This is a genomic window from Pseudomonas sp. BE134 (genome assembly GCF_031456105.1).
GTDB lineage: Bacteria > Pseudomonadota > Gammaproteobacteria > Pseudomonadales > Pseudomonadaceae > Aquipseudomonas.
In genome coordinates, this window is sequence record NZ_JAVDUA010000020.1 from 1 (window position 1) to 115,343 (window position 115,343).

At 59.2% G+C, this 115,343-nt stretch carries 95 protein-coding genes, 2 tRNA genes and 2 pseudogenes (1 of these 99 running past the window's edge); 59 read left to right on the forward strand and 40 right to left on the reverse strand.

What is annotated here, in order from left to right:
• Nucleotides 1-907: 907 nt before the first annotated feature.
• The 8 genes and pseudogenes from J2Y56_RS17300 to J2Y56_RS17335 all read left to right on the forward strand — a co-directional run.
• Nucleotides 908-1,138, forward strand: a pseudogene (locus J2Y56_RS17300) (DUF6124 family protein); the annotation flags it as partial.
• Nucleotides 1,139-1,586: 448 nt separating this feature from the next.
• Nucleotides 1,587-1,808, forward strand: a pseudogene (locus J2Y56_RS17305) (DUF6124 family protein); the annotation flags it as partial.
• Nucleotides 1,809-2,001: 193 nt separating this feature from the next.
• Nucleotides 2,002-2,610 (forward strand): YqiA/YcfP family alpha/beta fold hydrolase, encoded by a 609-nt coding sequence (locus tag J2Y56_RS17310; RefSeq protein WP_007945621.1) that lies wholly within the window; start codon nt 2,002-2,004, stop codon nt 2,608-2,610.
• A gap of 41 nt (nt 2,611-2,651) precedes the next feature.
• Nucleotides 2,652-4,556 (forward strand): DNA topoisomerase IV subunit B, encoded by a 1,905-nt coding sequence (gene parE, locus J2Y56_RS17315; RefSeq protein ID WP_007945620.1) that lies wholly within the window; start codon nt 2,652-2,654, stop codon nt 4,554-4,556.
• Entirely contained in the window at nt 4,556-5,545 is a 990-nt protein-coding gene (locus J2Y56_RS17320; RefSeq protein WP_310351566.1) for an esterase-like activity of phytase family protein, read from the forward strand. The genes parE and J2Y56_RS17320 overlap by 1 nt, the downstream gene beginning before the upstream one ends.
• Entirely contained in the window at nt 5,542-6,066 is a 525-nt protein-coding gene (locus J2Y56_RS17325) for a TIGR02281 family clan AA aspartic protease (protein ID WP_007945618.1), read from the forward strand. The genes J2Y56_RS17320 and J2Y56_RS17325 overlap by 4 nt, the downstream gene beginning before the upstream one ends.
• A 7-nt stretch (nt 6,067-6,073) precedes the next feature.
• Nucleotides 6,074-8,341, forward strand: a complete 2,268-nt coding sequence (parC, locus tag J2Y56_RS17330) for a DNA topoisomerase IV subunit A (protein WP_310351569.1) — start codon at nt 6,074-6,076, stop codon at nt 8,339-8,341.
• Nucleotides 8,342-8,573: 232 nt separating this feature from the next.
• Nucleotides 8,574-9,287 (forward strand): membrane integrity-associated transporter subunit PqiC, encoded by a 714-nt coding sequence (locus tag J2Y56_RS17335; protein ID WP_007945616.1) that lies wholly within the window; start codon nt 8,574-8,576, stop codon nt 9,285-9,287.
• Nucleotides 9,288-9,558: 271 nt separating this feature from the next.
• On the opposite strand, the gene J2Y56_RS17340 is transcribed toward J2Y56_RS17335, so the two are convergent.
• Nucleotides 9,559-11,088: an AhpA/YtjB family protein gene (locus J2Y56_RS17340; RefSeq protein ID WP_310351572.1), complete on the reverse strand. Its 1,530-nt coding sequence runs from the start codon at nt 11,086-11,088 to the stop codon at nt 9,559-9,561.
• A gap of 134 nt (nt 11,089-11,222) precedes the next feature.
• Between J2Y56_RS17340 and serB the strand changes: the two genes are divergently transcribed.
• Nucleotides 11,223-12,437, forward strand: a complete 1,215-nt coding sequence (serB, locus tag J2Y56_RS17345; RefSeq protein WP_310351573.1) for a phosphoserine phosphatase SerB — start codon at nt 11,223-11,225, stop codon at nt 12,435-12,437.
• A gap of 123 nt (nt 12,438-12,560) precedes the next feature.
• Here the strand turns inward: serB and asd are convergent, their stop codons facing one another.
• The 3 genes from asd to J2Y56_RS17360 are packed head-to-tail and all read right to left on the reverse strand — an operon-like array spanning nt 12,561 to nt 15,835.
• Nucleotides 12,561-13,421: an archaetidylserine decarboxylase gene (gene asd / locus J2Y56_RS17350; protein ID WP_007945612.1), complete on the reverse strand. Its 861-nt coding sequence runs from the start codon at nt 13,419-13,421 to the stop codon at nt 12,561-12,563.
• Nucleotides 13,422-13,438: 17 nt separating this feature from the next.
• Nucleotides 13,439-14,254 carry a rhodanese-like domain-containing protein gene (locus tag J2Y56_RS17355; protein WP_007945611.1) on the reverse strand — a complete coding sequence of 272 codons (816 nt, stop codon included), beginning with the start codon at nt 14,252-14,254 and terminating at the stop codon, nt 13,439-13,441.
• Nucleotides 14,255-14,296: 42 nt separating this feature from the next.
• Nucleotides 14,297-15,835 carry an HDOD domain-containing protein gene (locus J2Y56_RS17360; RefSeq protein WP_310351576.1) on the reverse strand — a complete coding sequence of 513 codons (1,539 nt, stop codon included), beginning with the start codon at nt 15,833-15,835 and terminating at the stop codon, nt 14,297-14,299.
• 166 nt (nt 15,836-16,001) lie between these two features.
• Here J2Y56_RS17360 and motA point away from each other — a divergent pair, with 166 nt between their 5' ends.
• Together motA and motB are read left to right on the forward strand one after the other, a co-directional pair.
• Nucleotides 16,002-16,853 (forward strand): flagellar motor stator protein MotA, encoded by an 852-nt coding sequence (motA, locus tag J2Y56_RS17365; RefSeq protein WP_007945609.1) that lies wholly within the window; start codon nt 16,002-16,004, stop codon nt 16,851-16,853.
• Between the two features lie 3 nt (nt 16,854-16,856).
• Nucleotides 16,857-17,879: a flagellar motor protein MotB gene (motB, locus tag J2Y56_RS17370; RefSeq protein ID WP_007945608.1), complete on the forward strand. Its 1,023-nt coding sequence runs from the start codon at nt 16,857-16,859 to the stop codon at nt 17,877-17,879.
• 54 nt (nt 17,880-17,933) lie between these two features.
• On the opposite strand, the gene rsgA is transcribed toward motB, so the two are convergent.
• On the reverse strand, nt 17,934-18,965 hold the full coding sequence (gene rsgA, locus J2Y56_RS17375) for a small ribosomal subunit biogenesis GTPase RsgA (RefSeq protein WP_046028394.1): 1,032 nt from the start codon (nt 18,963-18,965) through the stop codon (nt 17,934-17,936).
• A 107-nt stretch (nt 18,966-19,072) separates the two neighbouring features.
• Here rsgA and orn point away from each other — a divergent pair, with 107 nt between their 5' ends.
• Both orn and J2Y56_RS17385 read left to right on the forward strand, forming a co-directional pair.
• Nucleotides 19,073-19,615 (forward strand): oligoribonuclease, encoded by a 543-nt coding sequence (gene orn, locus J2Y56_RS17380; RefSeq protein WP_056746367.1) that lies wholly within the window; start codon nt 19,073-19,075, stop codon nt 19,613-19,615.
• 198 nt (nt 19,616-19,813) lie between these two features.
• A complete protein-coding gene (locus J2Y56_RS17385; protein WP_007945604.1) occupies nt 19,814-20,425 on the forward strand; it encodes a trimeric intracellular cation channel family protein in 612 nt (203 codons plus the stop codon).
• A 112-nt stretch (nt 20,426-20,537) separates the two neighbouring features.
• On the opposite strand, the gene queG is transcribed toward J2Y56_RS17385, so the two are convergent.
• Entirely contained in the window at nt 20,538-21,602 is a 1,065-nt protein-coding gene (queG, locus tag J2Y56_RS17390) for a tRNA epoxyqueuosine(34) reductase QueG (RefSeq protein ID WP_007945603.1), read from the reverse strand.
• A gap of 63 nt (nt 21,603-21,665) precedes the next feature.
• Between queG and J2Y56_RS17395 the strand changes: the two genes are divergently transcribed.
• The 12 genes from J2Y56_RS17395 to J2Y56_RS17450 all read left to right on the forward strand — a co-directional run bounded on the left by J2Y56_RS17395 (nt 21,666) and on the right by J2Y56_RS17450 (nt 36,679).
• Nucleotides 21,666-23,165: an NAD(P)H-hydrate dehydratase gene (locus J2Y56_RS17395; protein ID WP_310351581.1), complete on the forward strand. Its 1,500-nt coding sequence runs from the start codon at nt 21,666-21,668 to the stop codon at nt 23,163-23,165.
• Nucleotides 23,153-23,623, forward strand: coding sequence for a tRNA (adenosine(37)-N6)-threonylcarbamoyltransferase complex ATPase subunit type 1 TsaE (gene tsaE, locus J2Y56_RS17400; RefSeq protein WP_007945600.1), 471 nt, complete (start codon nt 23,153-23,155; stop codon nt 23,621-23,623). Before J2Y56_RS17395 ends, tsaE begins: the two co-directional genes overlap by 13 nt.
• Nucleotides 23,624-25,060 (forward strand): N-acetylmuramoyl-L-alanine amidase, encoded by a 1,437-nt coding sequence (locus J2Y56_RS17405; protein WP_310351582.1) that lies wholly within the window; start codon nt 23,624-23,626, stop codon nt 25,058-25,060.
• Entirely contained in the window at nt 25,057-26,967 is a 1,911-nt protein-coding gene (mutL, locus tag J2Y56_RS17410) for a DNA mismatch repair endonuclease MutL (RefSeq protein WP_405046864.1), read from the forward strand. Before J2Y56_RS17405 ends, mutL begins: the two co-directional genes overlap by 4 nt.
• Nucleotides 26,967-27,938, forward strand: a complete 972-nt coding sequence (gene miaA, locus J2Y56_RS17415) for a tRNA (adenosine(37)-N6)-dimethylallyltransferase MiaA (RefSeq protein WP_310351584.1) — start codon at nt 26,967-26,969, stop codon at nt 27,936-27,938. Before mutL ends, miaA begins: the two co-directional genes overlap by 1 nt.
• A 93-nt stretch (nt 27,939-28,031) precedes the next feature.
• The gene (gene hfq / locus J2Y56_RS17420; RefSeq protein WP_007902656.1) at nt 28,032-28,292 is read left to right on the forward strand and encodes an RNA chaperone Hfq; all 261 of its coding nucleotides are present in this window, start codon (nt 28,032-28,034) and stop codon (nt 28,290-28,292) included.
• Nucleotides 28,293-28,304: 12 nt separating this feature from the next.
• The gene (gene hflX, locus J2Y56_RS17425; RefSeq protein ID WP_007945595.1) at nt 28,305-29,606 is read left to right on the forward strand and encodes a ribosome rescue GTPase HflX; all 1,302 of its coding nucleotides are present in this window, start codon (nt 28,305-28,307) and stop codon (nt 29,604-29,606) included.
• 96 nt (nt 29,607-29,702) lie between these two features.
• Nucleotides 29,703-30,878, forward strand: coding sequence for an FtsH protease activity modulator HflK (gene hflK / locus J2Y56_RS17430; protein ID WP_007945594.1), 1,176 nt, complete (start codon nt 29,703-29,705; stop codon nt 30,876-30,878).
• Nucleotides 30,878-31,747 (forward strand): protease modulator HflC, encoded by an 870-nt coding sequence (gene hflC / locus J2Y56_RS17435; protein ID WP_007945593.1) that lies wholly within the window; start codon nt 30,878-30,880, stop codon nt 31,745-31,747. Before hflK ends, hflC begins: the two co-directional genes overlap by 1 nt.
• Nucleotides 31,748-32,062: 315 nt before the next feature.
• Nucleotides 32,063-33,250, forward strand: a complete 1,188-nt coding sequence (locus tag J2Y56_RS17440; RefSeq protein ID WP_007945592.1) for an ATP phosphoribosyltransferase regulatory subunit — start codon at nt 32,063-32,065, stop codon at nt 33,248-33,250.
• Nucleotides 33,251-33,304: 54 nt separating this feature from the next.
• Nucleotides 33,305-34,594, forward strand: coding sequence for an adenylosuccinate synthase (locus tag J2Y56_RS17445; RefSeq protein WP_027921980.1), 1,290 nt, complete (start codon nt 33,305-33,307; stop codon nt 34,592-34,594).
• Nucleotides 34,595-34,744: 150 nt separating this feature from the next.
• Entirely contained in the window at nt 34,745-36,679 is a 1,935-nt protein-coding gene (locus tag J2Y56_RS17450; protein WP_310351589.1) for a methyl-accepting chemotaxis protein, read from the forward strand.
• A 117-nt stretch (nt 36,680-36,796) separates the two neighbouring features.
• Here J2Y56_RS17450 and J2Y56_RS17455 read toward each other — a convergent pair whose 3' ends face one another.
• The 4 genes from J2Y56_RS17455 to J2Y56_RS17470 form a co-directional block, all read right to left on the reverse strand.
• A complete protein-coding gene (locus J2Y56_RS17455) occupies nt 36,797-38,362 on the reverse strand; it encodes an iron ABC transporter permease (protein ID WP_310351591.1) in 1,566 nt (521 codons plus the stop codon).
• Nucleotides 38,362-39,372: an iron ABC transporter substrate-binding protein gene (locus J2Y56_RS17460; protein WP_310351593.1), complete on the reverse strand. Its 1,011-nt coding sequence runs from the start codon at nt 39,370-39,372 to the stop codon at nt 38,362-38,364. The genes J2Y56_RS17455 and J2Y56_RS17460 overlap by 1 nt, the downstream gene beginning before the upstream one ends.
• Nucleotides 39,373-39,726: 354 nt before the next feature.
• Nucleotides 39,727-39,813 (reverse strand) — tRNA-Leu (locus tag J2Y56_RS17465).
• 166 nt (nt 39,814-39,979) lie between these two features.
• Nucleotides 39,980-40,066: transfer RNA gene (locus tag J2Y56_RS17470), tRNA-Leu, on the reverse strand.
• Nucleotides 40,067-40,292: 226 nt separating this feature from the next.
• Between J2Y56_RS17470 and rnr the strand changes: the two genes are divergently transcribed.
• The 11 genes from rnr (at nt 40,293) to J2Y56_RS17525 (ending at nt 57,138) form a co-directional block, all read left to right on the forward strand.
• Nucleotides 40,293-42,923, forward strand: a complete 2,631-nt coding sequence (rnr, locus tag J2Y56_RS17475; RefSeq protein ID WP_150779672.1) for a ribonuclease R — start codon at nt 40,293-40,295, stop codon at nt 42,921-42,923.
• Nucleotides 42,920-43,687, forward strand: coding sequence for a 23S rRNA (guanosine(2251)-2'-O)-methyltransferase RlmB (gene rlmB, locus J2Y56_RS17480; protein WP_007947519.1), 768 nt, complete (start codon nt 42,920-42,922; stop codon nt 43,685-43,687). Before rnr ends, rlmB begins: the two co-directional genes overlap by 4 nt.
• Before the next feature lie 314 nt (nt 43,688-44,001).
• Nucleotides 44,002-44,424 (forward strand): 30S ribosomal protein S6, encoded by a 423-nt coding sequence (gene rpsF, locus J2Y56_RS17485; RefSeq protein ID WP_003217491.1) that lies wholly within the window; start codon nt 44,002-44,004, stop codon nt 44,422-44,424.
• A gap of 28 nt (nt 44,425-44,452) precedes the next feature.
• On the forward strand, nt 44,453-44,683 hold the full coding sequence (gene rpsR, locus J2Y56_RS17490) for a 30S ribosomal protein S18 (protein ID WP_002551829.1): 231 nt from the start codon (nt 44,453-44,455) through the stop codon (nt 44,681-44,683).
• 36 nt (nt 44,684-44,719) lie between these two features.
• Entirely contained in the window at nt 44,720-45,613 is an 894-nt protein-coding gene (locus J2Y56_RS17495; protein WP_007947520.1) for a hypothetical protein, read from the forward strand.
• A gap of 19 nt (nt 45,614-45,632) precedes the next feature.
• Nucleotides 45,633-46,079 carry a 50S ribosomal protein L9 gene (rplI, locus tag J2Y56_RS17500; RefSeq protein WP_003197251.1) on the forward strand — a complete coding sequence of 149 codons (447 nt, stop codon included), beginning with the start codon at nt 45,633-45,635 and terminating at the stop codon, nt 46,077-46,079.
• A gap of 120 nt (nt 46,080-46,199) precedes the next feature.
• Nucleotides 46,200-47,594 carry a replicative DNA helicase gene (gene dnaB / locus J2Y56_RS17505; RefSeq protein ID WP_007947521.1) on the forward strand — a complete coding sequence of 465 codons (1,395 nt, stop codon included), beginning with the start codon at nt 46,200-46,202 and terminating at the stop codon, nt 47,592-47,594.
• A gap of 201 nt (nt 47,595-47,795) precedes the next feature.
• Complete coding sequence (locus J2Y56_RS17510; RefSeq protein ID WP_033049522.1) at nt 47,796-50,099, forward strand: YgiQ family radical SAM protein; 2,304 nt, start codon at nt 47,796-47,798, stop codon at nt 50,097-50,099.
• A 298-nt stretch (nt 50,100-50,397) separates the two neighbouring features.
• Entirely contained in the window at nt 50,398-53,673 is a 3,276-nt protein-coding gene (locus J2Y56_RS17515) for a transglutaminase family protein (protein WP_310351597.1), read from the forward strand.
• An 88-nt stretch (nt 53,674-53,761) separates the two neighbouring features.
• Nucleotides 53,762-56,248 carry a circularly permuted type 2 ATP-grasp protein gene (locus J2Y56_RS17520; RefSeq protein ID WP_310351600.1) on the forward strand — a complete coding sequence of 829 codons (2,487 nt, stop codon included), beginning with the start codon at nt 53,762-53,764 and terminating at the stop codon, nt 56,246-56,248.
• A complete protein-coding gene (locus tag J2Y56_RS17525; RefSeq protein ID WP_310351602.1) occupies nt 56,248-57,138 on the forward strand; it encodes a transglutaminase family protein in 891 nt (296 codons plus the stop codon). Before J2Y56_RS17520 ends, J2Y56_RS17525 begins: the two co-directional genes overlap by 1 nt.
• 109 nt (nt 57,139-57,247) lie before the next feature.
• On the opposite strand, the gene J2Y56_RS17530 is transcribed toward J2Y56_RS17525, so the two are convergent.
• Both J2Y56_RS17530 and J2Y56_RS17535 read right to left on the reverse strand, forming a co-directional pair.
• Nucleotides 57,248-57,436, reverse strand: a complete 189-nt coding sequence (locus tag J2Y56_RS17530; RefSeq protein WP_007947526.1) for a hypothetical protein — start codon at nt 57,434-57,436, stop codon at nt 57,248-57,250.
• A 68-nt stretch (nt 57,437-57,504) separates the two neighbouring features.
• A complete protein-coding gene (locus J2Y56_RS17535; protein ID WP_007947527.1) occupies nt 57,505-58,092 on the reverse strand; it encodes a TIGR00730 family Rossman fold protein in 588 nt (195 codons plus the stop codon).
• A gap of 345 nt (nt 58,093-58,437) precedes the next feature.
• On the opposite strand from J2Y56_RS17535, the gene azu reads away from it, so the two are divergent.
• Nucleotides 58,438-58,884, forward strand: coding sequence for an azurin (gene azu, locus J2Y56_RS17540; RefSeq protein WP_310351604.1), 447 nt, complete (start codon nt 58,438-58,440; stop codon nt 58,882-58,884).
• 191 nt (nt 58,885-59,075) lie between these two features.
• On the opposite strand, the gene nadE is transcribed toward azu, so the two are convergent.
• From nadE to J2Y56_RS17555, 3 genes are all read right to left on the reverse strand, one after another.
• Nucleotides 59,076-59,903: an ammonia-dependent NAD(+) synthetase gene (nadE, locus tag J2Y56_RS17545; protein ID WP_007947530.1), complete on the reverse strand. Its 828-nt coding sequence runs from the start codon at nt 59,901-59,903 to the stop codon at nt 59,076-59,078.
• A gap of 4 nt (nt 59,904-59,907) precedes the next feature.
• On the reverse strand, nt 59,908-61,134 hold the full coding sequence (pncB, locus tag J2Y56_RS17550; RefSeq protein ID WP_310351607.1) for a nicotinate phosphoribosyltransferase: 1,227 nt from the start codon (nt 61,132-61,134) through the stop codon (nt 59,908-59,910).
• A gap of 177 nt (nt 61,135-61,311) precedes the next feature.
• Nucleotides 61,312-62,220: a LysR family transcriptional regulator gene (locus tag J2Y56_RS17555; protein ID WP_007947532.1), complete on the reverse strand. Its 909-nt coding sequence runs from the start codon at nt 62,218-62,220 to the stop codon at nt 61,312-61,314.
• 174 nt (nt 62,221-62,394) lie between these two features.
• On the opposite strand from J2Y56_RS17555, the gene J2Y56_RS17560 reads away from it, so the two are divergent.
• The 9 genes from J2Y56_RS17560 (at nt 62,395) to J2Y56_RS17600 (ending at nt 73,272) form a co-directional block, all read left to right on the forward strand.
• Nucleotides 62,395-63,885, forward strand: coding sequence for an aldehyde dehydrogenase family protein (locus J2Y56_RS17560; RefSeq protein ID WP_310351611.1), 1,491 nt, complete (start codon nt 62,395-62,397; stop codon nt 63,883-63,885).
• A gap of 157 nt (nt 63,886-64,042) precedes the next feature.
• Nucleotides 64,043-65,326 (forward strand): FAD-binding oxidoreductase, encoded by a 1,284-nt coding sequence (locus tag J2Y56_RS17565; RefSeq protein ID WP_123435907.1) that lies wholly within the window; start codon nt 64,043-64,045, stop codon nt 65,324-65,326.
• Between the two features lie 363 nt (nt 65,327-65,689).
• Nucleotides 65,690-66,823, forward strand: a complete 1,134-nt coding sequence (locus J2Y56_RS17570) for a branched-chain amino acid ABC transporter substrate-binding protein (RefSeq protein ID WP_310351617.1) — start codon at nt 65,690-65,692, stop codon at nt 66,821-66,823.
• 243 nt (nt 66,824-67,066) lie between these two features.
• Entirely contained in the window at nt 67,067-67,981 is a 915-nt protein-coding gene (locus J2Y56_RS17575; protein WP_007947537.1) for an ABC transporter permease subunit, read from the forward strand.
• A 3-nt stretch (nt 67,982-67,984) separates the two neighbouring features.
• Entirely contained in the window at nt 67,985-69,268 is a 1,284-nt protein-coding gene (gene livM, locus J2Y56_RS17580) for a high-affinity branched-chain amino acid ABC transporter permease LivM (protein WP_007947538.1), read from the forward strand.
• Complete coding sequence (locus tag J2Y56_RS17585) at nt 69,265-70,137, forward strand: ABC transporter ATP-binding protein (protein ID WP_007947539.1); 873 nt, start codon at nt 69,265-69,267, stop codon at nt 70,135-70,137. The genes livM and J2Y56_RS17585 overlap by 4 nt, the downstream gene beginning before the upstream one ends.
• Nucleotides 70,134-70,850 carry an ABC transporter ATP-binding protein gene (locus J2Y56_RS17590; protein ID WP_007947540.1) on the forward strand — a complete coding sequence of 239 codons (717 nt, stop codon included), beginning with the start codon at nt 70,134-70,136 and terminating at the stop codon, nt 70,848-70,850. The genes J2Y56_RS17585 and J2Y56_RS17590 overlap by 4 nt, the downstream gene beginning before the upstream one ends.
• Before the next feature lie 368 nt (nt 70,851-71,218).
• Nucleotides 71,219-71,524 carry an HdeA/HdeB family chaperone gene (locus tag J2Y56_RS17595; RefSeq protein ID WP_007947541.1) on the forward strand — a complete coding sequence of 102 codons (306 nt, stop codon included), beginning with the start codon at nt 71,219-71,221 and terminating at the stop codon, nt 71,522-71,524.
• Between the two features lie 983 nt (nt 71,525-72,507).
• Nucleotides 72,508-73,272: an SDR family oxidoreductase gene (locus tag J2Y56_RS17600; RefSeq protein WP_310351620.1), complete on the forward strand. Its 765-nt coding sequence runs from the start codon at nt 72,508-72,510 to the stop codon at nt 73,270-73,272.
• Nucleotides 73,273-73,359: 87 nt separating this feature from the next.
• Here J2Y56_RS17600 and J2Y56_RS17605 read toward each other — a convergent pair whose 3' ends face one another.
• From J2Y56_RS17605 to J2Y56_RS17635, 7 genes are all read right to left on the reverse strand, one after another.
• On the reverse strand, nt 73,360-74,487 hold the full coding sequence (locus J2Y56_RS17605; protein ID WP_310351622.1) for an AGE family epimerase/isomerase: 1,128 nt from the start codon (nt 74,485-74,487) through the stop codon (nt 73,360-73,362).
• Between the two features lie 167 nt (nt 74,488-74,654).
• The gene (locus J2Y56_RS17610) at nt 74,655-75,218 is read right to left on the reverse strand and encodes a HupE/UreJ family protein (protein WP_310351625.1); all 564 of its coding nucleotides are present in this window, start codon (nt 75,216-75,218) and stop codon (nt 74,655-74,657) included.
• 29 nt (nt 75,219-75,247) lie between these two features.
• Nucleotides 75,248-75,862, reverse strand: coding sequence for an urease accessory protein UreG (gene ureG / locus J2Y56_RS17615; RefSeq protein WP_007947546.1), 615 nt, complete (start codon nt 75,860-75,862; stop codon nt 75,248-75,250).
• Between the two features lie 23 nt (nt 75,863-75,885).
• Nucleotides 75,886-76,560 carry an urease accessory protein UreF gene (locus tag J2Y56_RS17620; RefSeq protein WP_007947547.1) on the reverse strand — a complete coding sequence of 225 codons (675 nt, stop codon included), beginning with the start codon at nt 76,558-76,560 and terminating at the stop codon, nt 75,886-75,888.
• Entirely contained in the window at nt 76,557-77,057 is a 501-nt protein-coding gene (gene ureE, locus J2Y56_RS17625; RefSeq protein ID WP_150779694.1) for an urease accessory protein UreE, read from the reverse strand. Before ureE ends, J2Y56_RS17620 begins: the two co-directional genes overlap by 4 nt.
• A 268-nt stretch (nt 77,058-77,325) precedes the next feature.
• The gene (locus J2Y56_RS17630) at nt 77,326-77,958 is read right to left on the reverse strand and encodes a TetR family transcriptional regulator (RefSeq protein WP_007947550.1); all 633 of its coding nucleotides are present in this window, start codon (nt 77,956-77,958) and stop codon (nt 77,326-77,328) included.
• Between the two features lie 157 nt (nt 77,959-78,115).
• Nucleotides 78,116-78,502 (reverse strand): hypothetical protein, encoded by a 387-nt coding sequence (locus J2Y56_RS17635; RefSeq protein WP_007947551.1) that lies wholly within the window; start codon nt 78,500-78,502, stop codon nt 78,116-78,118.
• Nucleotides 78,503-78,889: 387 nt separating this feature from the next.
• Here J2Y56_RS17635 and J2Y56_RS17640 point away from each other — a divergent pair, with 387 nt between their 5' ends.
• Nucleotides 78,890-80,965, forward strand: coding sequence for an AsmA family protein (locus tag J2Y56_RS17640; protein WP_310351628.1), 2,076 nt, complete (start codon nt 78,890-78,892; stop codon nt 80,963-80,965).
• A gap of 122 nt (nt 80,966-81,087) precedes the next feature.
• On the opposite strand, the gene J2Y56_RS17645 is transcribed toward J2Y56_RS17640, so the two are convergent.
• Nucleotides 81,088-81,987 carry a LysR substrate-binding domain-containing protein gene (locus J2Y56_RS17645; RefSeq protein ID WP_310351630.1) on the reverse strand — a complete coding sequence of 300 codons (900 nt, stop codon included), beginning with the start codon at nt 81,985-81,987 and terminating at the stop codon, nt 81,088-81,090.
• 121 nt (nt 81,988-82,108) lie between these two features.
• On the opposite strand from J2Y56_RS17645, the gene J2Y56_RS17650 reads away from it, so the two are divergent.
• The 3 genes from J2Y56_RS17650 to J2Y56_RS17660 all read left to right on the forward strand — a co-directional run bounded on the left by J2Y56_RS17650 (nt 82,109) and on the right by J2Y56_RS17660 (nt 84,052).
• On the forward strand, nt 82,109-82,747 hold the full coding sequence (locus J2Y56_RS17650) for an FMN-dependent NADH-azoreductase (RefSeq protein ID WP_150779698.1): 639 nt from the start codon (nt 82,109-82,111) through the stop codon (nt 82,745-82,747).
• Nucleotides 82,748-83,053 (forward strand): multidrug efflux SMR transporter, encoded by a 306-nt coding sequence (locus J2Y56_RS17655; RefSeq protein WP_310351633.1) that lies wholly within the window; start codon nt 82,748-82,750, stop codon nt 83,051-83,053.
• 108 nt (nt 83,054-83,161) lie between these two features.
• Nucleotides 83,162-84,052: a triacylglycerol lipase gene (locus tag J2Y56_RS17660; RefSeq protein ID WP_007947556.1), complete on the forward strand. Its 891-nt coding sequence runs from the start codon at nt 83,162-83,164 to the stop codon at nt 84,050-84,052.
• Between the two features lie 92 nt (nt 84,053-84,144).
• On the opposite strand, the gene J2Y56_RS17665 is transcribed toward J2Y56_RS17660, so the two are convergent.
• Nucleotides 84,145-85,032: a DMT family transporter gene (locus J2Y56_RS17665; RefSeq protein ID WP_007947557.1), complete on the reverse strand. Its 888-nt coding sequence runs from the start codon at nt 85,030-85,032 to the stop codon at nt 84,145-84,147.
• Between the two features lie 97 nt (nt 85,033-85,129).
• Between J2Y56_RS17665 and J2Y56_RS17670 the strand changes: the two genes are divergently transcribed.
• The 4 genes from J2Y56_RS17670 to J2Y56_RS17685 all read left to right on the forward strand — a co-directional run bounded on the left by J2Y56_RS17670 (nt 85,130) and on the right by J2Y56_RS17685 (nt 90,759).
• Nucleotides 85,130-85,912: a helix-turn-helix transcriptional regulator gene (locus J2Y56_RS17670; protein ID WP_310351638.1), complete on the forward strand. Its 783-nt coding sequence runs from the start codon at nt 85,130-85,132 to the stop codon at nt 85,910-85,912.
• A 211-nt stretch (nt 85,913-86,123) separates the two neighbouring features.
• Nucleotides 86,124-89,132 carry a DUF6543 domain-containing protein gene (locus J2Y56_RS17675; protein WP_310351639.1) on the forward strand — a complete coding sequence of 1,003 codons (3,009 nt, stop codon included), beginning with the start codon at nt 86,124-86,126 and terminating at the stop codon, nt 89,130-89,132.
• A 90-nt stretch (nt 89,133-89,222) separates the two neighbouring features.
• On the forward strand, nt 89,223-89,528 hold the full coding sequence (locus J2Y56_RS17680) for a PsiF family protein (protein ID WP_007947560.1): 306 nt from the start codon (nt 89,223-89,225) through the stop codon (nt 89,526-89,528).
• 217 nt (nt 89,529-89,745) lie between these two features.
• A complete protein-coding gene (locus tag J2Y56_RS17685; protein WP_007947561.1) occupies nt 89,746-90,759 on the forward strand; it encodes an AI-2E family transporter in 1,014 nt (337 codons plus the stop codon).
• 103 nt (nt 90,760-90,862) lie between these two features.
• On the opposite strand, the gene J2Y56_RS17690 is transcribed toward J2Y56_RS17685, so the two are convergent.
• A complete protein-coding gene (locus J2Y56_RS17690) occupies nt 90,863-92,128 on the reverse strand; it encodes an Hsp70 family protein (protein WP_007947563.1) in 1,266 nt (421 codons plus the stop codon).
• Between the two features lie 293 nt (nt 92,129-92,421).
• Between J2Y56_RS17690 and J2Y56_RS17695 the strand changes: the two genes are divergently transcribed.
• The gene (locus tag J2Y56_RS17695) at nt 92,422-93,369 is read left to right on the forward strand and encodes a DnaJ C-terminal domain-containing protein (protein WP_007947564.1); all 948 of its coding nucleotides are present in this window, start codon (nt 92,422-92,424) and stop codon (nt 93,367-93,369) included.
• A 23-nt stretch (nt 93,370-93,392) separates the two neighbouring features.
• Complete coding sequence (locus J2Y56_RS17700) at nt 93,393-93,698, forward strand: chaperone modulator CbpM (RefSeq protein WP_150779705.1); 306 nt, start codon at nt 93,393-93,395, stop codon at nt 93,696-93,698.
• A gap of 143 nt (nt 93,699-93,841) precedes the next feature.
• Here the strand turns inward: J2Y56_RS17700 and J2Y56_RS17705 are convergent, their stop codons facing one another.
• Entirely contained in the window at nt 93,842-94,969 is a 1,128-nt protein-coding gene (locus J2Y56_RS17705; protein ID WP_007947567.1) for a sensor histidine kinase KdpD, read from the reverse strand.
• 412 nt (nt 94,970-95,381) lie between these two features.
• Between J2Y56_RS17705 and J2Y56_RS17710 the strand changes: the two genes are divergently transcribed.
• The 3 genes from J2Y56_RS17710 to J2Y56_RS17720 all read left to right on the forward strand — a co-directional run bounded on the left by J2Y56_RS17710 (nt 95,382) and on the right by J2Y56_RS17720 (nt 102,991).
• A complete protein-coding gene (locus J2Y56_RS17710; protein ID WP_405046865.1) occupies nt 95,382-100,163 on the forward strand; it encodes an NEL-type E3 ubiquitin ligase domain-containing protein in 4,782 nt (1,593 codons plus the stop codon).
• 160 nt (nt 100,164-100,323) lie between these two features.
• The gene (locus J2Y56_RS17715; protein ID WP_310351644.1) at nt 100,324-102,123 is read left to right on the forward strand and encodes a dermonecrotic toxin domain-containing protein; all 1,800 of its coding nucleotides are present in this window, start codon (nt 100,324-100,326) and stop codon (nt 102,121-102,123) included.
• Nucleotides 102,083-102,991: an NEL-type E3 ubiquitin ligase domain-containing protein gene (locus J2Y56_RS17720; protein WP_310351646.1), complete on the forward strand. Its 909-nt coding sequence runs from the start codon at nt 102,083-102,085 to the stop codon at nt 102,989-102,991. The genes J2Y56_RS17715 and J2Y56_RS17720 overlap by 41 nt, the downstream gene beginning before the upstream one ends.
• A gap of 77 nt (nt 102,992-103,068) precedes the next feature.
• On the opposite strand, the gene ureC is transcribed toward J2Y56_RS17720, so the two are convergent.
• The 14 genes from ureC to J2Y56_RS17790 form a co-directional block, all read right to left on the reverse strand.
• On the reverse strand, nt 103,069-104,769 hold the full coding sequence (gene ureC / locus J2Y56_RS17725) for an urease subunit alpha (protein ID WP_007947572.1): 1,701 nt from the start codon (nt 104,767-104,769) through the stop codon (nt 103,069-103,071).
• Between the two features lie 172 nt (nt 104,770-104,941).
• On the reverse strand, nt 104,942-105,250 hold the full coding sequence (locus tag J2Y56_RS17730; RefSeq protein WP_310336634.1) for an urease subunit beta: 309 nt from the start codon (nt 105,248-105,250) through the stop codon (nt 104,942-104,944).
• On the reverse strand, nt 105,250-105,783 hold the full coding sequence (locus J2Y56_RS17735) for a GNAT family N-acetyltransferase (protein ID WP_007945252.1): 534 nt from the start codon (nt 105,781-105,783) through the stop codon (nt 105,250-105,252). The genes J2Y56_RS17730 and J2Y56_RS17735 overlap by 1 nt, the downstream gene beginning before the upstream one ends.
• A gap of 6 nt (nt 105,784-105,789) precedes the next feature.
• On the reverse strand, nt 105,790-106,323 hold the full coding sequence (locus J2Y56_RS17740; RefSeq protein ID WP_310351649.1) for an N-acetyltransferase family protein: 534 nt from the start codon (nt 106,321-106,323) through the stop codon (nt 105,790-105,792).
• Between the two features lie 9 nt (nt 106,324-106,332).
• Entirely contained in the window at nt 106,333-106,635 is a 303-nt protein-coding gene (locus J2Y56_RS17745) for an urease subunit gamma (RefSeq protein WP_007945249.1), read from the reverse strand.
• 90 nt (nt 106,636-106,725) lie between these two features.
• Nucleotides 106,726-107,565 (reverse strand): urease accessory protein UreD, encoded by an 840-nt coding sequence (locus J2Y56_RS17750; RefSeq protein WP_310351652.1) that lies wholly within the window; start codon nt 107,563-107,565, stop codon nt 106,726-106,728.
• Between the two features lie 30 nt (nt 107,566-107,595).
• The gene (gene urtE, locus J2Y56_RS17755) at nt 107,596-108,294 is read right to left on the reverse strand and encodes an urea ABC transporter ATP-binding subunit UrtE (RefSeq protein ID WP_007945247.1); all 699 of its coding nucleotides are present in this window, start codon (nt 108,292-108,294) and stop codon (nt 107,596-107,598) included.
• A 139-nt stretch (nt 108,295-108,433) separates the two neighbouring features.
• Nucleotides 108,434-109,303: an urea ABC transporter ATP-binding protein UrtD gene (urtD, locus tag J2Y56_RS17760; protein WP_310351656.1), complete on the reverse strand. Its 870-nt coding sequence runs from the start codon at nt 109,301-109,303 to the stop codon at nt 108,434-108,436.
• Nucleotides 109,300-110,379 (reverse strand): urea ABC transporter permease subunit UrtC, encoded by a 1,080-nt coding sequence (gene urtC / locus J2Y56_RS17765; protein ID WP_310336639.1) that lies wholly within the window; start codon nt 110,377-110,379, stop codon nt 109,300-109,302. Before urtC ends, urtD begins: the two co-directional genes overlap by 4 nt.
• Entirely contained in the window at nt 110,379-111,881 is a 1,503-nt protein-coding gene (gene urtB, locus J2Y56_RS17770) for an urea ABC transporter permease subunit UrtB (protein WP_310351659.1), read from the reverse strand. The genes urtC and urtB overlap by 1 nt, the downstream gene beginning before the upstream one ends.
• Nucleotides 111,882-112,044: 163 nt before the next feature.
• The gene (gene urtA, locus J2Y56_RS17775; RefSeq protein WP_007945241.1) at nt 112,045-113,310 is read right to left on the reverse strand and encodes an urea ABC transporter substrate-binding protein; all 1,266 of its coding nucleotides are present in this window, start codon (nt 113,308-113,310) and stop codon (nt 112,045-112,047) included.
• Nucleotides 113,311-113,533: 223 nt separating this feature from the next.
• Complete coding sequence (locus tag J2Y56_RS17780; RefSeq protein WP_007945240.1) at nt 113,534-113,833, reverse strand: hypothetical protein; 300 nt, start codon at nt 113,831-113,833, stop codon at nt 113,534-113,536.
• Nucleotides 113,834-113,908: 75 nt separating this feature from the next.
• Complete coding sequence (locus tag J2Y56_RS17785) at nt 113,909-114,280, reverse strand: DUF6124 family protein (protein WP_007945239.1); 372 nt, start codon at nt 114,278-114,280, stop codon at nt 113,909-113,911.
• Between the two features lie 458 nt (nt 114,281-114,738).
• Nucleotides 114,739-115,343 carry the 3' end of a PepSY domain-containing protein gene (locus tag J2Y56_RS17790; protein ID WP_310351662.1) on the reverse strand. It continues 778 nt past the right edge of the window, so 605 of the gene's 1,383 nt are visible here — the last part of the coding sequence; its start codon lies off the right edge, out of view — the gene reads right to left on this strand; its stop codon occupies nt 114,739-114,741.

A 115,343-nucleotide genomic window follows, 5' to 3' on the forward strand; every position in this document is an offset into this window, starting at 1 on the left:
GCTGACCTCAACTTCTCGAACCGCCCGGTGCGGACCCGCATGCCGGGTGGTGTGGCAGGGGCGCGGCCAGATGGCCGCCTCCTATGCCGATTTTTCAAACGCCAAAAAAGTACCCAAAAAGGCTCGCCCCGAGCGTCCGGCCCCTCGCTAAGGCTCGGCGTTCCTTCGCTCCGGTATCCATCCGGGGACACTGCCCTCCGGTCTGCTTCGCGACGACCTACATGCAGCGTGTTCGACTGCGTCGAACGGCGCTGCGCGCCACTCCCCGGATGAACACCTCCACTCAGCCTCCCGAAGGGGCGGGTGGATCAAGATCAAGAGCTGCAGGCGAGCTAACGCTCGGCCTGATGAGTGGTGAGGAGCAGTCGGTGTACGCCGGTTCATTGTGGGAGCTAGCCTGCTAGCGATGGCGGCCTGACAGCCGACCAATTTCTAGCAGGTGTACATCATTCCCTGTGGGAGCTAGCCTGCTAGCGATGGCGGCCTGACAGCCGACCAATTTCTAGCAGGTGTACATCATTCCCTGTGGGAGTGAGCCTGCTCGCGAAGGCGGGCTCACTGGCGGCGCTGTTTAATGGTCAGTAAAAATTTCAGAACGTTCCCACGAAGTTTTCAGGTTGCCCGTCAGACGTGGCATCTCTAGCCTTTTGTCTGTCGCCGACACATTCAGCGATCGGGCTTCGCGGTCCGTTTTCTCAGGCATAATCACCCCCCGCCTAACGACGACGCTTTTGGCTGTAAGTCGTTTCGTGTCATGGCGGCTGTGCGCGGGATACCTTCGGGTATGCCGAGTTGCCAGAGGATCGGTCCGCGAACCTGCGTACAGCTGCCACCCAAATTGCTTCGCGGTAATTTGTAAGTGGCTCCACTCTTCCTCTGGAGTACTACCATGTTCAAACCAACACCCAATCCCCCCGCCCGCAAACCCAGCACGATGTACATGATCGTCCCCGAAATGGATACGGAAAGCCTTTTGGCCCATTCCTGTGAGTCACTGGCTTCGGCGAGTGTCATCGCCAGCGATTTTGCGGCGCGCCTGTATGGGCCGGACCGGCATGCGGCGATGGCGATTCAGCAGTTGGTCATGTTGGCCGAACTGGCGGTGAATCGGGCGCTGGATAACGTTGATCCGGCATAACTGTCCGACCGGGTCATCGTTCTTCGTCGGAACGCCGCCCACCCCTTCAAGTCTAAACATACAAGCGAGCCTGCTCGCGAAGGCGGGCTCACTGGCGGCGCTGTTTAATGGTCAGCAAAAATTTCAGAACCTTCCCACGAAGTTTTCAGGTTGCCCGTCAGACGTGGCATCTCTAGCCTTTTGTCCGTCGCTGACCCATTCAGCGATCGGGCTTCGCGGCCCTATGAACTGAGGCATAATCGCCGCGCTTTACAGCAGCACTTTCGGGTGTCTGTCGTTTTGTGTCATGGCGGCTGTGCGTGGGATACCTTCGGGTATGCCGATTCTCAGTTCTCGGTCCGCGAACCCGCGTACAGCTGCCACCCTTACATTGCATCGCGGCAATTGGGGTGGCGCCTTATCAATGAACTGAGGTGTCACCATGTTCAAACCAACACCCAATCCCCCTGCCCGCAAACCCAGCACGATGTACATGATCGTCCCCGAAATGGATACGGAAAGCCTTTTGGCCCATTCCTGTGAGTCACTGGCTTCGGCGAGTGTGATGGCCAGCGATTTTGCGGCGCGCCTGCTTGGGCCTGATCGGCATACGGCGATGGCAATTCAGCAGCTGGTCATGCTGGCCGAGCTGGCGGTGAATCGGGAGCTGGATAACGTTGATCCGTCATAACTGTCAGACCGGGTCATCGTTCTTCGTCGGAACGCCGCCCGGACCGGCTCGCTTCCACCTTGGAATGCGTACCCCTGTGGGAGCGAGCCTGCTCGCGATGGCGTCCGTGGGGACGCCATAATCCCGAGGATATCCCCGATCCCCCCATCTCCCTGTAAACTGCGCCTCTTTACCCGACGCACAGGGAGCTCAAATGTCCGGTTCGATCCTTTATATACACGGTTTCAACAGCGCGCCTGCGTCGAAAAAGGCCACGCAGTTGATGCAAGTGATGGAGCGCCTGGGTTTGAGCGATCAATTGCGTGTGCCAGCCTTGCATCACCACCCGCGCGAGGCCATCGCTCAGCTGGAGCAGGCTATTGTCGAGCTGCAACGGCCACTGCTGGTCGGCAGCTCCCTCGGCGGCTACTATGCGACTCACTTGGCCGAGCGCCATGGCCTCAAGGCTTTGCTGATCAACCCGGCCGTCAGTCCACACCGGATGTTCGACGGGTTCGTGGGAACGCAGAAAAACCTGTATACCGATGAGACTTGGGAATTGACCCACGACCACGTGACGGCCCTGGCCGAGCTGGAAGTGCCGGCGCCCCAGGACCCGCAGCGGTATCAGGTGTGGTTGCAGACCGGTGATGAAACGCTGGACTATCGCCTCGCCCAGCAGTACTACCGGGCCTGTGCCTTGCGCATCCAGGCCGGCGGTGACCATAGTTTCCAGGGCTTTGCCGCGCAATTGCCGGCCATGCTGAGTTTTGCCGGTATCGGCGCAGATTTGTATCAGGCGATCGATTTCACAGCACTGTGAACCGTCGCCTCTATTTCACGAACATTTGACGACGAGACCCCATGGCCACTCCCAGCGCTAGCTCTTATAACGCAGACGCCATCGAAGTCCTCTCGGGCCTCGACCCGGTGCGTAAACGCCCCGGCATGTACACCGACACCAGTCGGCCGAACCACCTCGCCCAGGAAGTCATCGACAACAGCGTCGACGAAGCCTTGGCCGGGCATGCGACATCGGTGCAGGTTATCCTGCACGCCGACCACTCCCTGGAAGTCAGCGATGACGGCCGTGGCATGCCGGTGGACATTCACCCGGAAGAGGGTGTTTCCGGGGTCGAGCTGATCCTCACCAAGCTTCATGCCGGTGGCAAGTTTTCCAACAAAAATTACCAGTTCTCCGGCGGTTTGCACGGGGTGGGTATTTCGGTGGTCAACGCCTTGTCGACCGAAGTCCGGGTGCGCGTCAAGCGTGACGGCAACGAATACCAGATGACCTTTGCCGACGGTTTCAAGAAAACCGAGCTGGAAGTGATCGGCACGGTCGGTAAACGCAACACCGGCACCAGCGTGTTCTTCGCCCCGGACCCGAAGTACTTCGATTCACCGAAATTCTCCATCAGCCGCCTCAAGCACGTGCTCAAGGCCAAGGCTGTGCTGTGTCCGGGGCTGCTGGTCAGTTTTGAAGACAAGGCCACCGGTGAAAAAGTCGAATGGCATTACGAAGATGGCCTGCGCTCCTACCTGGTAGACGCTGTCAGCGAATTCGAGCGCCTGCCGGACGAGCCGTTCTGCGGCAGCCTGGCCGGTAATAAAGAAGCGGTCGACTGGGCACTCTTGTGGCTACCGGAAGGTGGCGACGCGGTGCAGGAAAGCTACGTCAACCTGATCCCGACGGCCCAGGGCGGTACTCACGTCAACGGTTTGCGTCAGGGCTTGCTCGATGCCATGCGCGAGTTCTGCGAATTCCGCAGCCTGTTGCCGCGCGGGGTAAAGCTGGCGCCGGAAGACGTTTGGGAACGCATTGCCTTCGTGCTGTCGATGAAGATGCAGGAGCCGCAATTCTCCGGTCAGACCAAAGAACGTCTGTCGTCCCGTGAAGCGGCGGCTTTTGTTTCCGGTGTGGTCAAGGATGCGTTCAGCCTGTGGCTCAACGCCCACCCGGAAACCGGCATGCTGCTGGCGGAGTTGGCGATCAACAACGCCGGCCGTCGCCTCAAGGCGAGCAAGAAGGTCGAGCGCAAGCGCATCACCGCAGGGCCGGCGCTGCCGGGCAAGCTCGCTGACTGCGCCGGGCAGGACCCGATGCGCTCCGAGCTGTTTCTGGTGGAAGGTGATTCCGCCGGTGGCTCCGCAAAGCAAGCACGGGACAAGGAGTTTCAAGCCATCCTGCCGTTGCGCGGCAAGATTCTGAACACGTGGGAAGTCGACGGCAGCGAAGTGCTGGCCAGCCAGGAAGTGCACAATATCGCCGTGGCCATCGGTGTCGATCCGGGCGCCGCAGACATGAGCCAGCTACGCTACGGCAAGATCTGCATCCTCGCCGACGCCGACTCCGACGGCCTGCACATCGCCACACTGTTGTGCGCGTTGTTCGTTCAGCATTTCCGCCCGTTGGTGGATGCCGGGCACGTCTATGTCGCCATGCCGCCGCTGTACCGCATCGACTTGGGCAAAGAGATTTACTACGCCCTCGACGAAGCCGAGCGCGACGGCATCCTGGATCGTCTGGTCGCCGAGAAAAAACGCGGCAAGCCGCAGGTCACCCGATTCAAAGGCCTGGGTGAAATGAACCCGCCGCAGCTGCGCGAAACCACTATGGATCCGAACACCCGGCGTCTGGTGCAGTTGACCCTGGACGATTTCGAAGCGACGTCGGAAATGATGGACATGCTGCTGGCGAAGAAACGCGCCGGCGACCGCAAATCCTGGCTGGAATCCAAGGGCAACCTGGCCGAGGTTCTTGGTTGATGCGGCGTGGCTTTGCCCTGGCGTGTGCGTTACTTCTGACCCCGGTTTTGGCATTTGCTGAAGCGGCACCCGAATTGCGCGTGGTCGCCGAGCATCCCGTTGACGGCATGCATGGCGGCAACCTGTCGGGACTTGCGCAATGCGGCGAGGACCTGTGGACGGTGTCCGATCGCGACGACGATCAGATCTATCGTCTCGATACCCGCGATACGGTCTGGCAGGCTGAAGCCGTGGGCATCGGTGTGCCTCCGGTGCCGGGCAGCGGTTTGCCCTGGGGGTTGCGCTCGCGCGCCTGGCTGGCGTCGTTCGTGCGTGGCGGTGATCTGGATTTCGAAGCCATTACCTGCGACAGCGCCGGCAATCGCTACATTGTCAGTGAAGCCCATGCGGCCGTCCTGCAAGTACCGCTGACAGGGCCGGCGACCTGGTTGAAAATCTCGCCGCTGCTGGTTCGCGAAGCGCGGGCCAGTGGCTTGCTGTTGCAATTCAATGCGCTGTTTGAAGGCTTGGCGATAAACCCGGCGGGAGATCAGATGTGGTTCGCTGCCGAACGTCAAAGCCGCGGATTGTTAACGATCAAGCGCAAACAGACCGTTTGGGACTGCGAGGATGGCTGTGTGCTGCTGAGCGAAGCGGGCATGGAAATGCAGCCGCCGAAATTTCCCAAGGCCAAACCGGCGCCCCGGGATTTTTCCGATGTGTCGTTGTTCAACGGCAAACTGTTCACCCTTGAGCGCAATGCGTACCAGATTTGTCGACGCGACACGCAGACGGCCAAAGTCGAGCGCTGCTGGTCGTATGCGGCCGAGCTTTTGCAGGAAAACCGTCGTTATCCACAGAACTACGGGCTGGAAGAAGCATTGCTCGTGGACGCTGACGGCGCGTGGATTGGTGTGGATAACAACAACGGTGCCCGGGTCGATGGTGAAAGTCGCCCGGTGGTGTATCGTTTTGCCGCGCCTGAAGGTGGCTGGAGCGCCAAGCCGTGAGCCAGCAAACGGCGGGCAAACGCGCCGGCCGGGTCATGCTGGTGTTGGCCTGGTGCGCTGCGCTGTTTTTGGCAACTCGGTTTTTCGGGCAATGGGAGGAGCGCCAGCAAAACCCCAATGTCGTCGTCACCTCGGAGCAGGGCGAAGGGTTTATCGAAGTGAAACTGGTCAGCAACCGCCAGGGGCATTTTGTCGCCAGCGGTGCCATCAATGGTCACCCGGTGGATTTCATGCTCGATACCGGAGCGACGGATGTGTCAATTCCGGCCAGTGTGGCCGAAGGATTGAAACTGGAACAAGGCATCGGGGTGACCCTGAGCACGGCCAATGGTCTGAGCGAGGGCTATCGAACCCGCATCGACCGGCTGCAACTGGGCGACATTGTGTTGCGTGATGTTCGCGCGCTGGTTGCCCCAGGCCTGGAAGGCAAACAGGTGCTGCTCGGCATGAGCGCACTGAACAAACTTGAATTTACCCAGCGCGGTGGCACCATGCTGCTGCGCCAGACAACGAACCGATGAGGCCCGCATGAGCGACTCCCTTGATCTCAGCCTGGACGGTGTAGAACGCCGGTCACTGGCTGACTTCACCGAAAATGCCTACCTCAACTATTCCATGTACGTGATCATGGACCGTGCCTTGCCGCATATCGGCGACGGCCTGAAGCCGGTACAGCGACGCATCATCTACGCGATGAGCGAGTTGGGGCTGGACGCCGACTCCAAGCACAAGAAATCGGCGCGTACCGTCGGTGACGTGCTCGGCAAGTTCCACCCGCACGGCGATTCGGCCTGCTACGAAGCCATGGTCCTGATGGCTCAGCCGTTCAGCTACAGATACACGCTGGTCGACGGTCAGGGTAACTGGGGTGCGCCGGATGATCCCAAGTCATTTGCCGCCATGCGTTACACCGAAGCGCGGCTGTCGCGTTATTCCGAAGTGCTGCTCAGCGAACTGGGCCAGGGCACCGCGGACTGGGGCCCGAACTTCGACGGCACCCTCGACGAACCGCTGGTATTACCGGCGCGCTTGCCGAACATCCTGCTCAATGGCACCACCGGCATCGCCGTGGGCATGGCCACCGACGTACCGCCACACAACTTGCGCGAAGTCGCGACGGCGTGCGTTCGATTGCTCGATGAACCCAAAGCCACGGTCGAACAGCTCTGTGAACACATCCAGGGCCCGGATTACCCGACCGAAGCGGAAATCATCACCCCGCGCGCCGACCTGCTGAAAATGTACGAAACCGGCAAGGGCTCGGTGCGCATGCGCGCCGTGTACCACATCGAAGACGGCGACATCATTGTCACCGCACTGCCGCACCAGGTGTCAGGTGCCAAGGTGCTGGAACAGATCGCAGCGATGATGCAGGCCAAGCCATCCAAGGCGCCGCAAATCGCTGACCTGCGCGATGAATCCGACCACGAAAACCCGTGCCGCATCGTGATCATCCCGGGTGCGCGCAAGAACTTTGACCACGATGCGCTGATGACGCACCTGTTCGCCAGCACCGAGCTGGAGTCGAGCTACCGGGTCAACATCAACATCATTGGCCTGGACGGCAAGCCGCAGCTGAAAAACCTGCGGGCGCTGCTGGTCGAGTGGCTGGAGTTCCGGGTGCAGACCGTGCGTCGGCGCCTGCAATTCCGCCTCGATAAGGTCGAACGTCGCCTGCACCTGTTGGACGGTTTGTTGATTGCCTACCTCAACCTGGATGAAGTGATTCACATCATCCGTACCGAGGAGCATCCAAAGGCTGCCCTGATCGCGCGTTTCGCCCTGAGCGAAATCCAGGCCGACTACATTCTCGACACCCGTTTGCGTCAATTGGCGCGGCTGGAAGAGATGAAGCTGCGTGCCGAGCAGGATGAGCTGCTCAAGGAACAAGCCAAGCTGCAAGCGTTGCTGGGCAGCGAAGCCAAGTTGAAAAAACTGGTCCGCACCGAATTGATCAAGGACGCCGAAACCTATGGCGACGACCGTCGTTCGCCAATTGTCGAGCGCGCCGAGGCCAAGGCCCTGACCGAGCACGATCTGCTGCCAAACGAGAAAGTGACGGTCGTTCTGTCGGAAAAAGGCTGGGTTCGCTCTGCCAAAGGGCACGAGATCGACGCCACCGGGCTTTCCTACAAGGCCGGGGACGGTTTCAAGGCCCTGGCGGCCGGTCGCTCCAACCAGTTTGCAGTCTTTATCGACTCCACTGGTCGCAGTTATTCGGTGGCAACGCACACGTTGCCATCGGCCCGTGGCCAGGGCGAGCCGTTGACCGGTCGTCTGACGCCACCGCCTGGCGCGAGTTTTGAATGCGTGCTGATGCCAGAAGACGATTCGCTGTATGTGATTGCGTCCGACGCCGGGTATGGTTTCGTGGTCAAAGGTGAAGATTTGCAGGCCAAGAACAAGGCTGGCAAGGCGCTGCTGAGCTTGCCGAGCAACTCGAAAGTCATTCTTCCGCGCCCGGTGGCTGATCGCGAGAGCAACTGGCTGGCCTCGGTCACGACCGAAGGTCGCCTGCTGATCTTCAAAATCAGCGACCTGCCACAATTAGGTAAGGGCAAAGGCAACAAGATCATCGGTATCACCGGTGAACGTGTGGCCAACCGCGAAGAATATGTCACGGACATCGCCGTACTGCCGGAGGGTGCCACCTTGGTGTTGCAGGCCGGTAAACGTACCTTGTCACTGAAAGCCGACGACCTCGAGCACTACAAAGGTGAGCGTGGACGTCGTGGTAACAAATTGCCACGTGGCTTTCAGCGGGTGGATGCGCTGCTCGTCGAAAACCTCAATTAAGCGTCCCAGGGGGCGTTTTCGACGGTTTCCCTCCTGCGGGGAACACAGTCGCTAATGCCCTCAAGAGCGTTCGATCTGCGATTTAACGCGTAGATCAATGCTTTGGCGCTGGAGTCGGAACGCATATTCACGGATGATAGGGCCTTTCAAGCGCCGGCGTGGCCGAGCGTTCTTCATATGTTTTGAGTATTTTCACTGTGGTTAGCCTTGTGGCAGCCACCTGGATGGGACGATGACTGCTCTGCGCCTTCCTTTTATTTTGATGCTCGCCAGCGTTTTAGGCCTGGCGGGTTGCAGCGTTCATCAACCGGTGTCGCTGTATCAGCTGGACAGCGGAAATCCGGTTCCACCCGCACAAAGCGGGGGTATGGCGGTATTGTTGGGCCCGGTAACGGTTGCCGATTACCTGCAACGCGAAACCCTGTTGCAGCGTCAGCCCGATGGAAGTCTGCAAGCTGCCACGGATGGTCGTTGGGCGGGCAGCCTGTCATCCGACATTGATCAGCTGTTGCTGCGTCAGGTAGCGGGTCGTCTGGACAGCCAGCGCGTGGTGCTGGCGCCTGCCACAGCGGGCTTTACCCCGGATGTTCAGGTTCTGCTGACGATTACCCGGCTGGACTCGGGTGTGTCGCAACCGGCAATCCTTGATGCGCAATGGCGATTGATCGACCGTCGCGGAAAAGTTCGCGATAACCGCATCATTCACCTGCAAGAAGATCACGCAGGCGGCACAGCGGCGCAGGTTCAGGCGCAAGGGGTGTTGTTGCAGCGTCTGGCGGAGCAGTTGTCGGTGGCGCTCAAGCCATTGGCCAACCAGCCAGCGATTGCCGATGCACCGCGTAAATCGACGCCCAAACCTGTCGCTCCGGCAGCTGAGCAAGAGAAACAGCCGAAGATCCCGATGGCTTCGCCGATCCGGACCGATATGGAAGTGTTCAGGTTCTAAATCAGGAATGATTCAACACGAAGCCTGCAGTGATGCGGGCTTTGTTGTTTCTGCGGGGGCTTGTAGCAGCTGTCGAGCCTGCGAGGCTGCGTTCGAGGAGGAAGTCCTCGCAAGTCCTATAAGTGCGGTCTGTCTGAATGCACCCATTGCCCTTTACGACTGCTGCGCAGTCGAACGCAGCCTCGCAGGCTCGGCAGCTGCTACATAGAACCAACAAAAAACCCGCAGATGATCCCTCATCTGCGGGTTTCTTTTATATCGGGGCTAGTGCTTACGCCCGACGCTCATGCATCCGCGCCAATTGCCGTTCCAGCATCGATGGATAAGGCTCCATCAACCGCTCCACGCAGCAAGCACCCTCAGGGCTCGCAATCGGGCGAATCCGCGCACGCTGACGAATCAGCACGTCGTCACCGATCTTGCGCTCCACCAGCAGCAGATTGCGGCTGTGTTGAGACAGGGCCAGTGCGTCCTGAGCGGGTTCGGTCAGCAACAAGTCGATCTGGGTCATACCGTACAACTCCTCACCCAGCGTCAGACCCAACTGCAATTGCAGGGTGATGCCGCTGTCTGCGACTTCGATCTGCAACTGATGGCCCAGGGCTCGCAACAACTCACCGCAGCAGATGGCGTTGGTCAGGTAGTCGTCGCCGCTGTCTTCGGTGTGGAACAGCATCAGTGTGCTGCCATCGTTCAGGGTATGCAGTTCGCTCTGGTAGAGCGAAGCGGCCTGATCGAGGCAGTCGCGATAGCGTTTCAGCAATTCTTCGAGGCGGGTGCGGGGCAGGCGACGCAGTTGGTCCTGAGCGCCCAGTTGCACGGCCAGGACGGCGCTGTGTTGTGGCGCGTTCGAAATCACCGGTTTTGCGGCGGGTTTCAGGGCGACGGCGATCGACTCGTCGCGCAGATCGGCAAAAGCGTCATCGTCATCATCATCTTCAACAGTGCTGACAATCTGTCGTGGCGCGGGTTTCAGGCTGGCGACCGGTTTGGTTTCATCGAAACTCGGGTCACGCAAGTTGCGTACTTCGAAGGTCGGCTCGTTGTCGTTCGCGTCTTCATCGCTGTCGTCGTATTCAGGCTCCGGTACTGGTTCCGGCTCGGCAGGCTCCGGTGCGAAATTGGCGTGCAACTGACGGGCAAGGTCGCCGATCTCGTCCTGACGGTCGGTGGCCGGAGTGTATTCGTCGATATTGCGCAGCCATACGCGCAATTGCAGCAGCGGCGTAGAGATGTGCCGACCCAGGCGCAGGCTCAGGGCCAGGGACAATGCCAACAGGATCGCACTCAAAATGCCCATGCTTTGCAGGCTGATGGTCATGGGTTGCTGGAATTGATCCATGTCCAGGCTGATGCGCAGTTGCCCTGCGGTCACGTCCTGGAACGTGATCTTGCTCTGGTACATGCCCTCGGCTTCGCCCAGCAGGCTGTGCTTGGGACGCTGACCGGCCTCGGCGAGGATGCGGTTATCCACGCTATAGATGGCGGCGTGGGCCACCAGCTTGTTTTTGGTCAGGTTGTTGAGCAGCACGTTGAGGCTGAGGATGTCGTTGGACACCAACAGCTCCGTAGCGGAGGTGGCGGTCTGCGTGGTCAGGCTTTCACCCAGCGCATCTGCCTGCTCGTGCATGGCCTGCTTGAACTGCAAACCCATGACACCGGCGTAGATCACCAGGGCCAGAGCGACCAGGATCACGTTATGGCTGGCGATGCGCAATGCAATCGGTACACGGCGGTGGCGCAGTGCCCGGAAGATCAGCAGAAAGAAGTTATCGGTTTTTACTGGCGTGGGCCGGTTCACTTGCGCTCGGCTCTTTGTCCGTGAAGTTGACGCGCAGTATAGCGACAGGCCATAGGCCGGCAAAGCGCTCACGGTGCCCGATGGTCACTGAAAGTGGGTAGAATGCGGTTTTTTTCCACTTGCGGGGGTGCGCCTTGCGCGAAATCGTCCTGATAAACATCACGGGAGTCGACCGTCCGGGTCTGACTGCGGCCATAACCGGCGTTCTGGCCCAGGGTGGTGTGAACATTCTCGACATCGGTCAGGCGGTGATCCACGACACCCTGTCGTTCGGCATCCTGGTTGAAATTCCGGATACCGAGCAAGGCAAGTCGGTGCTCAAAGACATCCTGTTCAAGGGTTACGAGCTCGATCAACAGGTCCGTTTCACGCCGGTATCCGAAGAGGACTATCAGCAGTGGGTCGGCAACCAGGGCAAGAAACGCCACATCGTGACGCTATTGACCCGCAAAGTGACTGCCGGGCAATTGCAGGCCGTGAGCTCGATTACCGCCAAATATGGCCTGAACATCGATCACATCGATCGGTTGTCAGGGCGCATGCCGCTCGACACCCCGGCTGACAAGGGCAAGGGTTGCATCGAGTTTTCCGTGCGTGGCGAAGCGGCTGATCCGCAGGCGCTGCGGGCCGAATTCCTCAGCGTTGCGCAGGAACTGAACGTCGACATCGCCTTTCAGGAAGACTCGTTGTTCCGTCGCAACCGTCGCCTGGCGGTGTTCGACATGGACTCGACCCTGATCGAAGCAGAAGTGATCGACGAACTGGCCAAGGCCGCGGGTGTCGGCGATCAAGTGTCGGAAATCACCGAGCGAGCGATGGCCGGTGAGCTGGATTTCCGTGCGAGCTTCAAAGAGCGTCTGGCGTTGTTGCAAGGTCTGGACGTCAGCGTGCTGGATTCGATCGGTGCTTCCCTGCGCCTGACCGAAGGTGCCGAGACCCTGTTCGCCGAACTCAAGCGTCTGGGCTACAAGACCGCCATTCTGTCCGGTGGTTTTACCTACTTCGCCAAGCAATTGCAGACCAAGCTGGGCATTGACTACGTATTTGCCAACGAACTGGAAGTGGTCGACGGGAAAGTCACGGGGGTTGCGGTCGAGCCGATTGTCGATGCGCAGCGCAAGGCTGACTTGCTGCGTGAGCTGGCCCATAAGGAAGGATTGCGACTGGAGCAGACCATTGCAGTCGGCGACGGCGCCAATGACCTGCCGATGCTGGCGATTGCGGGATTGGGTGTGGCGTTCCGGGCCAAGCCGCTGGTGAAGCAATCGGCGAAACAGGCGATTTCCACCCTTGGGCTGGATGGTGTGCTGTACCTGCTGGGCTTCCGCGATCGCGACGGACAGCTCTAGACGCCGCAAAAATAAATGTGGGAGCGGGCTTGCCCGCGAAGAGGCCGGAACATCCAACATCTATGTTGTCTGTGCCGACGCTTTCGCGGGCAAGCCAGATCCCGCAGGGATGCAGTTTGGCCTTTAGGCTTTTGGCAGGCCCATTCCCTGGCCCATCTGCACCGGCGAACCCGCCGCCAGCTCTTCAGACCACTGCACTTGATCTGGCCCGAATAGCACGACAGCAGTCGAACCCAGTTTGAAGCGACCCAGTTCCGCACCTTTTTCCAGATGGATCGGCGCGCGGGCGGCTTCATCGTAACGGAAGGTTTTCAGCTCGCGTTTCGGTGGCGTGACCAGCCCGGCCCAGACGGTTTCGATCGACGCAACGATCATCGCGCCCACCAGCACCACGGCCATCGGCCCGCGCTCGGTGTCGAAAATGCACGCCACGCGCTCGTTACGGGCGAACAGCTCGGGAACGTTTTCGGCGGTGGTCTGGTTGACCGAGAAGATTCGGCCCGGGATGTAGACCATCTCACGCAGAGTGCCGGCCAGCGGCATGTGCACGCGGTGGTAGTCCTTCGGCGACAGGTAAATGGTGGCGAAATCACCGCCCATGAACGGCGCGGCATTCGCAGCATCACCGCCCAACAATTCCAGCACGCTGAAGCTGTGGCCCTTGGCCTGGAACACGCGACCGTGTTCGATCGGGCCGAGCTGGCTGACCGCGCCATCGGCCGGGCTGAGAATGGCACCCGGGGTTTCATCGAGCGGGCGAGCGCCGTCTTTCAGGGCGCGGGTGAAGAACGCATTGAAGTGCTCGTAAGCGGTCAGGTCTTCGACCAGGGCCTGGGACATGTCCACCTGATAACGCTTGGCGAACCAGGCGGTAAAGGCGTTTTTGAACCAGCGTACGCGGCATTCGGCAATGCAGCCGGCCAGTCGCGAGAGCAAGTGATGGGGCAGCAGGTATTGGCTGAGGATAAACAGACGCTTATTCATTAACTGTCCTTAAAACCTTAAATCTCTACGGGGGTGTCGGGGTGGTTGCCCCATTCGCCCCAGGAACCGGCATAGCCTTTGACCCGCGGATAACCGAGGGATTTGGCCACCAGATAGGTGAAGCCAGAACGGTGATGAGTCTGGCAGTGGGTAATCACTTCTTTGTCTTTACTGATGCCGAGCTGTTCGAGGATCTGCGGCATGTCCGTGCGGATGCGCAAGTTGCGCGCCTTATCCATGCCCGCGGTCCATTCGAAATTGACGGCACCGGGAATGTGCCCGGCCTTGGCCGCCAGCACTTTCTCGCCGGAGTACTCCAGCGGCCCGCGCGCGTCCCAGATCGCCAGGTCGGCGGCACCTAAACGGCTTTGCAGGTACTCGCGGGTGGCGGTGGGTTCGTCGTGCAGGGTCAATGCCACCGGGCCGCCAACGGGTGCCGGAATCTGGATCGACATGGGCATGCCTTCTGCCAGCCAGGCCGGCAGGCCGCCATCAACGTAGTGGTACTTTTTGTGACCGATAACGTCCAGCAGCCAGATAAAACGCCCGGCCCAGCCGCCGCCTTCATCGTCATACACCACATACACTGCATCGCGATGGTGGCCCAGCTCTCCGAACAACGCTTCGAGCGCCGCTTTCGGTGGCATCAGCCCCGGCGCTGGCGCCTGCCCGAGTTGCGTGCGTTTCGGATCGACAAAACGCGCGCCGGGAAGGTGCCCTTCGGCATAACGGGCACTGCTGGTCAGGTCCACCAGAATCAGGTCGCGGGACTCAAGACGAGGGAGCAAGTCGCTCGGCTCGATCACCAGCGGCAAGCCAGAGAAGTCAGACATGTGAGGTCTCCAGAGCACAAAAGGGAGGATTGTAACGCAGCGTCATTGGCCGCGGTGGCTAAAGGTGTGTAGGGCTTTCTCGATGCACTGCGCGGTTTTGCCGAAGGCTTGCACGGTGATTTCCGAGAGCGGTCCGCCACCCTGATCTGCCACCACCACCATGATCACCCGACCATTATTGATCAGCGAGCGCAGCAACAGGTGTTCGCCACGGAATTGTGCGCGCAGGCTGGCAGGCAACAAGGCTGAGAATTGGGCGGTGTTGGCCGGTGTCAGGCGCACCTGAGCCTGTTGCGAGAGCAATCGTTGCAGGACGTTGCTTTGGTTCACCACGAAATTCAACCCGGCCGTTTCTTTTGGCAATCCGGCAACCTGATGTACCCGCAGATTGGCGTGTGTGCGGTCAGCCATCAAGATCATCACCCGGCGCATGCCGCACGCGACCAGGGCGTCCCGGGCGGAGGTGGTCAAGTGCATGGCGTTGGTGAAGGGGCTTGGCTCCAGCAGTAACTCGGCGCACTGGCTGCGCCACTTCGCCAGGTCTTCGGTGGTCGGCGCCGGTGCCGGTAGCAGCCCGGCGTGGATACGGTTCATGCCCGGCGGCCAGAGCAGCGATACGGCCGGGTGCCACAGGTCCGGCATGGTATGTAGCCGGGCGCTGTTGGCGGCCTGTTGGTGCAATTGCTGCTGCACGTCGGCCATGGGGATTTGCAGGTAAAGACTGGTCAGGTATTGCCAGCGCGCGCTGTGAGGACTGTCCCACGCCTGTTGCGCCGACAGCGCCAGGCCGTTGGCCAACAGCACGGTATTGGCCGGCTGATTGAGCCAGCGACGCAGGGTCGGATCGTCATCGAGGCGGTTTTGCTGGCGCAAGGGATGATCGCTGTCGCGGGCAATGCGCAAGACCTTGACCAGTTCGCGCTGCTCGGTCAGCAGCAGGCGATATCCCTGTTCCACCCAAATCGGCAGGCGCCAGAGGCTCACCAGGGTCTGGCATATGTCCAGCAGACGCACGCCGAACAATTGCTTTTCGACCTTGCGTGCCGATTCGCCTTTATGGAAGACCCGCAGCTCCCACTCTTCAAGCAATTGCGGATGGGTCAGCGCCATGGGCCATAGCGGCGAGAGAAACAGCAGGCTGCCCCAGTGAATGTCCTGCCACAGTCGCGCGAGGCGACTGGCAAAAAAACCGTTGGCCTGTTGCGTCGCATGCTGGCTGATCATCTGCAACTGGCGCAAGGCAATCGGGATCTGTGCCAGGGGCTCAGCGGGCAGGCGGGCGAGCAGTTCTTCGGTGCGTTTCAAACCGAGGCGATTGATCGCCACTTCAAGGTTTTCCGCGGGCTCGGTCATGCTGCCGTGGGTGTGACGGTTGGCTTCACGAATGATGCTCAAGGCCAGGGCAGGGCTGTCTTGCATGAGCTCTGCGATATCCCGAAGCGAACTGCGGTTATCGGCGATGGCCTTGCTGACACGGTCATGGGCATCTTGCGGAACTGGCAGGCGCACGCCATCGAGAAGCTTGACCCAGCCTTCAAGTGTGGTCGGTTTTTGAGTCGCAATGTTCGTTGGGTTAGCCATGGTTGGACGCAATCATCGTCTGCATTACCTATGCCCGGAGTAGGCTAAATTAGCTTTTCGCTTGAACGGCCTATAGTCTGGCGCAGTTTTGCCGATAAGGAGAAGAAGAGATTTTTCAACTTCCGAATATGACCTTGAACCCGACTCAGTAAGTGCTCTCCTACCTATGGCTAAAATTCTCGGCATCATCGTCGTATTCGCAAGCGTGCTTGGCGGATACGTGCTCTCACACGGCAAGATTGCCGCCCTTATTCAGCCTTTCGAGGTGATGATTATCGGTGGTGCGGCCCTGGGCGCATTCCTGCAGGCCAACCCAGGCCATATGGTCAAACTCACGCTGAAGAAAGCCTTCGGGATGTTCAGCTCGCGTTTCAACCACACCTTCTACCTTGAAGTGCTGGGGCTGATTTACGAGATTCTCAACAAAAGCCGCCGCGAAGGCATGATGGCCATCGAAGGCGACATCGAAGATGCCGCGGCGAGTCCGATCTTCGCCAAGTACCCGGCGGTGCTCAAAGATGACCGCATGACCGCGTACATCTGCGATTACCTGCGCATCATGTCATCCGGCAACATGGCGCCCCATGAGCTCGAAGGCCTGTTCGACATGGAGCTGACCAGCCTCAAGGAAGACCTGGATCACCCCTCTCACGCGGTGAACGGCATCGCTGACGCCATGCCGGGTTTCGGTATCGTCGCGGCGGTACTGGGTATCGTGGTGACCATGGCGTCCCTGGGTGAAAGCGATCAGAAAATGATCGGCGTGCACGTCGGTGCGGCACTGGTCGGTACCTTCTTCGGTATTCTCGCCGCCTACGGTTTCTTCGGCCCGCTGGCCCATGCACTGGCCCACGACGCCAAGGAAGAGCTGAACGTTTACGAAGCCATCAAGGCGTCGCTGGTTGCCTCGGCCTCCGGCATGCCGCCATCGCTGGCCGTAGAGTTCGGACGCAAAGTGCTGTACCCGGCGCACCGTCCTAGCTTCGCTGAGCTGGAACAAGCGGTTCGCGGTCGCTAAGTCATGGAAAATAACCAGCCGATAATCATCAAGCGCGTAAAAAAATACGCGGGCGGGCATCACGGGGGCTCCTGGAAAATCGCCTTCGCTGACTTCGCGACGGCGATGATGGCGTTCTTCCTGGTGCTGTGGCTGCTGTCCACTGCAACACCGGAACAGAAAATCGCCATCGCCGGTTACTTCAAGGATCCGGTCGGCTTTACCGAAAGTGGCACGCCGTACATCATCGATCTGGGCGGTTCTCCGACTCTGGCGCCAGAGAAAACCCTTAACCCTGAAGTTAAGTCTGAGCCCCAGCCAGACCGCGTCACCATCGACACCGAACAAGTCGAAGGCATGGCCGAGCTGGTTGAGAAGGAACGCCTGGAATTGTTGCTGCAAGAGTTGCAGAACAAGGTCGATGAAAATCCGCAACTGCAGAAATTCAAGGACCAGATCCTGTTCGAGATCACCCAGGACGGTTTGCGCATCCAGATCATGGACGCGGAAAACCGCCCTATGTTCGACTCCGGCAGTGCGCGACTCAAACCGTATTTCGAAGACATTCTGCTGGCCATGGCCGACACCATCAAAGCGGTGCCGAACAAGATCAGCATCAGCGGCCATACCGATGCCAAGCCGTACTCGGGCACCGGTGATTTCGGCAACTGGGAACTCTCGGCCAACCGTGCCAATGCCGCCCGCCGTGCGCTGATCGCCGGCAGTTATCCGGATCAACAGGTGGCGCGGGTGGTCGGTTATGCCTCGTCGGCGCTGTTCGACCGGGAGAACCCGTTCAATCCGGTCAATCGCCGGATCGACATTGTGGTGCTGACCAAGAAAGCCCAGCGCGCCATCGAAGGTTCACAGGGTGCGGAACCTGCGCCAGCACCAGCGCATAGCGGTACGGGCGAAGTGCCGGCCAAGCCAGCCGATCCGAACGCATTGCCGGCGGATAAAGAACCGCTGCCGGCCCATGAGCTTCGCGAGCGATTGAACATCTTCGAAAACCCGGCACCGAAACCGGCGGAGCCGCCGAAGCCGTGACCCACAAAAAAGCCGCGAGATGATCGCGGCTTTTTTGTGTCTGGAGGCTGCTGCTTAGTAGCTGGTCTCAGGCAAGCTGGCAATGATCGAGCGGTAGCTGTTCATCCGTTGCTGCTGCACGCGGCCTTCTTCGAGGGCCTTGAGCAGGGCGCAACCCGGTTCACGGTCGTGTTTGCAGTCACGGAAGCGGCAGGTGCCGATCAGGTCGTTGAACTCGATGAAACCGGCTTCGACGTCGGCACGGCTGACGTGGCCCAGACCGAATTCACGAATACCCGGGGAGTCGATCAACTCACCGCCACCGGGGAAGTGGAACAGCCGCGCGGTGGTCGTGGTGTGAGTGCCCTGGCCGGACAGTTCGGATAACGGGCCGACACGGGCTTCGACTTCCGGCAGCAGGCTGTTGACCAGCGACGACTTGCCGACACCGGACTGGCCGACGAACACGCTGATGCGTCCGTCCAGTTGCTCTTGAAGTTGCTCCATGCCATTGCCGTGATGCGCCGACACTTCCAGCACCGGGTAACCGAGTGTGCGGTAAACCGCCAGCAAGGCATTCAGGGCCGGGGCGTTCTGCTCGTCGATCAGGTCGAATTTGTTGAGCAGCAGCAGTGGCCGGATACCTGCGTGCTCGGCGGCAACCAGATAACGGTCGATCAGGTTGGCGTGTGGCTCGGGCAGCGGGGCAAACACGATGACGATCATGTCGACGTTGGCCGCTACCGGCTTTAACTGGCCACGGCTGTCCGGACGGCAGAGTTCGGTTTTACGTGGCAGTTGCGCCACGATTACGCCGATGCCCTGGTTGCCGGCACGCCAGACCACTTGATCACCGGTCACCAGCGCTGGCAGGTTGGCGCGCAAGTGACAGCGGAACACCTGGCCAGCCAGCTCGCCATCGAGAGCCTCGACTTCGACCTGTACACCGAAGTGCGCGATCACCAGACCCGTCTGTTCCGGACCCAGGTCGCCACCCTCAAGTGCCTCGACAGCCGAGGACTCGCGTTTGGCGGCGCGGGCAGCGCGTTCGCCCTGAATCTTTTCGATGCGCCAGTTTTGACGACGATTGAGTTGGCGTTTGGCCATGGGTGTTCCGTATCAAGAATGCAGCGATTAGGTAAAACGGCCGCGAGTTTAGCACGCCCCGCCGGTTGCCTAGGCTAAACTGCGCAGCATTGCCTAGGAGCCGACACATGCAAAACCCGCAGAATCTGATCTGGATCGACCTGGAAATGACCGGTCTGAACCCTGATACCGACGTCATCATCGAGATGGCCACCATCGTCACCGACAGTGATTTGAACACCTTGGCCGAAGGTCCGGTGATCGCCATCCACCACAGCGACGAAATCCTTGCCGGCATGGACGAATGGAACACCCGTCAACACGGCGGTTCGGGCCTGACCCAGCGCGTTCGTGACAGCCGCATCAGCATGGCCGAAGCCGAAGCCGAGACCATCGCCTTCCTTGAGCAGTGGGTGCCGAAGGGTAAGTCGCCAATCTGTGGCAATAGCATCTGTCAGGACCGTCGCTTCCTTTATACGCACATGAAATCCCTGGAAAGCTTCTTCCACTACCGCAACCTCGACGTCTCGACCCTTAAAGAGCTGGCCGCTCGCTGGGCACCGGACGTGCGCGACAGCTTCAAAAAGGGCAGCACCCACCTGGCGCTGGACGACATCCGCGAATCCATCGCCGAGTTGCAGCACTACCGTAAGCATTTCATTAAGTTCTGATTTCAAGGGGGCCTGTGCTGGCCCCATCGCGAGCAGGCTCGCTCCCACATGGGATTGCGATTTCCCTGTGGGAGCGAGCCTGCTCGCGATAGCGTCCGTACAGACACCCTCGATGAATGAATTGATTCTCAGGCGCCCTCTTATGGGGCGTCGATGAAGTGAGTAGACTGCGCGCCTTTCTGCAAGGACCGCCTCGCCATGTTGCTGATGCTCTACCTGATCGCAATCACCGCCGAAGCCATGACCGGTGCGCTCTCTGCCGGCCGGCGCGGCATGGACTGGTTTGGGGTGGTGTTGATCGCCTGCATCACGGCGTTGGGCGGCGGTTCGGTGCGCGACGTGCTGCTCGGCCACTACCCGCTGACTTGGGTCAAGCACCCGGAATACCTGGTGCTGACCTCGATCGCGGCGATGTTTACCGTCTTCGCTGCACGCTGGATGCGCCACCTGCGCTCACTATTTCTGGTGCTCGACGCCGTGGGCCTGGTGGCGTTCACCCTGATCGGCTGCATGACCGCGCTGGAAATGGGCCACGGCATGCTGGTTGCGTCGGTCAGTGGCGTGATCACCGGCGTATTCGGCGGCATCCTGCGCGACATCTTCTGCAACGACATCCCACTGATCTTCCGTCGCGAACTCTATGCCAGCGTCTCGTTCGCCGCGGCGTGGTGCTACATGCTCTGCATCTACCTGCAATTACCCGGTGAACAGGCGATTTTGATCACGCTGTTTGGTGGTTTCCTGCTGCGGTTGCTGGCGATCCGTTTTCACTGGGAAATGCCGAAATTCGTTTATAACGACGAAGCCTGATTTCACACGGTCCCTGTAGCAGCTGCCGAAGGCTGCGTTCGGCTGCGAAGCAGTCGTAAGTGATCAGATCCGCCGCGAGTCCTGCGGCCTCGAACGCAGCCTTCGGCAGCTGCTACAGGAGTCCGTGTTGTTTCAGGGCCCACTCGACATGCTCACGCACCAGTTCTGACGGATAGTCGCGCCGAGCCTTCAGCGCTTCCAGCACCGGAATGCTTGATGGCGCGTTCCCCAGGCCCACCGCCAGGTTTCGCAACCAACGCTCATAACCCGCTCGCCGTAACGGCGAACCTTCGGTGCTGCTGAGAAACTTCTCCTCATCCCACATGAACAGCTCTGCCAGCTCCGCGTTGTCCAGATTGTGTCGTGGCTTGAAATCGCTTTCTCCAGTGGGGCGGGCGAAGCGGTTCCATGGGCAGACGATCTGGCAGTCATCGCAACCAAACACCCGATTGCCGATCAGGGGGCGCAAATCTTCCGGAATCGCGCTTTTCAGTTCGATGGTCAGGTAGGAAATGCAGCGCCGGGCATCCAGTACATACGGGCCGACGAAGGCGTTGGTCGGGCAAATGTCGAGGCACGCCGTGCAGCGACCGCAATGTTCGGTGGTGTGAGGTGGATCGACCGGTAGCGGCAGATCGACAAACAACTCGCTGAGGAAGAAGTAGCTGCCGGCCTTGCGATTCAAGACCAGGGTGTTTTTGCCGATCCAGCCGAGACCGGCCTGTTCGGCGATGGCTTTTTCCAGCACTGGAGCGCTGTCGACGAATGCACGGAAACCAAACGGGCCGATCTCGGCCTGAATTTTATCGGCCAGTTGCTGCACACGTTTACGGATCAACTTGTGGTAATCACGGCCCAGGGCATAACGCGACACGTAGGCTTTTTCCGGCTGCGCCAGCAATTGCGCCATTTGAGTGTCGCCGGGCAGGTAGTCCATGCGCAGGGAAACGACCCGAAGTGTGCCGGGCACGAGTTCTTCCGGGTGCGAACGTTTGCTGCCGTGGGCGCCCATATACTCCATTTCGCCGTGGTAGCCGGCGGCGAGCCAGCGCTCCAAATGCTGCTCATGCTCTGCCAGGTCGAGGCCGCTGATGCCGACTTGCTGAAAGCCCAGCTCGCGACCCCAGTCCTTGATGGATTGGGCGAGGGCGGACAGGTCTGTAGGAATAGCGGGCATGAGGCGAGAGAAACCGGAGCTGAGGTGCGTATAATTCTGCCAGACATCGGAGCCCGAAGACGCATGCCGCACACTAAAGATGATTTACCCGACGCGCTGTATAGCGCTGCGCAGGTCCGCGGGCTCGATGCGAGCCTTATTGCGGCCGGCACACCGGGCTTCGAGTTGATGCAGCGCGCAGCCCGGGCGACCTGGCGTGCGCTGGTCCGGCAGTGGCCGTCGGCGAGTGAATTAAGTGTGCTGGCCGGTCACGGTAATAACGCTGGCGATGGTTATCTGGTGGCGGTGCTGGCCCAACGTGCGGGTTGGTCGGTGCGGGTACTGGCGGTCGGTGATCCCCAGCGTTTGCAGGGTGACGCAGCGTTGGCCCATGCCGAGGCCGTTTCCGAGAACATCTTGATTGAGCCTTGGACTGCGCAGGCTGAACTGCGCGGCATCGTGCTGGACGCGTTGCTGGGCACCGGTCTGACGGGTGAAGTGAGGGTGCCTTACGCAGACGCTATCGCGGCGATCAACGCCTGCGGATTGCCGGTGGCGGCGGTGGATATCCCTTCGGGCCTTTGCGCCGATACCGGGCGCGTTCTCGGGGCGGCGGTGCAAGCCGATCTTACCGTGACCTTCATCGGGTTGAAGCTGGGACTGTTCACCGGTGATGCCGCAGACGTCGTCGGTGATCTGGTTTTCAACAATTTACACGCCGATCCACAACTGGTTGAGGCCGCGTCGGTCAGCGCTCGTCGCCTGACGACCAGTAACTTGCCGCGCCTTGCCCCCCGAACACCGACGTCCCACAAAGGCAAATTCGGCCACGTGCTGCTGATCGGTGGTGATCGCGGGTTAGGGGGGGCGATCCTGCTGAGTGCACAAAGCGCTCTGCGCAGCGGGGGCGGCATGGTCTCCGTGGCCACTCGCAGTGAGCATGTTGGCGCCGCGCTGGCTAGAATCCCTGAAGCCATGGTGCTGGGCACGTCATCGGCCAACCAGCTGATGGAACTGCTGCAAAAGGTTTCTGTACTGGTGGTCGGTCCCGGCTTGGGGCAGGCTTCCTGGGGCCGTAGTTTGCTGTCGGCCGCGGCCAATGCGCCGTTGCCGCAAGTCTGGGATGCCGATGCATTGAATATGCTGGCCGAAGAACGTGTGAATTTGCCCAAGGACTGCGTGATCACACCGCATCCAGGTGAAGCGGCGCGATTGCTCGGGATCAGCACTGCCCAAGTGCAGGCTGACCGCCCGGCAGCGGCACATGCATTGAGCAAAAAATACACGACTGTCGTGGTGTTGAAAGGCGCCGGCAGCCTGATCGCCAGCCCCGATGGGCGTCTGGCGTTGTGTCATCAAGGTCATCCGGCCATGGCCACCGCCGGACTAGGCGATGTGCTGGCCGGGTTGGTGGGCGCTCTGCTGGCTCAAGGCATGCCGGCGTTCGACGCCGCTTGTCTGGCGGTCTGGCTACACGCCAACGCAGGTGAGCAACAAGGTAAAAATGGCCGTGGGCTGGCGGCCAGTGATCTGATCCCGGCCATTCGTCAGTTGTTGGAGGAGCAAGCACCGTGTCTGAAGTAACCCTGTACCTGGCTGATGAAGAGGCGATGACCGCTTTTGGCGCACATATCGCAAAAACCACCCAAGGGCACGGTCTGATTTTTCTGGAAGGGGACCTGGGGGCGGGGAAAACCACGCTGTCGCGGGGCATCATCCGGGGGTTGGGGCATGTCGGCGCAGTAAAAAGCCCGACGTTCACGCTGGTCGAACCTTACGAGATCGGCGAGATCCGTGCCTTCCATTTCGACCTGTACCGTTTGGTCGATCCGGAAGAGCTGGAGTACCTCGGCATTCGCGACTACTTCGATGATGACGCGCTGTGCCTGATCGAGTGGCCGGATAAAGGTGCAGGCTTTTTGCCAAAGCCCGACCTGACCATTACCATTAGCCCGCAAGACAGCGGGCGTTCGCTGAAAATTTTATCCCAGGGCTCGCGTGGCGAGGCCTGGTGTGCCGCTTTGGCATTGGAAACCAATTAAATGATGGGGTCAGGTATGCGCTTTCGCGCAATGGTAGCTGCCGTAGGATTGTTGTTTTTGGCGGTGACCGTCGACGCTGTGGCCGACTCGAAGGTCAATAGCGTTCGCCTGTGGCGGGCGCCGGACAACACACGGCTGGTGTTCGACCTGACCGGGCCTGTGCAACACAGCGTTTTCACCCTGACTGCTCCGGATCGGCTGGTGATCGACATCAATGGTGCGACACTCGGTGCGCCGCTGAACGTCAACACATCCAATACCCCCATTACCGCCATGCGCTCGGCTCAACGCACGCCGACCGACCTGCGGGTGGTTATCGACCTGAAAAAGGCCGTGACCCCAAAAAGCTTCTCCCTGGCCCCGAATGCCCAGTACGGCAACCGACTGGTGGTTGACCTGTTTGATAGCGCCGCTGATGCCTCACCGGCGCCGTCGCCAGTACCGACGCGTTCGGTCGCCACGATGCCGGCAGTGCCGGTCACGCCGGTTGAGCCGGCGATCAAGCTTCCACCTGCACCGGCCGGCAAGCGCGACATCATTGTGGTGATCGATGCCGGCCACGGCGGTGAAGACCCGGGCGCCTCAGGTTCTCGCGGTCAGCGGGAAAAAGACGTGGTATTGGCCATCGCCCGTGAATTGCAGCGTCAGGTCAATGGCATGAAAGGTTTCCGCGCCGAATTGACCCGCACCGGCGACTACTTCATTCCATTGCGCGGCCGTACCGAAATCGCCCGCAAGAAAGGCGCCGACCTGTTCGTTTCGATCCACGCCGACGCCGCGCCTTCGGCTGCCGCCTTCGGTGCTTCCGTATTCGCCTTGTCTGATCGCGGTGCTACTTCGGAAACCGCCCGCTGGCTGGCAGACAGTGAAAACCGCTCCGACTTGATCGGTGGCGCCGGCAACGTCAGCCTCGATGACAAGGACCGCATGCTCGCGGGCGTGCTGCTTGACCTGTCGATGACGGCGTCGCTGACGTCCAGCCTGAACGTCGGCCAGAAAGTGCTGAGTAACATCGGTCGCGTCACTCCGTTGCATAAACAGCGTGTGGAACAGGCCGGGTTCATGGTGCTGAAGTCGCCAGACATTCCGTCGATCCTGGTCGAAACCGGGTTTATCTCCAACGCCAACGAAGCCTCAAAGCTTGCGGCATCGAATCACCAGCAGGCGCTGGCGCGTTCGATCAGCAGCGGCGTGCGTCAGTTCTTCCAGCAGAATCCGCCGCCAGGCACTTACATTGCGTGGCTGCGTGATTCCGGAAAAATCGCTCAGGGCCCACGTGATCACCGGGTCAATCCGGGTGAAACCCTGGCGATGATTGCCGTGCGTTATCAGGTGTCGCCAGCGACGCTGCGCAGCGCCAACAACCTGTCGAGTGATGATCTGAAGATCGGTCAGCACCTGACCATTCCAGGCACTGATTTGGCGGCTAAAGAATGAATCAGGTGGTGATCAATAGCGCTCGCATCGAGCTGCTCAGCCCGCGACTGGCGAACCAGATTGCCGCCGGCGAGGTGGTTGAACGCCCGGCCTCGGTGATTAAAGAGCTGCTGGAAAACAGCCTCGACTCTGGCGCCAAACGCATCGATGTCGATGTCGAGCAGGGTGGCGTCAAGCTGCTGCGGGTGCGCGACGACGGCAGTGGTATTTCTGCCGATGACCTGCCGCTGGCCTTGGCCCGACACGCCACCAGCAAAATTCGTAACCTTGAGGACCTGGAGCAGGTCATGAGCCTGGGGTTCCGTGGTGAGGCTCTGGCGTCGATCAGCTCCGTGGCGCGCCTGACCCTGACGTCCCGCACCCGCGATGCCGATCAGGCCTGGCAGGTCGAGACCGAAGGCCGGGACATGGCGCCCCGCGTGCAGCCAGCCGCCCATCCAGTGGGTACCTCGGTGGAAGTGCGCGACCTGTTCTTCAACACTCCGGCTCGGCGTAAATTCCTCAAGACCGAAAAAACCGAATTCGATCACCTGCAGGAAGTGATCAAGCGTCTGGCGCTGGCGCGTTTCGACGTGGCGTTCCATTTGCGACACAACGGCAAGACCATCCTCAGCCTGCACGAAGCCCATGACGACGCGGCGCGTGCCCGGCGTGTGGCGGCCATTTGCGGTTCGGGTTTCCTCGAACAGGCGCTGCCGATCGAAATCGAGCGCAATGGCCTGCATTTGTGGGGCTGGGTCGGTTTGCCGACGTTCAATCGCAGCCAGGCGGACTTGCAGTACTTCTTTGTGAATGGCCGCGCGGTGCGCGACAAACTGGTGGCTCACGCGGTGCGCCAGGCCTATCGCGACGTGCTGTTCAATGGCCGGCATCCGACATTCGTACTGTTTTTTGAAGTTGATCCGGCCGGTGTCGACGTCAACGTGCACCCGACCAAGCACGAAGTTCGCTTCCGTGACGGGCGCATGGTTCACGATTTCCTCTACGGCACCTTGCACCGCGCCTTGGGCGATGTGCGCCCGGAAGATCATCTGGCTGCACCGGTCGCGACGGCCATCGTTCGACCGACCGGCCTCGACGCCGGTGAATTCGGCCCGCAGGGCGAGATGCGCCTGGCAGCCAATGCGTTGCTGGAGCAGCCCCAGGCGCAGCCGTCGTTTAATACCCCGGCTGGCTCGGGCGCCGGCGCCGGCTATCAGTATCAATACACGCCACGGCCTCAGTCCGGGGTGCCGGTCGCCGAGGCTCAGGCCGCCTATCGCGAGTTTTTTGCGCCGCTGCCCGAGGCCAACGCGGTCGCGCTGCCGGCCGGGCAGGACGACATTCCGCCGCTGGGTTATGCACTGGCGCAGCTCAAAGGCATCTACATCCTGTCGGAAAACGCCCAGGGGCTGGTGTTGGTGGACATGCATGCAGCCCACGAGCGGATCATGTACGAACGCCTGAAAATCGCCATGGCCAGTGAAGGCCTGAGCGGTCAACCGCTGTTGGTGCCGGAGTCCTTGGCCGTCAGTCAGCGCGAAGCCGATTGCGCCGAAGAGCACGTCGCGTGGTTCCAGCGTCTCGGCTTTGAGTTGCAGCGCCTGGGGCCTGAGACCCTAGCCATTCGACAGATCCCGGCTTTGCTCAAGCAAGCTGAAGCCAACCGACTGGTCAGTGATGTATTGGCGGACCTGATGGAATACGGCTCCAGCGACCGGATTCAGGCCCATCTGAACGAACTGCTCGGGACGATGGCCTGTCACGGTGCGGTTCGGGCGAATCGGCGCCTGGCGATCCCGGAAATGAACGGCCTGCTGCGCGACATGGAAAACACCGAGCGCAGTGGTCAATGCAACCATGGCCGACCGACCTGGACCCAATTGGGCCTGGACGATCTGGACAAACTCTTCTTGCGCGGTCGTTGATGAGCCAGCTCCCTCCAGCGATTTTTCTGATGGGCCCGACCGCTGCGGGCAAGACCGACCTGGCCATCGAACTGACCAAAGTCCTGCCTTGCGAGCTGATCAGCGTTGATTCGGCGCTGGTCTACCGGGGCATGGACATTGGCACGGCCAAACCGTCGAAAGAAATTCTGTGCGAATTCCCGCACCGGTTGATCGACATTCTCGACCCGGCGGAGAGCTATTCGGCCGCTGATTTTCGCCGTGATGCCCTTGAAGCGATGGCCGAGATCACTGCGCGGGGAAAAATTCCGCTGCTGGTGGGCGGCACAATGCTCTATTACAAGGCTTTGGTCGAAGGCCTGGCAGACATGCCAGCGGCTGATCCGGAAATTCGCGCACAGATTGAAGAAGAGGCTGAACGCCTTGGCTGGCAAGCCTTGCACGAACAATTGGCAGCCATTGATCCGGTATCGGCTGCACGTATTCATCCGAACGATCCGCAGCGACTCAGTCGAGCACTGGAAGTTTATCGCGTCAGCGGTCAGAGCATGACCGAGCTGCGACTGAGACAAACTGCGCAAAGTACTGAAGCAGCCGCTTCGGGACTGCAACAATTGCCCTATACTGTCGCGAACTTGGCCATTGCTCCGGCAAATCGCCAGGTACTGCACGAACGAATTAAACAAAGATTCACGAATATGTTGGAACAGGGATTCATTGACGAGGTCGTAGCCCTGCGCAAGAGAAGTGACCTGCATTCCGGGTTGCCGTCTATACGTGCAGTAGGCTACCGACAAGTCTGGGATTACCTGGATGGCAAGCTGACACAAGCCGAGATGCAGGAGCGTGGAATCATTGCCACGCGCCAATTGGCAAAGCGTCAGTTCACCTGGCTGCGCAGTTGGGCTGATTTACACTGGCTGGACAGCCTTGATTGCGACAATCTGCCGCGCGCCTTGAAATACTTGGGGACCATCTCCATATTGAGATGAGTCTTTTCAATTGCCGTCTATCCTTGGGGGTGTGACGGCTAAAGCCATCTGTTTACCTATTTTTTATTTTGAATCCTTAAAGGAGTGCGGCACATGTCAAAAGGGCATTCGCTACAAGACCCTTACTTGAATACTTTACGTAAAGAGAAAGTTGGGGTGTCCATCTACCTGGTCAACGGTATCAAACTGCAAGGCACGATCGAGTCTTTCGACCAGTTCGTTATCCTGCTGAAAAACACCGTGAGCCAGATGGTTTACAAACACGCTATCTCTACAGTGGTGCCGGTTCGTCCAATTCGTCTGCCTAGCGCAACCGAATCCGAAGCAGGTGACGCTGAGCCAGGTAACGCCTGATAGGAGTCTCCTTTGTTCTTTGAGCGCCACGGTGGTGGTGAGCGAGTCATCCTCGTTCACTTGGATGGACAGGACCCTGAGGCGCGCGAAGATCCGCAGGAGTTTCAGGAGTTGGCTAATTCGGCCGGCGCCGAGACCGTTGCGTTTTTTAACGTGCCGCGTCATCGGCCAACCGCCAAATTCCTGATTGGCAGCGGCAAGGTCGAGGAGCTGCGCGACCTGGTCAAGGCCGAAGAGGCCGATCTGGTGATTTTCAATCACATCCTCACGCCCAGCCAGGAACGTAACCTCGAGCGTGTGTTCGAGTGTCGCGTGATCGACCGCACCGGTCTGATTCTCGATATTTTCGCCCAACGAGCCCGTACCCATGAAGGCAAGCTCCAGGTAGAACTGGCCCAGCTTGACCACATGAGCACCCGGCTGGTTCGTGGCTGGACCCACCTTGAACGCCAAGGTGGTGGCATCGGCATGCGTGGTCCGGGTGAAACCCAACTGGAAACCGACCGCCGTTTGCTGCGGGTTCGCCTGCGACAGATCAAGGGGCGGCTGGAGAAAGTGCGCAGCCAGCGCGAGCAGTCGCGACGTGGCCGTATGCGTGCGGATATTCCTACCGTGTCGCTGGTGGGGTATACCAACGCCGGTAAATCCACGCTCTTCAATAACGTGACGAAATCCGACGTGTACGCGGCTGACCAATTGTTTGCCACGCTGGACCCGACCCTGCGTCGTCTGGATTTAGACGATCTGGGGCCGATTGTCCTGGCGGACACCGTGGGTTTCATTCGCCACTTGCCCCACAAGCTGGTCGAGGCATTTCGGTCTACTCTCGAAGAGTCGAGCAACTCCGACCTTTTGTTACACGTGATCGATGCGGCCGAACCCGATCGTATGTTGCAGATCGAGCAGGTGATGGTGGTGCTGGGCGAGATTGGTGCCCAGGACTTGCCGATCCTCGAGGTCTATAACAAACTCGATTTGCTTGAAGGCGTTGAGCCACAAATCCAGCGTGACGAAAACGGCAAACCCCAGCGGGTCTGGCTGTCGGCGCGTGATGGCACGGGCCTGGAATTGCTTGAGCAAGCCATTGCCGAGTTACTCGGCAGTGATTTGTTTATCGGTACCTTGCGCTTGCCGCAACGTTTTGCTCGACTGCGTGCGCAGTTTTTCGAAGTCGGTGCGGTGCAGAAAGAAGAACACGACGAAGAAGGCATCAGCCTGCTGGCCGTTCGCTTGCCACGGATCGAGTTGAATCGATTGGTGAGCCGCGAAGGTTTGCAACCGAATGACTTCATCGAGCAACACACTTTGCAATAAAAGCCTGAGAAAGCGGTTGTGCCGTGGTGACAGGCATTCTGTAGCATTGGTCGGCGCGCCGTGGGTGCGTCTTTGCTTTATCAGATGGAGAGCGCTATGGCTTGGAATGAGCCGGGTGGCAACTCGAATAATCAGGATCCTTGGGGTGGCAAGCGCCGCAATAACGGCGACCGCAAGGGACCACCGGATCTCGACGAGGCCTTCCGAAAGCTGCAGGAAAGCCTGAACGGGTTGTTCGGTGGTGGTAAGAAACGCGGTGATGACGGCGGTGGTTCGGGCAAGAGTGGCGGCTTCGGCGGCATTCTTGGCATCGGCCTTGTCGTGCTGGCGGCCGTTTGGCTGTACAGCGCGGTCTACGTCGTCGACGAGCAGGAGCAAGCCGTAGTGCTGCGCTTCGGCAAGTACTACGAAACCGTTGGCCCTGGCCTGAACATCTATTTCCCGCCGATCGACAAAAAGTACATGGAAAACGTGACGCGTGAGCGTTCGTACACCAAGCAGGGGCAAATGCTGACCGAAGACGAAAATATCGTCGAAGTCCCACTGACCGTGCAGTACAAGATCAGCAACCTGCAGGATTTCGTGCTGAATGTTGATCAGCCGGAAATCAGCCTGCAGCAAGCGACAGACAGTGCCTTGCGTCACGTGGTGGGTTCTACCGCCATGGACCAGGTGCTGACTGAAGGTCGTGAGTTGATGGCCAGCGAGATCAAGGAGCGTCTGCAACGCTTCATGGATACTTATCGCACCGGTATCGCTGTTACCCAGGTCAACGTTCAGAACGCAGCGGCACCGCGTGAAGTCCAGGAAGCTTTCGATGACGTGATCCGTGCCCGTGAAGACGAGCAGCGTTCGCGTAACCAGGCTGAGACCTATGCCAACGGCGTCGTGCCGGAAGCTCGTGGTCAGGCCCAGCGTATCCTCGAAGATGCCAATGGTTACCGTGACGAAACCGTCTCGAGAGCCAAGGGTGAGGGCGATCGCTTCACCAAGCTGGTCGCCGAGTATCGCAAGGCTCCAGAAGTCACTCGCGAGCGTCTTTACCTGGACACCATGCAGGAAGTCTTCACCAACACCAGCAAGGTACTCGTGACCGGCAACAAGAATGGCCAGAGCAATCTGCTGTACTTGCCGCTCGACAAGATGGTTGAAAGCGGTCGCAATACCAGCAGCGCTCCGGTGTCGGGCGCGGCAGCCAGCAGCAATGAAGCGAATACACGTGCAGCAGCTGATCTGCAACAACAGCAAGCACGTACCAGGGAGAGTCGCTGATGAGCAATAAATCGCTGATCGCCCTTATTGTCGTTGTCGTCGTGGCGATCGCTGCCTGGAACTGCTTCTACATCGTGGCTCAGACCGAGCGCGCGGTGTTGCTGCAGTTCGGCCGCGTAGTCCAGACCGATGTTCAGCCAGGCCTGCACGTGAAAGTGCCTTACGTTAACCAGGTGCGTAAGTTCGACGCACGCCTGATGACGCTGGATGCACCGACACAACGCTTCCTGACGCTGGAAAAGAAAGCCGTCATGGTGGATGCCTTCGCCAAGTGGCGCGTGAAAGATGCCGAGCGCTTCTACACCGCAACTTCCGGCCTCAAGCAGATCGCCGACGAGCGTCTGTCCCGTCGTCTGGAATCAGGCCTGCGTGACCAGTTCGGTAAGCGCACGCTGCATGAAGTGGTTTCCGGTGAGCGTGACGCGCTGATGGCTGACATCACCGCTTCGCTGAACAAGATGGCGGAAAAAGAACTGGGCATCGAAGTCGTCGATGTTCGGGTCAAGGCCATCGATCTGCCGAAAGAAGTGAACCGCAGCGTGTTCGAGCGTATGAGCACCGAGCGTGAGCGTGAAGCTCGCGAGCACCGCGCCAAGGGTAACGAGCTGGCAGAAGGCATCCGTGCCGACGCCGATCGTCAACGCCGCGTGTTGCTGGCTGAGGCCTATCGTGAATCTGAAGAGGTTCGCGGTGACGGTGATGCCCAGGCATCTGCGATCTACTCCAAGGCTTACGGCCAGGACCAGGAGTTCTACGCTTTCTACCGTAGCCTGCGCGCCTACCGTGAAAGCTTCGCGAACAAATCCGACGTCATGGTCCTGGATCCAAGCAGCGACTTCTTCCGTTACCTGGAAAAAGCCAAGCCTTGACACCGCGTTGACCTGAATCTTCCCCCGCCTGGCGGCTAAAGCCTCGGGCGGGGTGATCCTTTGGGAAAACGTGTGTATGATGCGGCAGCCGGGAAATTCCCGGCTTTTTTGCGTCTGCACGTTTGATTGCTGTTTTCAGGCAGAAGACCGAGTTGAATGACTCGACAGGATTTTCGAGGAAAGTGGTTGGCGAAGCCGGTTTGAGGCTTTTCGCCGTGTCGTTCATGCGCGTGGTTTGCACATGAGCCGATCATTTTCTGCTTCACTCAAGGCTCGCCCGAGGGCTTGCCGCCCGGATCATAGGGGAATGGCGTAATGGCAACGGTAGACCGCTGGCTGCTGCCAGATGGCATCGAAGAAGTACTGCCACCTGAAGCTGCGCGCATTGAAGTGGCGCGTCGTCAGGTGTTGGATCTGTTCCAGAGCTGGGGTTACGAGTTTGTCGTGACTCCCCATATCGAGTACCTGGAATCCTTGCTGACCGGCGCGGGTTCGGACCTCGATTTGCGTACCTTCAAGGTCATCGACCCGCAATCGGGTCGGCAGATGGGTTTCCGTGCCGACATCACGCCGCAAGTGGCGCGCATCGATGCGCACACCTTGCGCCGCGAAGGTCCGAGCCGTCTGTGCTATGCCGGTAGCGTGCTGCACGCTCAGCCTCGTGCGTTGTCGTCCTCGCGCAGCCCGATCCAGTTGGGTGCCGAGTTGTATGGCGATGGCAGCCCGAGCAGCGATGTGGAAGTCATCAGCCTGATGTTGGCTATGCTGCAACTGGCCGATGTGCCGGATGTGCACATGGACCTCGGTCATGTCGGCATCTACCGTGGCCTGGCCCGCGCTGCCGGATTGTCCGGCGAAGTCGAGCAACAATTGTTCGATGCGTTGCAACGCAAGGCCATCGATGAGGTCATTACCTTGACCGAAGGCCTGCCTGCTGATCTGTCGGGCATGCTGCGCGCATTGGTTGATCTGTGTGGCGGCCGTGAAGTGCTGAGCGCTGCCCGCGAGCGTCTGGCGAATGCTCCGGCCCCTGTTCTGGCTGCTCTGGACGACCTGTTGGCGATTGCCGAGCGTTTGTCCGTGCGTTTCCCGGAACTGCCGCTGTATTTCGACCTGGGCGAGTTGCGCGGTTACCACTACCACACCGGTGTGGTGTTCGCGGTGTTCGTGCCGGGTGTTGGCCAGTCCATTGCCCAGGGCGGTCGTTACGACGACATCGGCGCCGACTTCGGTCGCGCTCGTCCGGCCACCGGCTTCTCTACCGATTTGAAAACCCTGGTGACCCTGGGGCGTGCTGAAATCGAGCTACCGTCTGGCGGTATCTGGATGCCTGACAGTACGGATGCGGCACTCTGGCAGCAGGTTTGCCAGTTGCGCAGTGAGGGTCAGCGTGTCGTTCAGGCATTGCCTGGGCAACCATTGGCCGCCGCCCGTGAAGCGGACTGCGACCGGCAATTGATTCAGCAGAACGGGCTTTGGCAAGTATTGCCGCTGGCTTCTTGAGTTTTCCTGCCGGCCGCCGCCGGCACCAAGTTTGCGCGAATGAGGACAAGTGTTATGGGTAAGAATGTCGTAGTCCTGGGCACCCAATGGGGTGATGAGGGCAAAGGCAAGATCGTTGATCTGCTGACCGAACATGCTGCCGCCGTAGTGCGCTACCAGGGTGGCCACAACGCTGGTCACACACTGGTGATCGACGGCGAGAAAACCGTCTTGCACCTGATCCCGTCGGGCGTATTGCGCGAAGGCGTGCAGTGCCTGATCGGTAACGGCGTGGTGGTTGCACCCGACGCCCTGCTACGCGAGATCACCAAGCTGGAAGAGAAAGGCGTACCGGTGCGCGAGCGCCTGCGTATCAGCCCGTCCTGCCCGCTGATCCTGTCCTTCCACGTGGCGCTGGACCAGGCCCGTGAAAAGGCTCGTGGCGAGCTGAAGATCGGTACCACCGGTCGCGGCATCGGCCCGGCGTACGAAGACAAGGTTGCACGTCGTGGCCTGCGCGTTGGCGACCTGCTCAACATGCCGCGCTTCGAAGACAAGCTGCGTGAACTGGTGGATTACCACAACTTCATGCTGGTGGGTTACTACAAAGAGCCTGCCATCGAGTTCGAAAAAACCCTGGCCGAGTGCAAGGAATACGCTGAGCTGCTCAAGCCGTTGATGCTGGACGTGACGGCCGAGCTGCACGACCTGCGTCGCGCTGGCAAAGACATCATGTTCGAAGGCGCCCAGGGTTCGTTGCTCGATATCGACCACGGTACCTATCCGTACGTGACCAGCTCCAACACCACCGCCGGTGGCGTGGCGACCGGTTCGGGCGTTGGCCCGATGTTCCTGGACTACATCCTGGGGATCACCAAGGCTTACACCACTCGCGTAGGTTCGGGTCCATTCCCGACTGAACTCTTTGATGAAGTGGGTGCGCACCTGGCCAAGCAAGGTCACGAGTTCGGCGCTACCACCGGCCGTGCCCGTCGTTGCGGCTGGTTCGACGCCGTTATCCTGCGTCGCGCTATCGATGTGAACAGCATCTCGGGCATCTGCCTGACCAAGCTGGACGTACTCGACGGCCTGGAAACCATCAACATCTGCGTCGGCTACAAAGATGCGCAAGGCAACGCCGTTGCCCCGACTGACGCTGACAGCTACGTAGGCCTTCAGCCTGTGTACGAAGAAGTGCCGGGCTGGACCGAATCGACCGTGGGTGCCAAAACCCTGGAAGAGCTGCCAGCTAACGCTCGTGCCTACATCAAGCGCGTTGAAGAGTTGATCGGCGCGCCGATCGACATTATTTCGACGGGCCCGGACCGCAACGAAACCATCGTTCTGCGTCACCCGTTCGCTTAATAAGTCGTTGATGTACAAAACAAAGGCCCCTTAATCGGGGCCTTTGTCGTTTATGCCTGTTGGACGGCATGACCTTTGCTGTGATCTTGATTAAAAGCATCGCTTCCAGCGCGCCATCAATTTAATGGCGCCAAAGCAGAGGGATTTTAAGTGTCAGCCGTTCTCTCATTGTTACAAAGTCGTTTATTGCGGCCTGTATTCATTACGCTGGGTATCGCCCTTTTGGTGCAGGTGCTGGTGGCTGTTGCTCTGACCCGGAGCACAGTAACTGCGCTGGAAGCCGATCTGGCTGTGCGCCTGGGCGCCGACAGTCAAAAACTCTCTGGCGAGCTTGAGCAGGCGGGACGTGAGGTCACGTCGAGCCTCGACAGCCTCTCCACCAGCACGCGTCAGCGCCTTACCGCCGGTTTATCCTCGCGATTGAAGGATGAGCAGGCACAGTTGCGAGCCACGCTGGAAAAAGACCTGAAGGATTCCGCCAATGATATGGCGCAGCTTCTTGCCTCGGTCGCTCCCCGCGCCATGTGGGACAGCGACGTTCCCACCCTGTCTGAGTTTGCCCGCCGGGCGCAGCGTAATCCCAATGTGTTGTTCGTGGTTTACGACGATGCAACGGGGCAGCACCTGACGCGCTATCTGAATCGCGAAAACCCGATCAACAAGGCCTTGCTGGAAAAAGGTCAAGGCGAGCGCGCGCTGGACAAGGTGCTGGACGCGGCGAAGAACGACCCATCGGTTTATTACCTTGAAGCCTCGATCAACCCTAATGGCGTGGAAATCGGCAAGGTCGTGATGGGTGTCTCCACCGCCTCGGTGGAAACCGATCTGGCGGCCCTGGACAAGCGGTTCTCGGCGCTGATTGCCAGCAGTGATCAACTGGTCGGCGACAGTCTCAAGGGCGCGGCCGCAGACAGTGCAGCGGCCATGGGTGCGCGTTTGCAGTCGGCGCAGTCCACGGCCTCTGAAATGAAAGCCAATACCGCCAGCACTGTGCAGGAAGCGGCGGCGACCTTGCGCTGGCGCATCGGTATGGGCCTGGCGCTGGTCGGTTGCGGTGTGTTGCTGTTGCTGGCGGTGGTGCTGGGGCGTCGAGTAGTCACCCGCTTGAAGTTGTTGATCAGTGCCATGGATGATCTGGCGGCGGGCGAGGGCGACCTGACCAAGCGTGTGCAGATCAACAGCAAGGACGAAATCGGCGACATGGCCTCGGCAGTCAATCGCTTTGTGGATAAGTTGCAGCCAATTGTGCGCGAGGCGGGCGATGTGGCCCAGCGCACCGGCGTGGAAATCGGCGCCATGACTTTGCGTAATGCCGGGGCTGACAAGGCGGCGGGCATGCAGCGTGATGAAGTGGCCGAAAGCCTGCGCGCGCTGTCGCGGATGGCTGATGAAGCCCAGTCAGAAAGCCACGCCATGCAAGCTGCTTTGCAACAGGTGGTGGACATTCGTTCGGCCACTGATGAAAACACCCGGACCTCGGCGAAAGTTGGCAGCCTGATCGAAGCGTTGGCCGGCCAGGTCGATACCGGTGCGAAAGTCATCGAGCGGCTGGCGCAGCAGAGCGAGCAGATTGAAGTGGTGTTGACGGTGATTCATGGGATCGCCGAGCAAACCAACCTGCTGGCACTCAACGCCGCCATCGAAGCAGCGCGTGCGGGCGAGACTGGTCGCGGGTTTGCGGTAGTTGCGGACGAAGTGCGGGCTCTGGCAAGCAAGACGCAGAGCTCGACCGGCGACATCCAGGCGCACATCGTTGCCTTGCAGCAAGGCGCGCGTGAGGCGGTGGCTGCGATTGGTCAGGCGGGGCGCCAGGCCAGCGAAGGTTTGCTGGTATTGCGCGACAGTGCGCGGTTGCAGCAGTCGGTGCAGGCATCGGTCGAGCAGGTGCATGCGGCGATTGGTCTGGCGACTCAGGCCGCGGCGCATCAGGCGCAAGGTGCGCACGCAGTGCGGGGGCGGGTTGAGACCATTCATGCACAGGCTGAGAAAGCGGCTCAGGCTGTAGTGGAAACCACGGCCAGCGGCAAGGTGCTGGATGGCTTGGCGGCGCAGTTGAAGGCTAGTCTGGGGCAGTTCAGGGCTTAATCGGTTGTCTGGGCTGACGCATCGCGGGCAAGCCCGCTCCCACAGGTGCTTCTGTGAACACAAATGTTGTGTGAAACAGAAGACATTGTGGGAGCGGGCTTGCCCGCGATGGCGGTCTCAACGGCTCAAATACATCCGGGTGGTTAACAAATAAACCGGTACCCCCGACACCAAAATCAACAGCGCCGCATAAGGCGCCGCCGCCGCAAACTCCACATTCGCGGTATGCGCCCAAACCTCGGTTGCCAAGGTATTGAGCCCGGTCGGGCTCAACAGCAGCGTCGCCGTCAGCTCCTTCATTGCATCCAGAAACACTAGCGCAAACGCCGCGCCCAGCGCCGGGAAAATAATCGGCAAGGTAATCCGGCAAAACGCAGTGAGCGACGTAGCCCCCAGCGTGCGCGCGGCCTCTTCCAATTGCGGCGCAGCCTTGTTCAGGGCCGTTCGAATCGGCGCCTGTGCCAGCGGCAGAAACAACAGCGCATAAGCGATCAGCAGCAATGCTGATGTCTGGTACAGCGCCGGCACATAGTGCAGGGCGAAGTACACCAGCGTCAGCGCAATCACCAGGCCCGGCAGTGCATGCAGCAGATACGGCAAGCGCTCGGCCCAGATCGCCAATCGGCCTTTGTAGCGTACCACCAGCAATCCCACCGGAACGGCCAGTACCAGGCAGAGCGCCGCGCCTCCTAGTGAAAGAGCAAGTGACGACAACAGTGCTTCACCAATCGCCGCCACCGGGAACGCGGCTGAAGAGCCGACCGCCAACCAATACACGAGCATCCCCAGCGGAATGCCGCTGCCGATGATCGCCAGGGTCAGGCAGTAAAGCTGTCCGGCGCGGGTCCAAGGCCCCAATTGAACCTGTTCCGCTTGTCGCGCCGCGCCTTGGCCGGTACGAACATGCCGGCCCTTGCCGCGAACCCGCAGTTCCAGCCACAGCAATATCAGGCACAGCGCCAGCAACACCGCTGAAAGCATCGCCGCGTTGGCATTGCTGAATTCCAGTTCGAACTGTTGATAAATCGCTGTGGTAAAGGTTTGCAAGCCGATGATCGACAGCGCACCGAACTCCACCAACATATGCAGCGCGATCAGCAGTGAGCCCGCCAGCAATGATGGCCAGAGCAGTGGCAGCGTGACTCTGAAAAACACGCCCCAACGATTCTGTCCAAGCGTCCGTGCAGATTCTTCAAGAGAGGGATCAAGATTGCGCAACGTCGCCGCCACAGGCAAAAAGATCAGCGGGTACTTTGACAGCGTCATCACCAGAATCGCCCCGCCCAGCCCTTCGAAGTGAGCGCTGAGCGATACCCAGGTGAAACTGCTGACAAACGCCGGTACTGCAAATGGCAGGCACAGAATCACGCCCCACAAACGACGTCCCGGCAGATTGCTGCGTTCCAGTAGCCAGGCCAGCGACAAGCCGATCACGCCGCAGGCCAGTGTCACGCCAGCCATCAACGCCAACGTATTACGCAGCAGTCCAAACACATAAGGTCGCCACAGCAGATGCAGCGCTTCGGTCCAGCCGGCTTGCCAGGCCTTGAGCCCGACGTACATCAGCGGCAACAGGCTGAGCACGACCAGCAGCAGAACCGGGAGCAGCAGCCAGATTGATGGCCGCTTGCGCCGTGGCACGTACCCCGCGCGCGAGGCGGGAGTGGATAACGGTGTGCTCATCAGTTCAAGCCAACGTCGCGTTCCAGGTCCAGGGCTTGCTCGGCGTTACCAAGATCGGCCGGCGTGACATCTGGGGCTTGCAGTTCGCTGAACGGCTTGAGGCCACGATCCGACTCCATGCCTTTGTGCAGCGGGTATTCAGCGGTGGTCTGGGTGATCACGCGCTGACCTTCTTCGCTGGCCATATAGGCGAGGAATTGTTGGGCTTCTTGTGGGTGTTTGCTGGATTTCAGCACCGCTGCACTGGAAACGGTGATCAGCCCGCCAACGTCGCCGCCGGTGAAGTAGTGCAGTTTCGAATCGAGCTGGCCTTTCTCGCGCTGCAAGGCGAACCAGTAATAGTTGTTCACCAGTACGGTGGCGACTTCGCCATTTTCCACAGCTTTAAGGGCGACCATGTTGTTGCTGTAGGTTTTGCCGAACGCACGCAGGCCGGTCAGCCATTCTTCCGCTGCATCCATGCCGTGCACTTTGATGATCGCGACGGCCTGTTCTTGAAAGGCGCCGCTGGTAGGCACGAAGCCGACCTTGCCTTGCCATTTTGGATCGGAGAATTCCATCACCGACGTGGGCAGGTCCTTCTCGTCAATCAGCTTGGGGTTAAATGCAACGACCCGGACCCGAGCTGTGATGCCGATCCAGGTGCCGTTGCCTGCTACATATTCCTTGGGCAAAACCGCCAGCGTGGTGTCGTCGGTCTTCGCCAGCAGGCCTTGCTCGCCCAGTTTGTTCAGCGGCGGCGACTCTTCGGTGTAAATCACGTCGGCGGGGGAGCGATCGCCTTCTTCCACGATCTGACTGGCGAGCTGGTTGCTGCTGCCTTTGCGCACGTTGATGTGGATGCCGGTCTTGGCTTCGAAAGCCTTGGCGATGGCGTCGCCGACTTCCTTGTGTTGACCGTTATAGAGTGTCAGGGATACCGGATCGGCGGCTTGGGTGAGGGGTGTGGCGAGTGCCAGGCCGAAGAGGGTAAAGGTCAGACCGCGGCGCAGGGTATTTCGAAACATCATTCGCAGGGTTCCTCACTGTCGCATTGCAAAAACTTGAAACAATGATAAACGATATTGTTTCTCATGTGCGCCTTGGGGGCCTGGTAAGTGGCTGCTGCGCGGCTGGCACAACCCCTGTAGCAGCTGGCGAAGCCTGCGTTCGGCTGCGAAGCAGTCGTGAAATCAGACGATGCGGTGTTTCAGGAAATCCGCGCGTTCAGGATTTACGACTGCTACGCAGCCGAACGCAGGCTTCGCCAGCTGCTACAAATCGTGAGTTTCTCGAGGGGGGAGATTGTTTTCGAATGCCAGAAACGCAAAAACCCGCTTTCGCGGGTTTTTGTGAAATTCAAGATCGTGACCTTGAATTTGAATTGGTGCCCAGAAGAAGACTCGAACTTCCACGACCTTGCGGTCACCAGCACCTGAAGCTGGCGTGTCTACCAATTTCACCATCTGGGCATTTATCTTCAGCGTCGCCGCTGTTGATGTGGCGCACTATACGGAGAGCGTTTTGATCTGTAAACCCCTGATTTAGATTTAATAAATCAGATGCTTAGAATGCAAAAACCCGCTTTCGCGGGTTTTTGTGTGAGTCTTGAAATTGAACTAATCTCAAGCTCGAAATTGGTGCCCAGAAGAAGACTCGAACTTCCACGACCTTGCGGTCACCAGCACCTGAAGCTGGCGTGTCTACCAATTTCACCATCTGGGCAGTATCGGCAGCGCGTCTGCGTCGTCGATGGCGCGCACTATACGGAGCGTCTTTTTAACTGTAAACCCCCGACATCAAAAAAACATGGAAAATTTCACCAGTGGTCTTCAAATCAGCGATGCGATGTCGATAAAGGGCTTTAGAAGGGCTGTCATAGCTTGAAATTTCCCGTTTCATTACGCCTATGCCAAACTAACCCGCATATAGACAAGGTGAAAACTCTCTAATGGCCGATTGGCAGTCCCTCGATCCCGAGGCCGCTCGTGAAGCGGAAAAATATGAAAACCCTATTCCTAGCCGCGAACTGATCCTTCAGCACCTTGCTGATCGGGGTTCGCCTGCTAACCGCGAGCAGCTGGTCGAAGAGTTTGGTCTGACCACCGAAGACCAGATCGAAGCCCTGCGTCGCCGCCTGCGCGCCATGGAGCGCGATGCTCAACTCATCTATACCCGTCGCGGCACTTATGCGCCGGTGGACAAGCTCGACCTGATCCTGGGACGCATCAGTGGTCACCGTGACGGCTTCGGCTTCCTGGTTCCGGACGACGGCAGCGACGACCTGTTCATGAGCCCGGCGCAAATGCGCCTGGTATTCGACGGCGACCGTGCCCTGGCCCGTGTTTCCGGCCTCGACCGTCGCGGTCGCCGTGAAGGCATGATCGTCGAAGTGGTTTCCCGTGCTCACGAAACCATCGTCGGTCGCTACTTCGAAGAAGGCGGCATCGGCTTCGTCGTTGCGGATAACCCGAAGATCCAGCAAGAAGTGCTGGTCACCCCGGGCCGCAATGCCAACGCCCAGATCGGTCAATTCGTTGAAGTGAAGATCACTCACTGGCCGACACCACGCTTCCAGCCGCAAGGCGACGTGGTCGAAGTCGTGGGTAATTACATGGCGCCGGGCATGGAAATCGATGTCGCCCTGCGCACCTACGATATTCCTCACGTCTGGCCTGAAGCGGTCTTGAAGGAAGCCGCCAAACTCAAGCCGGAAGTCGAAGAGAAGGACAAAGAGAAGCGCATCGACCTGCGTCATCTGCCGTTCGTGACCATCGACGGTGAAGATGCGCGCGACTTCGATGACGCGGTTTACTGCGAATCCAAGCCAGGCAAGCTGCGCCTGTTCTCTGGTGGCTGGAAGTTGTACGTGGCGATTGCCGACGTTTCCAGCTATGTGAAGATCGGTTCAGCCCTGGACAACGAATCCCAGGTTCGCGGTAACTCGGTGTACTTCCCCGAGCGCGTTGTGCCGATGCTGCCTGAGCAGCTATCCAACGGCCTGTGCTCGCTGAACCCGCACGTCGACCGTTTGGCCATGGTTTGCGAGATGACCATCTCCAAGTCTGGCGAAATGACCGACTACTGCTTCTACGAAGCGGTGATTCACTCCCACGCCCGCCTGACCTACAACAAAGTCAGCGCGATGCTGGAAACGCCGAAACTCACCGAAGCGCGTCAGTTGCGCGGCGAGTACAACGACGTTCTGCCGCACCTCAAGCAGCTTTATGCACTGTACAAAGTGCTGCTCGCCGCTCGTCACGTGCGTGGCGCGATCGATTTCGAAACGCAGGAAACCCGGATCATCTTCGGGACCGAGCGCAAGATTGCCGAAATCCGCCCGACCGTTCGTAACGATGCGCACAAGCTGATCGAGGAATGCATGCTGGCGGCCAACGTGGCCACCGCCGAATTCCTGAAAAAGCACGAAATCCCGGCGCTGTACCGCGTCCACGATGGTCCGCCACCGGAGCGTCTGGAAAAATTGCGCGCCTTCCTGGGTGAACTCGGCCTGTCCCTGCACAAAGGCAAGGACGGCCCGTCGCCGAAGGATTACCAGGCCTTGCTGGCAAGCATCAAGGACCGTCCGGATTTCCATCTCATCCAGACCGTCATGCTGCGTTCGTTGAGCCAGGCGGTGTATAGCGCTGATAACCAGGGTCACTTCGGCCTGAATTATGAAGCCTATACCCACTTCACTTCGCCGATCCGCCGCTACCCGGACTTGCTCACGCACCGGGCGATTCGCAGCGTTATCCATTCGAAAATGAATACCCCGCACGTTCGTCGTGCTGGTGCGATGACCATTCCGAAGGCGCGCATCTATCCGTACGACGAAGCGGCGCTGGAGCAACTCGGCGAGCAGTGCTCGATGAGCGAGCGCCGTGCCGACGAAGCGACCCGCGACGTAGTGAACTGGCTCAAGTGCGAGTTCATGAAAGACCGCGTGGGCGAATCGTTCCCGGGCGTGATCACCGCCGTGACCGGTTTTGGCCTGTTCGTCGAGCTGACCGATATCTACGTCGAAGGCCTGGTGCACGTCACCGCGCTGCCGGGCGATTACTACCACTTCGATCCTGTGCATCACCGCCTCGCCGGTGAACGTACCGGTCGCAGCTTCCGTCTGGGCGATACCGTTGAAGTGCGCGTCATGCGCGTTGACCTCGACGAGCGCAAGATCGACTTCGAGATGGCTGAAAAAACCATCAGCGCGCCAATTGGCCGCAAGAAGCGCGGAACCGAAACAACCGCTCCGGCTGCTAAAACCGCCGCAGAACCGGCACCGGCAAAAACCGGTCGTCGTCCTGCCAAGGAAAAGGCTGTCGAAGCCTATCGCCCGAGCGATGCCGCGGCGAAAAACGCCGAGCTGCGTAAAAGCCGGGAAATGAAGCAGGCGTTGCTGTCTGAAGCGAAAAGCGGCGGTAAAGCGGCGTCTGGGGGAAAGACCGGGCGGTCGGCGCCTGACAAGGCTCCCGGCGGCAAGCCAGCAAAACCGAGCAAACATCGTAAAGGCCCGCCAAAAGCGGGTGCTGCTCCAGCCGGCAGAAGCGGCGGGGCGCGTAAACCTAAGGCCAAACCATGAGTCAGTTGGAAAAAATCTACGGCGTGCATGCGGTAGAAGCATTGCTGCGCCACCACCCGAAACGCGTCAAGCAGATCTGGCTGGCGGAAGGTCGCAGCGATCCGCGCGTGCAAACGCTGATCCAGCTCGCTGCCGAAAACCGTGTAGCGGTCGGCCAGGCCGAGCGCCGTGAGCTGGATGCGTGGGTTGAAGGCGTGCACCAAGGCGTGGTGGCGGACGTGAGTCCGAGTCAGGTCTGGGGTGAGGCGATGCTCGACGAGCTGCTGGACCGTACCGAAGGCGCACCGCTGTTGCTGGTGCTCGACGGCGTGACCGATCCGCACAACCTCGGCGCTTGCTTGCGTTCGGCCGATGCGGCCGGTGCGCTGGCGGTGATCGTGCCCAAGGACAAGTCGGCCACGTTGACCCCGACGGTCCGTAAAGTGGCCTGTGGCGCGGCGGAAGTGATTCCGTTGGTTGCCGTGACCAACCTGGCGCGCACGCTTGAGAAACTCAAGCAGCGTGGTTTGTGGGTTGTCGGCACGGCCGGTGAAGCGGAGCAGAGTCTGTATCAGCAAGACATGACCGGTCCGACCATCCTGATCATGGGTGCGGAAGGCAGCGGCATGCGTCGCCTGACCCGCGATCTGTGCGACTACCTCGTGCACCTGCCGATGACTGGCAGTGTCAGTAGCCTCAACGTGTCCGTGGCGACTGGCGTTTGTCTGTTCGAGGCTCAGCGCCAGCGCAGCGTCAAAGCCGCCGGAACCGCCAAGAAGTCCTGATCTGTACGCAATATCTGTGGGAGCGAGCCTGCTCGCGAAAGCGGAGTAACATTCAGCATCAATGCCGAATGTCATGCCCCCTTCGCGAGCAGGCTCGCTCCCACAGTGGTTTGTGGTGAAGCAAAAATTGGTGGGCGAACGAACTGTTCAAATAATCACCAATTGCCTTGCGCGTATCCTGTCCCTTCTCTACAATTGCGCCCCTTGCTGTGACGGCAGGCACGCATGTGTCTATCGCAAGCAAGTCCATAAGTGTCATTCACTCCTTGTCTGACCGCTTTTGAGCGGCAGGCTACAACCCGTAAGGAGCATTCATGCGTCATTACGAAATCATCTTTTTGGTCCACCCGGATCAAAGCGAGCAAGTCGGCGGCATGGTAGAGCGTTACACCAAGCTGATCGAAGAAGACGGCGGCAAAATCCACCGTCTGGAAGATTGGGGCCGTCGTCAACTGGCCTACGCAATCAACAATGTTCACAAGGCTCACTACGTGATGCTGAACGTTGAGTGCACTGGCAAGGCCCTGGCCGAGCTGGAAGACAACTTCCGCTACAACGATGCAGTGATCCGTAACCTGGTCATCCGTCGCGAAGAAGCCGTTACCGGCCAATCCGAGATGCTCAAGGCTGAAGAAAACCGCAGTGAGCGCCGTGAGCGTCGCGACCGTCCTGAGCACGAAGGCGCTGAAAGCGCTGATAGTGATGACAGCGACAACAGCGATAACGCTGACGAGTAATCCACGGACCTTTTGAGGAGCCTATTACATGGCACGTTTCTTCCGTCGTCGTAAATTCTGCCGCTTCACCGCTGAAGACGTGAAAGAGATCGATTACAAAGATCTCAACACTCTGAAAGCTTATGTATCCGAGACCGGCAAAATCGTTCCAAGCCGCATCACCGGTACCAAAGCACGTTATCAGCGTCAGCTGGCCACCGCTATCAAGCGCGCCCGCTTCCTGGCCCTGCTGGCCTACACCGACAGCCACGGCCGCTGAGACCGGGCAGTCGACACGTAGCAAAGGATTGAATGCATGCGCGCCATAGCTGAGTTCATTATGCGCGGTCGCATGCAGGCCACTCTCGTAGTGGCTGGATGCGTAACATTGCCGTTGTTGTATTGGTTGGGTGCTGCCGCTGGATGCCTCGTGCTTCTGCGGCGCGGATTGAAGGACGCCCTTGGCGTTCTTGCCCTGGGAGTGCTGCCGGCGTTGATCTGGTGGCTTTATGCGGATGACCCTCGGGCACTTTTGGTGCTGTTGGGTTCTTCGAGTCTTGCGTTGGTTTTGCGCGCAAGCGAATCCTGGGTCCGTGTGCTGCTGGTCAGCATAGCGATGGGAGTGGTGTTTTCAGTGGTGCTGGGGGCGACTTTTGGCCCTCAAATCGAGATGCTGGCGCAGGCTTTGATAAAAGTCATGCCGTCGCTACTCGGTGATGTCTACGAGAAGTTATCGGTAGGCGAGCAAGCGCATTTTGCGTCCCTGATTGCACCGGTCCTGACCGGCCTGATTGCGGCCTTGTTGCAAATCGTCAGTGTGCTGAGCCTGCTTGTCGGGCGCTACTGGCAGGCGTTGTTGTACAACCCGGGCGGTTTTGGTCGCGAGTTTCGTGCCATCCGATTCCCGCTTTTGCCGGCGATGTTGCTGCTGGCGTGCATGCTTCTGGGGCCGAACATCGGTCCACAGATGGCCATGTTAACGCCGTTGTGCAGCGTACCGCTGGTGTTCGCCGGGCTGGCCCTGATTCACGGGCTGGTGGCGCAAAAGCGACTGGCCAGGTTCTGGCTGGTGGGGTTGTACGTCACGCTGTTGCTGTTTATGCAGCTGATCTATCCGTTGCTGGTGGTCTTGGCCATCGTCGACAGCCTGATTGATTTTCGCGGTCGTTCGGCACCGAAAGATGCCGATAACGCGAACGGTGAAGGTTAAAAGTTAAGAGGATTTTCACATGCAACTGATCCTTCTGGAAAAAGTCACCAACCTGGGCAACCTGGGTGACAAAGTGAACGTTAAGGCTGGTTACGGTCGTAACTACCTGCTGCCTTACGGCAAAGCGACCGCTGCGACCGCTGCCAACCTGGCTGCGTTCGAAGAGCGTCGCGCTGAGCTGGAAAAAGCCGCAGCAGACCGTAAAACTTCGGCTGAAAGCCGTGCCGCCCAACTGGCTGAGCTGGAAGTGACTATCACTGCCACCGCCGGTGACGAAGGCAAGCTGTTCGGTTCGATCGGCACTCACGACATCGCTGATGCACTGACCGCCTCTGGCGTTGAAGTTGCAAAAAGCGAAGTTCGTCTGCCGAACGGCACCATCCGCAACGTAGGCGAATTCGACGTAGCCGTGCACCTGCACGCTGAAGTTGAAGCCACCGTACGCGTTGTCGTGGTAGCAGCTTAAGTAGTACTTGTCGGCTGGCACCCTCGGGTGCTTGCCGGTAACATCGGGCACGATCCTGTTTACAGGTCGTGCCCTTTGTCTTTCTGATTCCCCCGCTTTTCATAAAATAACCAAGTGGCCATGAACGATATCTCTGCACCCGAGCAATACGATCTGCAAACCGCTTCCCTGAAAGTGCCGCCGCACTCCATCGAGGCCGAACAGGCCGTGCTCGGTGGTTTGATGCTGGACAACAACGCCTGGGAACGCGTGCTCGATCAGGTCTCGGACGGCGATTTCTATCGACATGACCACCGCCTGATCTTCCGCGCGATCGCCAAGCTCGCCGACCAGAACTCCCCCATCGACGTCGTGACCCTTGCCGAGCAATTGGACAAGGAAGGTCAGACCTCGCAAGTGGGCGGTCTGGGCTACCTCGGCGAACTGGCAAAAAACACCCCGTCCGTCGCCAACATCAAGGCCTATGCGCAGATCGTTCGTGCACGGGCGACGTTGCGCCAGTTGATCGGCATTGCTACCGAGATTGCCGACAGCGCCTTCAACCCGGAAGGCCGCACGGCAGAAGAGATTCTCGACGAAGCCGAACGGCAGATCTTCCAGATCGCCGAGGCCCGGCCAAAAACCGGTGGCCCGGTGAGCGTGAATGACTTGCTGACCAAGGCCATCGACCGCATCGACACCTTGTTCAACACCGACAACGCCATCACCGGCCTGTCCACCGGCTACACCGACCTCGACGAGAAGACCAGTGGTCTGCAGCCGTCTGACCTGATCATCGTCGCTGGCCGTCCGTCCATGGGTAAAACCACCTTCGCGATGAACCTGGTGGAAAACGCCGTGTTGCGCAGTGACAAGTGCGTCCTGGTTTACTCGCTGGAGATGCCAGGCGAATCGCTGATCATGCGTATGTTGTCGTCCCTCGGCCGTATCGACCAGACCAAGGTCCGGGCCGGTCGTCTGGATGACGACGATTGGCCGCGCCTGACCTCGGCGGTCAACCTGCTCAACGACCGTAAGCTGTTCATCGACGATACGGCCGGTATCAGCCCCTCGGAAATGCGTGCGCGGACTCGCCGGTTGGTGCGTGAACACGGCGATGTCGCCCTGATCATGATCGACTACCTGCAATTGATGCAGATTCCCGGTTCCGGCGGCGACAACCGTACCAACGAGATTTCCGAGATCTCCCGTTCCTTGAAAGCCCTGGCCAAGGAATTCAACTGCCCGGTGGTGGCGTTGTCCCAGCTCAACCGCTCCCTGGAGCAACGGCCGAACAAACGCCCGATCAACTCCGACCTCCGGGAATCCGGAGCGATCGAGCAGGATGCTGACGTGATCATGTTCGTGTACCGGGATGAGGTGTATCACCCGGAAACCGAGCACAAAGGCATCGCCGAAATCATCATCGGCAAGCAGCGGAACGGTCCGATCGGCACGTCACGACTGGCGTTCATCGGCAAGTACACCCGCTTCGAAAACCTCGCGCCGGGTAGCTATAACTTCGACGACGAGTAAGTTATGTAGTGCCTGAGAGGGCCTCTTCGCGGGCAAGCCCGCTCCCACAGGGACACTCAAATCCTTGTGGGAGCGGCGGTGCGACAATTCGACTTGCCGGCGATTGGGTCGACACAATTTCCGACCATAGCCGTCGGAATTGGTTATTTTTTGTGCTATATTCCGCGCCCGCGATTTTTCATCTCAACACCGGTCATCGTCATGCAAACAGCCAAGCCGTTATTTGACTATCCCAAGTACTGGGCCGAATGCTTCGGTCCAGCGCCATTCCTGCCGATGAGCAGGGAGGAGATGGATCAGCTTGGCTGGGATTCCTGCGACATCATCATCGTCACCGGTGATGCGTACGTTGACCATCCGTCGTTCGGCATGGCAATCATCGGCCGGCTGCTGGAGTCGCAAGGCTTCCGCGTCGGGATCATTGCCCAACCGAACTGGCAGTCCAAAGACGACTTCATGAAGCTCGGCGAGCCGAACCTGTTCTTCGGTGTCGCGGCCGGCAACATGGACTCGATGATCAACCGCTACACCGCCGACAAGAAAATCCGTTCCGATGACGCCTACACCCCTGGTGGCCTGGCGGGCAAACGTCCGGACCGCGCGAGCCTGGTTTACAGCCAGCGCTGCAAGGAAGCCTACAAGAACGTGCCGATCGTTCTGGGTGGCATCGAAGCTTCCCTGCGCCGCATCGCTCACTATGATTACTGGCAGGACCGGGTACGCAACTCGATCCTGATTGACGCCTGCGCCGACATCCTGCTCTACGGCAACGCCGAGCGTGCGATTGTCGAAGTCGCCCAGCGTCTGTCCTACGGTCACAAGATCGAAGACATCACCGATGTGCGCGGTACCGCGTTCATCCGCCGCGATACGCCGAAAGACTGGTACGAAGTCGATTCCACGCGCATCGACCGTCCGGGCAAGATCGACAAGATCATCAACCCGTACGTGAATACCCAGGACACTCAGGCTTGCGCCATTGAGCAGGAAAAAGGTCCGGTTGAAGACCCGACTGAAGCCAAGGTCGTACAGATCCTGGCTAGCCCGAAAATGACCCGCGACAAGACCGTGATTCGTCTGCCCTCGGTCGAGAAAGTCCGTGGCGATGCGGTGCTTTATGCTCACGCCAACCGCGTACTTCACCTGGAAACCAACCCGGGTAACGCCCGCGCGCTGGTGCAGAAGCACGGCGAAGTCGATGTCTGGTTCAACCCGCCGCCGATTCCGATGACCACCGAAGAAATGGACTACGTGTTCGGCATGCCGTATGCGCGCATCCCGCACCCGGCGTACGGCAAGGAAAAAATCCCGGCCTACGACATGATCCGCTTCTCGGTGAACATCATGCGTGGCTGCTTCGGCGGCTGTACCTTCTGCTCGATCACCGAGCACGAAGGGCGGATCATCCAGAACCGTTCCGAAGAGTCGATCATTCGCGAAATCGAAGAGATCCGCGACAAGGTCCCGGGTTTCACCGGCGTCATTTCCGACCTCGGCGGCCCGACCGCGAACATGTACCGCATCGCCTGCAAGAGCCCGGAAATCGAATCCGCGTGCCGCAAGCCATCGTGCGTGTTCCCTGGTATCTGCCCGAACCTGAATACTGATCACTCGTCGCTCATTCAGTTGTACCGCAGCGCCCGTGCATTGCCGGGTGTGAAGAAGATCCTGATTGCTTCCGGCCTGCGCTACGACCTCGCGGTCGAGTCGCCGGAGTATGTCAAAGAGCTGGTGACCCACCATGTGGGTGGTTACCTGAAGATTGCCCCGGAACACACCGAGGAAGGTCCGCTCAACCAGATGATGAAACCGGGCATCGGCAGCTATGACAAGTTCAAGCGCATGTTCGAGAAGTACTCCAAGGAAGCCGGGAAAGAGCAGTACCTGATTCCGTACTTCATCGCCGCCCACCCGGGCACTACCGACGAAGACATGATGAACCTGGCCCTGTGGCTCAAGGGCAACGGCTTCCGTGCCGACCAGGTGCAGGCGTTCTACCCGTCGCCGATGGCCACTGCCACCGCGATGTACCACTCGGGCAAAAACCCGCTGCGTAAGGTCACTTACAAGAGCGACGCCGTGACCATCGTCAAGAGCGAAGAGCAGCGTCGTCTGCACAAGGCGTTCCTGCGTTATCACGACCCGAAAGGCTGGCCGATGCTGCGTGAAGCGCTGACCCGCATGGGCCGCGCCGATTTGATCGGGCCGGGCAAGAACCAGTTGATCCCGCTGCATCAGCCGGCGACCGACAGCTACCAGAGCGCCCGTCGCAAGAACTCGACACCGGCCGGCAGCCACAAGGTTGCAGGGGAGAAGACCACCAAGATCCTGACCCAGCACACCGGCTTGCCGCCGCGTGCCAGCGATGGCGGTAACCCGTGGGACAAGCGTGAACAGGCCAAGGCGGCGGCGTTCGCCCGCAACCAGCAGGCGGCCAAGGAGCGCAAGGACGCGGCCAAAGGCAAAGGCCCTAAGCCCGCTCGTAAGCCGGTTGTACCGCGCTAAGCCTCTCTTGAGCTGAACAGAACGCCAACCTGATCGTTCCCACGCTCCGCGTGGGAATGCCTCAAGGGACGCTCCGCGTCCAGTGACGCGGAGCGTCACGGGCTGCATTCCCACGCGGAGCGTGGGGACGATCACCCCCCTTCGCAACATTTGCGTGCAACTGCCCCCAACCTATTTCTCGCATCGCCCGATTTTGGTGCTGTACTGCCTCTAGCAAAAGGAGAAAGCGCCAGCGTTGCCGCGATGGCATAAGTCTTGCGCGCTTTCGATAACGCTTAGGGCTCGCAGGAGGCACGCCGTGTCGATTCATGTCGCATTGCACCACGTCACACATTACCGCTACGACCGCGCTGTCGAGCTCGGTCCGCAGATCGTTCGCCTGCGCCCGGCCGCTCACAGTCGCACGCGGATTTTGTCGTATGCGCTGAAAGTCTCGCCCGAGCAGCACTTCCTCAACTGGCAACAAGACCCCCAGGGCAATTACCTGGCGCGGTTGGTGTTCCCGGAAAAAACCGATGAGCTGCGGATCGAAGTCGATCTGCTGGCCGAGATGGCGGTCTTCAATCCCTTCGACTTCTTCCTTGAGCCTTACGCGGAAAAAATCCCGTTCGCCTACGCCGCGGACGAGCGCAAGGAGTTGGCGCCATACCTGGAAACCTTGCCCCTGACGCCGAAATTCAAGGCCTATCTGGAGGGCATCGACCGCACGCCGCTGCCGAGTGTGGATTTCCTCGTCGCGCTTAATCAGCGTCTGAGCGAAGACATCGGCTACCTCATCCGCATGGAGCCGGGTGTGCAGACGCCCGAACACACACTCGAACAGGCCTGCGGGTCTTGCCGCGACTCGGCGTGGTTGCTGGTGCAACTGCTGCGCAATCTCGGGCTCGCCGCGCGCTTTGTCTCCGGTTACCTGATTCAGCTGACCGCCGACGTCAAAAGTCTGGACGGTCCCTCGGGCACTGACGTGGACTTCACCGATTTGCACGCGTGGTGCGAGGTGTATTTGCCGGGTGCAGGCTGGATCGGCCTGGACGCGACGTCAGGGCTGTTTGCCGGTGAGGGTCACATTCCGTTGGCGTGCAGCCCCGATCCTGGCTCTGCGGCACCCATCAGTGGCTTGGTGGAGCCGTGCGAGTGCGAATTCACCCACGAGATGTCCGTGGAGCGGATTTGGGAAGCCCCCCGCGTCACCAAGCCCTACACCGAAGATCAGTGGCAGGCGATTCAGGCGCTGGGTCGGCAGATCGATGCTGATCTGCTGGAAGACGATGTGCGCCTGACCATGGGCGGCGAGCCGACCTTTGTTTCCATCGATGACCCGGACGGTGCCGAATGGAACACCGCAGCGCTCGGGCCGGACAAACGTCGGCTGTCCGCCGAACTGTTCCAGCGCATGCGCAAACACTACGCACCCAAAGGGCTGGTGCATTTTGGTCAGGGCAAGTGGTACCCCGGGGAGCAATTGCCGCGCTGGTCACTGAACTGCTACTGGCGTCGCGATGGCGTGCCGATCTGGCACAACAGCGCGCTGATCGCCGATGAGCAGGAAGACTACGGCGCCGATGGCGAACTGGCCGGGCGTTTTCTGGCGAGTGTTGCTGAACGGCTGAAGATTCCTACACGTTTTGTGTTCCCAGCCTACGAAGACAATTTCTATTACCTCTGGCGCGAAGGCACATTGCCGCAGAACGTCAGCGCCGAAGACTCGCGTCTGGAAGAGCCGCTGGAGCGTGCGCGTCTGCGTAAAGTCTTCAACCAGGGCCTGGATAAAGTCATCGGCCAGATCCTGCCGCTGGCGCGCACCGCCAAGGGAGATCAATGGCAAAGCGGTCGCTGGTATCTGCGCGACGAGCACTGCCGGCTGGTGCCGGGGGATTCGCCGCTGGGTTATCGCTTGCCGCTCGGTTCGCAGCCTTGGGTGAAAGCGGCGGAGTATCCGTTCATTCATCCCAATGATCCGAACCAGGATTTTCCCGCGCTGCCCGACACCATTGCGTTAAACAGCCCAGGCATGCCGGCCGAAGCGGTTGAGCGCGAGCCAAAAATCGACGAGTCCGCCGACTGGCTGACACGCACTGCGTTCTGCGCGGAAGCCCGGGAAGGGCGGTTGTACCTGTTCATGCCGCCGCTGGAACGGGTCGAGGACTATCTGGAACTGGTCACCGCCATCGAGGCCACGGCTCAGGAACTGCATTGCCCGGTATTGCTGGAAGGCTATGAACCGCCGAGCGATCCGCGCCTGAGCAACTTCCGCATCACCCCGGATCCGGGCGTGATCGAGGTCAACGTGCAACCGTCCGCGACTTGGGACGAGTTGGTCGAGCGCACCGAGTTTCTGTACGAAGAGGCGCGCCAGACCCGACTCACCACCGAGAAATTCATGATCGACGGGCGGCACACCGGGACCGGCGGCGGTAACCATTTCGTGTTGGGCGGCGCGACCCCGGCCGACTCACCGTTTTTGCGTCGTCCCGACTTGCTGCGTAGCCTGATCAGTTACTGGCACAACCACCCGTCCTTGTCCTACCTGTTTTCCGGACTATTCATCGGCCCAACCTCTCAGGCCCCGCGCGTCGATGAAGCGCGTAATGATGCGCTGTATGAACTGGAGATCGCTTTTGCGCAGATGCCTGAACCGGGCGAAGAGTGCGCGCCATGGCTAGTGGACCGGCTGCTGCGCAACCTGCTGATCGACGTGACCGGCAATACCCATCGCGCCGAGTTCTGCATCGACAAACTCTATTCGCCGGACGGTGCGACCGGGCGCCTTGGCTTGCTGGAGTTGCGTGCCTTCGAAATGCCACCGCACGCGCGCATGAGCCTGGCTCAACAGCTGTTGTTGCGGGCGCTGGTAGCGCGGTTCTGGCGCGAACCTTACGCGCCGCCGAAACTGGCGCGCTGGGGCACTGAATTGCATGATCGCTTCCTGTTGCCGCACTTTATCGAGCAGGATTTCGCCGATGTGATCGTGGATCTGAACGCGGCCGGTTATCCGGTACGGGCCGAGTGGTTCGCCGCGCATCTGGAGTTCCGTTTTCCCAAGGTCGGCGATTACGCGGTCAGCGGCATTGAACTGCAATTGCGTCAGGCGCTGGAACCGTGGCATGTGCTGGGCGAGGAGGGCGCGGTCGGCGGCACGGTGCGGTATGTGGATTCGTCGCTGGAACGCTTGCAGATCAAGCTCACCGGCCTGCCTCCACAGCGCTATTTGCTGACCTGTAACGGCATTCCTGTGCCGTTGCAACCCACCGGGCGGGTCGGCGAGTTTGTCGCCGGTGTGCGTTTCCGTGCCTGGCAACCGGCAAACTGTCTGCAGCCGACCATCCCGGTTCATGCGCCGCTGGTGTTCGACCTGCTCGATACCTGGATGCAGCGGTCGCTGGGCGGCTGCCAATACCATGTGGCCCATCCGGGTGGGCGCAACTACGACAGCCTGCCGGTGAACGCCAATGAGGCGGAGAGCCGACGCATGGCGCGGTTTTTCCGCATCGGACACACGCCGGGGAAACTTCCTGTTCCGACTCTGGAAATTAACGACGAACTGCCGATGACGCTCGATTTACGACGTTTCTAAATCGTACGCGACGCCCGGATTTTTCGTATATCCGGGCGTCATGAGCCTGCGTTAGTCTGACCGTTCATTGCTGTCTGCCGAGCTTTCCATGCCTGATCTGCTAGATCACTACCCGCTGACGGCGGGCACCTATCACGAACTGCTCGACGACAGTGGCGGCGTACGCCCGCACTGGCGTCGGTTGATCGACCAATTGCAACGCAGTACGCCCTCGCAGTTGGTGCAGCGTCAGGCCTTGTTGACCCGGCAGATCCAGGAAAACGGCGTGACCTACAACGTCTACGCCGACCCCAAGGGCGCAGACCGGCCGTGGGAACTCGACCTGCTGCCGCATGTGATTGCCGCTGATGAGTGGGCGCAGTTATCAGCCGGGATCGCTCAACGGGCGCGTCTGTTGAACGCGGTACTGGCGGATCTGTATGGCCCCCAGCGCCTGATCGCCGAAGGTCTGCTGCCGGCGGAACTCGTATTCGGGCACAACAACTTCCTCTGGCCCTGTCAGGGCATTACGCCGCCCGACGGGGCCTTTCTGCATCTGTACGCCGTCGATCTGGCGCGCACGCCCGATGGCCGCTGGTGGGTCACGGCGGACCGGACTCAAGCACCGTCCGGCGCCGGGTACGCCCTGGAAAACCGCACCATCGTCTCCCGGGCCTTTCCCGAGCTGTATCGCGATTTGAAAGTGCAGCATCTGGCCGGGTTCTTCCGCACGCTTCAGGAAACACTGGCTCGGCAGGCGCCTCGCGATGAAGAAGCACCGCTGATCGTGTTGCTCACGCCGGGACGATTCAACGAAAGCTATTTCGAACACCTTTATCTGGCGCGTCAACTCGGCTATCCGCTGGTGGAGGGCGGCGACCTCACGGTGCGTGATGCCACGGTTTACCTGAAAACCCTGAGCGGCTTGCGTCGGGTTCACGCAATCATGCGCCGGCTCGACGACGACTTCTGCGACCCGCTGGAGTTGCGCACCGACTCCGCACTGGGCGTACCGGGGCTGCTTGAAGCCGTGCGGCAGGGGCGGGTGCTGGTGGCCAATGCCCTCGGCAGCGGCGTGCTGGAGTCGCCGGGGTTGCTGGGTTTTCTGCCGAAGATCAATCAGTTCCTGTTTGGTGAAAAGCTGATCCTGCCGTCTATTGCAACCTGGTGGTGCGGTGAGCCGCCGGTGCTGGCTCAAGCGCTGGAAAAACTGCCGGAGCTGTTGATCAAACCGGCTTTCCCGTCGCAAAGCTTTGCACCGGTATTTGGCCGTGACTTGAGTGAAAAACAGCGTTTGGCCCTGGCCGCGCGAATGCAGGCGCGCCCTTATGCGTATGTGGCGCAAGAAATGGCCCAATTGTCCCATGCGCCGATCTGGCAGGCCGAGGACGGTCAGTTGCAACCACGCGCCATCGGCATGCGCGTGTACGCAGTGGCCAGCCTTGACGGCTATCGGGTTTTACCGGGCGGGCTGGCCCGGGTAGCCGCCGAGGCCGACGCCGAAGTGGTGTCGATGCAGCGCGGTGGTGCGAGCAAGGACACATGGGTGTTGAGCGATCGTCCGCCCAGCGGCGAGCAGTGGAAAACCCAGCGCACGATCGGTGTGCATGACCTGGTACGCCGGGATCCTTATTTGCCCTCGCGGGTGGTGGAAAACCTGTTCTGGTTTGGCCGCTATTGCGAGCGCTGTGATGACAGCGCGCGACTGTTGCGCATCATGCTGGCGCGCTACGTGGACGGTGATGATCCGCAAGCCTTGCAGGCGGCTGTCGAACTCGGTGAACGGTTGCATCTGTTGCCCGAGGAAGGCGAGTTGCCAGAGCGCCTGTTGGCCGCATTGCTCGGCGAAGACTGGTCATTCAGCCTGCGTGCCAATCTGCAACGCTTGCAGTGGGCGGCCTCGCAAGTGCGCGGCAAACTCTCGCGGGAAAACTGGCAGGCGTTGGTGGAGTTGCAGCGCGAGGCCATGGAGCTGGATACCGACGAGCCGGATTTCGGCGAGCTGCTGGACTTTCTTAACCGTCTGGTGATGTCGCTGGCGGCGCTTTCTGGCTTCGCCCTGGACGACATGACCCGGGACGAAGGCTGGCGCTTCCTGATGATCGGGCGGCGGATCGAGCGCCTGCAATTTCTCAGCGGCAGCCTGGCAGCATTTTTGCGCGGCGCCGGGGCTTTCGATCAGGCGGGGTTAGAGTGGTTGCTGGAGTTGGGCAACAGCAGCATCACTTACCGTTCGCGGTATCTGGCGGTGGCGCAACTGCTGCCAGTGCTCGACCTGTTGCTGCTCGATGAGCAAAACCCTCACGCCGTCCTGTTCCAGTTGAAGCTGGTGACGCGAACCCTGAAACGTTTGAATGACGACTTTGGTGTGCCCCGGGAAACAAGTTTGCCGCTGTTGGTGGCGCGACTGGCGCAATTCGATCTGGGCTGCCTGGAAAACGCGTTGTTCGGCGAAACGGGCGTGCGCGCCGCGCTTGATGGGTTGGCCGATTTGCTGCAAGAAATCGCCGACGCCAGTGGGCAAGTATCGGATCGCCTGGCCTTGCGCCATTTCGCCCATGTCGATGATGTCAGCCAACGCACGGTGTCCGTCTGATGAGTGCTCACTACCAGATTTTCCACGACACCCATTATCACTATGACAGTCCGGTGTCTTTGGCCCAGCAGCTCGCGCATCTCTGGCCGCGGCCCTGTGCGTGGCAGCGTTGTACTGCTCAACAATTGCAGATCAGCCCCGACCCGACCGCGCGCCGGGATGAGCTGGATGTGTTTGGCAATCCGCTGACGCGATTGGCATTTGAACGTCCCCACGATGAGTTGCTGGTCAACGCCAGCCTTACCGTCGAAGTCCTCGCCCGGCCCGTGCTGGATTTCAATCAATCGCCGCCCTGGGAAGACACCCGCAACGCGTTGACCTACAGCAGCCAGCCGCTGTCCCCTGACGTTCTTGAAGCCTGTCGGTATCGGTTCGAATCGCCTTACGTGCATTTGAAGCGCAACTTTGTCGACTTCTCCGAGAGTTGCTTTGCGCCGGGCCGACCGTTGCTGTGGGGCGTTCAGGTATTGATGGAGAAGATCTTCAGCGAGTTCACCTTCGACGCCGAAGCGACGCAAGTGGCGACGCCGTTGGTGGAAGTGCTGGAGCGCCGACGCGGGGTCTGTCAGGACTTCGCTCACCTGATGCTCGCGTGCGTGCGTTCCCGTGGTCTGGCTGCTCGCTATATCAGTGGTTATCTGCTGACTCAGCCACCACCCGGTCAGCCTCGGTTGATCGGCGCGGACGCGTCTCACGCCTGGGTTTCAGTGTTCTGTCCGGTGCTGGGCTGGGTCGATTTTGACCCGACCAACAACGTACAACCGGCACTTGAACACATTACCCTGGCCTGGGGCCGGGATTTCTCCGATGTCTCGCCATTGCGTGGGGTGATTCTGGGAGGGGGTAACCATGACCCGGAAGTCAGCGTCACCGTAATGCCACTGAATTAACGCAGATAAAATTGTGTATTTCAGAGGGGACTGTGAGGGTCAGCAAAGTCACTGCTGACCCTGGACACAGATCCGGTGGGCCTGATCAGATCATCCGGCCCTGAGGGTCTCAGGCGTCGGGCGCCTGATCTTTCGGTGCTTCAGTTTCGTCTGTAGCCACTTCGCCTTCAGCATCCGGGTTCAGTGCTGCTGCTTCTTCTTCAGCTGTAGCTTTCTTGCGCTGAAGCTTTTCCTCTTTCTTCTGCTCCTTGGCCAAGTCTCTCTGACGTTTGGCGAAGGAATAATTAGGTTTAGCCATGGGCGATCCTCTGGGGTCGAAGGTGAGGTTGAGCGGCGCATATTCTGCCCTGTATCGGTGCCGAGCCGTTAGCTGGGTTTTTGATCGGTCCATTTTGGCAGGACCGACGGTTGCCAGGCGTCCAGTGCATCTAGCAGGGTTTGCGGTGATTCGCTCACTTGCAGCATGTCACGGTGCGGTGCGCGAACGAAGCCTTCGCCGACGATATGATCAAGAAAACCGGTCAATTTGCTGTAGAAACCGTTCACTTCCAGCAAACCGAGCGGTTTGCCATGGTAGCCGAGCTGGCCCCAGGTCCAGACTTCGAACAGTTCTTCCAGGGTGCCCAGGCCACCGGGCAGAGCGATGAACGCATCACTGAGTTCGGCCATCCGCGCCTTGCGCGCGTGCATGCCGTCTACCACTTCCAGGCGCGTCAGGCCACTGTGGCCGATTTCCTTGTCTTTGAGGCTTTGCGGGATGATCCCGATTACTTCACCGCCGGCCGCCAGTGCAGCATCGGCAACAATCCCCATCAGGCCCACGGCGCCGCCGCCATAGACCAGGGTCAACTTGCGTTCGGCCAAGGAGCGCCCCAAGGCCACAGCCGCTTCACGATAGGCTGGGAGGGTGCCGGTGCTGGCGCCGCAAAATACACAAACAGACGTTAAAGACATGCCTTACTCCAAGGTCGGGATGGCCAACAGAATAAAGGCAGGTCAGCTACGCTCCAAGGGTTAAGCCTCGCGCCGGGGTGTTTCACAGGTGCCGCTGGCACCACAGGCGTAGGCGGCGAACAAGCTGCACAACAGGCTATTCAAGGACATCACAGACGCTCCAGATAAAGGATGACGGCTTGATAGTAGGGCCGTGCCAGACGCCTGGCTGGTAGATTGTGTCGATGGGGCTCATAGCCCAAAAGTTGTATACAATTTTTGATTCAGGTCATAGGAACTTGCGAAGATTTCAGGCAGTCTTCTGTCCATTCGCACTTTTTATTAACCCTGCCTTGGAGATTCACCATGTTTGCCAAACTTGTTGCGGTATCCCTGCTGACACTGGCCAGCAGCCAATTGATGGCTGCTGAATGCAAGGTCACTGTCGACTCCACTGATCAGATGTCTTTTGACACCAAGGACATCACCATCGACAAGAGCTGTAAGACATTCACCGTGGATCTGAAACATTCCGGCAGCCTGCCGAAGAATGTCATGGGTCATAACTGGGTGTTGAGCAAAGAGGCTGACATGCAGCCGCTCGCTACTGCTGGCATGGCCGCAGGCATCGACAAGAATTATCTGCCGGAAGGTGATGCGCGCGTCATCGCCCACACCAAAATCATAGGCGCTGGCGAAATCGATTCGGTGACCTTTGACGTTTCGAAGCTCGCTGCTGGCGAGAAGTATGGCTTCTTCTGCTCGTTCCCGGGTCACATCTCGATGATGAAAGGCACGGTTACGCTGAAGTAATCAAATCGAGCTCATAAAAAAAGCGTCCGCTTGGGACGCTTTTTTTGTGCCCGGCATCTGACCGAGTCATCGTTCATCGCGGGCAAGCCACGCTCCCACAGGATTTGCGTCGTGCCTATTATTGGCGTCCGACACAATACCTGTGGGAGCGTGGCTTGCCCGCGAAGGCGTCGGTACAGATGCCGACGTCCTTATGGCGCAAACGGCATCACCCGCTTGTGATGAGTCTTTTTATACGTGTCACAAATGATCCTGAACGCTTCCTCACGTACCGCCTCACCATGCAAAAACGCATCAATCTCGGCATAGGTCACGCCGTGTGACGCTTCGTCCGGTTTACCCGGCGACAGGTCTTCCAGATCGGCTGTCGGGATTTTTTCCACCAGTGATTCCGGCGCGCCGAAACTGCGAGCGATATCCCGAACCTGGTTTTTCACCAGCCCGCTCAACGGCGCCAGGTCGCAGGCGCCGTCACCGAACTTTGTGAAGAACCCCATCACCGCTTCTGCCGCGTGGTCGGTGCCGATCACCAGGCCATGGGCCGCGCCCGCGATGGTGTACTGAGCGACCATGCGCATCCGCGCCTTGGTGTTGCCGAGCACGAAGTCCACCGAGACTGCGTGCTTGCCTTCGAAGGCTGCCACTTCATTGGCCAGGGATTTGACCGCCGGGCCGATGTTCACGGTGTGGCGCTCGTCCGGGGCGATGAAGTCCACCGAGGCCTGAGCATCGTGCTCATCGAACTGAGTCTCGTATGGCAGGCGCACCGCGATGAATTTGTAACTCTTGTCACCGGTGCGTTGGCGTAATTCGCGCATGGCGCGTTGGGCCAGCAGGCCGGCCGTCAGCGAGTCGACACCACCGCTGATGCCCAGAACCAGGGCCTTGAGCCCGGAATTGACCAGACAATCCTGAATGAAGCTAACCCGCCGGGCGACTTCAGCCTCAAGGGCGGCGTCGTCGGCAAACGGTGGTTGAACCTTGAGCTGCTCAGCAATCTCACGCTGTACGGCTTGCATGAATTCACTCCTTGCTAGATGTGCTTGATAGGGCGGCAGGTACTTTGAAAACGTGTCGCAAATAGGCGACAAAATTCGGGTCATTGCAGTGAGTCTTGCCAGGCTCATCAGAAATCTTTGCCACGGGCTGGCCGTTGCAGGCCGTCATTTTAAACACGATGTTCATCGGTTCGACACCGGGAATGTCGCACGTCAGGTGGGTGCCGATGCCAAAGCTGACATTGATCCGGCCCCGCAGCGCACGGAATATCTCCAGTGACTTGGGCAGTGTCAGGCTGTTGGAAAACACCAACGTCTTGCTCATCGGGTCGATGCCGAGCTTGTGATAGTGGGCAATGGCTTTCTCGGCCCACAACACCGGGTCACCCGAATCGTGGCGCAGACCGTCGAAAAGCTTGGCAAAAAACAGATCGAAATCGCCGAGGAAAGCATCGGTGGTGATGCAGTCGGTCAGGGCGATTCCCAGCAGGCCGCGGTATTCGCGCACCCAGCAGTCGAGCGCGGCAATCTGACTGTCGATCAGTCGTGGACCGAGTTGCTGGTGGGCCATGATCCATTCATGGGCCATGGTGCCCAGCGGTTTCATGTCCAGTTCCCGGGACAGGTGCACGTTGCTGGTGCCGACGAAGCGTCCGGGGAAGTCGTGCTTGAGCACATTCACCACTTCTTCTTGCACGCGGTATGAAAAGCGACGGCGCGTGCCGAAATCGGCTACTTGCAACTCGGACAATTCGTCGCTGCTGGCGTTGGCGGTCAGCCAGTCGAACTTGCGATAAAGCTGTTCGCGTGCCTGTTCCAGACCGACTTCCCGGTAGCGATAGCGGTTGCGCACCTCAGTGACAATCGCCAGCAGCGGCACTTCGAACAAGATCACATGCAGCCACGGCCCCCGCAGGCGGATGAACAATTCGTCGTTTTCGATGCAGGTGTGGATGTAACGCAGATTGAAGCGGAACAACCCGAGAAACCGCAGGAAATCCGGCTTCAGAAAACTGATACGTTCCAGAAAACTCAATTGATCAGCGCTCAGGCTCAACTCCGCCAGGCGCTCGATCTGGAATCGGATCTCGGCCAGGTACGGGCGCAAATCTTCACTGTTGCGGCAACGAAACTCCCATTCGACTTCGACGTTCGGATAGTTGTGCAGCACCGCCTGCATCATCGTCAGTTTGTAGAAGTCGGTGTCGAGCAGGTTCTGCACGATGCGATCGCCAAACACGGGCTCGCTCATAACGGGGTTCTCCGCATTGAATGGGGATAGTGGCGCATATCACTGGTAAAGATTGCCAGTGATTTCTGTGTTGCCTATGTAGGAGCTGTCGAGTGAAACGAGGCTGCGATCCTTTGATCCAGTTAATTAACCAAGACCAGATCGCAGCCTCGTTTCACTCGACTGCTCCTACAAGGGTCAGTCTGTGGAGGTGGGACTATCAATCTGCTCCAGCATCCACTTCACAAAATCACGCACTTTGGGCACTTCCGCCGAATGTTCGGGATACGCCAGGTAATAGGCATCCGTGCTGGGCATCGCGTGTGTCCACGGTATGACCAGTTTGCCGTCAACCAATTCCTCTTCCACCAGAAACCTCGGCAGCAGCGCTACACCGCAGCCGACCTGAGCGGCGCGGATGCACATGTAGAAGGTTTCAAAACGCGGGCCGTGGTAGCTGTGTTCGGTGTGGTAGCCCTGACTGTCGAACCAGTCGTGCCAGGCCTGGGGGCGGGAGGCGTTTTGCAGCAGGACCAGGTCGGTGAGTTGCGTCGGGTCGGTGAACGGCGTGTCCGGCAGGCTGCCCGGTGCGCAGACCGGTACCAGTTCTTCACCAAACAGCTTCAGGCATTCGGTGCCGGGCCGTGAGCCTTGGCCAAAGTAGAACGCCAGATCGCTGCGACCTTGCAGTAAATCGTCTGCTTCCTGCTCGCTGCACAGGTCCAGGTGAATCGACGGATGGCGCAGGCGCCAGCCTTTCAGGCGAGGTACCAGCCAGCGCGCACCGAAAGTCGGCGGCGTTGAAACGCGCAAAACTTCAGTCTCGCCGCCGTAGGAACGCAGGTAATGGGTCGACATCTCGACCTGGGTGAGGATTTTTCGTACTTCCACCAGGTACAAATCACCGGCCGGTGTCATTTGCAGGCGTCGGCGCACGCGGCGGAACAACAAGTGCTGCAACAATTCCTCAAGTTGCGCGACCTGTTTACTGACGGCGCTCTGGGTCAGGTTCAGCTCTTCGGCGGCCCGGGTGAAGCTCAAATGCCGGGTCACGGCCTCGAAGCACTGCAAGGCTGTGATTGACGGCAGATAGCGTTTATTCAGCATGGGTAGTCCTTTTCTTGTTTCTTTCTTACCAGCAATTCGTAGCATGAATAAACGGAATGATATCTCTCTTAATCGTCGTTTGTTGGGTAACCTCCGGGGCGCTAAAACTACAGGTCTGATCAGCCGTGATGATTCCGGCTGCACCCTTTGTGTTTTTTGCTTGAGGAGTAACCCATGGTTGCCGCATTGCTTGATCGTCTTGGTGTGAACCCGGCCCTGTACCAGAACGGCAAAGTGCCGGTGCATTCGCCAATCGATGGCAGCCGGATCGCCGCCGTAAACTGGGAAGGTGCTGCTGAAGTCGAGCAGCACATCAGTCGTGCCGATCATGCGTTCGAACTGTGGCGCAAGGTTCCGGCGCCACGTCGTGGCGAACTGGTGCGCCAACTGGGCGACATCCTGCGTGAATACAAGGCCGACCTCGGCGAGCTGGTGTCCTGGGAAGCCGGCAAGATCACCCAGGAAGGCCTGGGCGAAGTTCAGGAAATGATCGACATCTGCGATTTCGCCGTCGGTCTGTCCCGCCAGCTGTACGGTTTGACCATTGCGTCCGAGCGTCCTGGCCACCACATGCGCGAAACCTGGCACCCGCTGGGCGTCGTCGGCGTTATCAGTGCGTTCAACTTCCCGGTCGCGGTCTGGGCCTGGAACACCACGCTGGCGCTGGTGTGCGGTAACCCGGTGATCTGGAAACCTTCCGAGAAAACCCCACTGACCGCGCTGGCTTGCCAGGCGTTGTTCGACCGTGTCCTGAAAAACTTCAGCGATGCCCCGCCACACCTGAGCCAAGTGATCATCGGCGGCCGCGACGCCGGCGAAGCGCTGGTCGATGACCCGCGTGTCGCGCTGATCAGCGCCACCGGCAGCACCCGCATGGGCCGCGAAGTGGCGCCGAAAATCGCCGCGCGTTTTGCTCGCAGCATTCTGGAGCTGGGCGGCAACAACGCCATGATTCTCGGCCCAAGCGCGGACCTGGACATGGCCGTTCGCGCCATCCTGTTCAGCGCCGTCGGCACCGCCGGTCAGCGTTGCACCACACTGCGTCGCCTGATCGCGCACGAATCGGTGAAGGAAGAGATCGTTACCCGCCTGAAAGCCGCCTATTCCAAAGTGCGCATCGGCCATCCGCTGGAAGGCAACCTGATCGGTCCGCTGATCGACAAACAAAGTTTCGAAAACATGCAGGACGCGCTGGAGCAGGCCTTGAGCGAAGGCGGTCGCGTGTTCGGTGGCAAGCGCCAACTGGAAGACAAATTCCCTAATGCTTACTACGTCGCGCCGGCCATTGTTGAAATGCCGGAGCAGAGCGAGGTGGTGTGCCACGAAACCTTCGCACCGATTCTGTACGTGATCGGCTACAAGGATTTCGACGAAGCCCTGCGCCTGAACAACGCCGTGCCACAAGGCCTGTCGTCCTGCATCTTCACTACCGATGTACGTGAAGCCGAGCAATTCATGTCGGCGGTGGGCAGCGACTGCGGCATCGCCAACGTCAACATCGGCCCGAGCGGCGCAGAAATCGGTGGCGCGTTTGGTGGTGAGAAAGAAACCGGCGGTGGTCGTGAATCGGGCTCCGATGCATGGCGCGGCTACATGCGTCGTCAGACCAACACCGTGAACTACTCGCTGGAACTGCCGTTGGCTCAGGGCATCACCTTCGACTGATGGAGCTTTTTGTTGTTGATCGTTCCCACGCTCTGCGTGGGAATGCCTCAATGGACGCTCTGCGTCCGCTGTTGGGACGCGGAGCGTCCCGGGCTGCATTCCCACGCAGAGCGTGGGAACGATCGGGTTGGTTAGGTTTCATTTTCGGAGTCTGGCAATGCCGTTACGCGAAGAGTGTCTGTGGGAAAAACTGACGCCGCAAAGGCCCGACAACGCGGCGCTCAAGGGTGAAGTGACAGTTGATGTCTGCGTCATCGGCGCCGGTTTCACCGGTCTGTCGGCGGCGGTGCATCTGCTGGAACAAGGTAAGTCGGTCTGTGTGCTGGAAGCGCATCGCGCCGGCCATGGTGGCTCGGGGCGCAATGTCGGATTGGTCAACGCCGGCATGTGGATACCACCGGACGACATCGAAGCCGGATTCGGCGAAGCGGTGGGCAGCCAGCTCAATCGCATGCTCGGCGCAGCACCGTCCCTGGTGTTCAGCCTTGTGGACAAGTACAACATCGATTGCCAGTTACGCCGCGAAGGCACGCTGCACATGGCGCATAACGCCCGTGGCGAAGCGGATTTGCGCAGTCGTGAAGAACAATGGAAGCGTCGCGGAGCGCCGGTCGAGCTACTGACCGGGCAAGCCTGTGAGCAGGCAACGGGCACAAAAAAAATCGCTGCGGCGTTGCTGGATCGACGTGCTGGCACCCTTAATCCGATGGCCTATACCACCGGGCTGGCCAAAGCCGCTATCAGTCTCGGCGGCCAACTGTTTGACCATTCCCCGGTCACACGGCTCGAACGTCAGGGCCAGCGCTGGTCGGTGCAAACCGCTCAGGGCTCGGTCATGGCCGAGAAAGTCGTGATCGCCTCCAACGCTTACACCGAAGGCGACTGGACGGAACTGCGGCGCAACTTTTTCCCCGGTTACTACTACCAAGTGGCGTCGGTCCCTCTGACCGAAGACGCCGCGCAACAGATTCTGCCCGGCGGCCAGGGTTCCTGGGACACCCGCCAGGTGCTCAGCAGTATTCGTCGCGACAAGGACGGGCGACTGTTGCTCGGCAGTCTCGGTAATGGCAATCAGAAGCCGGCCTGGTTTCTCAAGGCATGGGCCGACCGCGTTCAGCAGCACTATTTTCCCTACCTCAAACCGGTGGAGTGGGAATGCACCTGGACCGGGTGCATCGCGTTCACCCCCGATCATTTGATGCGTCTGTTCGAACCGGCGCCCGGTTTAGTGGCCGTCACCGGTTACAACGGTCGAGGTGTGACGACCGGTACAGTAGTCGGCAAAGCCTTCGCCGATTATTTGTGTAACGGAAATCCTCAAGCGCTGCCGATACCTTTCGCCCCCATGCAGCCATTGGCGGGGGTAGGGTTGCGTAGCTGTTTGTACGAGGCCGGATTTTCGCTGTATCACGCAGGCCAGTGCTTGCGGATCGTTATCTGATTATTGAAATTTGTTGCTGTTAGCGGCGCTTTTTGGCGCAGCGACTAGCCTGTCATGGTGCGGGTTGTAGCAGTCCCGCACCAGCAGTGTGCACTTCGGTGACGAACGGTGTTACAGGCTGGTTGCACGTTGTTTGGCGCCGCGGTTGCAATGATGGCGCATGTGGGTTGCGCCATTAAAAATAAATGGTTTCACCTTCCGCGGTTTAGACGGTTGCACGCCCAATGAAAATGGGACCGAAACTGTCGAAAAAACAATAAGGCAGCGACTTTTCTCAGAATAAAAAACCGATGGCACGGCCCTTGCTCTGAGCATTCAGAGAAATCGCAGTGCCAACTAAAAAAAACCTTGGAGCACCACCTCATGTCCCAGACGTTTTACAAGAAAGGCTTTCTGGCCCTCGCAGTGGCAGCTGCGCTGGGTGTTTCTGCGTTTGCACAAGCTGATGTGAAAATCGGTGTGGCGGGTCCGATGACAGGCGCCAACGCGGCATTTGGCGAGCAGTACATGAAGGGTGCACAGGCTGCAGCCGACGCGGTCAACGCGTCGGGCGGCGTAAACGGGGAAAAAATCGTACTGGTTAAGGGCGATGACGCCTGCGAACCGAAACAGGCTGTGACGGTCGCCAAGGACCTGACCAACCAGAAAGTCGCAGGCGTGGTCGGTCACTTCTGCTCCTCGTCGACCATCCCGGCCTCCGAGATCTATGACGAAGCGGGCATCATCGCAATCACCCCGGGTTCCACCAACCCGGCCGTTACCGAGCGCGGCCTGAGCGCCATGTTCCGTATGTGCGGGCGTGACGATCAGCAAGGCATCGTGGCCGGCGACTACATCGTCGACGTGCTCAAGGGCAAGAAGGTTGTCGTGCTGCACGACAAGGACACCTACGGCCAAGGCCTGGCTGATGCCACCAAGGCTCAGCTGGTCAAGCGCGGCGTGACCCCTGTGCTGTATGAAGGTCTGACCCGTGGCGAAAAAGACTTCAGCACCATCGTGACCAAAATCCGCGGCGCTGGCGCCGACGTTGTCTACTTCGGTGGCCTGCACCCGGAAGCCGGTCCTCTGGTTCGTCAACTGCGTGAACAAGGTCTGAAAGACGTCAAATTCATGTCCGATGACGGCATCGTGACCGACGAACTGGTGACCACCGCTGGCGGTCCGCAATTCGTCGACGGCGTGTTGATGACCTTCGGCGCCGACCCACGCCTGCTGCCAGAAAGCAAGGCCGTGGTAGACGCATTCCGCAAGGCCGGTACCGAGCCTGAAGGCTACACCCTGTACGCTTACGCTTCGGTACAGGCGCTGGCTGCAGCCTTCAATGGCGCCAAGTCCAACAAGGGCGAAGAAGCGGCTGCGTGGCTGAAGAAAAACCCGGTCAAAACCGTCATGGGCGAGAAGACCTGGGACGGCAAGGGCGACCTGAAAGTGTCCGACTACGTGGTTTACCAGTGGGACAAGGACGGCAAATACCACCAGCTGGAAAAACAGAAGTAAGGGCTGACTCGATCAGCTGACCCCCACAGTTGCTCTATGTGGGAGCGAGCCTGCTCGCGATGACGGACTGAAAGGCGACAACTTTGTCGAATGTTCATCCGCTATCGCTGGCAAGCCAGCTCCTACAGGGGGCGGTGGTGGCCTGCCTGATCGTGTCTGACATCGCTCCGACGTACATCTGTATTTTTCTAGAAGAACCGCACACCCACAGGTGTGCAGGTTCTCATTGCGTGAGATTGCGTTATGGATGGTATTTTCCTGCAGCAACTGGTCAACGGCCTGACCCTCGGGTCGGTCTATGGCCTGATCGCCATCGGCTACACAATGGTCTATGGCATCATCGGCATGATCAACTTCGCCCACGGCGAGGTTTACATGATTTCTGCTTACCTGGCGGCAATCAGTCTGGCTCTGCTGGCTTACTTCGGTATCGAATCCTTCCCGCTGCTGATGCTCGGCACACTGATCTTCACCATCGTCGTCACGGCGGTGTACGGCTGGGTCATCGAGCGCGTTGCCTACAAACCCCTGCGTAACTCCACCCGACTGGCTCCGCTGATCAGCGCCATCGGTATTTCGCTGATCCTGCAAAACTATGCACAGATCGCCCAAGGCGCGAAGCAACAGGGTGTTCCCACCTTGCTGACGGGGGCCTGGCGCGTCGATATCGGCTCGGGTTTTGTGCAGTTGACCTACACCAAGGTCTTCATCCTGGTTGCAGCGTTTGCCGGGATGGCCCTGCTGACCTACATCATCAAGTACACCAAGCTCGGCCGCATGTGCCGCGCCACCCAGCAAGACCGCAAGATGGCCTCGATCCTGGGGATCAACACCGATCGGGTGATTTCCTACGTGTTCATCATCGGTGCAGCAATGGCGGCCCTGGCCGGCGTGCTGATCACCATGAACTACGGCACATTCGACTTCTATGCCGGCTTCATCATCGGGATCAAGGCGTTCACCGCCGCTGTACTCGGCGGGATCGGATCGCTACCGGGCGCCATGCTCGGCGGGATCATTCTCGGGATTTCCGAGTCGCTGTTTTCCGGTCTGGTCAACTCGGACTACAAAGACGTTTTCAGCTTCTCGTTGCTGGTTCTCGTTCTGGTCTTTCGGCCCCAAGGCCTGCTCGGCCGTCCTCTTGTGTCGAAGGTGTAAGCGATGTCTTCAACCACTAAAAAAACCATCGAAATCAAAAAAAGTCTGGTTGACGCGATTCTTGCCGGCCTCATTGCCCTGATCGTGTTCGGGCCGATAGTCGGTGTCGTACTCGATGGCTACGGTTTCAACCTGGAAACGACCCGGGTGGCCTGGATTGTCGCCATCGTCATGGCCGGTCGTTTTGCCCTGAGCCTGTTCCTGCAAACCCCCAAGGGCCTGAGAATCCTCGAAGGATTTGAAACCACCGGCTCCGGGGTTCATGTACTGCCGCCCGATTACAAATCCCGGTTGCGCTGGATCATCCCGCTGATGATCGCCATTGCCGTGGTGTTTCCGTTTTTCTCCAACTCCTACCTGCTGGGCGTGGTCATCCTCGGGTTGATCTACGTGCTGCTCGGTTTGGGCCTGAACATCGTGGTCGGCCTGGCCGGCCTGCTTGACCTGGGTTACGTGGCGTTTTACGCCATCGGCGCCTATGGCCTGGCGCTCGGTTACCAGTATCTCGGCCTGGGCTTCTGGACGGTGTTGCCGCTGGCGGCGATCACTGCCGGACTTGCTGGCTGTATCCTCGGCTTCCCGGTGTTGCGTCTGCACGGTGACTACCTGGCGATCGTGACCCTGGGTTTCGGTGAAATCATCCGCTTGATCCTCAACAACTGGCTGTCACTGACCGGTGGCCCGAACGGCATGGCGGCCCCGCTGCCAACGTTCTTCGGTCTGGAGTTCGGCAAGCGGGCGAAGGATGGTGGTGTACCGTTCCACGAGTTCTTCGGCATCGCCTACAACCCTGACGTGAAGTACTACTTCATTTATGCGGTGTTGTTCCTGGTTGTGCTGGCCGTGTTGTACATCAAGCACCGCCTGACCCGTATGCCCGTTGGCCGCGCTTGGGAAGCCTTGCGTGAAGACGAAATCGCCTGCCGCTCCATGGGTCTGAACCACGTGCTGGTGAAGCTCTCGGCGTTCACCATCGGCGCGTCGACAGCCGGCCTGGCTGGCGTGTTCTTCGCCACCTATCAGGGCTTCGTCAACCCGACCTCGTTCACCTTTTTTGAATCGGCCCTGATCCTCGCCATCGTGGTACTCGGCGGCATGGGCTCGACCATCGGCGTGGTGATAGCAGCCTTCGTGCTGACCGTCGCCCCGGAACTGCTGCGCGGTTTCGCGGAATACCGCGTGCTGCTGTTCGGCATCCTGATGGTGTTGATGATGATCTGGCGACCGCGCGGCCTGATTCGGATCAGCCGTACCGGTGTGACCCCGCGTAAAGGAGTAGCGCCATGAGCGAAGTCGTACTCTCGGTCGAGAAGCTGATGATGCACTTTGGCGGCATCAAGGCACTGAGCGATGTCAGCCTGAAGGTGCACCGCAACTCGATCTTCGCCCTGATCGGCCCCAACGGCGCCGGCAAGACCACCGTGTTCAACTGCCTGACCGGGTTCTACAAGGCCTCGGGCGGTAAGATCGAACTCAACATCCGTGGGCAACAGACCAACGTCATCAAATTGCTGGGCGAATCGTTCAAACCGACCGATTTCGTTTCGCCAAAATCCTTCGCCAGTCGGCTGTTCTACAAGGCCTTCGGCGGCACCCACCTGGTGAACCGTGCCGGTCTGGCACGGACCTTCCAGAACATTCGCCTGTTCAAGGAAATGTCGGTACTGGAAAACCTGCTGGTGGCCCAACACATGTGGGTCAACCGCAGCATGCTGGCCGGCATCCTCAATACCAAGGGCTACCGCAAGGCTGAAAGCGATGCATTGGACCACGCCTTCTACTGGCTGGAAGTGGTGGACCTGGTGGATTGCGCCAACCGCCTGGCCGGTGAACTGTCCTACGGCCAACAGCGCCGCCTGGAAATTGCCCGGGCCATGTGCACCCGGCCGCAGATCATCTGCCTCGACGAACCGGCCGCCGGCCTTAACCCTCAGGAAACCGAAGCGCTGAGCGCGATGATCCGGCTGCTGCGTGACGAGCACGATCTGACCGTAGTGCTGATCGAACACGACATGGGCATGGTAATGAGTATTTCCGACCACATCGTGGTACTGGACCACGGCATCGTGATCGCCGAAGGCGGTCCCGACGCTATCCGCAACGACCCGAAAGTGATTGCAGCCTACCTGGGCGCCGACGAAGAGGAAGTGGTATGACGCAACCCATCCTCGAACTCAAGGAACTGGACGTGTTTTACGGGCCAATCCAGGCCCTGAAGAAAGTCTCGCTGCACATCAATGAAGGTGAAACCGTCAGCCTGATCGGCTCCAACGGTGCGGGCAAGTCGACCCTGCTGATGTCGATCTTCGGCCAGCCGCGTGCGGCTGACGGGCAGATCATCTATCAGGGCGTGGACATCACGCACAAGTCATCGCACTACATCGCGTCCAACGGCATAGCGCAGTCGCCGGAAGGCCGGCGCGTGTTCCCCGACATGACCGTCGAGGAAAACCTGCTGATGGGCACCATCCCTATCGGTGACAAGTACGCCAAGGAAGACATGCAACGGATGTTCGAGTTGTTCCCGCGACTTGAAGAGCGGCGTAACCAGCGGGCGATGACCATGTCCGGCGGCGAACAGCAGATGCTCGCCATCGCGCGTGCGTTGATGAGCCGGCCGAAACTGTTGCTACTTGACGAGCCGAGCCTGGGCCTGGCGCCGATTGTGGTGAAACAGATCTTCGCGACCCTGCGGGAGCTGGCCAAGACCGGCATGACGATCTTTCTGGTGGAGCAGAACGCCAACCACGCCCTCAGGTTGTCGGATCGGGCCTACGTGATGGTCAACGGTGAGATTCGCCTCACGGGCACCGGTAAAGAGCTGTTGGTGAACGAAGAGGTGCGTAACGCTTATCTCGGCGGTCATTGAGTCTGCGTAGTCGAGCAAAAGCCCCGGCGCGCAATCGTCGGGGCTTTTTTTTATGGTGGAAAGAGCAGTGTGGGTTGGGGTTTTAGTGTTTATGGGTTGTTTGGTGAAACTATTATATTAAACGGTGCAACTAATAGTTATCTCTAATCTAGTTGGGGTTTATGGGGGCTGTATGTAAAAGCTTATCCGGTTATAGTGTTGTTGGTGTCTGTATAAAATAGATATTGACAATGCGTGAAACCGTCTATACTTATCCATCGTGCACTTGTAGTGCCGCTAAATTTAAGTTTCTTGTTTTTAGCGAAAATCAATGAACGATTTACCTCTTATATATAGAGGTATTATCCAAGTCTGTGGAGATGCTTAAAATGACTAATAAGTTTTTTTGCAAAATGGCCCTGGCTAGCTTGGTTATTTCCTCCGTCAGTACTGTTTATGCCGCGTCGACTAATCCCGATGATATGACGTGTAAGGAGTTCCTTGTAACGCCCCCGCCAGCCCAAGCCCCAATCGCACTCTGGTTTTCAGTCGACAAGAATATTAATTCAAATGGGGGTTCTTTCACTAAAGAAAAAGTTATAGCAGAAGTTCTTCCTGTATATGTAGAGAAGTGCACGAAGAATCCAGAGAAAAAAGTATCTAGTTTTACAGAGGAAATGAAGAAATTATTCTGAATGCTGCCGTCACGAACCTGAGACGCTTGTCGGTATTATAATGCCGGCGAGCGTTTACTGTTTTGTGAGTCCGATTAGTGATGCGGGCAAAGTTTGTTGAATCATTTCCCTGGCCTGATTTTCAAGAACCGATTTTTGGCCGGCAAATATCCCCCCATCGAGTGTGCGCCGTCGTCATCCCGGGTGTAATTAGGGGGGCGGATGTAAATCACTTCATGATCAATTCTCGATTCGTCACCATTCCCTGTGGGAGCGACCCGTATTCTTTTTGTGACGCACCGCGATCGCGAGCAGGCTCCCTCCCTCTGGGGGCTTCGGGCGCTTTCTCGAAATTGTGGAAAACAATATTCACAAGCTCTCAAAGCGCGACATAAAGCCGCTGTAAATAGTTGTTTTATCACTGTTTTGGCTTGTCCCCGTTTGCTGTGGAGCTGGCTGTGAATAACGTGGGAGTAGCTGGCTGGACGCCTTTAAATACGTGGCTTTCAGCGATATGGTCATTTTTTGATCAGGTGTTTTTAGAGGGTTGGAGGATGGCGTTGTCAACCTTTTTATCGGCGGTTGCCGCAGGTCGAAACGGGCAGTAACAGCCTGTGGATAAGTCTGTGGTTAAACTCTGGAAAGACTCGGCTAAGGGCCGTCGTTACTGGCTTGGCGCCATCGCTGGTTTGCAGGGGCAATCGTGCAAAATGCCATGGGCTACACCGCGAACCTGCGAGGGTCAAGCGAAAAACTTTCCAGACTCCCCGCAAAGCCTTGTACACAGCGGCCTCCAGCATTTCCACTTGCCCCCGGAAACTGTGGACCGGCCTGTGGATAACGTGCGCGTACATGGCTGCAAGCCACGGTGCGTATGGCGTTAACCGGGTTGGTTGTTTTTTGCACAGCTTTTGTGATGGTTGCTGCTGTGAGCAAGGCCGGGCATGCTGCCAGCTGACTTTCTATTCCAAGGGCTGCCCGCCAGCCGAAGCAAGGAGAACACGATGTCCAACACCCTGTTTATTACCGGCGCGACCTCCGGTTTTGGTGAAGCCTGTGCCCGTCGTTTCGCCGAGGCGGGCTGGAAATTGGTGCTGACAGGCCGTCGTGAAGAGCGCCTTACGGCCCTGTGTGCCGAGTTATCGAAACAGACAGAGGTGCATGGCCTGGTGCTCGACGTGCGTGATCGCAAAGCCATGGAGGACGCGATTGCCAATCTGCCACCGTCTTTCGCCAAGCTGCGTGGGCTGATCAACAACGCCGGCCTTGCGCTCGGTGTGGACCCGGCGCCCAAGTGCGACCTCGACGATTGGGACACCATGGTCGATACCAACATCAAAGGCCTGATGTACAGCACTCGTTTGCTGCTGCCGCGCCTGATTGCCCATGGCCGTGGCGCGGGCATCGTTAACCTAGGCTCCATCGCCGGCAACTACCCGTACCCGGGCAGTCATGTATATGGCGCGAGCAAGGCGTTCGTTAAACAGTTTTCGCTGAACCTGCGTTGCGACCTGCAAGGCACCGGCGTGCGTGTCAGCAACATCGAGCCGGGTTTGTGTGAGAGCGAGTTCTCACTGGTGCGTTTCGCCGGTGACCAGGAGCGTTACAACGCAACGTATGCCGGGGCTGAGCCGATCCAGCCACAAGACATCGCCGAGACCATTTTCTGGGTGCTCAACGCACCAGCGCACATCAACATCAACAGCCTGGAGTTGATGCCGGTGAGTCAGACGTGGGCTGGTTTTTCTATTGAGCGTAAATCGGTGTAACGGCCAATCGCGAGCAGGCTCGCTCCCACAGGGATTGCGCTGAACTGTGGGAGCGAGACCGGCTTGCCGGCGAAAGCTATCTGTCAGTTAGCCGAGATAATCAACCAGCCCGCGATAGCAGGTTGCCAAGTGATAAGGCGTCGTCGATGGCATGTCCTTGCGGCTGACTTCGCCTTTTTCATCGCGACACTCATACCAGCCCCCTGCATGCAGAAAGCGCTGCTGTAACGCCCGCAGCTGGCGCAGCACAGAGGCCTCGTTATTTGGCCTCAAGGTCAGGGCGCGCAGGTATTCAGCCTGAGCCCAGATGCGCTGGGTGGCATCCATTGCAGAACCCTCCAGATCGAGCATCGCCACGACTGCACCGGTATATGAATCAACGCCCAGCTGCTCGGTACGCGTAAATGCACGCGCAAGCGAAGCATGTAGTGTGGAATCGCGCAGCAACGGCGAAGACTCCAGCAGGAAATACCACTCGAACTGATGCCCCGGTTCAAACCAGTTATCCACGGCCCCCAGTGGCTTCTCCATCAACACACTCTGTTGCGGGTCGATGAAGCGCTTCTGCATGCCTGTGCATAACTCAATAAGTGCATGCTGCACGGCGATGTCTTCACGTACAGACAGGGTGGCGAGGAAGGCTTCGGCCAAGTGCATCAGGGGATTTTGCAGTGGTCCGGAGTCGAGCGTTGACCAGTCACGGTCGAGGCTGGCTTCGTACAGGCCGTCGCCTGTCGCGAAACGTTGAGCGATCACCTCCAGCGCCGCATTGAGCACCGATTCCACCAACGGCTCGCGCACCTTGTCCCAGTAATGGGCGCAGGCAAACAGGATGAACGCGTGGGTATAGAGGTCTTTGCGCTGATCGAGCGGTGCGCCGTGCGGATCGATGCTGTAGAACCAGCCGCCATGCTCAGCATCGTGGAAATGCTGCTGCAGGGACCGGAATAGCGCAGCAGCGCGCTCTTGGGCGGCCGGAACCTGGCCAATCAGGCTGGAGAACACATACAACTGCCGCGCACAGGCCATGGCCCGGTAGCGTTGAGGCGCCAGCGGTTGATGTTCCGCGTCCAGTGCTTCATACGGCAACGCCATGTCGGCATTCCAGCCGGGTCCTTGCCAAAGTGGCACGATCACGTCCTGGAAGTGCTGTTGCACCGAAGCGAACAGGGCGGTCAATTCAGGCTGGGAGGCGGAACGGGGAACAGGCGGCATTGGCTGGCGTCGTCACGGCAGGGTTGATTGCGCGACATGTTAGCAGAGTGAGCGCCTTGATCGTTCCCACGCTCCGCGTGGGAATGCCTCATCGGACGCTCCGCGTTCGGCTCTTGGGACGCAGAGAGTCCCGTACTGCATTCCCACGCAGAGCGTGGGAACGATCTTCAGCCAGCGAGCAACCAGACCCCGGTCGCCGCCGACGCCGCTCCCGCTAACCGAACCGCCGTTTGCGGCAGTACGCGAACCACCGCATATCCAGCCGCATGCAACACCGCCGTCGCCGCCACAAATCCGGCCGCATACGCCCAAGGGCTCGACATGTCCGGCAACTCCAACCCGTGTGCTACGCCATGGAACAGTGCAAACAACGCCGTCGCGCCCACCGCCAGGCTCAAGGGCGGACGCACCACCAGCGCCACGGCCAAGCCCAGCGCGAGCACCGATGCGGCAATCCCGCTTTCCAGCGCCGGGAGGTTCAGCCCTTCAAACCCCACTAATCCGCCTATCAGCATCGTGCCGACGAAAGTGCACGGCAGCGCCCAGCGCGTCGCACCTTTTTGTTGTGCCGCCCACAGGCCGACCGAAACCATCGCCAGCAAATGATCAAGGCCGCCAATCGGGTGGCTGATGCCGGCGATCAAGCCGTTGTCACCATGACCCGGATGGGCGAAAGCGATGGCCGGGGTCAGCAGCAGGGCCACGGCGCCCAGAATGCGTTTTAGTGTCATGGGTAAGCTTCCTTGTTGATAAGTCGTGATCAAGCCGCTGTCAGCAGGCCCTGGCGTTCGATGAAGGCGATGATTTCCTCCAGCCCGAGGCCGGTTTTCTGGTTGCTGAAGACAAACGGTTTGCCGTTGCGCATACGCTTGGTATCGCTGTCCATCATCTCCAGCGACGCCCCCACCAGCGGTGCGAGGTCGACTTTGTTGATCACCAGCAAATCGGATTTGCAGATCCCGGGGCCACCCTTGCGTGGCAGCTTGTCGCCGGCCGATACGTCAATCACGTAGATAGTCAGGTCGGACAATTCCGGGCTGAACGTCGCCGAAAGGTTGTCGCCACCGGACTCCACCAGAATCAGGTCCAGCCCCGGAAAGCGCCGGTTCAGTTGATCCACGGCTTCGAGGTTGATCGAGGCGTCTTCGCGGATCGCCGTGTGCGGGCAGCCGCCGGTTTCCACGCCGATGATGCGCTCGGGCGCCAGGGCTTCGTTGCGTACCAAAAAGTCGGCGTCTTCGCGGGTGTAGATGTCGTTGGTGACGACAGCGAGGTTGTAGCGCTCGCGCAGGGCCAGGCACAGGGCCAGCGTCAGGGCGGTTTTACCGGAACCGACCGGGCCGCCGATGCCGACGCGCAGGGGTTGTGTGTTCATGTGGTTCTCCATATTTAAAGGCCCTAGGAACGGAACAGGCGACTGTACTGGCGCTCATGGGCCATGCACGCCAGGGACAGGCCAAACGCGGCGCTGCCATAGTGTTCGGGGTTGATGCGGGTGGCGTCCTGCTGGGCTTGTTGCAACAGCGGCAGCAGTTCGCTGGTCAGGCGTTGCGCGGCTTGCTGGCCCAGCGGCAAGGTTTTCATCAGCACGGCCAATTGGTTTTCCAGCCAACTCCAGAGCCACGCGGCTAATGCATCCTGCGGACTGATCCCCCAGGCGCGGGCGGCCAGCGCCCAGCCGAGGGCCAGGTGCGGTTCGGGTCGTTGATCGAGGAAGGCGCGTGCGGGAGCATCCAGCTCCGGTAAGCCGTTGAGCAGTTGCTGCAAGGAATAACCCATCTGGCGGCTTTCCTGGTGCAGCTCGCGGGTTTCCCGACTGGCGCGGTGTTCTTCGCAGCGTTGCAGCAACTCGGCCCAGTTTTCATCAAAGGCAGCCACGCAATGGGCGAGCAGCAGCGGCGCTTCGAACCGTGCCAGGTTCAGCAGCAACTGATCGCTGATCCAGCGTCGCGCGCCGTCTGCATCGCTGACACGGCCATTGTCCACCGCCATTTCCAGGCCTTGGGAATAGCTGTAGCCGCCAATCGGCAATTGCGGGCTGGCCAGGCGAAGAAGCGCCCAGGCCGGGTTCATAAACGAACGCCGAACTGATGCAGTTTCGGCGGGTAGTTGAAGTCTTCGTCGCCGTGCCGAGAATGGTGATGGCCGCCACCGTAAGCGCCATGTTCCGGCTGGAACGGGGCTTCGATGTTTTCGACCTTGGCTTCCAGCTGTTCGAGCATGGCTTTAAGCACGTAATCGTCGAGCAGGCGCAGCCAGCCATCACCGATTTGCAGGGCGACATGGCGGTTTCCGAGGTGATACGCGGCACGTGTCAGTTCGAACGCGTTGGCGCAGGTGACGTGCAGCAGTTGTTCGGGGCGGGCGCAGACGCGCACGATGCGTCCGTCTTCGGCTTGCAGGCATTCGCCGTCATACAGCGGCGGCTGACCGCGCTCCAAAAACAATCCGACGTCTTCACCTTCAGCACTGAAACAGCGCAAACGGCTTTTGCTCCGGGCTTCGAATGTCAGGAGCAATTCGGCGGCCCAGACGGGTTGAGGGTCGATTCTGCGATGAATCACCAGCATCGGAAGGCTTCCAGCAGTGGACAATGCTCAGGCTAGAGCAAGGGGCTTGCCAATCGGGCGATACGTAGGAAATACCTGTCGGAGCTTAGTGGGGGATTCAGGGTGTTGCAGGATTATGAGCGGAAGTGGTGCGAGGATATTTGAGTTGCACCGATTTGATGCGCTGAATGGTTTTTGTGGGAGCGAGCCTGCTCGCGAAGCCGTCGGCACAGTCAACATTGGAGGTGACTGACACTGCGCTTTCGCGAGCAGACTCGCTCCCACTGGGTTATTCAGTGCTGCCTAGGCCTTGCCAGTGTTTGAGACCGATAAAGATGAAGCGCAGTTGCTGGGTGATCTTGGCCTGAGGCGTCAAATGTTCGGGGAGCGCCTCGGCCGGCGGGTCGATAATGTCCGGCAGGGTCGCGAACACACTTTTAACGATCAGATCAGCCATCACGCTCAAACCCGCGAGGTCGAGATGTTGCAGCTTGGGCATCAGGGACAAGTCAGCCGCCAAATCCGAGCTGATGTCTTCACGCAAACGGCCAATCGCCAATCGCACCGGCAATGAGCCGCCGTACTGTTCGCGAGCAAGAAACAGAAACTGCGAGCGATTGGCGCTGACCACATCGAGAAAGATCCGTACCGATGCATCAATGATGCCGCCCATGACGAATTCGTTATGGCGCACCAGGCGAATGGTTTCGCGGAAGGTCTGACCGACTTCGCTCACCAGCACCAGGCCCAATTCATCCATATCGGCAAAATGCCGGTAGAAACCGGTGGGCACGATGCCGGCGGTTCTGGTCACTTCGCGCAGACTGAGGCTGCCGAATCCTCGGCCACACTCCATCAGATGGCGAGCAGCGTCCATCAGGGCGTTGCGGGTTTGTTGTTTCTGTTCGGCGCGGGGCAGCATCGCAAGGGTGTTTTCTGGACAGGACAGCGGCGCACTCTAGCAAATCGGCTTCGCTGGCGTCGAACGACTATCGGGGATTCAGGCGGGGAAATGCAGCGCTCTGTAAGTCAAAAGCCCAATCCGGGGATTGGGCTTTTTCTCAGGGCGGCCATAGGGCTTAGCTCGTAGCGCTGTTGCGTTCGATTACACGGTCACCACCACCTTCGGCGAGGGTTTGACCTTGTGGAGTACGATCAGAACCGCCTTCAGCGAGGGTTTGACCTTGTGGGGTACGATCGGAACCGCCTTCAGCGAGGGTTTGACCTTGTGGAGTACGATCGGAACCGCCTTCAGCGAGGGTCTGGCCTTGTGGGGTACGGTCGGAACCGCCTTCAGCCAGGGTCTGGCCTTGTGGGGTGCGATCGGAGCCATCTGCGGCGACGGTTTGGCTGAACACCGAGTGGTTGTCTTTGACTTGGGGAGCGGCCTGATCAGGGGCTGGCAGCGCGAAAGCTGTGCTGGCTAGCATCGATAGGGTCAGGCTTAGCAGTAGTTGGCGTTTCATGATGGGTTGCTCCGTGGGAGGGCGATCAAGTGGGTACGAAGGCAATGCTACTCTCGAAAAATCGATATCAAAGTTCATAAACGCAATGGTAATAATCAATGGAATTGATTGTTCTGCTGCAAGGCTCTAAAACGGGCGTTTTCAGCGAGTGGTTTTGCCCTGGAACGGGTGGTTTCGACTCACTCGCGCCGCACAAAAGGGCGGGTCGCTAACGCTGCCTGAAGTGAGCAAAGCGCCCCGGACCGATTATTTGAACGTTAATGGGCGTTTCGGTTAAACCTGCACGCTTTTTTCCAGTCCTAGGTGTCATGGCAGGCCGGTTCTGGCCTAACGTTTCACACGTGCGTCGCAGTCGGGGCGTGCAGTCGTATTCAGGAGTCCTGTGCAATGACGCGCACCCCCAAGATTTTTGCCTGGACCTTTGCCAGCCTGGTTGTTCTGCTGGCGATACTCGTTTTGATCATCGTGTTTTTCGACTGGAACCGGATCAAACCCGCTATCAACACTAAAGTTTCTGAAGAGCTGCACCGTCCGTTCGCCATCAATGGCAACCTCGCGGTGGTCTGGCAGCGTGAGCCTGACGAGGGCGGCTGGCGGGGTTGGGTGCCGTGGCCGCATGTAGTGGCCGACGACTTGAGCCTGGGCAACCCGGACTGGTTGAAGCAACCGCAGATGGTCACCCTCAAACGCGTAGAACTACGAATTTCGCCGCTGGCCTTGCTGGCCCAGCGGGTGGTGATCCCGCGCATCGACTTGACCGAACCGAACGCCGACCTCCAGAGGCTGGCTGATGGCCGCGCCAACTGGACATTTAAATTCGATCCGAAAGACCCCGGCGCCGAACCGTCGAACTGGGTGGTCGACATTGGCGCCATTGGCTTCGACAAGGGCCACGTCATCCTTGACGATCAGCACCTGAAGACTCAGCTCGACGTACTGATCGACCCGCTGGGCAAACCGATCCCGTTCAGCGACATCGTCGGTGACAAAGCAGCGAAAACCGCGGTTGAAAAGGGTGGCGCGCCGCAGGATTACGCGTTCGCCCTCAAGGTAAAAGGCCAATATCACGCGCAGAAACTCGAAGGCTCCGGCAAGATCGGCGGGTTGCTGGCGCTGCAGGACGCGACCAGGCCGTTTCCGCTGCAGGCTCAAATGAAGATTGCCGACACCCGCATAGAGCTGGCCGGCACCCTGACCGATCCCCTGAACCTTGGCTCGCTGGACTTGAGGCTGAAGCTGGCCGGCACCAGCCTGGGCAACCTCTACCCGCTGACCGGCGTGATACTGCCGGATACGTCGCCGTACGCCACCGACGGGCACCTGATTGCCAAGCTGCATGAACCGAGTGGCGCGGTTTACCGCTATGAAGCGTTCAACGGCAAGATCGGCGAGAGTGACATTCACGGCAGCCTGACTTACGTCGCCAGTCAGCCAAGGCCGAAACTCAGTGGTTCACTGCTCTCCGAGCAACTGTTGTTCGCCGACCTGGCTCCGCTGATTGGTGCCGATTCCAACGCCAAGCAACAGGCCCGTGGCGGTGACAGCAAGCAGCCGACGGACAAAGTGTTGCCGGTCGAAGAATTCAGGACTGAGCGCTGGCGTGACATGGACGCCGACGTTGAATTCACCGGCAAGCGCATCATCCATAGCGAAAAACTGCCGATCAACGACCTCTTTACGCACTTGGTACTGACCGACGGCGTGCTCAGCCTCGAGCCCCTGCGCTTTGGTGTGGCGGGTGGCAATCTGGAGGCGCAGATTCGCTTGAATGGCAGAACCGAACCCATGGAGGGCCAAGCCAAACTTACCGCGCGAAAATTCAAGCTCAAGCAACTGTTCCCGACCTTCGAACCCATGAAAACCAGCTTCGGCGAGCTCAATGGTGATGCCGATATTTCGGGGCGCGGCAATTCGGTGGCCAAGCTATTGGGCAGCGCCAACGGCAATTTGAAAATGCTCATCAACGACGGTGCGATCAGTCGCGAGTTGATGGAGCTGGCCGGGCTCAATGTCGGTAACTATGTGGTCGGCAAAATCTTTGGCGACAAAGAAGTGAAAATCAATTGTGCGGCGGCCGACTTCGACATCAAGACCGGGCTGGCGACCACGCGCCTGTTCGTCTTCGATACCGAAAATGCGATCGTCTACATTGATGGCACCGTGAACATGGCGACCGAACAACTTGACCTGACCATTACGCCGGAGTCGAAGGGCTGGCGTTTGATATCGCTGCGCTCGCCACTGTACGTGCGGGGCAAGTTCATCAAGCCGCAGGCCGGTGTGAAAGCCGTGCCGCTGATGCTGCGTGGGGCCGGGATGGTGGCGTTGGGCGTGATTGCGGCACCGGCGGCGGGGTTGCTGGCGCTGATAGCGCCCAGTGGTGGTGAGCCGAATCAGTGTGCGCCGTTGCTGGAGCAGATGAAGGCGGGGAAGGCGCCGGTGACGGTCAAACCCAGTAAGTAAATTACGCCGTCTGTACTGACGCCATCGCGAGCAGGCTCGCTCCCACATTGGACCGATGTCCGCAGTACTAATGTGGGAGCGAGCCTGCTCGCGATGGCGGCCTATCAGGCGCAACAGATCTTTCAGAAGGTATGCCCGGACAGCAACGCCTCCTCACGCAACCACGCAAAAAATGCCCGGACCGGCGGATGCCGCTCGCGCCCGGGTACACAAAGCGCGCTGTAACCGGCGCCATCGACCTGAATCTCGCCGCGATAAGCCACCAGCAACCCACTGGCCACGCTTTCCGATACCAGAATATTGCTCGCCAGCACCAAACCCTGGCCGGCAATCGCTGCTTGCAGGGCGTAGTGCTCTTCGTCGTATTCCCGGATCGCCGGTTTGCCCGCCAACCATGCCTCGCCTGACTGCGCGCACCATGCCTCCCAGCCGTGAGCGTACAACTTGGAGTTGTGCCAGCGCACGCTGATGAGCGTGGGCGTATGAGTGGTGGCCAGCGCGATTTGCTCGGGCGAGCCGTACACCCCGAAGGTCTCATCGAACAGGCACTGCCCATACAGGTTCGGGTAGGTGTCGAGGCTGTAGCGCAGCACCAGATCGACGCTGGCGTCCTGATGCAAGTCGATGACTTCGCAGTGGGTGTCCAGGCGCAGGCTGATGCCGGGGTGGCGCGCGTAAAAGCGCCCGAGGCGCGGCACCAGCCATAAGGCCGCAAATGCTGCGGTGGTGGAGACCGTCAGGCTGGCGCCACTGCGTTGCGGACGCAACGTGTCGACGCTTTGCGCCACGTCCAGAAAGGCACCGTGCAGGCTGCGAAATAACCGTTCACCGCCCTCGGTCAGGCGCACTTGTCGTGGCAATCGCTCGAACAGTGCAACGCCGAGCCAGGTTTCCAGTGAACGAATCTGATGCGACACCGCCGTGGGCGTCACTGACAGCTCTTCGGCCGCCGCCTTGAAGCTCAGCAGGCGGGAAGCCGATTCAAAGGCGCGCAGGGCGGTCAATGGTAAGGATGCAAACATGGAGAAGCTCCATGGATGAATTGGATTCATCTCGACTGATTTCTGCTCATTTGAAGCGCGTGGCGGGTGGCTTCAATCTAAAAGTCACACGCTGATTGAGTGTAATCCCAAGGAGATTCAGATGAGTAATATTCTTGCCGTTCACGCCAGCCCCCGTGGCGATCGCTCGCATTCGCGCCGTTTGGCCGAAGTGTTTTTATCGGCCTGGAAAGCCCGAAATCCTCAGTCCACCCTGACTCGTCGCGAAGTCGGACGGGCGCTGATTCCGCCGGTCAACGAAGCCTTTGTGGCCGCCGCGTTTTACCCCGAGCCGGATGCGCGACCGCTGTCGATGCAGGCGGATCTGGCCTTCAGCGATCAGTTGGTGAGCGAGTTGCTCGGCCATGATCTGCTGGTGATTTCCACGCCGATGCACAACTTCAGCATCCCCAGTGGCCTCAAGGCGTGGATCGATCAGATTGTGCGGCTCGGGCTGACGTTCAATCACACTCTGGACAATGGTGTGGCCCAATACGAACCGCTGGTAAAGGGCAAAAAAGCGCTGATCGTTACCAGTCGCGGCGGGTTTGGCTTTGGGCCGGGTGGTGAACTGGAGGCCATGAACCACGCTGATCCATTACTGCGCACGGCGCTGGGGTTCATCGGCATCACCGACATCACCGTGGTGGCCGCCGAGGGCGAAGAGTCCGAGGCGCGCACGTTCCAGATCTCCGCCGCCGAGGCCGAGCAGCGTCTACTGGCGCTGGCCAGGGAGTTCTGAATGGCCTGGCTGTTTCTGCTGATCGCCGCCGGGTTTGAAGTCACCTTTGCCATGGGCATGAAATACGCCGAAGGCTTCACCCGGCTCTGGCCGTCGCTGATCACCGTGGTCGCGGCCGTGGGCGGGATTTACTTCCTGACCCTGGCCATGCGCGAGCTGCCGGTCAGCATCGCTTACCCGATCTGGACCGCCATCGGTTCACTGGGCACGGTTTTTCTCGGGTTTGCGCTGCTGGGCGAAAGCCTGACCGCAATCAAACTGGTGTCGGTCGGGTTGATCGTGTCGGGGGTGGTTGGGCTCAAGTAGGGCGGATGTCATAGACTGGTCGTCGAGTTGTCATCTTCGCTGACGATGCTTGGCTGATGTCTTGCATCCAGCCTTGCTTCGTCTCATCGATCACAAGGACGTTCGCCCATGTCGCAAGGTTCCGCCACGCGCTACCCGTTGGTGTTGGTCCCGGGAATGCTCGGTTTTATCCGACTGGTGCTCTATCCCTACTGGTACGGCATCGTCTCGGCATTGCGCCAGGGTGGGGCGATCGTGTTTGCGGTGCAGGTCTCGCCGCTCCATTCCAGTGAAGTGCGCGGTGAGCAGCTGCTGGTGCGAATCGAGGAAATCCTGCGCGAGACCGGGGCCGGGAAGGTCAACCTGATCGGCCACAGCCAGGGCTCGCTGACAGCCCGTTACGCGGCGGCCAAACGACCGGACCTCGTGGCGTCGGTGACCTCGGTGGCCGGGCCGAACCACGGCTCGGAGCTGGCCGATTACCTGCACAAGCACTATCCGCACGACAGCGCCAAGGGCCGGCTCATGAGTTTTCTGTTACGGATAATCGCCGCGCTGATGAGCCTGTTCGAAACCGGTTATCGCGGACCGAAGCTGCCGGTGGATATCCACGCGTCCCATCATTCACTCACCACCGAAGGCGTGGCGCTGTTCAATCAGCGTTATCCACAGGGCCTGCCTGAAACCTGGGGCGGGCACGGGCCGGAAGAGGTTAACGGCGTGCGTTATTACTCGTGGTCCGGGACCTTGCAGCCGGGCAAGACGGATAGCGGGTGCAACCTGTTTGACGGGACGAATCGCAGTTGTCGGCTGTTTGCCAAAACTTTTGTGAACGAGGTCGGGCATTGCGACGGGATGGTCGGGCGGTACAGCTCGCACCTGGGCACGGTGATTGGCGATGATTATCCGATGGATCACTTTGACATCGTCAATCAGTCGCTGGGATTGGTCGGGAAGGGCGCCGAGCCGATCCGCTTGTTTGTCGAGCATGCCGCCCGGCTTAAAGCGGCCGGCGTCTAGACCGAGTCGCCCTTATCGCGAGCAGGCTCGCTCCCACAGGGGAATGCGGTCAATTGTGGGCGTGAGACCGGCTTGCCGGCGATGACGTCAGTTCAGGCAACACGAACCTTACGGCCAATCACCGTCGTCCACCGCCCCGAAAGCACCACCCCACCCAACGTCAATACCCCGCCCACCAGGTGATACATCGCCAATTGCTCATGCAGCACCACCGCCGCGATCAGCGCGGTAATCAACGGCAGCAAGTTGAAAAACAGCGTGGTCCGGCTGGGTCCCAAACGCACCACCGCCTGCATCCACGCCAGTGGCGCCAGCATCGAAGCCAGCAGGCAGGCGTAAAGCACCAGCGGAATGTTTTGCAGTGTCGGGCCGATCTTCGGCGAGGCGACAAAAAGCGGAAACAGCACCACCACCGCCACCAACACCTGCAAATACAACAACACCAGCGGCGGCAAGCGCAGCTGCCATTTTTTCAGCAGTGTGCTGTAAATCGCATAGGCCAGGGTGGCGACCAGCATCATCGCGTCGCCCATGTTCACGCCGTGTTCAAGCAGCGCGCCGAGGCTGCCGGACGACACCACCACCAATACGCCGGCAAACGACAACACCGCGCCGGCCAATGCGCCAGCGGTCAAGCGTTGACCGAGGCTGACAATCGCCATGGCCAACGACATCAATGGCATCAGCGACAGGATAATCCCCATGTTGGTTGCAGAAGTCAGTGCCGCGGCGAAGTAGGCGAGGCTTTGGTAAACCGCCATGCCTAGCACGCCAAGAACGAAAATCTTGGCCAGGTTGGGGCGAATCAGCGGCCAATGCGCGATCACCGGTTTGAGCATGAACGGCGTGAACAAAATCCCGGCCAGCAGCCAGCGGTAGAAACCGATCTCGGCGGGGAAGATGGCCCCGGCTGACATTTTGGTGATCACGGTGTTGCCAGCCCAAATGAAAATGGCCAGCAGGGGATAAGCGTATTGCATCAGAAAAAACCAGAACGTTAATGAGGGGCAATTATCCGCGTGTCTGGATGCAAGCCTATACTTCGATCCAGACAACCTGCCCCGGATGACGGACAGCATGAACAGTAAACACATTGACCTGCTGGACTTCGCCGAACTGCCAGCCCCGGTCTATTTCCGCTACGCCGATTTCAACACCCATGAGTACGCCTCGGCACACCGGCATCCGTGGGGCACGCTCGAGTATTCGGCCAATGGCGTGTTGCACATGGAAATCGGCAACAACCGATTCATGTCGCCGCCGCAATACGCGGTGTGGGTGCCGCCCGGGACCGAGCACAGCTTCTATAGCAACCAGCCGATCAACTACCGCGCGGTTTGCCTGGCGCCCTCGCTGTGCAGCGAGTTGCCGCAACAGGCCTGCACGCTGGCGATCAGCGATATTCTCAAAGCGATCCTCAAGGATTTCGCCGCTCGCGACGTGAAGATCCCTGAACGTGATGCCGACCGACGTCTGGCTCAGGTGCTGGTCGATCAACTTAGGCAAGCGCCTGTGCACGAATGTTATCTGCCGTACGCCAGCAGCAGCGGACTTATGGCAATCCTCCAGGCGTTGCACGACGCCCCTGACAACAACCAGCCTCTGGCTCATTGGGCCGCACAGGTGCATGTCAGTGAGCGGACCCTGGCCCGGCAGTTTGTCCGCGAATTAGGTATGAGTTTCGGTGAATGGCGCCAGCGCTTGCGTTTCCTTGCGGCAATTGAAGCGCTGAAAAGCCCGCGTAGCGTACAGGCCATCGCATTCGACCTTGGTTACAGCAGCGGTTCGGCGTTTATCGCCATGTTCGCGCGTCAGGCCGGGTGCACGCCGGAGCATTATCGGCGTAACAGCGCTTTTTGATTGTTTTTCGAAAACTTTCTTACGAAGTGTTGCGAGTTGGTTTTTAGTAAAAATACTGCTGATGCGGGACCTTGCAAATAGATGTAAACAGGCACCCTGGAACCAAGACACCCGGCAATGAAGCCACAATAAATCACAAGGATGAAGATTCATGGCAACCCGACGGCCTACCAGAGGCTCTATCAACGCTGACGCTCGAACACCGGGTTCGATGCCCGCGGACGTACAGACTCCGCACCCCGATACCCCGTCCCGTATCAATCTCGATCCCGTGACGGGAATAGTTCGGACTCAGTTGCCGGAGATCAGCAGAGTCCCTGAAAACTCCGAACCGCACGGCACAGGCACGTCGTCGATAACGGTCAGCGAGATAAATTCCAGCACCGGCTTCAGCTTCGAATCGGCTACTGCATCAGCGGCCCGTCCGTTAAAAGATTATCGGATTCCCGAGTCTGCCAAGTTGCCACCGGCCGATATCAAAGGCGACGGTTTGCGCAAATTCAAAGGCTTTCAGTATGCCGATATTGCAGGCGTCGGCATCGTACAGGTCGGCAAAGACCCCGAAACCGGACTGTACCGCGCCACGACGTCCAGGGAGCTGAGACCTTCTGGTCCTGTGCTTATACGAGATCCGGTCAGCAAGCTTTGGCGCCTGCGCACTGAAGCCGAGTCAGCGAGCGCAGCCTCGACCGATCCTCGATACGCCTATCAGCGTGCGATCGAAGGCGAGCAACCATACACATGGGATGAGCGGACCCTGATCAATCGTCTCGGCGCGCAGGCACGCGGTCTGGAAGAGGCCTGTGCGGATATTCTTGCGGTGAGTCGCGTCGATGTAAACGCAGTCCGCCGCATGTATGGCAACCATGAACGAATCATTCCTTTGCTCCAGGATACGGTGGCCCGATTCAGGATCGATCGCGAGATTGGTCGCTTCATCGACACTATAAAAAGCGCCCATGCGCCTGATTATTTGCAAGCTGACCTGCAATTTCAGTTCGCACTGCTCAATGATGTTTGGCCGGGCAAGGCGATGGCGTTGCTGGACGCTGATGGCAAGCTGTTGAAAGGACTTGGCCCGGCAGACGCCACCCCGGTGCCCCTATCGCGCGATCAGTTCATCGATGGCGATCTGCTCAAAACCTTGCTGTCGCACCTGAATGAGGCTGAAACCAAAACGCTGCTGAACATTGCCCCCAGTGAACTGCTGAGCACGCCTGAAACGAATGCCCGGCGACTCAGAAGCCAACTTGCACAGCGGGCTGAGCAGCGTAAGGCCTACCTGTTTGATCAACGTTATCGCAGTGCCGATCGGGCCACGACTCCCGAAGCGATCGTCGTTCAGGACAAGCTGGAGGGGCTGCCGGGTGTTGTAGTCCGAGAACTGGTGGACATCGCCACGCCGGCGGAGCTGCAAGAAATCAGGCTTGGTCTCCTCCCCCGCAGACTTGAAAACCTGGGGCGATGGGCGCTTCAGGATGTCCGTATCAGTCGTGCTTACGAAGGCCTTTATCTGGAATCGGTCGATACTACGGATACCTTCAGGCTTGCTCTGCATTCGTTGGAAAATCTGGGGGCTTGGGGGCATGAAGTACGCCTCGACATTCATCTTCATCGCTACGGTGGAAAACTACTTCACACTTTCGGTAAAGCCGACGCGGCGACCCATCTTACTTTTGTCGAGGGTGAAAACGGGACTTACCAGGCTTACGATGACGCAGGCAACGCAATGCATTCCGCCAGCGCCCCCTACAACTCGCTCCTACATACACTTCCAGACCAAGCCCGGAAGTGGTTCAACCTTGAAGAAGGTGATACGAAGTCGTTGAAAGCAATTCTGCGCACTAATGCGTTGAAGCCTTACCAGTTACGGGAGGTGCTGCCCAATCTGCCTGCACTGCAATGGACTGCGTTTGACCCGAACTTCATGCGGCTGCGCGCAGGGTTGCCCACATCCGATGGGGAAGTGGCGCAATTGCGCGCCATTGCGGTCAAGTACGCAGAACTTGACCAATTGTCGTTTGATGAGGCAATTCCGACGTTTGAAAAATACAACTATCTGCGCGGTTTGAAGTGGTTGCACGAGCGTCTTCCCTATCAGTGTTTTTCATTGCTGCAGAATGCGTTGTATAAAGCCAATGGCGAAAGCTATGACGCCAATCTGATGGTAATCCAGAGCATTGAAGCACTACCTGAGTTGCAATCATTGATGTTGCCCGAGCAGTTCAGTTCGTTGACTCGACGCCTGTTCACTGACGACGCTCTGGTGCCGCTCACTGAGACCGAACGAAATCTGGCTGCCAATGCACGCAATCTGCGGCAGACCGGGCGAATCAATGAGTACGAATCCATGCAGCGTGCCGTTCGAGAAAACGGCATGGCGCCAAGCGAGGCGCTGGTCGAACTGCGAGAAGTGCTTCCTGAAAAGGTGATAGCGCAGCAGGCCCCCGTCGAAGTGTCTGCATCGGTGATGGCTGATTTGCAAATGGCGCAGCGTGCAATCTATCGAGCGAAGGAGCTTTTGCCTCTGTCAGGTAATCAGTTGCCGAGCATTTGGGAAAAAGGTGGCTCGGCCATCTCGAAAATCAAAGGTCTCAGGGAACTGAATCTAGAGACGGGTGGGTTCACGGCGAAAATGACGATTGCTGAAGCTGCTCGCAAAGCTATCGAGATCATGGGGGGTAACTGTTCGGAGAACTCAAAGGTTACTTTTTCCATTCTGGCCAATCAGCCCAGAACCTCGAAAGTCCATATTGTCAAAGCGACGGCGTTTGACCACCAATTTGTGGTGATAGGTGATGATTTAAGCATGCCCGCTCAACTTGTCGTTGCCGACTCGTGGCCGGAATTTCCAGCTGCACATCTCGCCAACAATAGTCACTTCGGCTTCGAGTTGCCGCCGATTTTGACGTTGGAGCCCGGCCCGGCGATTGCTGACTACGCTTTTATCAACGAGGCTCTACCCGGGCCGGCGGCAATGCCCGAAGTTTCCGAAGGCAACACCTTCAGACAGATCAAAATGGACAAACTGTACAAGAGTGGTTATGCGCAGTTCGTCTCCTTGAGCTGGGTGGGTACTACTTATTACGCTGAACCTGGAGCCGTTCCTGTTTCGTTCGAGAAGTTATCCGTTCATACCGTCAACAAACGCTTTGGTGCTTACAACCACTACTTGGACGCTTTCAAAGAGTTTCAAAGCTCTGATCAAGTGACTGAGTAAAGCACCAGAATCGCACGATCGTGCAATAGGTTTTGTCTACACTCCAGCATGAGGCCGCGCCTCTCGGCGCGGCAACAAGGAGAAAACTCCATGATGATGTTGCGTGTCCCTTTGTTGATAATCGGCTTGCTGCTCTGCTCCCAGAGCTTCGCGACCACACCTCAGCAGGAAAAGATGACTGTATGCAACGCCGACGCGACGGCAAAAAGCCTCAAAGGTGATGAGCGCAAAATGTTCATGAGCAACTGCCTTAAAACCGAGGCGGCCGTCCCGGACATCAAAACCCTGACCCCTCAGCAACAGAAGATGAAAACCTGCAATGCCGATGCCACCACCAAATTGCTCAAAGGTGATGAGCGCAAGGCGTTCATGAGTGATTGCCTGAGGAACAAATAGGTGTGGGGGGTTGAGGGCCTCATCGCGAGCAGGCTCGCTCCCACAATGGTTCTCGGTTCGCAGCACCAGTGTGGGAGCGAGCCTGCTCGCGAAGGGGGCAGTCGGGCCACTGCAAAAATCGCCCGAACCCCGACCAAGGTCGACATACACAATTCCTAGTGCTGTCACCGGAACGCTGGCAGACTGCCAATCCTTTTACGGTTCGTTTTGAGGCTGTATGCCAACGTTTTCTCAACGCCACGTTTTGCTGCTGATCAGTTGGTTCATCATTTTTGGTGGTTTGTTGCTGGTGATCCCGCTGCGCTTGTTGCCTAGCCTGCTGGCCGGTCTGCTGGTGTTCGAACTCGTCAATATGCTCACGCCGCAATTGCAGCGGCTGATCGAAGGTCGGCGCGCGCGCTGGCTGGCGGTGGCATTGCTTGGAACCTTGGTCGTAAGTGTGCTGGCGCTGATCTTTGCCGGTGCCTTCAGTTTCTTGCTGCACGAAGCGGAAAACCCCGGCGCTTCCCTCGACAAATTCATGGGCGTGGTCGACCGGGCGCGCGGGCAACTGCCGCCATTCATCGACGCCTATCTGCCCGCCAGTGCCGGTGAATTCCGCCTGGCCATCGGCGAATGGATCAGCAAGCACTTGAGCGACTTGCAGCTGGTCGGCAAGGATGCGGCGCACATGTTTGTGACGCTGCTGATCGGCATGGTGCTGGGGGCGATCATTGCCTTGCAGCGCGCGCCGGACGTGACCAAACGCAAGCCTCTGGCGGCCGCGTTGTTCGACCGCTTGCGCCTGCTGGTCCAGGCCTTCCGTAACATCGTGTTTGCACAGATCAAGATTTCGCTGCTGAACACCTTTTTCACCGGAATTTTCCTGGCGGTAGTCCTGCCGATGTTCGGCATCAAGCTGCCGCTGACCAAAACCCTGATCGTGCTGACGTTCCTGCTCGGTCTGCTGCCGGTGATAGGCAACCTGATGTCGAACACCCTGATCACCATTGTCGGCATGTCGCTGTCGATCTGGGTTGCAGCGGCGGCGCTGGGTTATCTGATCGTTATCCACAAGCTTGAATACTTTCTCAACGCGCGCATTGTCGGCGGGCAGATCAGTGCAAAATCTTGGGAGTTGCTACTGGCGATGCTGGTGTTCGAGGCCGCGTTCGGCCTGCCGGGGGTGGTGGCCGGGCCGATTTATTACGCGTATCTGAAGAGTGAATTGAAGCTGGTGGGGATGGTTTGACGACAGCTGCAAGTTTCAAGCTTCAAGCTGCAAGTTAAAGCCAGTGGCGAACACCGCACCTGCTCTTACTTGAAGCTTGCAGCTTGACGCTCGCAACTGCTTTTCAGCCATACCGCTTGGCCGCTTCAATCGCCAACCCGCTACCAATGCTGCCGAAGATGTTCCCTTCCACATGCCGCGCATTCGGCAACATCGCCGATACGCTGTTGCGCAAGGCCGGAATTCCGCTCGAACCGCCGGTGAAGAACACCGTGTCTACCTGATCGACCCGCACATTCGCGTCGTTGAGCATCTGGGTCACGCTGTTGCGCACGCGTTCCAGCAGCGCTTCGATGGCCGATTCAAACAACGCGCGGGTCAGTTCTACACTCAATCCCGGCTCGATGCGGTCCAGCGGCACATGGCGGCTGTCGGCGTGGGTCAGCTGGATCTTGGTTTCTTCCACTTCCATGGCCAGCCAATGGCCGGCGCGCTGGTCGATCAGCTTGAACAGGCGATCGATGCCGCCAGTGTCTTCGATGTCGTAACGCATGCTGCCCAGGGCCAGGGTCGACTTTTGCGAGTACACCGAGTTGATGGTGTGCCAGGTCGCCAGGTTCATGTGGTGGCTGGTGGGCATGTAGGCGCCGCTCTTCATGCGGCTGCCGTAGCCGAACAGCGGCATCAGGCCTTGCAGGCTCAGTTGTTTGTCGAAATCGGTCCCGCCGATGTGCACGCCGCCGGTGGCGAGGATGTCGTCGTGACGGTTGTCGTGGGTGCGGCGCTCAGGGGACAGGCGCACCAGCGAGAAGTCGGAGGTACCACCGCCGATATCGACGATCAGCACCAACTCTTCCTTTTCAATGGTCGACTCATAGTCGAACGCCGCGGCAATCGGTTCGTACTGGAACGAAACATCCTTGAAGCCAATGGCGCGGGCCACGTCCACCAAGGTGTTTTCGGCTTCCTGGTCGGCCATTTCATCGTCATCGACGAAAAACACCGGACGGCCCAGCACCACTTCCTCGAACTCCCGACCGGCGGCTGTTTCGGCGCGCTTCTTCAACTGGCCGATAAACAGCCCGAGCAGGTCCTTGAACGGCATCGCCGTGCCGAGAACGCTGGTGTCGTGCTTGATCAGCTTGGAGCCCAGCAGGCTCTTGAGCGAGCGCATCAACCGGCCTTCGTAGCCTTCCAGGTACTCGTGCAGCGCCAGCCGGCCGTACACCGGGCGGCGTTCTTCCATATTGAAGAAGACCACCGAAGGCAGGGTGATCTTGTCGTCCTCCAGCGCGATCAGCGTTTCCATGCCGGGGCGCAGCCAGCCGACGGTGGAGTTGGACGTGCCAAAGTCGATACCACAGGCACGGGCTGGAGATGCGTTTTTCATGTCTTTCGAGTTCCGGTTAAAAAACGGCCGCGCAGTGTATGTCAGTGCGACGAATATTCGAAGGCCGACTATCCGCTAATTCGCAGTCATTAGCGCTTGAAAGACTCAGCTTTGCCCCAAACTTGCTGGCATGGGCCTGGTAGCCAACCGGCGGTCGCAAGAACCGCCGCCCGCTGCCGATAAACTTCTGACGCGCTGCCCGGTCACAAATTTGAGATCGGTCAATCCAAACGCTGCAAACAAGAGCATGCTGTGCCTGGCTGCGCGATTTGATAACGGATGGTGATCCTTAGATGGACTTCAAAGACTATTACAAGATTCTGGGTGTGGAGCCGACGGCTGACGACAAGGCGATCAAGGCTGCCTATCGCAAGCTTGCGCGCAAATACCACCCCGATGTCAGCAAGGAAAAGGACGCCGAGGCCAAGTTCAAGGACGCCTCGGAAGCCTATGAAGCGCTGAAAAGTGCCGACAAGCGCGCCGAATATGACGACTTGCGCAAATATGGCCAGCACGGCCAACCGTTCCAGGGCCCGCCAGGGTGGCAGGGACGTGGCGCAGGCGGTTTCGGTGGCGGTCAGGACGCGGGCGATTTCTCGGACTTTTTCAGTTCGATTTTCGGCAACCGTGGCCCTGGTTTCAATGGTGGACAGTCGCGTCGCAGCACAGGGCGTCGAGGGCAAGACGTGGAAATGGAACTCGGGATTTTTCTGGAAGAAACCCTCTCGAACGAATCGAAGAAGGTCACCTTCCAGGTGCCGCAGTACAACGCTGCCGGCCAGCACGTCAGCAACACCAGCAAAAGCCTGAACGTGAAAATCCCGGCCGGCGTGACCGACGGCGAGCGCATCCGCCTCAAAGGCCAGGGTGCCCCAGGTGTCGGTGGCGGTGCCAATGGCGACCTGTACCTGACGATCCGTTTTGCGCCGCACCCCAAATTTGATGTCGAAGGCGAGAACCTGATCATCACGTTGCCATTGGCACCGTGGGAGCTGGCGCTGGGCGCCGAAGTCGCGGTACCGACCCTGACCGGCAAGATCAACCTCAAGGTGCCGGCCGGCAGTCAGAATGGCCAGCGCATGCGTGCCAAGGGCCACGGTTTGATGAGCAAGACGGGTGAGCGCGGCTTCCTGTTTGTGCAACTCAAGGCCGTCATGCCAAAAGCATCGAGCGATGAGGTCAAGGCGTTGTGGCAGGAACTGGCGAAAAAAGCCGAGTTCAACCCAAGAGAAAACTTCTGATCCAAGAGACGGAGTAGCCCATCATGAGCAACCCCCTGATCGTTCACCTGGACCTGGCAGAATTCTGTGAGGCGACCGACTTGTCGGACGTCTACGTGATCGAAATCGTCGAACACGGCATCCTCGAACCTCAGGGCACGCAGCCCAAGGATTGGCGTTTCAACGATTACGAACTGGCGCTGGCCAAGCGTGCCGCCAAGCTGCGGCATGACCTGGAACTGGAATGGGAAGGCGTCGCCCTGGCGCTGGACCTGCTCGAAGAGGTCCAGCAACTGCGGGCCGAGAACCGGATGCTCAAGCAGCGGTTGGGGCGGTTGGTGGTTGAATAGGTGTTCTGGTGATTCTCTAGTGCCTGTCAGTCCGCTTTCGCGAGCAGGCTCGCACCCACATTTAGACCACATTCATCCAGCAGGAATACGGTCGAAGGTGGGAGCGAGCCTGCTCGCGAAGAACGATAACTCGGTATCCCTGCCTACCCGTTCCTGGGCAACACCACCGTAAACAGCGTCCCGTCAGTCTCGTTCGAGCTGACCTCTATCGTCCCGCCATGGGCATTCACCACTTCGTTGACGATGAACAACCCCAAGCCAAGGCTGGTCGTTGGCTGACCCAATTCCTCGTCGGCGCTGCGCACCAGCGGATCGAATATCGTGCTCAGAGCGTCCTCGGGAATCGGCACGCCAAAATTGTGCACCGTCAGGCGAACCGTATCCGGCTCCCCAATAACGGTGACGGTGACGTCCCGTTTGTTCAAACCGTGCTGCAACGCATTGCCAATCAGGTTTTGTAGCAGCTGATCAAGGCGCCCGGCATCCCAGACACCTCGGGTATCGCCCACGACGCTTACTATCGGGTCGCACTCCGGGTTACCGGCGCATGCGACGGCAATCGCGGTATGGGCGGCGTCCGCCAGGTCCATGGGCGCCGGTTCAATGGGCAGGCTCTTGCCCAATCGACTGCGCACCAGTTCCAGCAAATCGCTGACCATCACCGCCATGTGCCGAGCACCACGCTTTATGCTGTTCGCACAGGCCAACGCGTCGCCTTCGAGCGCGGTTTTACGCAGCAGCAGTTCGGTGGACATGCTCACGGCTTGCAGCGGTGCACGCAGGTCATGACCGAGGATCGCCAGAAAGATATCCCGTGAGCGATTGACCTGTTCGGCATAGGCCGCAGTGGACTCGGCGAGGGCTTCGTCGATGGCTTCGTTGAAGCGGATCATGTCCTGGAAGTAGGCCAGGTCCGGTGATTCGAGGCTGTTGACCCACAAGCGAATCACACAGGCTCGCAGGTGGCGGAATTCGCTGGTCATCTGCACCAGATCGAAACCCACGGTATGGCGCAGCTCGCCATGGCTGGCGCCGGCCGCATCCAGGCTTGGGGTTTTCTCCGGCCCTTCACCCTTGGCCTTGGCGACCTGTTCGCTGGCGGTTTGTGCTGTTGTCATGTCTCGGGCAGCCGCTAACAGGATCGCCTTGGCGTGATCGCGCAAGGCCACACGATCCATATTTTCGGCCGCTGGCGTGATGGTTCTGGCGAACTGCTCCCATTCATCGACGATACGGTCCACGTGTTGCCTGATGAATTCGGATAAGCGCATGGCCGGTTTCCTGACTGAAGGTCTTGGCAGCTTAGTCTTTTTACCGACGGCCCAATACTACCGTTCACGCGCAGGTTCAGAGAACGAGGCGGTCAGGGTGGTAATTAATTATTTTTCAGGTTTTAAAGTTGAATGTGAGTGACTGTTTTCAAGCGGTTTGGCAGCAGTTATTTAATCTTTTGTTTTTGTCGTCGTTGCATAAGCTAGGTGCTCTTGTCGTCGCATAGGGGTTTTTGCGAAATGGAAGCGTCATCAGATGGAACTGTATTGGACACATCTTCGTCGGTGTCCGACGAGGGTGAGAACGTTTATCTGGAATACCTCACACAAAAAGTCCCGGCGTTTATAAAGACCGTGCCCGCTGACAGGCTTGAATCATTCGTCAAGCAAAGTCCGGCCGTTCCCGAGTGGTATGCCCGTGCGCGCCATGGATCGCCAGTACCTGAAAGGGCTTATCGATGAGCGCTGGCGATTGCAGGGCCCTTTGGAAAAAACACTCAATGATTTGCAACAAGACATCAACACCTTTGCGCAACCGTTACTTGTTCACGCCCTGAAAGATCAGCTGGATCTTGAACTGGACGTTAACACAACGTTAGTGCGGCTTTATGTTCCCGCCACACTGACATTTGGCATTGATACCCATGCCAGTCGAATCAGGCAATACACGTTGCTGGAAGCGGCTCTGCACAATTTTGAAGAGCCGGAAACACAGGCCGGCGCCTTTCGCGATGGCTCCGGTATTTTCACCCGGGATGCCGAGGGGGAATTGCAACGCCAGACACTGACGGTCGAACAGTTTGCCTCCCTGTGCAGGACGCTGGATATCGGCGCCCAGTATCAAAAACACATGACTGCATTGCTCAAGCCGGAAAACGTTGATGCCAGGACTACGCTTGAGCGGCATGCCGTCGCCTGCGAAATAGCGGCTTTCAACGAGTCAGCGCTTATTGCGTATCTGAAAAACGACCTCTCTTATTATTCATACAGCAAGTTGCAGGACGTACGGGATCGTAAAAGCAACATCATGCTGGGCAGTCGGCCCCTGCAAAGTCATCGCTTGTCTCTCATGGGGTTCAAACTGACCGGCGTTGTATTGTTCAGCGCAGTGGCAGACTCCTCGCTGGTGAAAAAAACCTATGACAGTCTGATTCCGGCGCACCAGCAATTGCTGATGGAATGGTCTCAGCGCTTGTCGATATTGCCGGGCCAGGAGTTCGAGCAGTTCAAGCTGCTCGAGGCGTTTTTCGCCAACGGCCCCAGCGGCATGATTGATGAAATGCTCCGTCAGGATGATATCCATCAACAAAGTCGTCTGGACGGTACATTGATCGCTTATATACCGGATGACCCTGATCACCCGCTCAAGGAATATGCATCGTTCACTGAGTTCATGAAGGCGCTGATCAGCCAGTTGCGCTCGCCGGCCTATCAACAGTATTTCAGCCGGTTCGTGGCGCAAAAAGACAAAGGCCGTTTCTTCTCGCGGGTCAACGAGCGGTTCACTACCTTTACCTGGCATCAACGCGAGCCCTTGGATATGGGCCCCTGGTGGAGGGAAACCGCCACGGAAAACCCCGATGCAGAGCCGGTCACCAACCTCGTCACGGGCGATATCTGGCTTCATATTTCAGGTTGGCGCAGGGAGAAAGCCATCGCCGACGCGCGACACATTGCCGTTCCGACGGGTGATGAAGATGCCGCCACTCGCTGGGCGCGGTTGACCAGTTACTTGAGTCTGGGCTGGAACGTGTTCAATTTCGGCGCCCTGTTGGTGCCCGGGCTGGGCGAAGCGATGTTGGGCATCATGGTCGGGCAAATGCTGCTCGAAACCATGGAGGGCATTGAAGACTGGAGCAAAGGCGACAGGGACGAAGCCGCGGGTCTGCTAGCCGGGGTCATGATCAATGCGGCCCAGGTGGCACTGATGATGGCCGGCCACGTATTGCCCGCTCGGCTCCCGACGCCAGTCAGGGCGTCGTCTTTTGTTGACCAACTGAAAAAGGTCGAACTCCCCGATGGCTTTACCCGTCTCTGGAACCCGGACCTGAAACCCTATGAGCACGCGGTTTCCCTGCCCAAGGATGCACTGGCGAATGAGCGAGGTCTTCATCGACACAATGGCAGGGACTTTCTTCCACGGGAGGGCAAGCACTTTGAGGTCACCGACGATCCGCTGACCGGCCAGCCGCGTTTTCAGCACCCGAACAGATCGACGGCCTATCAGCCGAAGATGAAACACAACGGTGCCGGTGCCTGGCAGACCGAATTCGACCGTCCCATCGAATGGGACAAGACCACCCTCATGCGGCGTCTGGGACCTATGGTCGACGGGTTTGATGAAGCGACGCTGGAACACGTCCGTATCGCCAGTGGTGTCGAAGAAAATGCACTGCGCAGGTTGCAGGTGGAAAACGCCGCGCCACCGGCGTTACTCGTCGACACGATAAGACGCTTCCAGGCATGGGCTGAAACCGAGAAACAGCAAGGCCCGTTGACCTACCTGCAACGAAAGACCCGTTTCGATACGCTCTATAACGCCCATCAATTTTCAGGCAATGCCGGTGTGCGGGTGATACAGGACGCCTTTTCGCACTGCCCGGCCAACCTTGCCGAAGAACTATTGGCCGCCGCTGCGCCCGAAGACCTGCGTGCGGTTTTGGAGAAAAAACGTCTTCCCTTGAGGCTCAAGGAGCAGTTGCGTGCAGCCTTGCTGGAGGTGCGTACGACGCGTGCCTATGAAGGGCTTTTCCTTGAATTTCTGCACACCGCAGATACCGAAAGGCTGGCGTTGCACACCCTGGAAACATTGCCGAACTGGCATGGCGATGTGCGCATCGAAATCCGCGAGCATTCATTCACCGGTCCCCTGCGAGACAGCATTGGCCCGCAAGACGCAAGCGTGCGAAAAGTGCTGGTGAGTAGCGACGGTGACTATCAGGCGCGGGACGCTGCCGATGAGCATCTGCATGGTGCCGACAATCTGTTTGCTTCGGTGCTGCATGCGCTACCCGACACGCAACGTATTGCGCTCGGTTATGAGATCAATCAAGGGGAAACACTCAGGCAAGCGGTTCAAAGGGCACCACTGGCGCGGGACCGGTTGCAACCGATACTGGCGGACAACCCGATCCGCAAGCCGTTTTATGATCCGCAAACGATGAAACTTCGCGGCGGTATGCAAGGTGGCGTTCAAGGCATTCAACGCCTTTCCGCACGGCTGACTCCACAGGAACGGGTCAGGAGTGTGCGTCCCGGCTGGACAGAAGATGAAGCCCGGGCCTTTCTGGAGGGCGACGGTCGCGAAGGCAGCCCGCAGCAGCGGGCCAGTGAACTTGTGTCGCAGTTCAACCGACTCAACGCCAACTTCCAGCGCTGGCTGAATTCACCCACTGACTCCTTCAGGTTCAGCGCCGCAGGAAGAGCCGAATGGCAGTCAAGAAATGCCTTATACACAGCGATCAGGCAATGCTGGCAGCACACCGGGGCGAGGGATATGGACGTCTTCGGCAATGTGCATGGAATAACACTGGACCTGAGCGGTATGCCACTGGGCAGGCATTTGGCGACGATTCCGCCTCTGGAGGGTGATTTCGGGCATGTCACCCGCCTGAATGTGCTGAACACCGGGTTGGCCGATGCTCAAGTGTCGCTGCTCGATCACTTCCCCAGGCTTCGCCACCTGAACCTCAACGAAAACCCGCTCACACGGTTTCCTCGCGTGGTGGGCCGGATGCATGGGCTGACAGAGTTGAATCTGCGTGGCAATCGGATGGTGCTGGACGAACCGGCGGTGGCCGATCTGGGCGGGCTTGTGCGCCTGGAAAGCCTGGACCTGATGGGCAATCCGTTGGGATGCGTTCCCGATATCGGCCGCATGCCCATGCTGCATACACTGCTGTTGACTGATACGGGCATTTCCACCTGGCCTGACGGATTGTTTTCCCTGCCCAGGTTCCGGCATTTTTATCTGGATATTCAATTGAACCGGATCCTTGACGTCCCTCCGGTTGCGCGGGGCAGCGCCGATGCGGAACTGTTGGCGCGCACGGTATTGAGTCGCGATCCGCGGTGGTTGCCGGAGGCCAATCTGCAGACGTTGCGCGACTACATTCAGTCCGTCGGTATGGACCCTGATCGGCCTTATCCGCCCCGTGGCATACGCGATAGCCTCGATTGGGAACAAGGGCTGACCCGGCCTGAGTGGGTCGCCCGACAGGAAGTCTGGAATGAGGTCGAGGATGAGCACGGTTCAGTGCCATTTTTCAACGAGATCCGCAAGCTGACCGAGTCGTATCACTTCAAGCATGACATCGCCTTTCGGGTGGACATGACCGCCAAGGTCTGGCGCATGCTCGACGCCATGTCCAAAGACACCCCGCTGCGAGAAAAACTGTTCACGATGTCGACGGCGCCGACGCAGTGTGTCGATGGCGGGGCTCAACTGTTCAATGCCATGGGTGTGGAAGTGTTGATTCACGAAGCCTATGAACTGACGAGCCGGAATCTGGTGGAAGCAGAGCTGCTGCAGCTGGCGCAGGGCAAATCCCGTCTGGATGAGCTGAGCAGAATCGCCCACAAGGTCATTGGTGAGCGAACGAGTCAGGGCGAGCAGTTCAGACGCGTCAATGCGGCAGGTGAGGTTACGGGCACCATTGATGAAGTCGAGGTCCATCTGGCCTACATGACGGACCTGGCCGACCGCCTCGAACTGCCCTGGCAGTCTCGAAAAATGCAGTTCAGAAACATCGCCGCGGTCACGCCACAGATGATCGAAGCGGCCGGTCAGCGTGTGCTGGATCTGGAGGCCGGGGACTTGCTGCGTGATTCGATCAGCGAGCAGCCGTTCTGGTCTTCTTACATCCAGGGCTCCAATCGTCGTGCGTTCAACGCCATCCGGCGCCGTATCGACGCGACCACCGATTTTTACATGGCGCTGGAAAAACGGGCGACTCCGTCCCTCTCCTTGCCGGAAAAAGCGCAATTGAAAGAAAAAATCCGGGTACTCGCCGCCGAGCTTGGCAAACCGGAAAGCGAGTTCGCCCCGGGACTGGTCATGAGCGCTCAAGCGTATGAAAGCGAAATGGGCCAGCTCAATGCCCAGACGCAAACATTGCTCAAGACGCTGACCCGACAAGCGATGGACCGGGCAAAACTGCAACGGGCCGAAACGCCCCTCACCCTGAAACACTGAATCGACGTGGATGTCGATGACGGCACGAAAACCGATGGTTTCGTGCCGGCCTATTACTTCGTACATAAGGAAATGTACCTTGCGAAACACTCACGAAAGCAGCAACAAAAATGCTGCGCAACCACCGGCTACCGAGCAGCAAAGTGTTCACGCCGAATTCATGGCCAGCGCCGTTCCGGCCTGGCTGGTAAATGCTTCCCCCGAACGGCGAGAGGCAGTGAAAAACGCTGCGCTCGTTCTTCCCGACTGGTACCAGGCGGCATCGCCGGCGCAGCGTCAGGCCTTGAACGCGAGTTTTGTGGCGAGTGTGACGTCGCAGACCCTGCTGGATAAAACGATGTCCCGCCTGCAGGACATTGATGCTTTTGCGCAGCCGTTACTGGTCAAGGCGCTCAAGGATCAGTTCGCCGTGGAACTGGACGTCACTAAAACCTTCCTGCAACTGAAAAAGCCTCTGGAGATGGGCATTCTGGACATCGAGGTCGGCACCTTTGAGGTGCTGAAGTTGCCGCTGCTGCAAGCCGCGCTGCACAACTTCGAAGCGCAGGAGTGTGCGCCCGCTTACTACCATTCCTCCTCAGGCTTTGTTGTCGAATCGACGCCGGGCCAGTTCAGCGAAGTTCCCACGGCCCTGACGGTGATGCAGTACCTGAAGCTGTGTCGGGAGCTGGACATTGGTGCGAAGTATCAGGCGTATCTGAAAGACTTTTTGCAACCTTCCAGTCCCGTGGCCGAAGCCGTGCTGCGCAAGCGCTTTGTGGACAGTCAAAAAGCTGCGATGCGCGCGGCTGCCGAGCTCGCCTTGCTGAAGAAGGACATCGAACCCAAGGATTACTCGATGATCCTGTCGGTGATTGACGGAGAACTCAACCCGAAGATCGACAACACACCCGTGTGGATATGCGACCTGGTGTTGATGAAGAAACGAATGACCGGCTGCGTGCTTTTCCATATCTGCGAAAAGTATCGCTACTCCGATGATATCCTTCTCTACATTCCCCACGACCCGCAGCACCCGTTGAAACGCTACAAGGGCCGGGAAATGGAGGCGACCTTGAAGCGTCTGTTCATGGCCTCTGACGCCTCGCCACCGGCTAACGGTGGCCCGACGGCGTATCAACGCTTTTTCAGCCAGTTCGTTGCCTATGCCGATCGTCCATATTACTTCAGTCAGTTCACACGCAAAGCCGCGGATGCCCCGCCAGACCGGCTAGCGCCCTTGCGATCGCCCTTGTGGAAAGCGATTGAAGTGCTCCCTCCGTTTTTTTCTGCCTTCTACCAGCTTAACGAGCTACCTCCCGAATCACCGTCCCGACAGGAACCGGTCGATGAACTTTATCTCCCGATCAAGGGCTACCGGCAGCATGGTTTCTGGGGGCCGAACGTCGATCCCTGGGTGGATCTCTATGAGCAAAGTCGTAACAAAATCCTGGCTGATGCCCGCAGCCACGCAGTTCCCTCTGCCGATGTCGATGCCAGGGTCCGGGCAGAAAAAATGGCTCGGCTGCTCAATATCGGCATGCTGGTATTGAACGCCGCCTCGATGTTTGTACCGGTGCTGGGTGAGGTGATGATCGGGGTGATGGCCGGCCAGATCCTGTACGAGACATTTGAAGGTGCCATTGAGTGGAGCGAAGGTGATCGCAACGCGGCCTGGGCTCACCTGACCGACGTGGTGGAAAACCTCGCGCTGATTGCCGTGCTGCACTGGGCAGGAAAAGGCCTGGGCAAACTGGCAGCGGTGAAGCCCGAACCCGTGGTCGAGGCGTTGAAACCCGTTGTCCGAGGTCACCCAGCAACAGCTGCGCGATTATTGGAGCCGGCTCGAGCGAGAACGTCCGGATTTGTGGGGAGTCAGGCGACCGGGCGTCTTCGAGTATCGAGCCCCAATCGGGCACGCAATAGTGGGAGGGCAGGAGATGGCTGGGCTTCAGCGTTGGCTCAAAGACCTGCCCGCTGACCAAGTCCCGGCGAGACAGACCCAATGGCAATCACTGTCCACGCAGGAGGGCTCCCAAGGTTTTTTCAGTGTGCTCAGCAAACTCGAGAATGCCGGCGCCGGCCATGCTGACCTTCAACTACGCGTATGGGAAGTCGTCGACACCATCACCGAGGTCAACCCCGAGTCTTTGGCGTTACGTCAGGAGATGTTCGAGTGGGCCGGCAGGCCTGCCTGTTGTGATCGTGCCGCGTTGTCATTCAGTAACCTGGAAATCATGGCGATGGTGTACCGGGCGCGGACGCTGGCCATGGACGGCGAGCAAAGTGCTGCGCTGTTGAAACTGTCCAGAGGCTTGTTCCGACTCGACGAGCTCGAGAAAATCGCGTTGGCCGATATTGAGCAACGCACCACCGCGATCAATAACACGCCGGGTTTGTCGGCGGGCCTCAAGGCACAGCAGATCCGGTTACTGGAAGAGGTCGAGATCAAACTGGCCTATCGTTACGGGCTCAAGGACCGGCTCGGATTACCGGGACAGCCTCGGCAAGTCCGTTTCGTCCACATGGGTAAAGTCACCCCCGCGATGCTTGATCAGGCCTGCGCCAAGGTGCTGGCGCTGGACGGCTCGCCTGAAGAGTTTCAGTCGCTGGTGGCGAAGGATTTCTGGAAAGATTTCATCACCAACAAATATCGGGTGCAATTCGAAGCGCAGCGCGAGCCCTATCAGGATCGTCTGGCCAGTCTGCGTGATCGTCAGCAGGCAGGTGAACTATCAGAGGCGCGACTCAAGGTGCAATCCGCTGACCTGGATGCTCAATTGCAGATTGAGGAAGCTGTGCTGATCGAGAAATTCACTCGTGAGGAGCTGATCAAACACCCGCTCTGATCAAACGCTGTTGACCGATGAACAAAGGCCTGGATCTGCGCAAGCATCCAGGCCTTTTCTGTGTGTCGCTCAACCGGTCAAAACAGGAAATAGCGCTGCGCCATCGGCAACACATCCGCCGGCTCACACCACAGCAACACACCGTCGGCCTTGACCTGATACGTCTGCGGATCGACGTCGATGTTCGGCAGATAGTCGTTGTGGATCAGGTCGGTTTTCTGCACCTCGCGACAGCCTTTCACCACTGCGATTTTCTTCTTCAGGCCCAGTGCTTCGGGAAGACCTGCTTCCTGCGCCGCCTGGCTGATGAAGGTCATGCTGGTGGCGTGCAGCGATCCCCCATAACTGGCGAACATCGGGCGGTAGTGCACCGGTTGCGGCGTCGGAATCGAAGCGTTGGCGTCGCCCATCAGACTGGCGGCGATGGCGCCGCCCTTGAGGATCAGTGTCGGCTTGACCCCGAAAAACGCCGGGCGCCACAGCACCAGATCGGCCCATTTACCCACTTCAATCGAACCCACTTCATGGCTGATGCCGTGGGTGATTGCCGGGTTGATCGTGTACTTGGCGATGTAGCGTTTGGCGCGGAAGTTGTCGTTGCCTTCGCCATCACCGGGCAGCGGGCCGCGCTGTTTTTTCATTTTGTCGGCGGTCTGCCAGGTGCGGGTAATGACTTCGCCGACGCGGCCCATGGCCTGGCTGTCGGAACTGATCATCGAAAACGCGCCGAGGTCGTGGAGGATGTCTTCGGCGGCAATCGTCTCGCGGCGGATGCGGCTTTCGGCGAAGGCCACGTCCTCGGCAATGCTCGGGTCCAAGTGGTGGCAGACCATCAACATGTCGAGGTGTTCGTCGATGGTGTTGCGGGTGAACGGCCGGGTCGGGTTGGTGGAGCTCGGCAGCACGTTGGCAAACCCGCACGCCTTGATGATGTCCGGGGCATGACCGCCGCCCGCGCCTTCGGTGTGGTAGGTGTGGATGGTGCGGCCCTTGAAGGCGGCGAGGGTGGTTTCGACGAAGCCGGATTCGTTGAGCGTGTCGGTGTGGATTGCTACTTGCACGTCGTACTGGTCGGCGACACTCAGGCAGTTGTCGATACTTGCCGGGGTTGTGCCCCAGTCTTCGTGCAGCTTGAGACCGATGGCGCCGGCCTTGACCTGCTCGATCAAGGGCTCAGGCAGGCTGGCGTTGCCCTTGCCGGTGAGGCCGATATTCATCGGGAACGCGTCGGCGGCCTGGAGCATCCGCGCCAGGTGCCATGGCCCGGAGGTGCAAGTAGTGGCGTTGGTCCCTGTAGCCGGTCCCGTGCCGCCGCCGATCATGGTAGTGACGCCGCTCATCAGCGCTTCTTCGATCTGCTGCGGGCAGATGAAGTGGATGTGGGTGTCGATGCCGCCGGCGGTGAGGATCATGCCTTCACCGGCAATGACTTCGGTGCTGGCGCCGATGGCGATGGTCACGTTCGGCTGTACGTCCGGGTTGCCGGCCTTGCCGATGCCGGCAACGCGGCCGTCCTTGAGGCCCACGTCAGCTTTGACGATGCCCCAGTGGTCGATGATCAGCGCGTTGGTGATCACGGTGTCGACGACCTCGGCGGCCAACAGTTGGCTCTGGCCCTGGCCATCGCGGATGACTTTACCGCCGCCGAATTTCACTTCTTCGCCGTAGGTGGTGAAGTCTTTTTCGACTTCGATCCACAGCTCGGTGTCAGCCAGGCGGACCTTGTCGCCGACGGTGGGGCCGAACATGTCGGCGTAGGCCTGTCTTGAGATTTTCATGGGTTTGCCTTGGGATTCAATTGTTCTTCAGACCGCTCGCATAGCTCGCTATCGCAGCCTCGCTGCGCTCGACAGCTCCTACGGGTGTTCGCGTAAATTCCCTGCTGCGCCCGGTCCCTGTAGGAGCTGTCGAGTGAAACGAGGCTGCGATCTTTTGGACGCACTGCAGAAATCAGTCGAGGTCACCCATGATCCTGCCGGCAAACCCGAACACCCGGCGATGTCCGGCCAGGTCCACCAACTCGACTTCCCGACTCTGCCCCGGTTCAAAGCGCACGGCGGTGCCGGCGGGGATGTTCAGGCGCATGCCGCGGCTGGCGCCGCGGTCGAAGGTCAGGGCGTCGTTGGTTTCGAAAAAGTGGTAATGCGAGCCGACCTGGATCGGCCGGTCGCCGCTGTTGGCCACTTTCAGGCTGACAGTGCGGCGGCCAGCGTTGAGTTCGATATCGCCGGGCTGGATCTGGTATTCACCGGGAATCATCAATGGGCTCCTTGCAGAATTTTGTAGTAGAGCGCGGTCGGTTTGTAGTGACCGTTCGGGTCGCAGGCGTAGTCGGGGATTTGCCCCGCACGGGTGTAACCCAGCGCCTTGTAGAAGTCTTCAGCGGGTGAACCCGCCTCGGTGTCGAGGTAGAGCATGCCGCGCTTGTGCTGGAGCGCAGCCTGTTCCAGCGCGCTCATCAACTGTTGGCCCAGACCCCGCCGACGCGCGTGTTCACGAACCAGCAGTTTTTGCACCTCGGCGCGGTTCAAGCCATTGGCTTTCTGGCACAGGGTCAGTTGCACGCTGGCTTCCACTTGTTCGTCGCGAACCACCACCCACAGCAGCACATTGCCCTTGTTCAGGTTCTCCTGAACCTCATCGAAATAGGCGCGCGCCTGTGTGGCATCCAGAGTGGACAGGAAGCCGACGCTGGCGCCATACCCCACGGCATCGAGCAACAAATCGATCAAGCCCTGGCGATAGTGCGCAAAGCTTTCAACATTCACGCGGCGCAGTTGGGCGGCGTTCATCAGCGATTACTCCTGGTGGGCGACTGGCGGCTCCGCGCCGGGATTGAGGGTCAGTTGCATGAAGGTCAGGTCCAGCCAGCGACCGAACTTGGTGCCCACCTGGGGCATTTGCCCGGTGGTGATGAAACCGGCGCGCTCATGCAGTCGAATGGAAGCGGCGTTACCGCTTTCGATAGCGGCGACCATCACGTGCTTGTCGCAGCCTTTGGCGCGTTCGATCAGCACGGTCATCAGTTGCGGACCGAGGCCGTTGCCGCGCTGGTCGCTGCGCACGTACACCGAGTGCTCGACGGTGTGGCGAAACCCGTCGAACGGCCGCCAGTCTCCAAAGGATGCGTAACCGAGCACACTGTTCTCAGCGTCGACGATCACCAGAATCGGGTACCCCTGAACTTGCCGGGCACTGAACCAGGCCTGGCGGTTAGTGAGGTCGACGGCCTGTTCGTTCCAGATCGCCGTGGTGTTGAGCACGGCGTCGTTGTAGATGTCGCGGATCGCCGGCAGATCGGCCTGTACCGCTTCGCGAATGTGGTAAGTCATGACGGGGCCTCAGGCGATAGGTTGGTGGACGGTGACCAGTTTGGTGCCGTCGGGGAACGTCGCTTCAACCTGAATTTCCGGGATCATTTCCGGGATACCTTCCATCACTTGTTCGCGGGTTAGCAGGGTCGTGCCGAAGTGCATCAAGTCGGCCACGGTCTGGCCGTCACGCGCGCCTTCGAGCAGCGCCGCGGAAATGTAGGCCATGGCTTCCGGGTAATTGAGTTTCACGCCGCGCGCCAAACGCCGCTCGGCCACGAGGCCGGCGGTGAAAATCAGCAGCTTGTCTTTTTCGCGTGGGGTCAGGTCCATCGTTGGAATCCATCTGGGCAGATAAAAAAGTTCGGAACTGTAAACGCGTTACCTGTGGGAGCGGGCTTGCTCCCACATTTGGACAGTGTTTCAGGTGTTCCATATTCTCGGTGGGACCGCTTCCCGGCCAAGCAACGTAGGCCTGAGCAGTCGCCACAATTCAATCAACCAGCCGCGCGCCAACAGCGCTTCACTGGCCAGGCACCGAGCCACCAACAGCCCCGGCAATTGGGTCAAATCCCCGCGCACGTCATTGGGCAGCGAGCGACAGGTTTCCAGCAACGGGCTATCAATCTCGCCGGTCACCAGCAACGTCGCAAACACCGGTTGTCCGTCCAGACCAATCGGCGAATCCAGCAAGCCGTCATTCCCGACAATGCGCTGGCGTTCGTGCCATAGCAACTGGCCGTCGCGGCGGATATCCAGATGCGCCTGAAAATGTCCAAGATCAAAGCGCTCGCCACAGGCCGGCCGGCCCAGCGCCACAACGTCCCAATAGAACAACCGCGCATCGCCTTCCAGCTCAATCGAGGTGCTCAGTTCGGCTTGGGCATCGCTGAAGATAATCGTCTCTTGCGGCAACCATTCCAGTGTCGCACCAGCAGCCACGTTCAGATCCAGTTTCTGATAGGCCGGGCCCGCCGCTCGATACCACTTGGCCGCGCCGGGGCTGGTGATTTGCGCCCAGGCGTTGGTGCCGACGCTGGCCGAAATGTCCAGCCGATCCCCGCCAGCGATACCGCCCGGCGGGTGAACGATGATGTGCTGGCACACCTCGGGGCCTTCGGCATACAGGTGCTTTTGCACCCGCAGCGGGCCTTTGTGGCGGCGCTGGATCGGGCGTGTGCTGTCGCCGAAACGGGCGTAGCCCAGCTCCAGCTCGGCGTGCCAGCTGGGGGTAAACAGGGCAGTTGGGACAGGTAAATTCATGGTTTCCAGTTTTCGTCGTGACGCTACAGATTAGATCGTTACCAATCCACGCACACCTTCGGCTTCCATGTTTTCACCGCGACCCTGCTGCACGATCTCGCCCCGGGACATCACCAGGTATTGATCGGCGAGTTCGGCAGCGAAATCGTAGAACTGCTCCACCAGCAAAATCGCCATGTCGCCACGGGCTGCGAGCTTCTTGATCACGGCGCCGATTTCCTTGATCACCGACGGCTGGATGCCCTCAGTGGGTTCGTCGAGGATCAGCAGGCGAGGACGGCTGGCCAGCGCACGACCAATCGCCAATTGCTGCTGTTGGCCACCCGACAAGTCACCGCCTCGCCGCTGCTTCATTTGCAGCAGCACCGGGAACAGCTCGTAGATGAACGCCGGGACTTCCTTGGCTTCGGAGCCTGGGAAGCGTGACAGGCCCATCAGCAGGTTTTCTTCCACGGTCAACCGGCCGAAGATTTCCCGACCCTGCGGCACGTAAGCGATCCCGGCATGCACGCGCTGATGCGGCTTGAACGCGGTGATCGGTTTGCCTTCCCAGTTCACCGCGCCTTCTTTGGCCGGTAGCAAACCCATCAGGCATTTGAGCAGCGTGGTCTTGCCCACACCGTTGCGCCCGAGCAGGCAGGTGACTTCACCGACTTTTACCTCGAACGTCAGGCCGCGCAGGATGTGGCTACCGCCGTAGTACTGATGCAGCTTGTCGACTTGCAGCATTCTCAAACTCTCCTCAATGATCGTTCCCTCGCTCTGCGTGGGAATGCATCCCGTGACGCTCCGCGTCACATAACGGCGGACGCGGAGCGTCCATGGCGGCATTCCCACGCGGAGCGTGGGAACGATCAATCCCACCGAATCAGCGACCGAGGTACACCTCGATGACCCGCTCGTTGTCCTGCACTTGTTCCAGCGACCCTTCGGCCAGTACGCTGCCCTGGTGCAGCACGGTGACATGGTCGGCAATCGACCCCACAAACCCCATGTCGTGTTCCACCACCATCAATGAATGCTTGCCGGCCAGACTTTTGAACAGCTCGGCGGTGAATTCGGTTTCGGCGTCGGTCATGCCCGCTACTGGCTCGTCGAGCAGCAGCAATTGCGGGTCTTGCATCAGCAGCATACCGATCTCCAGAAACTGCTTCTGGCCGTGAGACAGCAGGCCTGCCGGGCGATTGACCGAAGTAGTCAAGCGAATGGTTTCCAGCACTTCAGTAATGCGATCTTTCTGCTCACCACTCAAACGCGCGCGCAGGCTGGCCCACACCGACTTGTCGGTTTTCTGCGCCAGTTCGAGATTCTCAAACACACTCAAGGCTTCGAACACTGTCGGCTTCTGGAACTTGCGACCGATCCCGGCCTGGGCAATCTGCACTTCGCTCATCTGCGTCAGGTCGAGGGTTTCACCGAACCAGGCCTTGCCGTGACTGGGGCGGGTCTTGCCGGTGATCACGTCCATCAGCGTGGTCTTTCCCGCGCCGTTGGGGCCGATGATGCAGCGCAGTTCGCCGACGCCGATGTATAGGTTCAGGTTGTTCAGCGCCCGGAAGCCGTCGAAGCTGACGCTGATGTCTTCCAGGGTCAGAATCGTGCCGTGGCGGGTATCGAGGCCTGGGCTGACGCGTTGGCCGTGGCTGATGGCGTCGCGGCTGGTGCCGGCGTCCTTGTTCGGCTCCGCGGGGAAAAAGGCCGGTTCGAGCATGAATTCAGCCGTCGCAGTGACTTTCATTGCTCACCCCTTTTTTTCAGCAAACCGATCACGCCTTTAGGCAGGTACAGGGTCACGACAATGAACAGCGCACCCAGGAAGAACAGCCAATATTCGGGGAACGCCACGGTGAACCAGCTCTTCATGCCGTTGACTACGCCGGCGCCCAACAGTGGGCCGATCAGCGTGCCGCGACCACCAAGAGCCACCCAGACCGCCGCTTCAATGGAGTTGGTCGGCGACATTTCGCTCGGGTTGATAATCCCGACCTGCGGTACGTACAGCGCACCGGCCAGGCCGCATAGCACCGCGCTCAACACCCAGACAAACAGCTTGAAGCCGCGCGGATCGTAGCCACAAAACATCAGGCGGTTTTCCGCATCGCGCAGGGCGGTCAGCACTCGACCGAATTTGCTCTGCGCCAGACGCCAGCCGATGAACAGGCTCGCCACCAGCAACACCACCGTGGCGAAAAACAACACGGCGCGGGTGCCCGGTTCCGTGATGCCGAAACCGAGAATAGTGCGGAAGTTGGTGAAGCCGTTATTGCCGCCAAAACCGGTTTCGTTGCGAAAGAACAGCAGCATCCCGGCGAAGGTCAGGGCCTGGGTCATGATCGAGAAATACACGCCCTTGATCCGCGAGCGGAAGGCGAAGAAGCCAAACACCAGCGCCAGCAATCCCGGCGCCAGGACCACCAGGCACATGGCCCAGAGGAAGCTACTGGTGCCGGTCCAGTACCACGGCAATTCGGTCCACGACAGAAAGGTCATGAACGCCGGCAAGCCATCGCCCGAGGCCTGGCGCATCAGGTACATGCCCATGGCGTAACCGCCGAGGGCGAAGAACAGGCCGTGGCCGAGTGACAGTAAACCGGCGTATCCCCAGACCAGATCCAGCGCCAGCGCGACGATGGCGTAGCAAAGAATCTTGCCCACCAATGTCAGGGTGTACGCCGAGACGTGCAGCGTGCTGTCCGGCGATAACAGCGACAGCAGCGGCAACGCCAGCAGCAGAACGAGGATCACCACACCGACAGCAATCGTGACTTTAGGGCCGGCCTTTTGCGTGGCCGTGAGCATCAGGGGCTGGTTCATCAGTCGATCACCCTTCCTTTCAGTGCGAAGAGGCCTTGCGGACGTTTCTGGATGAACAGAATGATCAGCGCGAGGATCAGGATCTTGCCGAGTACGGCGCCGATCTGCGGTTCAAGAATCTTGTTGGCAATACCGAGGCCGAACGCGGCGAACACGCTACCGGCCAACTGGCCGACACCACCGAGCACCACCACCAGGAACGAGTCGATGATGTAGCTCTGGCCGAGGTCCGGGCCGACGTTGCCGATCTGGCTCAGCGCCACGCCACCCAGGCCGGCGATGCCCGAGCCGAGGCCGAAGGCGAGCATGTCCACACGCCCGGTCGGCACACCGCAGCATGCGGCCATGTTGCGGTTCTGGGTGACGGCGCGCACGTTCAAACCCAGGCGGGTCTTGTTCAGCAGCAGCCAGGTCAGCACCACCACAAACAGCGCAAAGGCGATGATCACGATGCGGTTGTACGGCAGCACGAGGTTGGGCAGCACTTGAATCCCACCCGACAACCACTCGGGGTTGGCCACTTCAACGTTCTGCGCACCGAAGACCAGGCGAACCAGCTGAATCAGCATCAAACTGATGCCCCAGGTGGCGAGCAGGGTTTCCAGCGGGCGGCCGTAGAGGTGACGAATCACCGTGCGCTCCAGCGCCATGCCGATGGCGGCGGTGACGAAAAACGCCACCGGCAACGCAATCAACGGGTAGAACTCGATGGCGTTCGGGGCGTAGCGCTGGAACATCAGCTGCACCACATAGGTGGAGTAGGCGCCAAGCATCAGCATCTCGCCGTGGGCCATGTTGATCACGCCGAGCAGGCCAAAGGTGATCGCCAACCCCAGTGCGGCGAGCAGCAGGATCGAACCGAGGGACATGCCGCTGAACGCCTGACCGAGCAACTCGCCGATCAGCAGTTTGCGTTTGACTTGGGCGAGGCTGGTTTCGGCGGCGGTGACCACCATGGCGTCGGCTTCGACGCCCGGTTCCAGCAGGCTTTCGAGACGGGTGCGGGCGAGCGGGTCGCCGGTTTCACCGAGCAGTCGCACTGCGGCGAGGCGCACGGCCGGGGCGGTGTCGACCAGTTGCAGATTGGCCAGGGCTAGGCTGAGCGCGGCATGCACGCTTTCGTCCTCTTCGCTGGCGAGTTGCTGGTCGAGGAATTTCAACTGCGCGGGTTTGGCGCTTTTCTGTAATTGCTGCGCGGCAGCCAAACGGGTTTTGGCGTCGGCGGCGAGCAGTTGGTGACTGGCCAGCGCGGTGTCGATCAGACCCCGCAGGCGATTGTTCAGGCGCAAGGTTTTCGGTTGGCCATCGACGGTCAATTCACCTTGTTGCAGGGCGTTGATCAGCTCGATGCGAGCCGGGTCGGGCTGCGCAGCCCAGGACTCCAGCAGTTTGGCTTGCTGCACAGGGTTTGCGGCGACGAAGTCTTCGGTGTCGCTGGCAAATGTAGCCATTGGCAGCAACAGCGCAATGGCGAGAATCAGACGATAAAGGGCGGAGGGCATAGGTAGTCGCCTTGACACGGACATTGTGGGAGCGAGCCTGCTCGCGAAAGCGGTGTGCCAGACGACATCAATGTTGACTGACACTCCCTCTTCGCGAGCAGGCTCGCTTCCACAGGGGATTGTGTCGGGCCGGCCAACTGCGTCAGGCCCGACATCCAGTGGCTTAGTTGCTCTTCACCGCATATTCCGGCTTCTTGTCGTTGCCCTGAATGAACGGGCTCCACGGCTGGGCGCGGATCGGTCCTTCGGTCTGCCATACTACGTTGAACTGACCGTCGGCCTGGATTTCGCCGATCATCACCGGCTTGTGCAGGTGGTGGTTGGTTTTGTCCATGGTCAGCGTGTAACCGGATGGCGCGGCAAAGGTCTGGCCGGCGAGGGCTTCGCGGACTTTGTCGACGTCGGTGGACTTGGCTTTTTCAGCCGCTTGCGCCCACATGTGAATGCCGACGTAGGTGGCTTCCATCGGGTCGTTGGTCACCGCTTTGTCGGCGCCCGGCAGGTTGTGTTTCTTGGCGTAGGCTTTCCAGTCCGCGACGAATTTCTTGTTCGCCGGGTTCTCCACCGATTCAAAGTAGTTCCACGCCGCGAGGTTGCCCACCAGCGGTTTGGTGTCGATACCGCGCAGTTCTTCTTCGCCCACCGAGAACGCCACGACCGGAACGTCGGTGGCCTTCAGGCCCTGGTTGGCCAGCTCTTTATAGAACGGCACGTTGGAGTCGCCGTTGACCGTTGAGATAACCGCTGTCTTGCCACCGGCCGAGAATTTTTTGATGTTGGCCACGATGGTCTGGTAATCGGCGTGGCCGAACGGGGTGTAGACCTCTTCGATGTCCTTGTCCGCCACCCCTTTGGAATGCAGGAACGAACGCAGGATTTTGTTGGTGGTGCGCGGGTAAACGTAGTCGGTGCCGAGCAGGAAGTAGCGCTTGGCGCTGCCGCCTTCTTCGCTCATCAGGTATTCAACGGCGGGGATCGCTTGCTGGTTCGGCGCGGCGCCGGTGTAGAACACGTTGGGCGACATCTCTTCGCCTTCGTATTGCACCGGGTAGAACAGCAAGCCGTTGAGTTCTTCGAACACCGGCAACACCGATTTGCGCGAAACCGAAGTCCAGCAACCGAACACCACCGCGACCTTGTCCTGCGTCAGTAGCTGACGGCCCTTCTCGGCGAACAGCGGCCAGTTCGACGCCGGGTCCACCACCACCGGCTCCAGCATCTTGCCGTTCACGCCGCCCTTGGCGTTGATCTCATCGATGGTCATCAACGCCATGTCTTTGAGCGATGTTTCGGAGATCGCCATGGTGCCGGACAACGAATGCAGAATACCGACCTTGATGGTTTCGGCGGCCTGGATCGTCCAGGTCATGCCCATCGCGGCAATGCTTGCCGAGAGTGTAAAAGCCTTGATCAAGCTACGACGCTTCATTGTGCGATCTCCATGAACTGATGAGTTTTCTTGGTTGGCAGATGCGGACTACTGAAGGGTGTTTTGCAAGGGCTGTGCCGATTGGCAAAAGTCGCGAAAATGACGGGTTAGAGCGGTTGTGCGATTTTGCGACGCACCATGAAGGGACGAGCTTGGGGCAGTGGTGCGAGGGTGTGCGTCATTGTGGTGCTGCCGCGTGGCGGCAGCGGTGACGCAGAGGGGCTCAGTTGACGCCGGGAAAGGAGTCGACGTACTGGATCTTGAAATCGGGGAAGGAATCGACGATCTGGATTTTGTAATCAGGGAAACTATCGACAGTTTTCCACTTGCCCGGCGAGTCCGGGAAAGAGTCGACCTGCTGCACCTTCAGATCGGGAAAGGAGTCCACCACCTGCACCTTGTAGTCAGGGAAGCTGTCGACGAATTGGATCTTGCCGTAGATCTTCGAGACATCGACGGTGGTATCGGCCCATGCGACGCTGGAGCCGAACACCACCAACGACAGGAAAACTGATTTCAACATGAGGCTGATCCTGTGAGTCGTGATACTTGCAGTGTAGGGAATGTTGAGCCCCTGTGTGAGCGGGCTCAGGTGTTTCTAGGTGGGGACGACGTTATCCACCGCGCGGTTCACGGCCAGTTCCGCCAGCATGATGACCTGCTGAATCGCTATCGCTTTATGCCGTTGCGGGCCGATCAACTCGGCGGCGAAATCGCTGGTCAGGACACTGGCTGATGCCAAGGATTCACAGGCATTGACCAACAGGCTTTCGGTGTCGTTGTTCGGGGCAATCATGAACATGGTGCTGGGGCGGCGGGGTTTTTCGGTGTATTGGGGCGCAGGATCGAGGTAGTAGTCGAGGGCGCGCTTGATGGCGTCGCGGTCTCTGAGCAGGTCTTCGTCGCGAGATGTTTCGGGATCGGGGGTGGTGGTGTCGATGGGTGGGTCTGGAACAATCTTCTTATTCATCTTGGGGTCTACTCAATTGAGGCCACCACTTAATCGTTCTCACACGATGAAGGGGTGGCAGCTATGTGCGGAGTGAGAAACCGGTGACCCCAAATCCGGCCGGACCGAAGCCCGCCCGCACACAGCCGCCATAGACATTGCTGGCAGCGGATAAGCCGGCGGCAATTATGGTGGTACTGATGTTGGATTAACAGGGGCTACCGGGTTCTCACGCCCGATCACTGATGTGCAGTGACAGCCCCAGACTAGACAGCCTACGTCCGACGAACAACCTGAAAAAGTCGTGGGAAACGTCCGGTCATTTCGCATCCAGATAAACACACATAAACAACCCCGGAATCCCCACCCCCCCCCTGTGGGAGCGAGCCTGCTCGCGATGCTGGTGGCACATTCAGCATCTATGTGACTGGACATACCGCTATCGCGAGCAGGCTCGCTCCCACAGGGTTTGTGATTACTCAGGATGAAGATGAGGCCGATTCAGTCTGTCGACTGAAACGCGACAACAGCACCCGATCCAGCACCCAGACCACCACCATGGAAGCCCCCACCAGCGGGAATATCACGGCCAGGGCGAGCATGATGACCGTCGCGGTTTTCCATTTCGGCAGGTCGTGGCGCAGTGGCGGCACACCGAATTTGCCCTGTGGCCGACGCTTCCACCAGATCACCACGCCGCTGACGGCGCTGAGCAGGATCATCAGGCAAATCAGCAGCACGAGGATCTGGTTGACCACACCGAACATTTTGCCTTCATGCAGCATCACGCCGATTTCGGTGGCACGGGCGACGGTGCCGTATTGTTCGAAACGCACATCGGCCAGGACATCGCCGGTGTATTGATCGACATGCAGCGTGGCGTCGTTGCGCGGGTCGTCGGCGAATACGGCGATGGTGAACACGCCCGTCGCGGTTTTCGGGAAGGTGATGCTGTAACCCGGCTCGACCTTGCGTTGCACGGCGATGTTTTGCACGTCTTGCAGGCTGATGGTCGGGGCTGCGGGGCCAGCCTGCGCGCCGTCGTGGGCCATGTGTTCGGCGTGGTCGCCGCCGGACATTGGCA

Bases quoted from the DNA above. Each gene is read 5' to 3' on its own strand.
- J2Y56_RS17310 (WP_007945621.1), top strand. From the start codon at position 2,002: ATGTCCGGTTCGATCCTTTATATACACGGTTTCAACAGCGCGCCTGCG.
- parE (WP_007945620.1), top strand. From the start codon at position 2,652: ATGGCCACTCCCAGCGCTAGCTCTTATAACGCAGACGCCATCGAAGTC.
- J2Y56_RS17320 (WP_310351566.1), top strand. From the start codon at position 4,556: ATGCGGCGTGGCTTTGCCCTGGCGTGTGCGTTACTTCTGACCCCGGTT.
- parC (WP_310351569.1), top strand. From the start codon at position 6,074: ATGAGCGACTCCCTTGATCTCAGCCTGGACGGTGTAGAACGCCGGTCA.
- J2Y56_RS17335 (WP_007945616.1), top strand. From the start codon at position 8,574: ATGACTGCTCTGCGCCTTCCTTTTATTTTGATGCTCGCCAGCGTTTTA.
- asd (WP_007945612.1), bottom strand. From the start codon at position 13,421: ATGAATAAGCGTCTGTTTATCCTCAGCCAATACCTGCTGCCCCATCAC.
- J2Y56_RS17355 (WP_007945611.1), bottom strand. From the start codon at position 14,254: ATGTCTGACTTCTCTGGCTTGCCGCTGGTGATCGAGCCGAGCGACTTG.
- J2Y56_RS17360 (WP_310351576.1), bottom strand. From the start codon at position 15,835: ATGGCTAACCCAACGAACATTGCGACTCAAAAACCGACCACACTTGAA.
- motA (WP_007945609.1), top strand. From the start codon at position 16,002: ATGGCTAAAATTCTCGGCATCATCGTCGTATTCGCAAGCGTGCTTGGC.
- motB (WP_007945608.1), top strand. From the start codon at position 16,857: ATGGAAAATAACCAGCCGATAATCATCAAGCGCGTAAAAAAATACGCG.
- rsgA (WP_046028394.1), bottom strand. From the start codon at position 18,965: ATGGCCAAACGCCAACTCAATCGTCGTCAAAACTGGCGCATCGAAAAG.
- orn (WP_056746367.1), top strand. From the start codon at position 19,073: ATGCAAAACCCGCAGAATCTGATCTGGATCGACCTGGAAATGACCGGT.
- J2Y56_RS17385 (WP_007945604.1), top strand. From the start codon at position 19,814: ATGTTGCTGATGCTCTACCTGATCGCAATCACCGCCGAAGCCATGACC.
- queG (WP_007945603.1), bottom strand. From the start codon at position 21,602: ATGCCCGCTATTCCTACAGACCTGTCCGCCCTCGCCCAATCCATCAAG.
- J2Y56_RS17395 (WP_310351581.1), top strand. From the start codon at position 21,666: ATGCCGCACACTAAAGATGATTTACCCGACGCGCTGTATAGCGCTGCG.
- J2Y56_RS17405 (WP_310351582.1), top strand. From the start codon at position 23,624: ATGATGGGGTCAGGTATGCGCTTTCGCGCAATGGTAGCTGCCGTAGGA.
- mutL (WP_405046864.1), top strand. From the start codon at position 25,057: ATGAATCAGGTGGTGATCAATAGCGCTCGCATCGAGCTGCTCAGCCCG.
- miaA (WP_310351584.1), top strand. From the start codon at position 26,967: ATGAGCCAGCTCCCTCCAGCGATTTTTCTGATGGGCCCGACCGCTGCG.
- hfq (WP_007902656.1), top strand. From the start codon at position 28,032: ATGTCAAAAGGGCATTCGCTACAAGACCCTTACTTGAATACTTTACGT.
- hflK (WP_007945594.1), top strand. From the start codon at position 29,703: ATGGCTTGGAATGAGCCGGGTGGCAACTCGAATAATCAGGATCCTTGG.
- hflC (WP_007945593.1), top strand. From the start codon at position 30,878: ATGAGCAATAAATCGCTGATCGCCCTTATTGTCGTTGTCGTCGTGGCG.
- J2Y56_RS17440 (WP_007945592.1), top strand. From the start codon at position 32,063: ATGGCAACGGTAGACCGCTGGCTGCTGCCAGATGGCATCGAAGAAGTA.
- J2Y56_RS17445 (WP_027921980.1), top strand. From the start codon at position 33,305: ATGGGTAAGAATGTCGTAGTCCTGGGCACCCAATGGGGTGATGAGGGC.
- J2Y56_RS17455 (WP_310351591.1), bottom strand. From the start codon at position 38,362: ATGAGCACACCGTTATCCACTCCCGCCTCGCGCGCGGGGTACGTGCCA.
- J2Y56_RS17460 (WP_310351593.1), bottom strand. From the start codon at position 39,372: ATGATGTTTCGAAATACCCTGCGCCGCGGTCTGACCTTTACCCTCTTC.
- rnr (WP_150779672.1), top strand. From the start codon at position 40,293: ATGGCCGATTGGCAGTCCCTCGATCCCGAGGCCGCTCGTGAAGCGGAA.
- rlmB (WP_007947519.1), top strand. From the start codon at position 42,920: ATGAGTCAGTTGGAAAAAATCTACGGCGTGCATGCGGTAGAAGCATTG.
- rpsF (WP_003217491.1), top strand. From the start codon at position 44,002: ATGCGTCATTACGAAATCATCTTTTTGGTCCACCCGGATCAAAGCGAG.
- rpsR (WP_002551829.1), top strand. From the start codon at position 44,453: ATGGCACGTTTCTTCCGTCGTCGTAAATTCTGCCGCTTCACCGCTGAA.
- J2Y56_RS17495 (WP_007947520.1), top strand. From the start codon at position 44,720: ATGCGCGCCATAGCTGAGTTCATTATGCGCGGTCGCATGCAGGCCACT.
- rplI (WP_003197251.1), top strand. From the start codon at position 45,633: ATGCAACTGATCCTTCTGGAAAAAGTCACCAACCTGGGCAACCTGGGT.
- dnaB (WP_007947521.1), top strand. From the start codon at position 46,200: ATGAACGATATCTCTGCACCCGAGCAATACGATCTGCAAACCGCTTCC.
- J2Y56_RS17510 (WP_033049522.1), top strand. From the start codon at position 47,796: ATGCAAACAGCCAAGCCGTTATTTGACTATCCCAAGTACTGGGCCGAA.
- J2Y56_RS17520 (WP_310351600.1), top strand. From the start codon at position 53,762: ATGCCTGATCTGCTAGATCACTACCCGCTGACGGCGGGCACCTATCAC.
- J2Y56_RS17525 (WP_310351602.1), top strand. From the start codon at position 56,248: ATGAGTGCTCACTACCAGATTTTCCACGACACCCATTATCACTATGAC.
- J2Y56_RS17530 (WP_007947526.1), bottom strand. From the start codon at position 57,436: ATGGCTAAACCTAATTATTCCTTCGCCAAACGTCAGAGAGACTTGGCC.
- J2Y56_RS17535 (WP_007947527.1), bottom strand. From the start codon at position 58,092: ATGTCTTTAACGTCTGTTTGTGTATTTTGCGGCGCCAGCACCGGCACC.
- azu (WP_310351604.1), top strand. From the start codon at position 58,438: ATGTTTGCCAAACTTGTTGCGGTATCCCTGCTGACACTGGCCAGCAGC.
- nadE (WP_007947530.1), bottom strand. From the start codon at position 59,903: ATGCAAGCCGTACAGCGTGAGATTGCTGAGCAGCTCAAGGTTCAACCA.
- pncB (WP_310351607.1), bottom strand. From the start codon at position 61,134: ATGAGCGAGCCCGTGTTTGGCGATCGCATCGTGCAGAACCTGCTCGAC.
- J2Y56_RS17555 (WP_007947532.1), bottom strand. From the start codon at position 62,220: ATGCTGAATAAACGCTATCTGCCGTCAATCACAGCCTTGCAGTGCTTC.
- J2Y56_RS17560 (WP_310351611.1), top strand. From the start codon at position 62,395: ATGGTTGCCGCATTGCTTGATCGTCTTGGTGTGAACCCGGCCCTGTAC.
- J2Y56_RS17565 (WP_123435907.1), top strand. From the start codon at position 64,043: ATGCCGTTACGCGAAGAGTGTCTGTGGGAAAAACTGACGCCGCAAAGG.
- J2Y56_RS17570 (WP_310351617.1), top strand. From the start codon at position 65,690: ATGTCCCAGACGTTTTACAAGAAAGGCTTTCTGGCCCTCGCAGTGGCA.
- J2Y56_RS17575 (WP_007947537.1), top strand. From the start codon at position 67,067: ATGGATGGTATTTTCCTGCAGCAACTGGTCAACGGCCTGACCCTCGGG.
- livM (WP_007947538.1), top strand. From the start codon at position 67,985: ATGTCTTCAACCACTAAAAAAACCATCGAAATCAAAAAAAGTCTGGTT.
- J2Y56_RS17585 (WP_007947539.1), top strand. From the start codon at position 69,265: ATGAGCGAAGTCGTACTCTCGGTCGAGAAGCTGATGATGCACTTTGGC.
- J2Y56_RS17590 (WP_007947540.1), top strand. From the start codon at position 70,134: ATGACGCAACCCATCCTCGAACTCAAGGAACTGGACGTGTTTTACGGG.
- J2Y56_RS17595 (WP_007947541.1), top strand. From the start codon at position 71,219: ATGACTAATAAGTTTTTTTGCAAAATGGCCCTGGCTAGCTTGGTTATT.
- J2Y56_RS17600 (WP_310351620.1), top strand. From the start codon at position 72,508: ATGTCCAACACCCTGTTTATTACCGGCGCGACCTCCGGTTTTGGTGAA.
- J2Y56_RS17605 (WP_310351622.1), bottom strand. From the start codon at position 74,487: ATGCCGCCTGTTCCCCGTTCCGCCTCCCAGCCTGAATTGACCGCCCTG.
- J2Y56_RS17610 (WP_310351625.1), bottom strand. From the start codon at position 75,218: ATGACACTAAAACGCATTCTGGGCGCCGTGGCCCTGCTGCTGACCCCG.
- ureG (WP_007947546.1), bottom strand. From the start codon at position 75,862: ATGAACACACAACCCCTGCGCGTCGGCATCGGCGGCCCGGTCGGTTCC.
- J2Y56_RS17620 (WP_007947547.1), bottom strand. From the start codon at position 76,560: ATGAACCCGGCCTGGGCGCTTCTTCGCCTGGCCAGCCCGCAATTGCCG.
- ureE (WP_150779694.1), bottom strand. From the start codon at position 77,057: ATGCTGGTGATTCATCGCAGAATCGACCCTCAACCCGTCTGGGCCGCC.
- J2Y56_RS17630 (WP_007947550.1), bottom strand. From the start codon at position 77,958: ATGCTGCCCCGCGCCGAACAGAAACAACAAACCCGCAACGCCCTGATG.
- J2Y56_RS17635 (WP_007947551.1), bottom strand. From the start codon at position 78,502: ATGAAACGCCAACTACTGCTAAGCCTGACCCTATCGATGCTAGCCAGC.
- J2Y56_RS17640 (WP_310351628.1), top strand. From the start codon at position 78,890: ATGACGCGCACCCCCAAGATTTTTGCCTGGACCTTTGCCAGCCTGGTT.
- J2Y56_RS17645 (WP_310351630.1), bottom strand. From the start codon at position 81,987: ATGTTTGCATCCTTACCATTGACCGCCCTGCGCGCCTTTGAATCGGCT.
- J2Y56_RS17650 (WP_150779698.1), top strand. From the start codon at position 82,109: ATGAGTAATATTCTTGCCGTTCACGCCAGCCCCCGTGGCGATCGCTCG.
- J2Y56_RS17655 (WP_310351633.1), top strand. From the start codon at position 82,748: ATGGCCTGGCTGTTTCTGCTGATCGCCGCCGGGTTTGAAGTCACCTTT.
- J2Y56_RS17660 (WP_007947556.1), top strand. From the start codon at position 83,162: ATGTCGCAAGGTTCCGCCACGCGCTACCCGTTGGTGTTGGTCCCGGGA.
- J2Y56_RS17665 (WP_007947557.1), bottom strand. From the start codon at position 85,032: ATGCAATACGCTTATCCCCTGCTGGCCATTTTCATTTGGGCTGGCAAC.
- J2Y56_RS17670 (WP_310351638.1), top strand. From the start codon at position 85,130: ATGAACAGTAAACACATTGACCTGCTGGACTTCGCCGAACTGCCAGCC.
- J2Y56_RS17675 (WP_310351639.1), top strand. From the start codon at position 86,124: ATGCCCGCGGACGTACAGACTCCGCACCCCGATACCCCGTCCCGTATC.
- J2Y56_RS17680 (WP_007947560.1), top strand. From the start codon at position 89,223: ATGATGATGTTGCGTGTCCCTTTGTTGATAATCGGCTTGCTGCTCTGC.
- J2Y56_RS17685 (WP_007947561.1), top strand. From the start codon at position 89,746: ATGCCAACGTTTTCTCAACGCCACGTTTTGCTGCTGATCAGTTGGTTC.
- J2Y56_RS17690 (WP_007947563.1), bottom strand. From the start codon at position 92,128: ATGAAAAACGCATCTCCAGCCCGTGCCTGTGGTATCGACTTTGGCACG.
- J2Y56_RS17695 (WP_007947564.1), top strand. From the start codon at position 92,422: ATGGACTTCAAAGACTATTACAAGATTCTGGGTGTGGAGCCGACGGCT.
- J2Y56_RS17700 (WP_150779705.1), top strand. From the start codon at position 93,393: ATGAGCAACCCCCTGATCGTTCACCTGGACCTGGCAGAATTCTGTGAG.
- J2Y56_RS17705 (WP_007947567.1), bottom strand. From the start codon at position 94,969: ATGCGCTTATCCGAATTCATCAGGCAACACGTGGACCGTATCGTCGAT.
- J2Y56_RS17710 (WP_405046865.1), top strand. From the start codon at position 95,382: ATGCCCGTGCGCGCCATGGATCGCCAGTACCTGAAAGGGCTTATCGAT.
- J2Y56_RS17715 (WP_310351644.1), top strand. From the start codon at position 100,324: ATGGCCAGCGCCGTTCCGGCCTGGCTGGTAAATGCTTCCCCCGAACGG.
- J2Y56_RS17720 (WP_310351646.1), top strand. From the start codon at position 102,083: ATGGCTGGGCTTCAGCGTTGGCTCAAAGACCTGCCCGCTGACCAAGTC.
- ureC (WP_007947572.1), bottom strand. From the start codon at position 104,769: ATGAAAATCTCAAGACAGGCCTACGCCGACATGTTCGGCCCCACCGTC.
- J2Y56_RS17730 (WP_310336634.1), bottom strand. From the start codon at position 105,250: ATGATTCCCGGTGAATACCAGATCCAGCCCGGCGATATCGAACTCAAC.
- J2Y56_RS17735 (WP_007945252.1), bottom strand. From the start codon at position 105,783: ATGAACGCCGCCCAACTGCGCCGCGTGAATGTTGAAAGCTTTGCGCAC.
- J2Y56_RS17740 (WP_310351649.1), bottom strand. From the start codon at position 106,323: ATGACTTACCACATTCGCGAAGCGGTACAGGCCGATCTGCCGGCGATC.
- J2Y56_RS17745 (WP_007945249.1), bottom strand. From the start codon at position 106,635: ATGGACCTGACCCCACGCGAAAAAGACAAGCTGCTGATTTTCACCGCC.
- J2Y56_RS17750 (WP_310351652.1), bottom strand. From the start codon at position 107,565: ATGAATTTACCTGTCCCAACTGCCCTGTTTACCCCCAGCTGGCACGCC.
- urtE (WP_007945247.1), bottom strand. From the start codon at position 108,294: ATGCTGCAAGTCGACAAGCTGCATCAGTACTACGGCGGTAGCCACATC.
- urtD (WP_310351656.1), bottom strand. From the start codon at position 109,303: ATGAAAGTCACTGCGACGGCTGAATTCATGCTCGAACCGGCCTTTTTC.
- urtC (WP_310336639.1), bottom strand. From the start codon at position 110,379: ATGAACCAGCCCCTGATGCTCACGGCCACGCAAAAGGCCGGCCCTAAA.
- urtB (WP_310351659.1), bottom strand. From the start codon at position 111,881: ATGCCCTCCGCCCTTTATCGTCTGATTCTCGCCATTGCGCTGTTGCTG.
- urtA (WP_007945241.1), bottom strand. From the start codon at position 113,310: ATGAAGCGTCGTAGCTTGATCAAGGCTTTTACACTCTCGGCAAGCATT.
- J2Y56_RS17780 (WP_007945240.1), bottom strand. From the start codon at position 113,833: ATGTTGAAATCAGTTTTCCTGTCGTTGGTGGTGTTCGGCTCCAGCGTC.
- J2Y56_RS17785 (WP_007945239.1), bottom strand. From the start codon at position 114,280: ATGAATAAGAAGATTGTTCCAGACCCACCCATCGACACCACCACCCCC.